The organism is Silanimonas lenta DSM 16282 (assembly GCF_000429065.1).
Taxonomy (GTDB): Bacteria; Pseudomonadota; Gammaproteobacteria; order Xanthomonadales; family Xanthomonadaceae; genus Silanimonas; species Silanimonas lenta.
This window is the reverse complement of record NZ_AUBD01000008.1, coordinates 55,742-166,972: the sequence shown is the minus strand read 5'-3', so window position 1 is coordinate 166,972 and position 111,231 is coordinate 55,742. Positions and strand designations below refer to the sequence as shown.

Sequence of the window (111,231 nt, the reverse complement as noted above, 5' to 3'; positions counted from 1 at the left end):
GGCTGGCGGCCCGTGAGGGGCGAGCCGGTGGTGCTGCGCGGCTGGAACGTCATCGACCTGCGTTTCGCGGAAGGCACGGCGCAGAGCCGCATGTCGCGCTGGTCGCCGGACCGGCTGGTGGTGGACTACACCCGCACCATGCTGGCGGCGCTCCGCCACGTGCCGGAGCCGCGCCAGATCGGCATCGTCGGTCTGGGCGGCGGTTCGCAGGTGAAGTTCCTGCACCGCTACCTGCCCACGGCGCGGCTCGAGGTGTTCGAGATCGATCCCGCCGTGCTGGCCCTGCGCGAGACCTTCCGCATTCCCCCCGATGACGCGCGCCTGCAGGTGGTGCTGGGGGATGCCGCGCTCGAGCTGCCGCGGCGCCCGTCGGCCTACGACCTGCTGCTGGTGGACGGCTACGACCCGCAGGGCATCCCGCCGGCCCTGTCCACCCCGGGTTTCTACCGCGCCTGCCGCGCTTCCCTGCGCGAGGGCGGCGCGGTGGCGGTGAACCTCTACGCCACCGAGCATGCCCGCCACGTGGCGCACTTGAGGGCAGCCTTCGGCGAGCGCCAGGTGGTGGTGCTGGAAGAGCCGCGGCAGAGCAATCGGGTGGCCTTCGGCTTCCTGGGCCTGCCGCCGCGGCCGCCGCGCGCCCCGGCCCTGCGCTGGTGGGGGCGGCGGGCCCTGCGGCGCGAGTTTGCGCGGCTCGATGCGGTCTGGCCGGGCGGCGCGGGCTAGGCCATGGAGCGCAGCGAACGTCCTTTCGTGGTGCCCTGCCGGCCGCTGTCCTGGCGCTCGCCGTTCCGCTGGCTCGCTCTCGGCTGGGCCGACCTGCGCCGCGCGCCGGCCCTGAGCGCCCTGTTCGGCGCGGTGATCGTGCTGGCCAGCCTCGGCATCGGCGCGCTCGCCTGGGCGCTGGGGCGCTTCGCCCTGCTCGCGGCCCTGCTCTCGGGCTTCGTCTTCGTGGCGCCGCTCATCGCGGTGGGGCTCTACTGCGTGAGCCGGGGCCTCGAGCGCGGGCGGGTGCCGCGGCTCTCCGACAGCTTCGCCCTGGCGAAGCGGGTGGTCGGGCAGGCCGGGGTCTTCGCCCTGATCCAGATGGTGATCCTGATGCTCTGGGTGCGGGCCGGCATGATGGTGGAGGCCTTCGTGCCGGTGGAGGATGGCAGCCTGCGCTCGCTGCTCGAGTTCCTGCTGATCGGCTCGGCCTTCGGTTCGGTGTTCGCCGCCCTGACCTTCGCCGTGGCCGCCTTCTCCCTGCCGATGATCGCCGACCGCGACGTGGACATGGTCACTGCCGGCATCTCCAGCGTGAACGCGGTGCTGCGCAACAAGCCCGCTGCCTTCGTGTGGGCGGCACTGATCGTGGGGCTCACGGCCCTGGGTCTTGCCAGTGCCTTTCTCGGCCTCGGGCTGGTGATGCCCTGGCTGGCCTACGCCACCTGGCACGCCTACCGCGAGGCACTGGACCCCGGCGACTGGCCGCCCCTCGACTGAAGCGCGAGCGCGGCCAGCACCAGAAGGCCGGTGAGCAGGAAGCCGAGGTAGTGGGAGGAGCCGCGCAGGGCCAGCGCGGCGGCGCCGAAGCCGGCATGGGCAAGGCCGAGCGGCAGCAGTACCAGGGCCTGCGGCGGCCGGCCCCGCAGCCCCTGCCAGGCCTGGCCCAGCACCAGCGCCGCGCTCATCAGCAGCATCAGCGTGCCGAACCACCAGCCGGCGGCCAGCGGCCCGGCCAGCGCGGGTGGCGCTCCCAGGGCGCGCAGCTGCCCGAGGAAATGCGGCCCGGCGGCGAGGCCATGGGGCAGGGCGCTGAGCGCCATGCCGAGGCCGGCGAGCCCGAGGCAGACGAGCGCGGCGCGCTGCCGGAAGGCCGGGCTCATGGCGCACCGGCCGTCGGCGCCGGGTCGAGCAGGGGCTCCAGCGCCGCCCACACATGCTCGGCGATGCGCGGCTGGGCCTCGGCCGTGGGGTGCAGGCGGTCGGGCTGGAAGGCCGATTCCTCGAAGGCGATGGGCTCGAGCAGGAAGGGCAGGTAGGCCACGCCCTCGGCCCTCGCCACCTCGCCGAACAGGGCGAAGAAGGCCTCGGTGTACTCGGGACCGTAGTTCGGCGGCAGGCGCATGCCGATCACCAGCACCCCGGCGCCGGCGGCCTTCGCGGCGCGCACCATGGTCTCGAGGTTGGCGCGGGTGGCCTCCAGCGGCAGGCCGCGCAGGCCGTCGTTGGCGCCGAGTTCGATCAGCACCAGCCCCGGGCGGTGCTCGGCCAGCGCGGCCTCGATCCGCGCGGCGCCGCCGGCCGAAGTCTCGCCGCTGATCGAGGCGTTGACCATCCGCCAGGGCCGGCCCTCGCGGGCGAGGCGGGCGTCCAGCAGGGCCACCCAGCCCTGCTCGGCGGCGAGGTTGTAGGCCGCCGAGAGCGAATCGCCCATCACCAGCACGGCGCGCCTCGGCGGGGTGTCGGGGGCGGCCGGCGGGGCCGGGCCCGTCTCGTCGGCCACCGTGGCCGCGGCGGTCGTGCCGCCGGCATCCGCGCTGCCGCCGCAGGCCGTGAGCAGGGCGAGCACGAGGCCCAGCAGCAGGCCGTGAACCACCACCGCCGCTACCCGGCCCGTGACGCGGCGTTCAGCCCCGCGCGGCCACGCTTTCATTTTCCTGACCAAGAACGCCTCCGATGACTGCCCTGAGTGATGTGTCGCGCCCGGCCTCCACCGCCCTGCTGGAGGTGGAAGGACTTGGCAAGCAGGTCGAGCTGCCCTCGGGCCCGCTCGTCATTCTGGACGAGGTGGCATTCCGCATCGAGGCCGGTGAAGCCTTCGCCATCGTCGGCGCCTCGGGCTCGGGCAAGAGCACGCTGCTCTCGCTGCTGGCCGGCCTGGACCGCGCCAGCCGCGGCACGGTGCGGCTGGCCGGGCACGAGCTTTCGGCCATGGACGAGGATGCCCGCGCCGCCCTGCGTGCCGAGCGCGTGGGCTTCGTGTTCCAGAACTTCCAGCTGCTGCCGGCGCTGACCGCGCTGGAGAACGTGATGCTGCCGCTCGAGCTGCGCGGCGATGCCGAGGTCGAAGCGCCGGCGCGGGCCGTGCTGCAGCAGGTGGGCCTGGGCGAGCGCCTCGGCCACTACCCGCGCCAGCTCTCCGGCGGCGAGCAGCAGCGCGTGGCCATCGCCCGCGCCTTCGTCACCCGGCCCTCGGTGCTGTTCGCCGACGAGCCCACTGGCAACCTCGATACCGCCACCGGCCAGCAGGTCATCGAGCTCCTGTTCCGGCTGAACGCCGAGGCCGGCACCACCCTGGTGCTGGTGACCCACGACGAGCGCCTGGCCGCCCGCTGCGGACGGCAGCTGCGGCTGGCCGGCGGCCGGGTGGTGGCATGAGCCGCGGCCCCGGGGCCTGGCGCCTTGCCTGGCGGCAGGCGCGGCGCGACCTGGCGGCAGGCGAGGTGCGCCTGCTGCTGGTGGCCTTGGCCCTGGCCGTGGCCTCGGTCACCACCATCAGCTTCCTGACCGACCGCGCCGAACGGGCGCTGGCCCTGGAAGCGAACCGCCTGCTGGGCGGGGATGCGGTGCTGCGCGCCGACCAGCCGCTGCCGGCCCCGCTGCGGGCGGCGGCCGAGCGGCCGGGGCTGGAGGCGGTGGAACTGGTGGAGTTCCCCAGCATGGTGCGGGTGGGCGACCGCCTGCGCCTCGGCGAGCTGCGCGCCGTGGGGCGGGCCTTCCCGCTACGCGGCAGCTTCACGATCGATGACGGCAGCGAACGCCGCGAGGTCGGGCACGGCCCCGAGCCGGGCACCGTGTGGATGGGGCGCAGCGGGGCGAACACGCTGGGCGCGCGGGTGGGCGATACCGTGGTGCTGGGCGAGGCCCGGCTGCGGCTGGCCGCCCTGATCGAGCAGGAGCCGGACGGCGCGCTCGACTACTTCAACGTCGCACCCCGGGTGGTGTTCGCCCTCGAGGACCTGCCCGCCACCGGCCTCGTGCAGCCCGGCAGCCGCATTGCCTACCGCCTCGTGGTGGCCGGCACGCCGGATGCGGTGGAGGGCTTCGTGGCCGCGGTGCGGCCGCAGCTCGGCCGCGGCCAGAGGCTGGAAACCGCCGCCGACGGCCGCCCGGAGATCCGCCGCGCCCTCGACCGCGCCAGCCGCTTCCTCGGCCTTGCCACCCTGGTGGCGGTGATCCTCGCCGCCATCGCCGTGGCCATGGCTGCCCGCCGCCACAGCGCCCGCCACCTCGATGCCTGCGCGGTGATGCGCTGCCTCGGCGCCTCGCAGGCCACCCTGCTGAAGGTGCAGCTCGGCGCCCTGCTGCTGCTCGGCCTGCTGGGCAGCACGATCGGTGTCACCGTGGCCGGGCTGCTCTCCGGGGCGATCGGCCACTGGCTGTCCTCGGCCCTCGGGGTTGCCGTGCCCTCGGCGGGCCTCGCGCCGGTGCTGGCCGGCTATGCCGTGGGCCTCGTGGTGCTGCTCGCCTTCGCCGCGCCGCCGGTGCTGGCCCTGCGCCGCGTGCCGGCCCTGCGCGTGCTGCGCCGCGACCTCGACCCGGCGGAGCCGGGGGCGCTCACCCTCGCCGCGCTCGCCCTCGCAGGCTTCGCCGCCCTGGTGTGGTGGCAGGCGAAATCGCCGCTGCTGGCGGGGGCCATGCTGGGGGGGCTGCTGGCCACCTTCGCCGTGCTGTCTGCACTGGCCCTGCTGCTGGTGCGCGCCGTGGCGCGGCTGCGGCCGCGCCTGCGCGGTCCCTGGCGCTACGGCCTTGCCAACCTGAGCCGCCGCCCCGCCACCACGGTGGCCCAGGTCAGCGCGATCGGCCTCGGTCTGATGGCGCTCCTCGTGCTCACCTTCGTCCGCACCGACCTGCTCTCGCGCTGGCGCGAGGCCCTGCCGGCCGATGCTCCCAACCGATTCCTGCTGAACGTACAGCCGGCGCAGGTCGAGCCGCTGCGGGCCTTCCTGCGCGAGCAGGGCCTGGCCGAGGCGGCGATCTACCCCATGGTGCGCGGCCGCTGGGTGGCGAAGAACGGCGAGGCCGTGTCGCTGGAGGCCTTCGGCAAGGAGCCGACGCGCGCCCGCCGCCTCGCCGAGCGCGAGTTCAACCTCAGCACCGCCTCGGTCCTGGGCGACGACAACACCGTGGTGGCCGGGCGCTTCTGGCCCCCGGATACCCGTGTCGCCCGCGACGGCGACATCGCCCTCTCGGTGGAGGAGGGCCTGGCCGACACGCTCGGCTGGCGGCTGGGCGACCGCGTGGCCTTCGACATCGCCGGCACCCGCATCGAGGGCGAGGTGCGTTCGATCCGCCGGGTGAAGTGGGAGAGCTTCCGTCCGAACTTCTTCGTGCTGGTCTCGCCCGGCGTGCTGGAGGGCCTGCAGGGCAGCGCGATCACCGCGGTGCACGTGCCACCGGGCCGGGACGATTTCGCCCGCGCCCTGCTGGATCGCTTCGCCAACCTCTCGGTGGTCGACATCGACGCCATCCTCGGCCAGGTGCGGCGGGTGGCCGACCAGGTCTCCACCGTGGTCGAAGCGGTGTTCCTGGTGGCCGTGCTGGCCGGCGCCCTGGTGCTGCTAGCCGCGGTGGGGGCCAGCCAGGACGAGCGCCTGCGCGAGGGCGCGGTGATGCGGGTGCTGGGCGGCAGCCGGCGCCAGCTGCGGCTGGCCCAGGCCGGCGAGTTCGCCGCGCTGGGGCTGGTGGCCGGGCTGGTGGCGGCACTGGCCGCCACCCTGCTGGCCGGCGTGCTCGCGGTGCAGGTGCTGGAACTGCCCTGGGTGCCCGATCCCAGGCTGGCTCTGGGCGGCGCCGCGGCCGGCGTGCTGGTGGCGCTGGCGGCCGGCCTCTGGGCCACCCGCCGCCTGCTCGACGCCCCGCCCTCGGTGACCCTGCGGGAGCTCTAGCCGGGCGGGCAAGGCCGTGCGCCGACCGGCTAGACTAGCCCCCCTCCGACACCCCCCAGGGGCATCCATGAGCTGGTTGAACAAGCTGAAACTCGGTGGCATCCGCACGCAGGGCGGCAACAAGCGCGGCGTGCCGGAGGGCCTGTGGGAGAAGTGCGAGCACTGCGGCGCGGCGCTCTATGCCCCGGAGCTGGACCAGCACCAGCATGTCTGCCCGAAGTGCGACCACCACATGCCGATCGGCGCCCGCGAGCGCCTGAACCACTTCCTCGATGCCGGCAGCTTCGAGGAGATCGGCGGCGACCTCGGCCCGGTGGATGCACTGAAATTCCGCGACCAGAAGAAGTACGCCGACCGCATCAAGGCCAGCCAGAAGGCCGTGGGCGAACTCGACGCCCTGGTCGCCGGGCGCGGCCTGCTCAAGGGTCAGCCGCTGTGCGTGGCCGCCTTCGAGTTCCGTTTCATGGGCGGCTCCATGGGCTCGGTGGTGGGCGAGCGCTTCACCCTGGCCGCCGAGCGCGCCCTGGCCGAGCGCAGCGCCCTCGTCTGTTTCTCCGCCACCGGCGGCGCGCGCATGCAGGAGGGCCTGTTCTCACTGATGCAGATGGCCAAGACCTCGGCCGCCATCGCCCGCCTGCGCAAGGCCGGGGTGCCCTACATCTCGGTGCTCACCCATCCGACCACCGGCGGCGTCTCCGCCTCGCTCGGCATGCTGGGCGACATCAATGTCGCGGAACCCCGGGCGCTGATCGGTTTCGCCGGGCCGCGGGTGATCGAGCAGACGGTGCGCGAGAAGCTGCCCGAAGGCTTCCAGCGCAGTGAGTTCCTGGTCGAGCACGGGGCCGTCGACCTGATCGTCGACCGCCGGCAGATGCGCGACCGCCTGGCCGCCCTGCTGGCCCTGATGACCCGCCGCCCGGCGCCGAAGGAGGCGGCCTGAGCATGGCATCGCGCAAGTATTTCGGCACCGATGGCATCCGTGGCCGGGTGGGCGAGGGCCCGATCTCGGCGGATTTCGTGCTGCGCCTCGGCAATGCCTACGGCCATGCCCTGCATGCGGCCCGCGAGGGCGGCGAGTGGCGCAAGCCGCTGGTGCTGATCGGCAAGGACACCCGCATCTCCAACTACATGTTCGAGGCCGCGCTGGAGGCCGGGCTGGTGGCCGCCGGCGTCGACGTGCAGCTGATGGGGCCGATGCCGACCCCCGCGGTCTCGCACCTCACCCGCTCGATGCGCGCCGATGGCGGCATCGTCATCAGCGCCTCGCACAATCCGCACCACGACAATGGCATCAAGTTCTTCTCCGCCGAGGGCGAGAAGCTCGACGATGCCACCGAGCTGGCCATCGAGGCGGCGCTGGAGCAGCCTTTCCGCACCGTGCCCTCGGAGCGGCTGGGCAAGGCGCTGCGCACCCGCGATGCCGTGGGCCGCTATGTCGAGGCCTGCAAGGGCTCGGTGCCGCGCGGCTTCGATCTCGGCGGCATGCGCATCGTGCTCGACTGTGCCCACGGCGCCACTTACCAGCTGGGCCCCCTGGTATTCCGCGAGCTCGGCGCCCGGGTCGAGGCCATCGGCATCGAGCCGAACGGCCTGAACATCAACGACGGCGTGGGCTCTACCCATCCCGAGGCCCTGGCCGCCCGGGTGCGCGAGACCGGCGCCGAACTCGGTATTGCCTTCGATGGCGACGGTGACCGGGTGCTGTTCGTCGACGCGGCCGGCACGGTGCGCGACGGCGACGACCTGCTCTACCTGCTGGCCAGCGACTGGCAGGCCAGCGGCCGGCTCAAGGGGCCGGTGGTCGGCACCCTGATGAGCAACTACGGCCTCGAGCGTGCCCTGGGCGCCATGGGCATCGGCTTTTTGCGCACCAGGGTCGGCGACCGCTACGTGCATCAGGCCCTGCTCGAGCACGGTGGCGTGCTCGGGGGCGAGACCTCCGGCCACCTGCTCTGCCTCGACCGCGTGAGCTCGGGCGACGGCATCGTCAGCGCCCTGCAGGTGCTGGAGGTGCTGCGCCGCCGCGGCATCGGCCTCGGCGAGGCGCTCGCCGGCATGGTGAAGCTGCCGCAGAAGACCGTGAACGTCCGCGTCGGCCCCGGGGCCCGTCCCGCCGAGGCCGAGGCGGTGAAGGCCGCGCTGGCCCGTGCCGAGGCGGCCGTGCAGGGCAGGGGGCGCGCCTTCCTCAGGCCCTCCGGCACCGAGCCCGTGGTGCGCGTCACCGTCGAGGCCGACGATGCCGTCCTCGTGCAGCGCGTCCTCGATGAACTCTCGGCCGCGGTGCAGGCCGCGGCTTGACCCAGATCACGCCGGGCGGCTGCGCCCGGCGGCATCATCCCGCCCCCGAACCACCCCAGAGCACCTCCGATGGCCGCCATCCCCACCCTCGACATCCGCCGCTTCGATACCGACCGCGAGGCCTTCGTCGCCGAGCTCGGTGCCGCCTACCGTGAGTGGGGCTTCTGCGGCATCCGCGGCCATGGCATCCCGCAGGCGCAGATCGACCGCGCCTACGACGTGTTCCAGCGCTTCTTCGCCCTGCCGGAGGAGACGAAGCGGAAGTATCACGTGCCCGGCGGCGGCGGTGCCCGCGGCTACACCCCCTTCGGCATCGAGACGGCCAAGGGCGCCCAGCATTACGACCTCAAGGAGTTCTGGCATGTCGGCCGCGAGATCCCGCGCGATTCCCGGCATGCCGCGGTGATGCCGCCCAATCTCTGGCCCGAGGAGATCCCGGAGTTCCGCGAAGTGGCCTACGGGCTCTACACCGCGCTCGACCAGCTCGGCGCGCGCGTGCTCTCGGCGCTCGCCCTGCACATCGGGCTACCGGCCGACTGGTTCGCCGACAAGACCAACTTCGGCAACAGCATCCTGCGCCCGATCCATTACCCGCCGATCACCGCTCCGGACATCCCCAATGTCCGCGCCGGGGCCCACGAGGACATCAACCTCATCACCCTGCTGGTGGGAGCCAGCGCCGCCGGCCTCGAGGTGCTCTCGCGCAAGGGCGAGTGGGTGCCGTTCACCGCCGAGGCCGACACCATCGTGGTCAACATCGGCGACATGCTGCAGCGGCTCACCAACCACGTGTACCCGTCGACGACGCACCGGGTGGTCAACCCGCCGGGCGACGAGGCGCGCAAGCCGCGCTACTCCACGCCCTTCTTCCTGCATCCGAACCCGGACTTCCTGATCGAGACCCTGCCGTCCTGCATCACGCCGGACAACCCCAACCGCTACCCCGAGCCGATCACCGCCCACGAGTACCTGCAGGAGCGCCTGCGCGAGATCAAGCTGGCCTGAGCGTCCCGTTCCGCCCACGAAGCCCCGCGATGCGGGGCTTCGCCGTTTCCCGCCTCAGCTCTCATCGCGGAAGTCCCTGGCTCTGGACGCGATCAGGGCGCCGGCGAGGCGGTCGGGCAGGTATTTCGACAGCGCGGCGATCAGGCGGTTGGCGCGCCCGGTGACGATCCGCGTCCGGCCGGATTCCACGGCATCCACGCCCAGCCTCGCCACCGTCGCCGCATCCAGCCAGATCCCCTTCGGCAGCTTCGAGACGGTGGCGCGCATGCCGTTCACGTCGTGGAACTCGGTGTAGGTCATGCCCGGGCAGAGCGCCGTCACGTGCACGCCCTTCGGGCCGACCTCCCTGGCCAGCGTCTCGCTGAAGCGGATCAGGAAGGCCTTGGTGGGGCCGTAGAGCGTGTGTCCCGCCGTGGGCGGCACCAGGCCGGCCAGCGAGGCCACGTTGAGGATGCGGCCATGGCCCTCGGCCTCCATCGCCGGCAGGAATCGGTGGGTGAGCTCGCACACCGCCACCAGCAGCACCTGCAGCGAATCGCGGTGGGTGGCCCAGTCCTTGCCGAGGTAGCGCCCGGGCACGCCGTAGCCGGCGTTGTTCACCAGCGTATCGATGTGCAGGCCGCGGGCCCCGCATTCCGCCTGCAGCATCGCCGGCGCCGCCGGATCGGCGAGGTCGGCCACGATCACCTCCACCCGTACCCGGGCCCGCAGTTCGGCGGCGAGCGCCTCCAGCCGGTCTGCGCGCCGCGCCACCAGCACCAGCGGCTTGCCTCTCCTGGCGTATTCCCGGGCGATCTCGGCGCCGATGCCGCTGGAAGCGCCGGTGACGAGGGCGTGGCGGTCGGTTCGGAGCGGGGCGGGCATCGGCATCTTCCTCGGGGTGGGCTGCTATCCTTCCGCGCCATTCCATCCGGGAGCAAGCAGGCATGCGGACGCGCATCGTGGCGGGAAACTGGAAGCTCAACGGCAGCCGGGCGGCCAACCGCGCCCTGCTCGATGCCATCGCCGCCGTGCCGGCGCCGGCCGGGGTGCAGCGCCTGGTGTTCCCGCCGCTTCCTTATCTCGCCGAGTGCATCGCCAGCCATGGCGGGGCGGGCATCGGCTTTGGCGCCCAGGACCTCGACATCCACGAGAGCGGCGCCTACACCGGCGAGGTCTCCGGCGCCATGCTGAGGGACATCGGCGCCAGCCACGTGCTGGTGGGCCATTCCGAGCGCCGCGAGTACCACCAGGAATCCAGCGAACTCGTCGCCCGCAAGCTGCTCGCCGCCCGCCAGGCCGGCCTGGTGCCGGTGCTCTGCCTTGGCGAGACCCTGGAGCAGCGCGAGGCCGGGCGCACCGAGTGGGTGCTCTCCGGGCAGCTCGGGGCGGTGCTGGCGGCCGGCGGGGTGGAGTGCCTGCGCGGCGCGGTGCTGGCCTACGAGCCGGTCTGGGCCATCGGCACCGGTCGCACCGCCAGCCCTGAACAGGCCCAGGAAGTGCACGCCTTCCTCCGTAGCGAAATCCGCGCGCACGATGCTATGATTGCGGACTCGCTGCCGATCCTCTACGGCGGCAGCGTGAAGGCCGCCAACGCCGCCCAGCTGTTCTCGCAGCCGGACATCGATGGCGGGCTGGTTGGCGGCGCCTCGCTGTCGGCCTCCGAATTCCTCGCCATCGTCGCCTCGGCGGCGCGGTGAACCCGCAAAGTCCATGAACCTCATCGTCCTCGTCACCGTCGTTTACGTCCTCGTCGCCGTCGCGATGATCGTGCTGATCCTGCTTCAGCGCGGCTCCGGCGCGCAGGCCGGCACCGGCTTCGGTGGTGGCGCCTCGGCCACGGTGTTCGGGGCCTCCGGCTCGGCGAACTTCCTCTCCCGCTCCACCAAGTGGCTGGCGGTGGTGTTTTTTGCCCTGAGCCTCGGTATGGCCTGGTACGCCAGCCGCCATGGCGGCCGGCTGATGCCGGCCGACAACGAGGACATTGGCCTGATGGGACGCGCCGAGGCGGTTGCCCCGCCGGTGGCGCCCGCCGCTGCGCCGGCAGCGGAGGCCGGGGTGGCGCCGGACAAGGAAGAAGTTGCAGAAAAACCGCCGGAAGGCGAGTCAGGCGGTTGATGGCCTGATACAATCTCGCCGCTCCGCGAGTCGTACGGAGCACGCAAGACAAGCCCAGGTGGCGGAATTGGTAGACGCACTACCTTGAGGTGGTAGCGACGCAAGTCGTGGGGGTTCGAGTCCCCCCTTGGGCACCACAACCGATACGCAATGAACCGCGCCCCTGTCTGGCGCGGTCGCAATGCGCCCCGCGCGGGCGCTAGCCGAGGGCCTGCATGCTGGGCGAGTACCTGCCGATCCTGCTGTTCCTGATCGTCTCCACCGGCCTCGGCCTCGTTCTCCTGGTCGGTGGCTGGCTCCTCGGGCCGAAGCGCCCCGATGCCGAGAAGCTCTCGCCCTACGAGTGCGGCTTCGAGGCCTTCGAGGACGCGCGCATGCCCTTCGACGTGCGCTACTACCTCGTCGCCATCCTGTTCATCGTCTTCGATCTCGAGATCGCCTTCGTCTTTCCGTGGGCGATGGTCTTTCGCGACATCGGCGAACCCGCGCTCTGGGCCATGGCCGGCTTCCTCGGCATCCTGGTGTTCGCCTTCATCTACGAATGGAAGAAGGGGGCGCTCGAATGGGAGTGATCCAGGCCGTCTCGCGCGTGATGCACAACCCGGAGCCGCTCGGCCGGGTCGATGATCTCCTGCGCCCGGAATCCGAGAATCCGCTGTTCGAGCGCGGCTTCGTCACCACCTCGGTCGACACCCTGGTGAACTGGGCGCGCACCGGCTCGCTCTGGCCCATGACCTTCGGGCTTGCCTGCTGCGCCGTCGAGATGATGCATGCCGGCGCCTCGCGCCTCGACCTCGACCGCTACGGCGTGGTGTTCCGTCCCTCGCCGCGCCAGTCCGACGTGATGATCGTGGCCGGCACGCTGGTGAACAAGATGGCCCCGGCCCTGCGCAAGGTCTACGACCAGATGCCCGAGCCGCGCTGGGTCATCTCGATGGGCAGCTGCGCCAACGGCGGCGGCTACTACCACTACAGCTATTCCGTGGTCCGTGGCTGCGACCGCGTGGTGCCGGTGGACGTCTACGTGCCGGGCTGCCCGCCCACGGCCGAGGCGCTGGTCTACGGCATCCTGCAGCTGATGAAGAAGATCCGCCGCACCAACACCATCGCGCGTTGATCCGCGCGGCCGAAGAACCGCAACGCAGACCGAAACGCCCATGGCCGACGCCACGCCGAGTCTTGCCGAACGTCTCCGAGCCCGCTTCGGCGAGCGCGTCCTCGCCCTCGTCGAGGCCCATGGCGAGACCACCCTCGAGGTGGCCCCCGCCCAGCTCGTCGAGGTCGCCCGCGCGCTGCGCGACGAATTCCACTTTGAGCAGGCCATCGACCTTGCCGGCCTCGACTTCCTCGGCTATGGCGAGGGCGAGTGGGAGACCACCGACGTCAGCAGCGAGGGCTTCTCGCGCGGCGTGGAGGGGGGCAGCGGCCCGGGGCGTTTCCGCTGGGAAGACCGCCCGGCCGGACGCGGCCCGGAGAAGCGTTTCGCCATCAGCGTGCACCTGCTCTCGCTGCGGCAGAACGAGCGCCTGCGCCTGCGCTGCTTCGCCGAGGACAATGCCCTGCCGGTGCTGCCCTCGCTGGTCGAGATCTGGCCCGGCCTCAACTGGTTCGAGCGCGAGGCCTTCGACCTCTTCGGCATCGTCTTCGAGGGGCACCCGGACCTGCGCCGCATCCTCACCGACTACGGCTTCGTGGGGCACCCGTTCCGCAAGGACTTCCCGCTGATCGGCAACGTCGAGGTGCGTTACGACGCCGAGAAGAAGCGTGTGGTCTACGAGCCCGTCACCTCGGTCGAGCCGCGCGTGGGCGTGCCGCGCGTGGTGCGCGAGGATTCCCGCTGGCAGCAGTCGGCCTCGGAAGCCGCGGCGAAGAAGGCCTGACGCCATGACCCAGGAAATCCGCAACTACACCATGAACTTCGGGCCGCAGCACCCTGCGGCCCACGGCGTGCTGCGCCTCGTGCTGGAGATGGACGGTGAGACCGTGCGCCGCGCCGATCCGCACATCGGCCTCCTGCACCGCGGCACCGAGAAGCTCGCTGAGTCGAAGCCCTACAACCAGTCCATCGGCTACATGGACCGGCTCGACTACGTCTCGATGATGTGCAACGAGCACGCCTACGTGATGGCCATCGAGCGCCTGGCCGGCATCGAGCCGCCGCCGCGGGCGAAGATGATCCGCACGCTGTTCGACGAGATCACCCGCATCCTGAACCACCTGATGTGGGTGGGCACCAATGGCCTCGACCTCGGCGCGATGGCGATGTTCCTCTATGCCTTCCGCGAGCGCGAGGAGCTGATGGACTGCTACGAGGCGGTCTCCGGCGCGCGCATGCATGCCGCCTACTACCGCCCGGGCGGCGTCTACCGCGACCTGCCCGACTCGATGCCGAAGTACGCCGAGTCGCCATGGCGCAAGGGCAAGGAGCTGAAGCGCATCAACGAATGGCGCGAGGGCTCGATGCTCGACTTCCTCGATGCCTTCGCCGACGACTTCCCGAAGCGCGTCGATGAGTACGAGACCCTGCTCACCGACAACCGCATCTGGAAGCAGCGTACCGTCGGCATCGGCGTGGTCACGCCGGAGCAGGCGCTGGCCTGGGGCATGACCGGGCCGATGCTGCGCGGTTCCGGCATCGCCTGGGACCTGCGCAAGAAGCAGCCCTATGCCTGCTATGCCGACCTCGACTTCGACGTGCCGGTGGGCGTGAACGGCGACTGCTACGACCGTTACCTCGTGCGCGTCGAGGAGATGCGCCAGTCGGCCCGCATCATCAAGCAGGCGGTGGCCTGGCTGCGCGCCAATCCCGGGCCGGTGATGGTCGACAACTACAAGGTCGCGCCGCCGAAGCGCGAGCGGATGAAGGGCGATATGGAAGCCCTGATCCACCACTTCAAGCTCTTCACCGAGGGCTATTCGCTGCCCGCCGGCGAGGTGTATTCCGCGGTCGAGGCCCCGAAGGGCGAGTTCGGCGCCTATCTCGTCTCCGACGGCGCCAACAAGCCCTTCCGTCTCAAGCTGCGCGCCCCCGGCTTCGCCCACCTGAGCTCGATGGACGCCATCGTGAAGGGCCACATGCTCTCCGACGTGGTGGCCATGATCGGCACCTACGACATCGTGTTCGGCGAAATCGATCGCTGAAGGTCCACGCAATGAAAGCCACCGGAAACTTCGAGGCCTGCCAGCACGTCGACCCGATGGTCGCGCTCTCCGAGGCCACCCGTGCCCGCATCGAGGAGTGGCTGGCCCGCTTCCCGCCCGACCGCCGCCGCTCCGCCGTGATCCAGGCCCTGATCGCTGCCCAGGAGCAGAACGGCGGCTGGCTCACCGACGAGCTGATCGCCGCCGTGGCCAAGTACATCGGCATCCCGCCGGTCTGGGCCTACGAGGTGGCGAGCTTCTACTCGATGTTCGCCCTCGAGCCGGTGGGCCGGAACGTCGTCGCCGTGTGCACCAACATCAGCTGCTGGCTCAATGGCGCCGAGGACATCGTGCGCCACTGCGAGAAGAAGCTCGGCATCAAAAGCGGCGAGTCCACGCCTGACGGCCGCATCTGGCTGAAGGTGGAGGAAGAGTGCCTCGCCGCCTGCGCCGGCGCGCCGATGATGGTGGTCAACGGCCATTACCACGAGAAGCTGACGCCGGCCTCGGTCGACGCCATCCTCGACGAGCTGAAGTGAGTCACGCCATGGCACAGCACGGTCACAGCGCCAGCGGCCCCGTCGGTCCCGCGCCGCAGGAACACCAGGTCGTCTACACCACGCTGCATTTCGAGAAGCCGTGGTCGTACGAGAACTACCTCAAGGTGGGCGGCTACGCTGCCTGGCGCAAGATCCTCGCCGAGAAGATCCCGCCCGAGCAGATCATCGAGCAGGTGAAGCAGAGCGCCCTGCGCGGCCGCGGCGGCGCAGGCTTCCCCACCGGCCTCAAGTGGAGCTTCATGCCGCGCAACGCGCCGGGGCAGAAGTACATCCTCTGCAACTCCGATGAATCCGAGCCCGGCACCTGCAAGGACCGCGACATCCTGCGCTACAACCCGCATGCGGTGATCGAGGGCATGGCGATCGCCTGCTACGCCACCGGCGCCACCGTGGCCTACAACTACATGCGCGGCGAGTTCCATCACGAGCCCTTCGAGCACTTCGAGGAGGCGCTCAAGGAGGCCTACGCGAACGGCTGGCTCGGCAAGGACATCCAGGGCAGCGGCATCGACGTCGACATCTACTCGGCGCTCGGCGCTGGCGCCTACATCTGCGGCGAGGAAACCGCGCTGATGGAGTCGCTGGAGGGCAAGAAGGGCCAGCCGCGCTTCAAGCCGCCGTTCCCGGCCAACTTCGGCCTCTACGGCCGCCCCACCACCATCAACAACACCGAGACCTATGCCTCGGTGCCGGCCATCATCCGCAACGGCGCGGAATGGTTCCTCAACCTTGGCAAGCCGAACAACGGCGGGCCGAAGATCTTCTCGGTTTCCGGCCACGTCAACAATCCGGGGAATTTCGAGATCCGCCTCGGCACGCCCTTCAAGGACCTGCTGGAGATGGCGGGCGGCGTGCGCGGCGGCCGCAGGCTGAAGGCGGTGATCCCGGGCGGTTCCTCGATGCCGGTGCTGCCGGGCGAGGTGATGCTCGGCCTCACCATGGACTACGACAGCATCCAGAAGGCCGGTTCCGGCCTCGGCTCCGGCGCGGTCATCGTCATGGACGAGACCACCTGCATGGTGCGCGCCTGCCACCGCATCGCCCGCTTCTATTTCAAGGAGAGCTGCGGCCAGTGCACGCCCTGCCGCGAGGGCACGGGCTGGATGTACCGCATGCTCACCCGCATCGTCGAGCACAAGGCGACGCTGGAGGACCTGCAGATGCTGCGCGCCGCCGCCGGCCAGATCGAGGGCCATACCATCTGCGCCTTCGGCGAGGCCGCCGCCTGGCCGGTGCAGGGCTTCCTGCGCCAGTTCTGGAGCGAGTTCGAGTACGCCATCGTCAACAAGCGCTTCCTGGTCGATGACCAGGCCGCCGGCGTCGTCACGGAGAAGGCCGCATGAGCGCCGCCACGCCTACCGCCCCCGCCACCGACCTGGTGAACATCGAGATCGACGGCGTGCCGCTTATGGCGCCGAAGGGCTCGATGATCATCCAGGCCGCCGACAAGGCCGGCATTCCCATTCCGCGCTTCTGCTACCACAAGAAGCTGCCGATCGCGGCCAACTGCCGCATGTGCCTCGTCGACGTGGAGAAGATGCCGAAGCCGGCGCCGGCCTGTGCCACGCCGGTGATGGAAGGCATGAAGATCACCACCCAGACCAAGCGCGCGCTCGACGCGCAGCGCAACGTCATGGAGTTCCTGCTGGTGAACCATCCGCTCGACTGCCCGATCTGCGACCAGGGCGGTGAGTGCGAGCTGCAGGACGTGTCGATGGGCTATGGCCGTTCGGTGAGCCGCTACGTGGAGCGCAAGCGCGTGGTGGCCGACGAGGACCTGGGCCCGCTGGTGGCCACCGAGATGACGCGCTGCATCCATTGCACGCGCTGCGTCCGCTTCACCGCCGAGGTGGCCGGCACCTACGAGCTCGGCGGCATGTACCGCGGCGAGAACCTGCAGATCGGCACCTTCGATGGCAAGCCGCTGATGACCGAGCTCTCCGGCAACGTCATCGACGTCTGCCCGGTGGGCGCGCTCACCAACAAGGTCTACCGCTTCAAGGCCCGCCCGTGGGAGCTGGTGGCCCGCGAGTCGATCGGCCTGCACGACGCGCTCGGCTCCAACCTGTTCCTGCACGTGCGCCGCGGCGAGGTGCTGCGCATCGTGCCGCGCGAGAACGAGGCGGTGAACGAGTGCTGGCTCTCCGACCGCGACCGCTATTCGCATGAGGGCCTCTACAGCGAGGATCGCGCGACCGTGCCGCTCGCCCGGCAGGCCGATGGCAGCTGGAAGGCCATCGGCTGGGACGAGGCGCTGGGCCTTGCCGCCTCGATGCTGAAGGCCGGCGGCGCCGACACCGGCATCCTCGTGCATCCTTCGGCCTCGAACGAGGAGGGCGCCTCGCTGGCCCGTCTCGCCAGGGGCCTCGGCACGCCGCACATCGACCATCGCCTCACCCAGGTGGATTTCGCCGATGCCCCGGTGGCCGAAGCCTTCGGCCGCGCCGCGGCCGAGCTGGAGAGCGCCGACGTGGTGCTGCTGGTCGGCACGAACCTGCGCCACGAAGTGCCGCTGCTGCACCAGCGCCTCATCAAGGCTACCAAGAAGGGCGCCAGGGTTTTTGCGATCAATCCGGTCGACTTCCCGGTCGCCCATCCGCTGGCCGGCAAGGTGATCGTCGCCCCGTCCAGGCTGCCGGGCGTGCTGGCCGCGCTGGCGGCGAAGCTGGGGGCCTCGCTGCCGGCGGGCATCGCCGCCGCCATCGAGGATCCCGCGCTCACCGGCATCGCCGACGCGCTGAAGGGGGCCAGGGCCGGTGCCATCGTGCTTGGCGCCATCGCCGAGACGCATGCCAACGCCTCGCATCTGCGTGCCGCCGCGCGAGCCATTGCGCAGGCCACGGGCCTTGCCCTGAGCCGCATCCCGCAGGGGGCCAATGCGCTTGGCCTGTCGCGTCATGGGGTCCTTCCGGGGCCGGGCGGACAGGCCGTGGATGCGCAGCTCGCCGCGCCGAAAGCCGCCTACCTGCTCTGGAACCTCGAGCCCGCCTACGACTTCGCCGATGCCACGGCCGCCCTCAAGGCGCTGTCGGCGGCGAAGGTGCTGGCCTTCTCCGTCCATGCCAGCGAATCGCTGAAGCAGGTCGCCGACCTCATCCTGCCGATCGCCGCCGGCGCCGAGATGGAGGCGAGCTACACCAACCTCGACGGCCGCACCCAGTTCACCAGCGCCGGCGGCAAGCCGCGCGGTGAGGCCCGTCCGGGCTGGCGCGTGCTGCGCGCCCTCGGTGACGCCATGGGCTTCGACGGGTTCGTCCATCTCGATCTCGAGGCCCTGCGTGCCTCGATGGCCCCGCAGGCACCGGCCTCGGGCCATGGCCTCTCGCCGCTCGCCCCGGTGCAGGGCCTCGAGCGCCTCGCCACCCTGCCGATCTACCGCGGAGATGCCCAGCTGCGTCGCTCCGCGGCGCTCAATGCCCATCCGCTCACGAAGGGGCAGGGTGTGGAACTGCATCCCGCCGACGCCGCCGCGCTCGGCCTTGCCGCCGGCGACATCGCCAGGGTGGCCGATGCCAAGGGCCATGCGGTCTTGCCGGTGCGCCTGAATCCGGGCCTGGCCCGTGGCACGGCCTGGGTCGAGGCGGCCTATCCGGCGACCGCGCCGCTCGCCGCGCACGGCGCCCTGACGATCAGCAAGGCGGGTGCCTGATGGAACTGTTCGCTCCGCTCCGTGATTTCCTCCTCGGCTTCGGCACCCTGGGCTCGCTGGCCTGGATGCTGGTGAAGATCGTTCCGCTGGTGATCTCGCTCACCGTGGCGGTGGCCTTCTACACCCTGCTCGAGCGCAAGGTGATCGGCTGGATGCACGTGCGCCACGGGCCGGTGTTCGTCGGCCAGCTGGTGCCGGGGCTCGGCGTGATCCAGGCCTTCGCCGACGTGTTCAAGATGCTGTTCAAGGAAAGCATCGTCCCGGCCAATGCCAACGCCTTCCTGCACCGCCTGGCGCCGCTGATCGCGCTGGCCCCGGCCTTCGCCGCCTGGGCGGTGATTCCCTTCGGGGAAGGGCTGGTCATCGCCGACGTCGATGCCGGCCTGCTGGTGCTGCTGGCCCTCACCTCGATGGGCGTCTATGGCGTGATCATCGGCGGCTGGGCCTCGAACTCGAAGTACGCCTTCCTCGGCGCCCTGCGCTCTGCCGCCCAGGTGGTGAGCTACGAGATCGCCATGGGCTTTGCCCTGGTCGGCGTGCTGGTGGCCGCGGGCACCATGAACCTCACCGAGATCGTGCATGCCCAGAAGGGCGATGCCGGTCTCTTTGAGTGGTTCTGGCTGCCGCTGCTGCCGCTGTTCGTCATCTATTTCATTTCCGGCGTGGCCGAGACCAACCGCGCGCCCTTCGACGTCGCCGAGGGCGAGTCGGAGATCGTGGCCGGCTTCCACGTCGAGTATTCGGGATCTGCGTTCGCGATCTTCTTCCTCGCCGAATACGCGAACATGATCCTGATCAGTTTCCTTGCCGCGATCTTCTTCCTCGGCGGCTGGCTCTCGCCGTTCCCGGCGGCAGTGCCGGTGCTGGGCGCCGACGGTCCGTGGTGGCTGTTCCTCAAGGCCTTCGCCTTCGCCTTCAGCTTCGTCTGGTTCCGCGCCACCTTCCCGCGTTACCGCTACGACCAGATCATGCGGCTCGGCTGGAAGGTCTTCATCCCCATCACCATCGTCTGGACCGTCGTCGTGGCCGCCATGGCCTATGCCGGCTGGTTCGAGATCGGCCAGTAAGGGCAGGGCACGAGTACCCGCATGAACCGCGCGATCGCCTACCTGAAGAGCCTGCTGCTCCTGGAACTGCTCCAGGGCATGTGGCTCACCCTCGTGTACATGTTCAAGCCGAAGTACACGATCCATTACCCCTACGAGAAGTTCCCGCAGTCGCCGCGCTTCCGCGGCCTGCACGCCCTGCGCCGTTACCCGAACGGCGAGGAGCGCTGCATCGCCTGCAAGCTCTGCGAGGCGGTATGCCCGGCGCTCGCCATCACCATCGATTCCGATGTGCGCGCCGATGGCACCCGCCGCACCACGCGTTACGACATCGACCTGTTCAAGTGCATCTTCTGCGGGTTCTGCGAGGAGAGCTGCCCGGTCGACTCGATCGTCGAGACGCACATCCACGAATACCACTTCGAGAAGCGCGGCGAGAACATCGTCACCAAGCCGCAGCTGCTCGCCATCGGCGACCGCTTCGAGGCGGAGATCGCCGAGCGCCGCGCCGCCGACGCCCCCTACCGCTGAGCGGGGAGACCGACTGACGATGGAACTGATCGCGTTCTACCTCTTCGCCGCCATGGCCGTGGCCTCGGCCCTCGGCGTCATCACCCTGAAGAACCCGGTGCATGCGGTGCTCTGCCTCGTGCTCACCTTCTTCTCCACCGCCTGCCTGTTCCTGCTGCTGCAGGCCGAGTTCCTCGGCGTGGCCCTGGTGCTGGTCTACGTTGGCGCGGTGATGGTGCTGTTCCTGTTCGTGGTGATGATGCTCGACATCAACACCACCCCGCTGCGCGAAGGCTTCGCCCGCTACCTGCCGGTGGCCGCCGTGGTGGCCGGCCTGATGTTCGTGCAGATGCTGGTGCTGATGGGGGTGCGCTCGGGCAAGCGCGACGTGGCCTTCCCCAGCGCCGACCCGGCCGCGGTGGCCGGCAAGACCAATCTCGAGTGGATCGGCGAGACCCTGTTCTCGGGCTATCTCTATCCCTTTGAGGTCGCCGCCGTGCTGCTCACCGTGGCCATCCTCGCTGCCGTGATGCTGACCCTGCGCCGCCGCCCCGGCTCGCGCCACCAGGACCCGGCGAAGCAGGCCGCGGTGCGCAAGGAAGACCGCATCCGCATCGTCAAGATGCCCGCCGAGACCCGTCGCCAGGAGGCCGCGGAATGATCACGCTCGCCCACTACCTCACGCTCGGCGCCATCCTGTTCTCGCTCAGCGTGGCCGGCATCGTCATCAACCGGAAGAACGTCATCGTTCTTCTGATGTGCATCGAGCTGATGCTGCTGGCGGTGAATATCAATTTCGTCGCCTTCTCGCGCTTCCTGGGCGACGTGCACGGCCAGGTGTTCGTGTTCTTCATCCTGACCGTGGCCGCCGCCGAGGCGGCCATCGGCCTTGCCATCCTCGTCACGCTGTTCCGCAACAAGCGGACGATCAACGTGGCCGAACTCGATTCGATGAAGGGCTGACATGGAAAACACCCTGTCGACCAACCTGCTGCTGGTCATCGCCTTCGCGCCGCTGCTCGGCAGCATCATCGCCGGCCTGTTCGGCCGGCAGGTGGGGCGCGCCGGTGCCCACACCGCCACCATCGTCGGCGTGGCCATCAGCTGCGCGCTTTCCATCCAGGTGCTCTGGCAGCTGGTGAGCGGCGAGGCCGACCCGTACAACCGCAACATCTATACCTTCTTCGAGATCGGCGGCTACTCGGCCCATGTCGGCTTCATGGTCGACCGGCTGACCGCCATGATGATGGTGGTGGTCACCTTCGTCTCGCTGCTGGTGCACGTCTACACCATCGGCTACATGGAGGGCGACCCGGGCTACCAGCGCTTCTTCAGCTACATCTCGCTGTTCACCTTCTCGATGTTGATGCTCGTGATGAGCAACAACTTCCTCCAGCTGTTCTTCGGCTGGGAGGCGGTGGGCCTGGTCTCCTATCTGCTGATCGGCTTCTGGTACAAGCGGCCCTCGGCGGTGTTCGCCAACATGAAGGCCTTCCTGGTCAACCGCGTGGGCGATTTCGGCTTCCTGCTCGGCATCGGCGCGGTGCTGTACTACTACGGCTCGCTCGACTACGCCGAGGTCTTCGCCCAGGTCACCAGCGGCCCGGGCCAGGTGCTGACGATCTGGGAGGGCTTCAGCGTGCTGGGGCTCACGGTGCCGGCCTGGCAGGTGGATGCCATGACCTTCATCGGCATCTGCCTGTTCATCGGCGCCATGGGCAAGTCGGCGCAGGTGCCGCTGCACGTCTGGCTGCCGGACTCGATGGAGGGCCCGACCCCGATCTCGGCCCTGATCCATGCCGCCACGATGGTGACCGCCGGCATCTTCATGGTCAGCCGCATGTCGCCGGTGTTCGAGCTGAGCCCGGTGGCCCTGCAGTTCATCCTCTTCATCGGCGCCACCACGGCCCTGTTCACCGGCCTGATCGGCATGGTGCAGAACGACATCAAGCGCGTGGTGGCGTATTCCACGCTCTCGCAGCTCGGCTACATGACGGTGGCCCTCGGCGTCTCCGCCTACGGGGCCGCCGTGTTCCACCTGATGACCCACGCCTTCTTCAAGGCCCTGCTGTTCCTCGCCGCCGGCAGCGTGATCATCGGCATGCACCACGAGCAGGACATGCGGAAGATGGGCGGCCTGCGCAAGTACATGCCGATCACCTACTGGACATCGCTCATCGGCACCCTGGCGCTGGTGGGTTTCCCCTTCTTCTCCGGCTTCTACTCGAAGGACGGCATCATCGAGGCGGTGAAGGCGGCGGGCGAGGGCGGCACCTGGGTGAATCAGTACGCCATCTTCGCCGTGCTGGCCGGCGTGTTCGTCACCAGCTTCTACAGCTTCCGCCTGTTCTATCTCACCTTCCACGGCGAAGAGCGCTTCCGCCACGCCGATGCCCATGGCCACGACGGTCACCACGACGGGGCGCACGACGACCACGGCCACCATGGCCCGGTCGAGCCGCACGAGTCGCCGTGGGTGGTCACGGTGCCGCTGCTGGCCCTGGCCATTCCCTCGGTGCTGGTGGGCCTGCTCACCGTGGGGCCGATGCTGTTCGGCAAGGACCTCACGGGGACCCGCGAGGTGACGCCCTTCTTCCAGGGCGCCATCGAGCACTACGTTCCGGCCTCTGACGCCGCCGCGCCTTTCGCCGGGGGCATGGCCTACGCCCCGGTCGCCACCGGTCCGGTCGACTGCGCCGCGGTCGAGGGCGCGCGCGACGTGCTCGCCCGGGTGGGCTGCCAGCATTTCCAGCACGGCGCGGTTGGCTTCGCCCTGCACGGCTTCGTGGCGCCGCCCTTCTGGCTGGCCTTCCTCGGCTTCGCGCTGGCCACCTTCCTCTACCTGCTGCGCCCGGGCCTGAGCGCGCGGTTCCGCCAGGCGCTGGCGCCCCTGGTGCGCATGCTCGAGCAGAAGTACTGGATGGACCACCTCTGGGTGGGCGGCTTCGGCGGTGGCGGCGTGCGGCTCGGCAAGCTGGCCTGGAAGTTCGGCGACCGCGGCCTGATCGACGGCGCGCTGGTCAACGGCTCGGCCTGGGTGGTCGACCGCGTTGCCGCCGTGCTGCGCCACGTCCAGTCCGGTTACCTCTACCACTACGCCTTCGCGATGATCGTCGGCCTGATCGCCCTCATGTGGCTGGTCGGACGGATGCTCGCGGCCTGATGCCCACAAGGACGCCCTGATGGATGGCTTTCCCCTGCTGAGCGCCCTGATCTGGCTGCCCCTCCTCGGCGGCCTGGCCACGCTCTATTTCGGTGAATCGCGCGGCACGCAGGCCAAGTGGTTCGCGCTGCTTATCTCGCTGCTGACCCTGGCCCTGAGCATCCCGCTCTACACCGGCTTCGATGCCTCCTCGGCGGCGATGCAGTTCGTGGAGAAGCGGGCCTGGATCCCGGCCTTCGACATCTACTACCACCTCGGCGTGGACGGCATCGCCGTGGCGCTGATCCTGCTCACCACCATCACCAGCGTGCTGGTGCTGATGGGGGCCTGGGAGTCGGTGGAGCGGCGCGTGCACCAGTACTACGCCGCCTTCCTGGTGCTGGAAAGCCTGATGATCGGCGTGTTCGCCGCCCAGGACGCCATCCTCTTCTACATCTTCTTCGAGGCCATGCTGATCCCGATGTTCATCGTGATCGGCGTGTGGGGCGGCGCGAACCGCGTCTATGCCAGCCTCAAGTTCTTCCTGTACACCTTCCTCGGCTCGGTGTTCATGCTGGTGGGCCTGGTGTACCTCTACCTCAAGGGAGGCAGCTTCCAGCTTGCCGACCTCTACGCCCTGCCGCTCAGCGCCACCGAGCAGGCCTGGCTGTTCTTCGCCTTCTTCGCCGCCTTCGCGGTGAAGATCCCGATGTTCCCGGTGCACACCTGGCTGCCGGATGCCCACGTCGAGGCGCCCACCGCCGGTTCGGTGGTGCTGGCGGCGATCATGCTGAAGATCGGCGGCTACGGCTTCATCCGCTTCACCCTGCCGATCGTGCCGGACGCCGGCACCGAATGGGCCTGGCTCGTCATCGCCTTCTCCCTCGTGGCGGTGGCCTACATCGGCCTCGTGGCGCTGGTGCAGGAGGACATGAAGAAGCTGATCGCCTACTCGTCGATCGCTCACATGGGCTTCGTCACCCTCGGCATCTTCATCGCCTTTGGTCTGATGCGCGGCGGCGAGGTGCGGCAGGATGCGGCGGAACTCGGCCTGCAGGGCGCGATGGTGCAGATGATCTCGCACGGTTTCGTCTCCGGCGCGATGTTCAGCTGCGTTGGCGTGCTCTACGACCGCATGCACACCCGCATGATCAAGGACTACGGCGGCGTGATGAACGTGATGCCCTGGTTCGGCGGCCTGTTCGTGCTGTTCGCCATGGCCAATGCCGGCCTGCCGGGCACCTCGGGCTTCGTCGGCGAGTTCATGGTCATCCTCGCCGCCTTCCAGGCCAAGCCCTGGATCGGCGCCGTGGCCGCCACCACCCTGATCCTCGGCGCCGCCTACACCCTGTGGATGGTGCGCCGGGTGATGTTCGGCGAAGTGGCCAACGCCGAGGTGGCACAGCTTTCCGACATCAACACCCGCGAGGCCTGGACGCTCGGTCTGTTCGCTGCCGGCGTGCTGCTGATCGGCGTGTACCCGAAGCCGCTCACCGACCTGATGGACGCCTCGGTGGTGCAGCTGGTGTCGCAGCTTTCGGCCACCAAACTCGTGACGCCGTGACGGAGACCTGATCGCGATGATGCCCCTGCCCACCCGCGCCGACCTCGTGCCGATCCTGCCGGAGATCGTGCTCTGCGGCGCCGCCTTCGGTCTCCTGCTCGCCGATCTGTTCGTGGATCCGCGCCGCCGCGGCCTGATCCATGCGCTTGCCATGCTCTCCCTGCTCGCCACGGCCCTGCTCATCGCCCGTGGCATGGGGGGCGAGGCGCTCTCCGCCTTCGGTGGCATGTTCGTGCGCGATCTCACCGCCGACGTGCTGAAGATCGCCATGTGCGCCATCACCGGCGTGGTGCTCGCCTATGCACGGCCATCGCTCGAGGAGCGCGGCCTGATGGCCGGCGAGTTCTACGCCATCGTGCTGTTCGCCCTGCTGGGCATGATGGTGATGGTCTCCGGCGGCCATCTCGTGGTGCTCTACCTCGGCCTCGAGATGCTGGCGCTCAGCTCCTACGGCCTCGTTGCCATCGACCGCGACAACAAGGTCGCCTCCGAGGCGGCCATGAAGTACTTCGTGCTGGGCTCGCTGGCCTCCGGCCTGCTGCTCTACGGCATGTCGATGGTCTACGGCGCCACCGGCAGTCTCGACCTCGGCGCGATCCACCAGGCCGCGGCCAGCATCGACGACCGCAGCCTGCTGCTGTTCGGCCTGGTCTTCGTGCTGGTGGGCGTGGCCTTCAAGTTCGGCGCCGCGCCGTTCCATATGTGGGTGCCCGACGTCTACCAGGGCGCGCCCACGGCCATCACCCTGTTCATCGGCTCGGTGCCGAAGATCGCCGCCTTCGGCTTCGCCTACCGCCTGCTCGACGCCGGCCTCGCCCCGACCGCCGAGCAGTGGGGGCAGATGCTGGCCTGGCTTGCCCTGCTCTCGCTGGTGATCGGCAACCTGATCGCCCTGGCGCAGACCAACCTCAAGCGCATGCTGGCGTACTCGACGATCTCCCACGTCGGCTTCCTGTTCATGGCACTGGCCGGCGGCACGCCCACCGCCTACGCGGCAGCGATGTTCTACGCCATCGCCTATGCGCTCATGGCCACCGCGGCCTTCGGCGCCATCGTGCTGCTCTCCCGCCGCGGTTTCGAGGCCGAGAACATCGCCGACTTCAAGGGGCTGTGGCAGAAGAGCCCGTTCCACGCCACCCTGGTGATGCTGGTGATGGCCTCGCTGGCCGGCGTGCCACCTTTCGTCGGTTTCTGGGCCAAGCTGGCCGCGCTGCGCGCCGCCGTGGACGCCGGCCTGCTCTGGCTGGCCATCGCCGGCGTGGTGGCGGCGGTGGTGGGCGCCTTCTACTACCTGCGCGTGATCAAGGTGATGTTCTTCGACGAGCCGGAAGGCGAGGGCGCCGTGGTGCACGGCGACCGTGCCCTGCGCTTCGTCTTCGCCTCGAATGCCATTGCCCTGCTGGTGCTGGGCCTGTTCATCGAGTCGATCATGGGCTGGACCCGCGCCGCTTTCGCCTGAGCGGGGCCCGACTGGCCTCATCGAGTGAGGCCTCGTCCGGGACGAACATCAGGCGGATCAGCGGCGTCAGGCAGTGGCGCCTGCCGGTGAACGCATCGGCTTGGCGCAGCTGCTCCTGTTCTTCCGGCGAGAGTTCGTCGAGCGAACGCTCCCGCAGTGCGGGCCGTGGCGGTGCGCCGATGCCGCCGTTCGCAAGTCGCGCGAGGCGGGTACGCACGCATGGGCGCGATGCCTCCCCAAGCTTCCGGATCCACCATCCGGCGGGCGGTCCGGGTGGAGAGGAGTTCGGGGGCGGTGGCGATGCCGAGCCGCGCGAGGTCCAGCCGGTCCGCGTCCCAGCAGGTCCCGATGCTCGGATCCGGGTGGGTCCATCCCTCCGAATGGTGGCGGATGGCCTCGGCAAGCCGGTCGCGCTGGCCGGCATCGAGCCCATCGAGCCAACCGCGCTCGGCGATGGACGCGAGGGCGTCCGCGGCGCGGGGGCCGTGGCCGCGGTCCGGGCCCTCGTCGTTGCGCTGGTGGTCGTGCAGCACCGCGAACCAGGCCACGACCCAGGGGTCGGCTCCCTCCCGGCTCGCGATCGCAAGTCCGTAGCGCAGCACTCGTGCCCAGTGGGGTAGGCCGTGGATGCCGTGCCAGTCGAGGCGGAATCCGGCCCGGAGCGGGCCCAGTACCTCGGGGCGAAGCACCTGCCTTGCGATGCGCGTGTCGTGCATGGAGCCTCCTTGGCGGGACCCCGATACGGTGCCATCCCGGCGTCTCACGGGCTGAGAAGCCGGAGCCGTTTTGGCGACGGCCGGCGCTCCGGTAGAGTCGGGCCATGGATGCCGCGACCCTGAAAGCCAGGCTGGCTGCCCTTCCCGCGACGGTTCCGGAGGATTTCCGGGTGCGCTGCCACCGCGCCATCAGCTGGCTTGCGCGGGCGGAGCAGGAGGCCGACGCGGATGCCCGGTTCATTTTCCTGTGGATCGGCTTCAACGCCGCCTATGCCTGGGAGTTCGGCCATGAGCGCTCGGAACGCGACCTGCTGCGCCGCTTCTTCGAGCGCATCCTGGTGCTGGATGCCGACAGGCGTCTCCACGCCCTGCTGTTCAAGAACTTCACCGGCTGCGTCCGGACGCTGATCGACAACCCTTACCTGTTCGAACCGTTCTGGCGGGCCCTGCGCGACCACGACGGCAGTGGGCGCTGGGAGGCGCAGTTCCAGGCGGCGAAGCGCGCCGCGACGGCGGCCGTGATGTCCGGGGAGACCGTGACCGTGGCGGGCATCGTGGTCGACCGGCTGTATGTGCTCCGCAACCAGCTCGTCCATGGCGGCGCTACCCATGGCGGCCGGGTCAACCGCCAGCAGGTGAGGGATGGCGTGGCCCTGCTGGAGCAACTCGTTCCGCTGGTGATCGACCTGATGCTGGCCTCCGATGGCAGCGGCTTTGGCCGTATCGCGTATCCCGTGGTCGGTCCGCTCTAGATCCTGCCCCCTCCCGGGGGCGCCCACCGCACCGCCAGCCCTCCCTGGCCATCCGGTGCGATGGGCATGGAACGGGTCAGGGGCCTACGCTCATCACGAATCGCGTTTCCGTGCCATGGACGCGCAGCAGCACCTCGACGGGCTGGGGGCCTCCCTTGCGCTGGCGCGGCAACTCCATCTCGACGAAGGCCGCGTGGGACTCGCCCGGCTGGATCGTATGCGTCCGCAGCGCGCCCTCGATGGCCTGTTCGCCCATCTGCTTCTCGGCCTCGAGCCGTTCGAACAGGCGGGCATTTTCGGCATTCGCCCGTTGCTGGGCCGCCGCTGCGGCGGCACCGTCGTAGGCGGTGCCGGAATAGGTGGTCGTGGCATTCGCCCGGGCATAGCCGCCCGGACCATAGGCCGTGGCCGAGGTGTAGGCCGTGCCCTGGTAGCTCGAGTAGCCGGCAGTGGAGGCGGCCATGCTGTTGCCTGCCGCCGCGATCCCGGCACCGATGGCCGCCCAGGTCTGGCGGGTCTTCTCTTCCCTCATCAGCGCGGTATGGGCCAGTACCTCCAGCGGGCCGGTGCTGGATTGGGCCGTGATCGCACCCTCATGGATCGTTACCGGCCGGCCCGTGCGATTGGAGACGCGCACGATCAGCACCGAGCGGCTTCGGTCCTTCGGCTGGGCGCAGAGCGAGGTCAGGAGGAATCCGTCGCTCGTGTCGGCCCCGCCCTGCACGCAGCCCATGCCCTGCGAGTAGCTCAGCTCCTGGCCGGCGCCGGCCTGCAGGGAGACGGGGGTGGGGAGGGATGCGCATCCCGAGAACAGCACCAGCGCGGTAGCGCCAAGACCAGGCATTCGCATAGGGGACTCCATGTCGATGGTGAGGAAGCGGGAGCGAATGCTTCGACATCCGTGTCTCACGGATCGAGACAGGCGTGGGCACATTTAAATGTGGCGATTTCCGTCCCGGCATGTCGCAGCCCGTGAGACGCCCGCGGAAGATGCTGCGACTCCACCCAGGACGAGGAGCAGCACATGACGGATCGGAGCCACATCACGGTCATTCTTGACCGCACCGGGTCGATGGACAGCATCCGCGACGATGTCATCGGTGGGTTCAATGCCTTCCTCGCCGAGCAGCAGTCGGCCGCCGCGTCGGCGACGTTCACGCTGGTGCAGTTCGATTCGCAGGATCCCTACGAGGTGCTGCATGCCGCGAAGCCGATCGGGGAGGTCACACCCTTGACGCGGGAACAGTACGTGCCGCGTGCCTCGACCCCGCTTTACGACGCCATGGGCCGGGGCATCCTGGATCTCGAGTCCCGGATCGCGGCACAGCCCGAAGCCGAGCGCCCGTCCCGGGTCATCTTCGTCGTCGTCACCGATGGCGCCGAGAACGCCAGCCGGGAGTTCGACCGCGCGGCGGTCACGAAGCTGGTCGACGCCAAGAAGGCGGCCGGCTGGGACTTCGTCTTCCTCAGCGCCGACATGGAGGCCTTCCACGATGCCGTGGACATCGGGGTCGACTACTGCGCGAGCCTGGCCTTCCAGAAATCGAAGCGGGGCAATGACGCGGCCTGGGCGGCGGCCTCGTCCAGGGTGCGGGCGCGGGTGACGGGCGAGGCGGACCGGGTGGCGTTCGATGACGGGGACCGTGCGTCCAGTTCGGGCTGAGTTCCCGCGCCCGACGGGATCGCCGGCGGTCCCGTCGGGCGCCCGGCCGGCTTCACTCCGGGGAGGCCCCACTTCATGAGGGGGTAAAGCCCTGTTGCGCTTGCCCGGCGGGTGCGCCTATACTCTCCTTCTCTGTTGCGGGGTGGAGCAGTCTGGCAGCTCGTCGGGCTCATAACCCGAAGGTCGCAGGTTCAAATCCTGCCCCCGCTACCAGTTTCGCGGCGTATCCTTTTGCTCCGGGTCGCTGCTGGCTGGGTCGGCCCACCGGGTCGGCCCCCGGAAATTGGATGTACCGGAAAGGGCCGCTCGGCCCTTTTTTGTTTCCGCCCGTTTTCTCGCCCGGCATGAGCTCGAAGACCGACGAACTGACCACATTGCTGGCGCCCGTGGTGGAGGGCCTGGGCCTCGGCCTGGAACTCCAGGGCATCGAGTTCGTGCCTTCGCGCGCGCACGGCCTGCTGCGCCTGTACATCGACGTGGCCGACGGCAGCCGGATGGTCACCATCGACGACTGCGAGGCGGTGAGCCGCGAGGCCTCGGGCGTGCTCGACGTGAACGACCCGATCGCCAGCGCCTACACGCTGGAGGTCTCCTCGCCGGGCCTCGACCGCCTGCTGTTCACCCCGGCCCAGGCCATGCGCTTCGCCGGCCAGCAGGCCCGGGTGTCGCTGGCCCTGCCGCAGGACGGCCGCCGCCGGGTGCAGGGCACCCTGCTGCGGATGGACGGTGATCTGCTGGTGCTCGGCCTGGCCGACGGCAGCGAGTTTTCCGTCGCCTTCGGCAACATCGACAAGGCCAGGCTGGTGCCCGACTACGCGGCGCTCGGCCTTGCGCCGGATGCCCCCAAGGCCCCGCGGCCGCGCCGCAAGCGCGGCGAGGCCGCCCCCAAGAACCCCGGAACCCCCTGAGCCGGCGCCATCGCGCCGACGCGGAGTCAATCATGAGCAAGGAACTGTTGCTGGTCATCGAAGCGGTCGCCAACGAGAAGGGCGTGCCGCGCCAGGTCATCCTCGAGGCGATGGAGGCCGCCCTGGCCTCGGCCGCCAAGAAGCGCTACCCGGAGCAGGACGTGGCCTGCCGCGTGTCCATCAACCCGAAGGACGGCAGCTACGAGACCTTCCGCCGCTGGGAGGTGGTGGCCGATGACGTGGTGATGGAGTCGCCCGACCGCATGATCCGCCTGATGGACGCCGTCGAGATCAAGCCCGACGCCCAGGTGGGGGATTTCATCGAAGAGCAGATCGAGAACCCCGAGTTCGGCCGCATCAGCGCCCAGGCCGCCAAGCAGGTGATCGTGCAGCGCGTGCGCGAGGCCGAGCGCCAGCAGGTGGTGGATGCCTGGAAGGACCGGGTGGGCGAGCTGGTCACCGGCGTGGTGAAGCGTGCCGAGCGCGGCAACGTCTACGTCGATCTCGGCGGCAACGCCGAGGCCTTCATTCCCAAGGACAAGTCGATCCCGCGCGATGCCCTGCGTCCCGGCGACCGCGTCCGCGGTTACCTCTACGAGGTGCGCTCGGAGTCGCGTGGCCCGCAGCTGTTCATCAGCCGCACTGCGCCCGAGTTCATGATCGAGCTGTTCAAGCTCGAGGTGCCCGAGGTGGGCCAGGGCCTGGTCGAGATCAAGGCCGCCGCCCGCGATCCGGGCGACCGCGCCAAGATCGCCGTACTCGCCCACGACCACCGCACCGATCCGATCGGTGCCTGCATTGGCATGCGCGGCTCGCGCGTGCAGGCGGTGAGCAACGAGCTCAATGGCGAGCGCATCGACATCGTGCTGTGGTCGGAGAACCCCGCCCAGTTCGTCATCAATGCCATGGCGCCGGCCGAGGTGCAGTCGATCATCGTCGACGAGGAGAAGCATTCGATGGACCTCGCCGTGGCCGAGGAGAAGCTCGCCCAGGCGATCGGCAAGGGCGGCCAGAACGTGCGCCTCGCCAGCCGCCTCACCGGCTGGCAGCTCAACGTCATGACCCAGGACCAGATCACCGCGAAGTCGGAGGCCGAGCAGGCCGCGGCGCGCAAGCTGTTCATGGAGAAGCTCGAGGTGGACGAGGAGATCGCCGGCATCCTGGTGGGCGAGGGCTTCGGCACCATCGAGGAGATCGCCTACGTGCCGGTGGCCGAGCTGCTGGCGGTGGAGGGCTTCGACGAGGACATCGTCGAGGAACTGCGCGCCCGTGCCCGCGACGCCCTGCTTACCGAGGCGCTGGCCGTCGAGGAGGACCTCGAGGAGCACAAGCCGGCCGAGGACCTGCTCTCGCTGGAGGGCATGGACGATGCCCTGGCCTATGCCCTGGCCGCCCGGGGCATCGCCACCCGCGAGGACCTCGCCGAGATGGCGGTGGACGAGATCACCGACATCGAGGGCGTCGACGAGGAGCGCGCCGCCGCGCTCATCATGGAAGCGCGCAAGCACTGGTTCGCCTGAACCCTCGCTCCCGCACCGCCGCGTTAAACTCCGCGCCGCAAGACCGGCGCACGAACATCCAAGGAAGCCCGTCCGAATGTCCGAGGTCACCGTCCGCTCCCTGGCCAAGGTGCTGAACCTGCCCGTCGAGAAGCTGCTCGAGCAGCTCTCACAGGCCGGCATGCAGTTCACCGGGCCGGACCAGGTGGTCAGCAGCACCGAGAAGATGAAGCTGCTCGGCTTCCTTCGCCGCACCCATGGCAAGGAGGAGAAGCCCGCCGACGAGGCCGGTCCGAAGCGCATCACCCTGCAACGCCGCAAGGTCGAGGAGATCACCGTCGGTGGCGGCAAGAGCAAGGCCACGGTCGCCGTGGAGGTGCGCCAGAAGCGCACCTACGTGAAGCGCACCGACGTGACCCTGGAGCTCGATGCCGAGCGCGAGGAAGCGGCGCGCAAGCTCGCCGAGTCGCAGGCCCGCGCCGAGGCCGAGCGCAAGGCGCTGGAGGAGGCCGACCGCCGGCGCCGCGAGCAGGAAGCCGCCGAGCGCGAGGCGAAGGCGAAGAAAGCCGAGGCCCCGCGCGCCGAACCCGAACCTCCGCGCCCCGAGGCCCGCGAAGAGCCGGCCGCCCCGCCGCCGGCTGCCGAACCGCCGCCCGCGGCGCCCGAGCCGCCCGCCGATCCGCGCCCGGCGCGCCCGGTGGTGCAGATGCCGACCCGGGCCGACGCCGAACTCGCCGCCCGCGCCCGCGAGGCGGCCAGCCGCCGTGGCAAGCCGGCGCCGCGCGACATCGATGACGAGGAGCGCGGCGGCCGCTATGTCGGCGGCCAGCTGCACCTGAGCGCCGGCGCCCATGCCCGGCGCAGCGCCGGCAAGGCCGGCAAGAAGCCCGGCGCGCGTGGCCGCGGCCCCGAGCCGGCGCGTGGCGCGCCCGGCGCCGGTGCGCACGGGTTCTCGCGTCCGATCGCGCCGGTGACCCGTGAGGTGGCGATCGGCGAGGCGATCAGCGTCGGCGAGCTCGCCAACAAGCTCGCCATGAAGGGCGCCGAGGTGGTGAAGGCGCTGTTCAAGATGGGCGTGATGGCCACCATCAACCAGACCATCGACCACGACACCGCGGTGCTGGTGGTCGAGGAGCTCGGCCACAAGGCGGTGCGTGCCACCGAGGACGATGCCGAGCTGGCGCTGGCGGCCCACGTCGAGGCCGAGCAGGGGCAGCGCGCCCCGCGTCCGCCGGTGGTCACCATCATGGGCCATGTCGACCACGGCAAGACCTCGCTGCTCGACTACATCCGCCGCACCAAGGTGGCGGCGGGCGAGGCCGGCGGCATCACCCAGCACATTGGCGCCTACCACGTGGAGACGCCGAAGGGTGTCATCACCTTCCTCGACACCCCGGGCCATGCGGCCTTCACCGCGATGCGCGCCCGCGGCGCCAAGCTCACCGACATCGCGGTGATCGTGGTGGCCGCCGACGACGGCGTGATGCCGCAGACGGTGGAAGCGATCAAGCACGCGCGCGCCGCCAAGGTGCCGCTGGTGGTCGCGATGAACAAGATGGACAAGCCGGGCGTGAACCCGGACAACCTGAAGAACGGCCTGGCGCAGCACGAGGTGGTACCCGAGGAGTGGGGTGGTGATACGCCCTTCATCCCGGTGTCGGCCAAGACCGGCCAGGGCATCGATGCCCTGCTCGATGCCATCCTGGTGCAGGCCGAGATCATGGAGCTTTCCGCGCCAATCGACGGCAAGGCCGCGGGCACCGTCATCGAGTCCTCGCTCGACAAGGGCCGTGGTCCCGTGGCCACCGTGCTGGTGCAGCAGGGCACCCTGCGCAAGGGCGACTACCTCGTCTGCGGCACCCAGTACGGCCGCGTGCGTGCCCTGTTCGACGAGAACGGCAAGCAGGTGGAGTCGGCCACGCCCTCGATCCCGGTGGTGCTGCTCGGCCTCTCGGGCGTGCCGAACTCCGGCGACGACTTCGTGGTGGTGGCCGACGAGCGCCTGGCCAAGGACGTGGCCCAGCAGCGCGAGGCCAAGATCCGCGAGGCCAAGCTGGTCAAGCAGGCCAGCCGCATGGAGGACATCATGGCCCAGATGGGCCAGGGCGAGGGCCAGCAGCAGCTCAACCTGCTGATCAAGGCCGACGTGCAGGGCTCGGTGGAGGCGTTGCGCGACTCGCTGGTGGGCCTGTCCAACGAGCTCATCAAGATCAACGTGGTGCAGGCCGGCGTCGGCGGCATCACCGAGTCGGATGCCGTGCTGGCGGCTGCCTCGAAGGCGGTGGTCATCGGCTTCAACGTGCGCGCCGATGCCGCGGCCCGCAAGGTGATCGAGAACCACGGCCTCGACCTGCGCTACTTCTCGATCATCTACGACGTGATCGACCAGGTGAAGCAGGTGGCCTCCGGCCTGCTCGGCAAGGAGGTGCGCGAGGAGATCATCGGCACCGCCGAGGTGCGCGAGGTGTTCCGCAGCTCGAAGTTCGGCGCGGTGGCAGGCTCGCTGGTGATCGAGGGTTCGGTCAGGAAGTCCAAGCCGATCCGCGTGCTGCGCAACCAGACGGTGATCTTCGAGGGCGAGCTCGAATCGCTGCGCCGCTTCAAGGACAATGTCGAGGAGGTGCGCGCCGGCACCGAGTGCGGCATCGCGGTGAAGGCCTACAACGACGTCAGGCCGGGCGACCTCATCGAGTGCTTCGAGCGCATCGAAGTGCAGCGCCAGCTCTGAGCCATGCCCAAGCGTTCCTTCTCGCGTACCGACCGCCTCTCCGCCCAGTTCCGCCGTGAGCTGGGCGTGCTGGTGCACGAGGCGGTACGCGAGCACTCGCTGCCCTCGGCCTCGGTCTCCGACGTCGAGATCACCCGCGATCTTGCCCATGCCAGGGTCTACGTGACGGCCTTGCAGGCCGAGCGTTCGGGCGAGGTGGTGCGGGCGCTCAACGAGCTTGCCCGGGGCTTCCGCCAGCAGCTCGGGCGCATGCTGCGCATCCGCCAGGTGCCCGAGCTGCATTTCCACTACGATGCCTCCGTCGACCGCGGCGAGCGCATCGACCAGCTGCTGCGCGAGGCCGCGCGCCGTGACGCCGTCCGTGGGGATGGCGCAGAGGGCGCGGACCCTGCCGGCAGCGCGCCGGCGGATCCGTCCGCCGACTGAGCCCGGCGCCCTTCGGGCGCCGCGCCGGGAACCGATCTTCCATGCCGCGTCTTCCCTTCCGTCCCGTCGATGGCCTGCTCTTGCTGGACAAGCCGGCAGGCATGAGCTCGAACGCCGCCCTGCAACGGGTGCGCCGCCACTACCGCGCCGAGAAGGCCGGGCACACCGGCAGCCTCGATCCGCTGGCCACCGGCCTGCTGCCGGTCTGCTTCGGCGAGGCGACCAAGGTGGCCGGGCTGCTGCTCGGCGCCCGCAAGGCCTACGAGACCGAGGCGCGGCTGGGCACCGTGACCGATACCGACGATGCCGATGGCGAGGTGCTGCGCCAGCGTGAGGTGCCGCTGCTGGACGCCCATGCCGTCGAGCGGGTGCTGAAGCGCTACGTCGGCCGCATCCGCCAGCGGCCGCCGGTCTATTCGGCGCTCAAGCAGGGCGGCGAGCCGCTGTATGCCAAGGCCCGCCGCGGCGAGCGGGTGGAGGTGCCGGAGCGCGAGGTCGAGGTCCATGCCCTGGAGCTGCTGTCGGTGACCGGCGCCTCGCTGCGCCTGCGCATCACCTGCGGCCCGGGTACCTATGTGCGCAGCCTGGTGCGCGACATCGGCGAGGACCTCGGTTGCGGGGCGCACGTGGTGGCCCTGCGGCGGCTCTGGGCCGAGCCTTTCCGCAGCCCGCGCATGTACACGCTGGAGGAGATCGAGGCGATCGACCAGGCCAGCGAACCCGGGCTCGCGGCGCTCGACAGCCTGCTGATGCCGGTGGAGGCGGCGCTGGTCGACTGGCCGCGCGTCGTGCTCACCGAGGCCCAGGCCCTGCGCCTCGGCCATGGCCAGAGCCTGGCCGGGCTCGCGGCAGCCAATGGCCTGGTGGCCGCCTATGCGCCCAGCGGCCGCGTGCTCGGGCTGGCGGAGGGGCGGGATGGCGTGCTGCATCCGCAGCGCCTGTTCCGCTGGGCGGCAGGGCAGCCCGACGCGGCGTGAAGACGCCGCGCCCCGCCTGAACGGCGGAGCGCCCCGGGGATGTGAAGAACTTGTTCGGAGCGCCCTCGGGGCGTACAATCCGCGCGCCCCATTTCGGGGCATTCTTCGGGGCATTCCCACCCACCGGCGACGAACGCGGTGCGTCCATGAGCGACGTTCCTGCGTCGTCCGCATCACGAGAACGTCCATGAGCATCGATTCTTCCAAGATCATCAACGAATTCAAGCGCGGCGCCAACGACACCGGTTCGCCGGAAGTCCAGGTCGCCCTGCTGTCGGCCCGCATCGAGCAGCTGACCGAGCACTTCAAGACCCACAAGCAGGACCACCACAGCCGCCGCGGCCTCCTCAAGATGGTGAATGCGCGCCGCCGCCTGCTGGCCTACCTGAAGGACAAGGACATGGAGCGCTACAAGACGCTGATCGAGCGCCTCGGCCTCCGTCGTTAAGTGGCACCCCGCGCGGCGCAGAAATGCGCCGCGCTGCTTTTGGGGGCCCTCGTGCCCCGCGCCGTGGCGACGCGGCAACCGAGCCTGGCGGCAGGGGCCGCCGGCCGGATTGGACGAAAGACAACCAGAGAGCAGAACGTGGCGAAATTCACCAAGACCTTCCAGTACGGCCAGCACGAAGTGACGCTGGAAACGGGCGAGATCGCCCGTCAGGCCAGCGGTGCCGTCCTCGTCAAGATGGCGGATACCGTCGTCCTCGTGACCGTGGTGGGCAACAAGACCGTGCGTGAGGGCATGGACTTCTTCCCGCTCACGGTGGACTACCAGGAGAAGTTCTACGCCGGTGGCCGCATCCCCGGCGGCTTCTTCAAGCGCGAAGGCCGCCAGACCGAGCGCGAGACCCTGGTGTCGCGGCTGATCGACCGTCCGATCCGCCCGCTGTTCCCGGAAGGCTTCCGCAACGAAGTGCAGGTGATCGCCACCGTGGTCTCGCTGAACCCGGAGGTGGAGGGCGACATCCCGGCCATGATCGGCGCCTCGGCGGCCCTGGCGCTCTCGGGCATTCCCTTCGCCGGCCCGATCGGCGCCGCCAAGGTCGGTTACATCAACGGCCAGTACGTCCTCAACCCGACGACCACCCAGCTCAAGTCCTCGGAGCTCGAGCTGGTCGTTGCCGGCACCCAGAACGCGGTGCTGATGGTGGAGTCGGAAGCCAAGCTGCTCTCGGAAGAGGTGATGCTGGGCGCCGTGACCTTCGGCCACAACGCCGGCCGCACCGTCATCCAGGCCATCAACGAACTGGTGGCCGAGGCCGGCCGCAAGGACTGGGGCGAGTTCGTGCCGCCGCCGCGCAACGAGGCCCTGGTGGCCGCGCTCAAGGAGGCGGTGGGTGGCCGCCTCGCCGAGGCCTTCCGCATCACCGACAAGCTGCAGCGCCGCGATGCCATCGCCGCCCTGAAGAAGGACGTGATGGCCGCCCTGGCGCCGCAGATCGAGGCCAACGGCTGGTCGGCCGCCGAGGCCGCCAAGGAGTTCGGCGAGCTGGAATACCAGACCATGCGCCAGGCGGTGCTCACCACCAAGGTGCGCATCGACGGCCGCGCCCTCGACGCCGTGCGCCCGATCACCTGCAAGGTGGGCGTGCTGCCGCGCGTGCATGGCTCGGCCCTGTTCACCCGCGGCGAGACCCAGGCCCTCGTGGTGGCCACGCTCGGCACTGCCCGTGACGGCCAGATCATCGATGCGGCCGAGGGCGAGTCGAAGGAGCACTTCCTGTTCCACTACAACTTCCCGCCCTATTCGGTGGGCGAAGCCGGCCGCCTGATGGGTCCGAAGCGCCGCGAGATCGGTCATGGCCGCCTCGCCAAGCGCGGCGTGATGGCGGTGATGCCGGACATGGAGAGCTTCCCTTACACCATCCGCGCGGTGTCGGAGATCACCGAGTCGAACGGTTCGTCCTCGATGGCTTCGGTCTGCGGCTCCTCGCTGGCGATGATGGATGCCGGCATCCCGCTCAAGGCCCCGGTGGCGGGCATCGCCATGGGCCTGGTGAAGGAAGGCGACCAGTTCGTGGTGCTCTCTGACATCCTCGGTGACGAGGACCACCTCGGCGACATGGACTTCAAGGTGGCCGGCACCGCCACCGGCATCTCCGCCCTGCAGATGGACATCAAGATCGAGGGCATCACCGAGGAGATCATGAGGATCGCCCTCACCCAGGCCAAGGCCGGGCGCCTGCACATCCTCGGCGAGATGGCCAAGGCCCTGGACGCGCCGCGTGCCGAGCTCTCGGAGTACGCCCCGCGCCTGCTCACCATGAAGATCCACCCGGACAAGATCCGCGAGGTGATCGGCAAGGGCGGCTCGACCATCCAGGCCATCACCAAGGAAACCGGCACCCAGATCGACATCCAGGACGATGGCACCATCGTCATCGCCTCGGTGAATGCCGCCGCCGCCCAGGCCGCGAAGGCGCGCATCGAGCAGATCACCTCGGACGTGGAGCCGGGCAGGATCTACGAGGGCAAGGTGGCCAAGATCATGGACTTCGGCGCCTTCGTGACCATCGCCCCGGGCAAGGACGGCCTCGTGCACATCTCGCAGATCTCCGACGAGCGCGTCGAGAAGGTCAGCGACAAGCTCAAGGAAGGCGATGTGGTGAGCGTGAAGGTGCTGGAGGTCGACAAGCAGGGCCGCATCCGCCTGTCGATCAAGGCCGTGGCCGAGGGCGAGGGCGTCTAAACCCTCCGCTCTGCCACGGATTCGCGAAGAAGAAACCCGCCGCAAGGCGGGTTTCCTCGTTCTGGAGCCGGGAAGGCCGGCCCGGTGCATTCGCCGTGGGCTTCGCCTGCCGGCGTCCGGCTCAGGCCTCGGCGGCCGCCATCTCCACCCGGTTCCGCCCGCCGGCCTTGGCCATGTAGAGCATGCGGTCGGATTCGCCGAGCAGGGCATGCAGTTCCTCGCCCGCCGCCGGCGAGACGCAGACGCCGATGCTGGTCGTGGCGCCGATGCGCTGGCCGTCGGGCAGGTCGATGGCCACGCCCTCGATGCGTGCGCGCAGTCCTTCGAAGTAGCTCCACGCAGTCTCGGCATCGAGGCCGGGGGCGAGCAGCACGAACTCCTCGCCACCGAAGCGGGCGTACAGATCGCCCGGCCTTGCGTGTTCGGCGAGGGCACGGGCCACGGCCTTGAGGGCGATGTCGCCACCGTCGTGGCCGAAGGTGTCGTTGATCTTCTTGAAGTGGTCGATGTCGAGGGTGGCCACGGCAAGGCCACGGCCCTCGTTGCGCAGGGCCTCGAGGCGCTTTCCGGCCATCTCGAAGAAGTGGCGGCGGTTGGGCAGGCCGGTGAGGAAGTCCTTGGTGGCGAGGTCCTGCAGGGTGCCGATGAGATCGAGGTTGTCGACGTTCTGCGAGACCCGGCAGAAGAATTCCTCGCGCGAGAAGGGCTTGTGCAGGAAGTCGTTGGCGCCGTTCTTGAGGAAGCGGGCCACGAGATCGCCCTTGCTGGCGCCGCTCACGCCGATGATGGCGAGCCGGTCGCGGCTCAGGGCCCCGCGCAGCCGGGCGGTGAGCTCCACGCCGCTCATGCCCGGCATCTCGTGGTCGGTGATGACGAGGCGGATGCCGGGGTCCTGCTCGATGGCGGCCAGGGCCTGCTCGCCGCTACCGGCGAGCAGCACGCGGAAGCCGTAGGAGGAGAGCAGTTCGGCCACCATCAGCCGCGCCGAGGGCGAGTCGTCGACCACCAGGGCGGCGATGCGGCGGTTGCGGTCGAGGCGCTGCACGATCCAGCGCAGGTAGTCGAGATGCCCTGGGGTGCTCTTGATGACGTAGTCGACCACGCCGCGGCCGAGCATGCGTTCGCGCAGGCCCTCGTCGTAGGTGCCGCTCACCAGCACCAGGGGCAGGCCGCTGGCGGCGAGGCGCTCGACGATGGCGTCGGGGCCGGCATCGGGCAGGACCAGCCCGCTCAGTACGAGGAACAGGTCGGGGTGGGCGGCGAGTGCGGCCTCGGCCTCGGCCAGGGTGCGGGCCAGCGCCACCGGCAGGTGCAGCCCGCCCTCGATCGCCTCGGCCAGCATGCCGCCATAGCTGCGGGAGTTCTCGACGACCAGGACGCGCTGCGGCAGCGGGGCGGGGCTCATGGGCACTCGGGGCCGGAAGGGAGCACCAGCATTGCCGCCGGGGCGGCTGCCTGCAAGGGGCGGGGGCGGAGCCGGGGCGGGGAATGCGCTCAGGGCAGCGGGCGCAGCCACTCCAGTCGGTGCGAGGGCCGCTGCTCGCCGAGCCGCCGGGCCAGTACCGGCAGGGCCGGGGCCAGGGTCTCGTCCAGCTTCCACGGCGGGTGGAAGCACAGCATGCCGCTGCCATTGAGCCGCAACGGCGAGTCGTCGGGCCGCACCAGCAGTTCGGCGCAGAGCAGGCCACGCGGGGCGAGGGCAGTGGCCTCGCGCAGGAAGCCGTGCAGGCTGCGCCGTTGCTTGATCGGATACCACACCGCCACACCGGCGGTGGGCCAGCGCGACAGGGCGGTGGCCACGGCCTCGAGCACCCGCGGGTACTCGGCCTCCTGGGCCTCGTAGGGTGGGTCGATGAGTACGAGGCCGCGCTTCTCCTTCGGCGGCAGCAGGGCGCGCGCCGCCTCGTAGCCGTCGCGGGCATGCACGGCGGCGCGCGGATCGCCGGCCAGTGCCGCCCTCAGGGCCGCGGCCTCCTCGGGGTGCAGCTCGCAGGCGGCGAGCCGGTCCTGCGGCCGCAGCGCGGCAAGGGTGAGGCGCGGCGAGCCGGGGTAGTGCCGCAGTTCGCCAGCGCCGTTGAAGGCCCGCACCGCGGTGCAGAGCCGCTCGACGGCGGCCGGCAGGCCGTGCAGGCCCCAGAGCCGGCCGATGCCGGCTGCCGCCTCGCCGGTGCGGGCGGCGCTGCCGTCGTCGAGGGCGTATTCGCCGCGCCCGCCGTGGGTGTCCAGCACGAAGGCCGGTGTCTCCTTGGCCAGCAGCCGGTCGAGCCAGGCCAGCAGCACCACGTGCTTGAGGACATCGGCGTGGTTGCCGGCATGGAAGGCGTGGCGGTAATTCATGACGAAAGTCTAGCGTCCGGCCGGCCCCGGCCGCGCTAGCATCGGGCCTTCACCCTGGGGGAGACATCCATGGCCCGGTTGTTCCGTTGGAGCCTGCGCGCCGCGCTGCTGTCCTTGCTGGCGCTGCTGCTGTTCGTGCTGCACAGCCTGTACTTCAAGCCGCTGCACATCCGCATCTTCTACGAGCGCACCTTCCTCGGCTTCGCGCTGGAGAGCCCGCAGCTGATCTCCGGGCTTGGCCTGCTGCCGGCCTGGGCCGACTGGACGGCCGGGAAGCTCGACGATTATTCCGAGGCCAGGGCCGATGCGCAGTACGCCCGGCTTCGCGAGGCGCTGGACACCCTGCGGCGTTACGACCGCGATTCGCTGGCCGACCCCCTGAGCTACGACGCGCTCGAGGCCTTCCTGCAGGTGCAGCTGGATGGCGAGCGCTTCCGCTACCACTCCTATCCGCTGAACCAGCTGTTCGGCATCCAGAGCAGCCTGCCGAGCTTCATGGCCTCGCAGCACCGCATCGACGGGCGCTCCGGCGCCGAGGCCTACCTCTCGCGCCTGCGCGAGATCCCGCGGGTGGCCGCCGAGGTGAGGGAAGGGCTGGAAAAGCGCGAGGCGCTCGGCATCCTGCCGCCCACCTTCGTGGTGGAGAAGGTGACCGCCGAGATGGAGGCCTTCGTCGCCACCGAGCCGACGCAGAACATCCTCTACACCACGCTCGCCGAGAAACTGCCGAAGGCGGCCGATCCGGTCCCGGAGACGGAGCAGGCGCGGCTGCTGGCCGAGGCCGAACGGGTGATCCGCGAGGCGGTCTACCCGGCCTACCAGGGCTGGATCGACTATTACCGTGGCCTGCTGCCGAAGACCCGCGGCAACCACGGCGTCTGGGCCCTGCCGGATGGCGAGGCCTTCTACCGCCACATGGTGCGCCTGCACACCACCACCGACATGACGCCGGACGCGGTGCACGAGCTCGGCCTGCGCGAGGTGGCGCGCATCGAGGCCGAGATGGATGCCATCCTGCGCGGCGAGGGGCTGGAGGAGGGCAGCATCGGCGAGCGCGTGCGCGCGATCGCCACCCGGCCCGACCAGCTCTACCCGGACACCGACGAGGGCCGCGCCCGGATCCTCGCCGACTACCAGGCCATGATCGACGAGATCGACGCCGGCCTCGGCCCCTGGTTCAATCTGCGGCCTACGCAGCCGGTGAAGGTGGAGCGCATCCCCGCGTTCAAGGAGAAGACCTCGCCCGGCGCCTACTACCAGCCGCCGGCGCTCGACGGCTCGCGGCCCGGCGTGTTCTACGCCAACCTGCGCAGTGTCGAGGAGATCCCGAAGTTCGGCATGCGCACGCTCGCCTACCACGAGGGCATCCCCGGCCACCATTTCCAGCTCGCCATCCAGCAGACCATCGAGGGCGTACCCACCTTCCGCAAGCTGCTGCCGGTGACCGCCTATGCCGAGGGCTGGGCCCTGTACGCCGAGCGCCTCGCCTCCGAGGCCGGTTTCCAGCCCACTCCGCTCGACGAACTGGGGCGCCTGCAGGCCGAGATGTTCCGCGCCGTGCGCCTGGTGGTGGACACCGGCCTGCACCACAAGCGCTGGAGCCGCGAGCAGGCCATCGACTACATGGTGGAGAAGACCGGCATGCCGCAGACCGACGTGGTGGCGGAGATCGAGCGCTACCTGGTGATGCCGGGCCAGGCCCTGGCCTACAAGGTCGGCATGAACACGATCCTCGAACTGCGCGAGGAGGCCCGTGCCGCGCTGGGCGGGCGCTTCGACATCCGCGGCTTCCACGACGTGGTGCTGAAGGGCGGAGCCCTGCCGCTCGGCCTGCTGCAGCGCCGGGTGCGCGAGTGGATCGCCGCGGAGGCGGCGAAGGCGCCGGCGGCGGCATGAGGGCAGGGGGGCTTTCGCTCGAGGTGGTGACCGGCGCCGCGGTGGAACCGTGGCTGCCGGCCCTGGCGCGGCTGCGCATCGCGGTGTTCCGCGAATGGCCCTACCTCTACGCGGGCAGCGAGGCCTATGAGCGCGAGTACCTCGGCGTCTATCTCCGTTCGCCAGACAGCCTGTTCGTGCTGGCGAAGGACGGCGGGACGGTGGTGGGGGCCTCCAGCGGCATGCCGCTCGACGAGGAATCGGAGGCCTTCCGCGCGCCTTTCGAACGGGCCGGCATCGATCCGGGCACGGTGTTCTACTTCGCCGAGTCGGTGCTGCTGCCGGCCTACCGCGGGCGTGGCCTCGGCCATGCCTTCTTCGATGCCCGCGAGGCCCATGCCGCGGCGTTGGGGCGCTTTTCCCTCACCGCCTTCTGCGCCGTGGAGCGCGATCCCGCCGACCCGCGCCGCCCCGCGGGCCATGTCGGCAACGAGCCCCTGTGGCGCAAGCGCGGCTACGAGCGCCGCGAGGACCTGCGCTGCACGCTGGGCTGGCCGGAGGCCGAGGGCGGCCCCGATCTGCCGCACGAACTGGTGTTCCGCCTGCGGCGGCTGCCGGGGCGCTGAGCCGGGGGAGGCCGGGCGGGGGCGCACCCCGGCTCAGGCGAACAGGGCGATGCCCGGCGCGATCCAGATCGAGAGCGCGGCCAGCGCCGTGCCGATGGCGGTGGCGGCGAGCACGTCGCTGGGGTAGTGCACGCCCAGCACCACCCGCGAGGCGGCGATGCTGGCGGTGAAGGGCAGCAGCCCCCAGGCCAGCACCGGGTAGTGGGCGATGGCCACCAGCGAGAAGGCCACGGCATGCAGGGTATGGCCGGAGGGGAAGCTGAACTCGTCGAGCGGCGCCACCCAGGCGCGGATGCGCGCATCGGCATTGCAGGGGCGGGCGCGGCGGGTCCAGCGCTTGAGCCGCCGGTAGAGGAAGAGCGCGGCCACGCCGGTGGCGGCGAGATGGGCCGAGGCACCGAGGCCTTCCCAGCCCTCGACCACCAGGATCAGGGCCATCAGGGCATACCAGGCCGCGCCGTCGCCGAGCCGGCTCACGGCCGCGAAGTAGCTGCGGACGAAGCCCCGCTCGCCCCAGTGGTTGATCCTGAGGCACCAGTGGTGTTCACGTTCGGCCAGCGAGGCGCGGGACTTCATCAGGCGGCCCTCCGGGTGGCGGGGATGAGGCCGGCCAGGAGGTCGGCGAAATCGCGCGAGACGCGTTCGGGCGAGAGACGCTCCACCGCGGTGCGCGCCGCCTGGCCCATTGCCGCATGCTGGCCGGAGAGGGCCGTGGCGAGGAAGCGTTCGAGGAAGGCGGGCTCGTTGCCGAAGGGCACGCTGGCGCCATGCACGCCGTCGACGAGATGCTCGCGGGCGGCCCCGTAGTCGAAGGCCACCGTGCAGACCGCCGAGGCCATGGCCTCCAGCGTCACGTTGCCGAAGGTCTCGGAGAGGCTGGGGAAGCAGAACAGGTCGGCCGAGGCGAAATGGGTGGCGAGGGCCTCGCCGCGCAGGGTGCCGGTGAAAATGATTTCGGGATGCTGCTGCGCCAGCGCGGCGCGGGCCGGGCCATCGCCTACCAGCACGAGCCGGCTGCCCGGGCGCTCGGCGCGCAGGCGCTCGAAGCAGCGCAGCAGCAGGGGCAGGTTCTTCTCCGGCGCCAGCCGGCCGACGTGGATGATGGCAAGCCCGTCCCCGGCGAGGCCCCACTGCTGGCGCAGCGCCTCGGAGCGGAAGCGCGGATCGAAGCGGCGGGTATCCACGGCCCGGCCGAGGCGCTGCACCTTGCCGAAGCCGGCCTGTGCCAGTTCCTCGGCGAGCTGCCGGGTCGGCACCAGGGTGGCGTCGGCGCGGTTGTGGAAACGCCGCAGCCAGGCGAACACCCAGGGCGAGAGGAAGGCGGCGCCGTAGCGGCCGACGTAGTCGTCGAAGCGGGTGTGGAAGCCGGTGGCCACCGGGATGCCGAGACGTTTCGCGGCGCGCAGGGCCGACCAGCCGAGCGGGCCTTCGGTAGCGATGTAGATCGCGTCCGGGCGACGGCGCTGCCAGCGGGCCATCAGCCGGCGGCCGGCGGGCAGGCCGAAGCGCATGCCGGGGTAGCGCGGGATCGGTGCGCCATCCACCCGCAGCAGCGCAGCCTCTTCGTCGACCGGCTCGCCGGGCCGGGCCGGGCGCACCAGGCCGACCTCGTGGCCGAGGGCGATCAGGCCGTCGTGCAGCGACTGCACTGTGAGCGCGACGCCGTTGATCTCCGGCGGGTAGGTCTCGGTGACCAGTTCGAAGCAGTGACGGCGGGGGGCGGCTGGCATATCCATGCCGCGAGCCTGCGGTGCGCACGCGGCAGGGCGATGACAGGCGAATGACGTGTGCATGACCTGGCGGCCCGGGAGCGTCGCAATCTCGTCTTAACGGTTTCGTCACCTTTTGCCCCCACCGTTCGCGCGCCCTCCATGCCGGAGGGAACCCCACGAACGGAGAGATCCATGGCTTCCGCCCCCCGCAAGACCCGCCCGCTGCACCCGCTCGCCCTTGCCGTGGCCAGCGCCCTCGTCGCCGCCACCGCCCAGGCCGCGCCTGCCACCACGCCCGCCACCGAGGCCACGGTGCTCGATGCCGTGAACGTGGTCGGCACCGGCCAGACCCGCCAGGTGCAGGAACTCGGCCGCGACGAACTGGTGCGCCAGCCGGCCGGCACCAGCCCGCTCAAGCTGCTCGGCAAGCTGCCGGGCGTGCACTTCACCGCCGCCGATCCCTGGGGCAACTACGAGTGGTCGACGCGCCTGAACATCCGCGGCTTCAACCAGAACCAGCTCGGCTTCACGCTGGATGGCATCCCGCTCGGCGACATGAGCTACGGCAACCACAACGGCCTGCACATCAGCCGGGCGCTGATCGCCGAGAACCTTGGTTTCGTCGAGGTTTCGCAGGGCAGCGGCGCGCTCGACACCGCCTCTTCCTCGAACCTCGGCGGCACGGTGCGCTTCGCCAGCCGCGGCCCGCAGGCCGAGCGCGGCTTCACCCTCGCCCAGACTCTGGGCAGCGACGAGACCAGCCGCACCTTCGCCCGCTACGACACCGGCGAACTCGGCGGCTTCTCTGCCTTCCTCGCCGGCGCCAAGCATGATGCCGAGAAGTGGAAGGGCTATGGCAAGCAGGACTCGCGGCAGGTCAACGCGCAGGCCCGCTTCAGCGGTGATGACTGGAGCCTGGGCGCGATGGTGAACACCTCGCGCCGCGCCGAGACCGACTACGCCGACCTCTCGCTGGAATCGGCCCGCCGCCTCGGCATGGACTGGGACAACTACGCCCGCGACTGGGAGCGCGCCATCCGCGCTGCCTTCGGCCAGTTCAGCGGCGCGGTGAACAGCCTCGACGATGCCTACTACCTCGGCCGCGGCCTGCGCGACGACGATCTTTATGCGCTGAACACCGAGTTCGGCTTCGGCGAGGGCGCCGTGTTCCGCGCCCAGGTCTACCGTCATGCCAACGAGGGGCAGGGCCACTGGGTGACGCCCTATTCGGCGAGCTCGCCCACCCTGCCGCTGCGCCTGCGGACCACCGAGTACACCATCGACCGCCGCGGGCTCACCACCGGCATCGAGCTGCCACTCGGCGACCACACCCTGAGCTTCGGGCTCTGGCATGAGGACAGCGAGCATGGCCTGCAGCGCAATTTCTACAACCTCAATGCCGATACCCCGCCGAACCGCGCCTTCTTCTACCGCAGCCCGGACCAGCGGGTGTTCGCCCAGGACTTCGACAGCCGCACCCGGGTCTGGTACCTCGCCGACCGCATCGGCCTGATGGACGGCCGCTTCACCGTGGATGCCGGCTTCAAGGGGCTGGAGGCCAGGATCGACGCCGTGAACCGCCTCGGCAGCCGGGCGCAGGGCCGCATCCGGGCCAAGGACCACTTCCTGCCGCAGCTCGGCCTGCGCTTCGAGGTCTCGCCCGGTTTCGAGCTGTTCGGTTCCTATGCCGAGAACATGGCGGCCTTCCGCGCCGGCGTGAACGGGCCGTTCTCGGCCAGCCAGGCGGCCTTCGACGCCATCCGCGGCCGCCTGCGCCCGGAGACCTCGAAGACGCTCGAGGGCGGCTTCCGCTACGGACTCGAGGGCTTCCAGGGCTCACTCACCCTGTACCGCGTGGATTTCCAGGATCGCCTGCTCACCATCTCGCAGTGCGCCGGCATCGTGGGCTGTCCTAGCGCGCTCGCCAACGTCGGCGATGTGGAGACCCGCGGCGCCGAGGCGGCGATCGACTGGCGCCTTGCCGAGGGCTTCTCGCTGTTCGCCTCGCTGTCCTGGAACGATTCCGAGTACGCCTCCGACTACCTCGACGGCAACACCCTGGTGCCCACCCGCGGCAAGACCGTGGTCGATGCGCCGGAGCTGCTCGCCAACGTGGAGCTGCGCTACGCGATGGACGGCTGGGAGGCCCGCCTCGGCGCCAAGTACACCGACGAGCGCTTCATCACCTACCTCAACGACTCCAGGGTGCCGGAGTCCTGGGTGGCCGATGCCTCGCTGTCCTACCGCTTCGGCGATCTGGGCTGGGCCAAGGGCCTGAAGGCCACGCTCAACGTGACCAACCTGTTCGACGAGTCCTACTTCTCGACGGTGGGTTCGAACGGCTTCGTCGCCAGCGATCCTCAGGGCCTGAACTACACGCTGCTCTCCGGCGCGCCGCGCCAGGCCTTCCTCACCCTCGAGGCCTCGTTCTGATGCCCGCCCGGGTCTTGCGCGTCCTGCTGGGCGCCACGGCCCTCCTGCTCGCGCCCATGCCCTCCGGGGCATGGGCCGCGACCGGGAGCGGCGTCCCGCCGCGGGAAGGGGTCTCGGCGCCGCCCGGCTTCGATGCCGGAGCCCCGCTCACCCGCATCGCCTTCGGCTCCTGCGCCAAGGAAGAAAAACCCCAGCCGATCTGGTCGGCGGTGGAGGCCGCCGGTCCCCAGCTCTTCCTCTTCCTCGGCGACAACCTCTACGGCGATACCCGAGACCCGGCGGTGCTGGAAGCGAAGTACCAGCGCCTCGCCGCCGTACCCGGCTTCGCCCGCCTGCGCGAACGAACCCCGGTGATGGCCACCTGGGATGACCACGACTACGGCGAGAACGATGCCGGCGCCGAGTACCCGATGAAGGAAGCCTCGCGCGACCTCTTCCTGCGCTTCTGGAACGAGCCCGCGGGCTCGCCACGCCATGACCGTGATGGCGTGTACACCAGCGCCCGCTTCGGCCCGCCGGGGCGGCGGGTGCAGGTGATCCTGCTCGACCTGCGCTGGAACCGCACCCCGATCGCCCGCAACCCCGCCTTTCCCGACGATGTAGCCTACCGCCGCTGGGCCACCCGCGAGGCTCAGGCCGGACGCGAGGTACCGGGGCCCTATGCCCGCGACCCGTCGCCGCTCGCCAGCATGCTGGGCGAGCGTCAGTGGGCCTGGCTGGAAGCGCAGCTGCGCGAGCCGGCCGAAGTCCGCCTGATCGGCTCCAGCCTGCAGGTGCTGGCCGATTTCCCCGGCTGGGAAGCCTGGGTGAACTATCCGCGCGACCAGGCCCGGCTGTTCCAGCTGATCCGCGATACCGGCGCCCGGGGCGTGGTCTTCCTCTCCGGCGACACCCACTACGGCGAGCTTAGCCGGCTCGATGCCAACGTGCCGTACCCACTCGTCGATCTCACCTCGAGCGGCCTCACCGAGGAGTGGCATGTGCCGGTGCCGAACGCCCTGCGGCTGGGCCGCGCGCACCACGTGGCGAACTTCGGCCTCGTGGAGATCGACTGGGAACGGGGTGAACTGCGATTGTCGCTGCGCGATGCGGCAGGGCAGCCCCTGCTCGTGCATCGCCTCGCGCTGGCGGATCTCGCGCCGCCCCCGGCGGAAGCAGGGGCAGGGCAGGGCGCTCAGCCGGCGTCGATGTCCAGCCGGTAGCCGATGGCCTGCAGGTAGGCCTTCTCGTTCTCGAGGTCGGCGCGGGTCAGCGGGTGGCCTTCCAGCCAGGCTTTCGACAGCCGGAGCTGGAGGCCGCCCGAGGTGACCTTGAGGCGCAGGCCGGGGATCTTCCCGGCCTCGTGCGCCCGGTGCAGCAGTACGGCGAGGCGCAGCAGCAGGGCGCAGCGCTGCGCCGCCGGGGCCACGCGGTCGGGCAGGGCCTCGAAGCTGGTGAGCTTGATGGCGCGCCGCTGGTTGCGCACCAGGGTGGCGAGGAACTGCTGCTCGGTGCGTGAGAAGCCGGCGATGTCGGAGTGCTCGAGCACGTAGGCGCCGTGCACGTGGTACTGGCTGTGGGCGATGGCGAGGCCCAGCTCGTGCAGGCGCGCCGCCCAGCCCAGCATCTGCCGCTCCGGGGCCTCGAGGCCCCAGTCGAGTGCCACGTCGTCGAACAGCGAGAGCGCGGTGGCCTCCACCCGCTCGGCCTGCGCGGTGTCGATGGCGTAGCGGATGGCGAGGGCTTCCACCGAAGCATCGCGGGGGTCGTCGGCGCTGCCACGGCCCACCATGTCCTGCAGGATGCCCTCGCGCATCGCCGTGGCGCTCACCGTCAGCCGACGGATGTCGAGGCTGGAAAAGGCCGTGGCCAGCACCAGCACCCCGCCCACGATCACCGGCTGGCGCTCGGCGCCGAGACCGGGGAGCTTGACCGACTCCAGGGTCTCGAAGCCGAGCAGGCGCTCGGTGAGCATCTCCAGGGCTTCCGCGGTGATCACGCCGCCCTTGCCCTGGCCCATGGCCTCGCAGATCTCGCCGATGGCCTTGATCGTGCCGGAAGAGCCGAAGACCTCCTTCCAGCCGCGCTGCCGGTAGAGCGCGGAGAACTGCTGGAACTCTGCCGCCATCTCCAGCTGGGCATCGCGCCAGCGCCGGCGCGAGAGCTTGCCATTGGCGAAGAACCGCTTGGTGGTGGCCACGCAGCCCATCTGCAGGCTCTCGCGCTCCACCGGCACCAGGCCATCGCCGATGATGAACTCGGTAGAGCCGCCGCCGATGTCGATCACCAGCCGCCGCGACTTGCCCGGTGGGTGGCCGTGCGCCACCCCGAGGTAGACGAGGCGCGCCTCTTCGCGCCCGGAGACCACCTCGATGCCATGCCCGAGCGCGGTTTCCGCCGGCAGCAGGAAGGCCTGCGGATTGCGCAGCTGGCGCACCGTGTTGGTGGCGATGGCGCGCACCCGCGGCGAGGGAATGTTGCGCAGCTTCTGGCCGAAGCGGGCGAGGCAGTCGAGCGCCCGCTGCACCACGTCGGGGCGCAGGCCGCCATTGGCATCCAGGCCCTCCGCCAGCCGCACCGTCTCCTTGATCCGGTCGACGATGCGCAGCTGCCCCAGGGTGTAGCGCGCCACCACGAGGTGGAAGCTGTTCGAGCCGAGATCGACCGCGGCGAGCAGGTCACCGTCCTGGAGGGCCTTGGGCAGGCTGGCGGGCATGGTGTCAGGTGCAGAGTTTGGCGAGCAGCGACTGCTGGGCCGAATGCGGCATCTCGTCGCCTTCGGGCTGCAGGCGGGTGTACTGCCCGTCCGGGCCCAGTACCCAGCTCTGGGTATTGTCGCGCAGGTAGTTCTCCAGTTCCTCCTCGTATACCCGCCGGGCCAGCCTGGGATCGAGGATGGGGAAGCAGGTTTCCACCCGGCGCAGCAGGTTGCGCTCCATCCAGTCGGCCGAGGAGCAGTAGAGCTCCGGTTCGCCGCCGTTCTGGAACCAGTAGACCCGGCTGTGCTCGAGGAACCGCCCCACCACCGAGCGCACGCGGATCCGCTCGGAGAGCCCGGGCACCCCGGGCCGCAGGGCGCAGGCGCCGCGCACGATCAGGTCGATCTCCACCCCGGCCTGGGAGGCGGCGTAAAGGGCGCGGATCACCCCGGCCTCGTTGAGTGCGTTCATCTTGGCGATGATCCTGGCCGGCCGGCCTTCCCGGGCATTGGCGGCCTCGCGGGCGATCTTGGCCAGCAGGCCGCCATGCAGGGTGAAGGGCGAGGTGAGCAGGCGCTTCAGCCGGAACGAGGGCGCCAGGCCGGAGAGCTGCTGGAACAGCGAATGTACGTCGGCGGTGATTTCCTCGTTGGCGGTGAGCAGGCCGATGTCGGTATAGGCCTTGGCGGTGCCGGTGTGGTAGTTGCCGGTGCCGAGATGAGCGTAGCGGCGCAGGCGTTTGCCCTCGCGGCGCACGATGAGCAGCATCTTGGCGTGGGTCTTGTAGCCCACCACACCATAGAGCACCTGCACGCCGGCTTCCTGCAGCTGGTCGGCGAGCCGCAGGTTGGCCTCCTCGTCGAAACGCGCGCGCAGTTCCACCACCACGGTCACGTCCTTGCCGTTGCGGGCAGCGGCGATGAGGTGCTCGATCAGCGGCGAGTTGCGGCCCACCCGGTAGAGGGTCTGCTTGATCGCCAGCACGTCCGGGTCCTGCGCGGCATGGGCCACCAGGTCGACCACCGCGCCGAAGCTCTCGTAGGGGTGGTGCATCAGCACGTCGCGCTCGCGCAGCTGCTCGAAGGGGGCTTCCATGTCGAGCTTCGGCGGCCGCGGAGTGAAGGGCGGGAACTTCAGCTCCGGCCGGTCCACGAGGTCGTAGACCTGGATCACGCGGTTGAGGTTCACCGGCCCGTTGATGCGGTAGACGGCGTTCTCCGGCAGCGAGAAGTTCTGCAGCAGCACCTGGACGATGGCGGTGGGGCAGTTCTCGGCGATCTCCAGCCGCACCGCCGGGCGGAAGCCGCGGCCCACCAGTTCGTCGCGCACGGCATGGGCGAGGTTCTCCACCTCCTCCTCGTCCACCACCAGCTCGGAATTGCGGGTCACCCGGAACTGCCAGGCGCCCTTCACCTTCATGCCGGGGAAGATCTCGTCGACGAAGGCCGAGAGCACCGCCGAGAGCAGTACGAAGTCGTGCGGACGGCCGGAGATCTCCTCCGGGATGCGGATGATGCGCGGCAGCGAGCGCGGAGCGCGGACGATGGCCATGCCCCCGGCGCGGCCGAAGGCGTCCTTGCCCTCCAGCACCACCACCACGTTGAGTGACTTGTTGAGGATGCGCGGGAAGGGATGGGCCGGATCGAGGCCGAGCGGCGAGAGCACCGGCATGATCTCGTTCTCGAAGTACTCGCGCAGCCAGCGTTTCTGCTTCGCGCTCCAGGCATCGCGCGGCAGGATGCGCACCCCGGCCTCGTTGAGCGCCGGCCGCAGGGTTTCGTTCCAGAACTGGTACTGGGCATCGACGAGGGCCTTGGCCTCCTCGTGGATCTGGTTCAGCAGCGCGCCCGGCACCAGGCCTTCCACGGTGGCGGTGGAGCCGAACTGCACGCTGGTGCGCAGCGAGGCGACGCGGATCTCGAAGAACTCGTCGAGGTTGGTGCAGGAGATGCACAGGTAGCGCAGCCGCTCCAGCAGCGGGATGGAGGGGTCTTCGGCCTGCGCCAGCACGCGCCGGTTGAAGGCGAGCTGCGAGAGCTCGCGGCTGAGGAACAGCTCACCATCGGGGAGCGGCGTGGTGCCGGCGGCAGGCGCGGCGGGGGCGGCGGGGATCTTGCGGCGGGGCACGGCGGGCAAGGCTCGCTACGGGAAAGCTTCCGATTGGAAACGAGGCGGGCGTGGCTGGCAAGCGCGAAGCGGCTTCAGGCCTCGCCGCCCGCTTCCGGCAGGCCTTCCGCCACCGCTTCCGGCCCGAACACGCAGGCGAAGCGGCTGCCCTTGCCCACCTCGCTCGTGATCTCCAGCCGCGCCTGGTGCAGGTTCAGCACGTGCTTGACGATCGACAGGCCGAGGCCGGTGCCGCCGGTCTCGCGGGCGCGGCTGGTGGAGACGCGGTAGAAACGCTCGGTGAGCCGCGGCAGGTGCTGGGCCGGGATGCCATAGCCGCTGTCCTGCACCGAGAGCACCGCGCCGCCGTCGGGGCTGCGCTCGAAGCGCACCTCGATGCTGCCGTCCACCGGGGTGTAGCGCACCGCATTGCTCACCAGGTTGGAAAAGGCGCTGTGCAGCTCGCGGGTGGAGCCGAGCAGGTCCACTCGCGCCTCGTCCAGCACGCGGATGCGGTGGCGGCCGGCCGAGAGCGCCTCGGCCTCGCGGCGCAGGGTGGCGAGCAGGGGCGCCATCGCCACCACCTCGCGCTGCGCCAGGGCCTCCTGGGCCTCCAGCCGGGAGAGGGTGAGCAGGTCTTCCACCAGCTGCGACATCCGCGCCGACTGCTTGCGCATCTCGGTGAGCATCGGCTCGAGCTCGGGATAGTCCTCGGTGTCGAGGATGTCGAGATAGCCATGCACCACGGTGAGCGGGGTGCGCAGCTCGTGCGAGACATTGGCCACGAAGTCGCGGCGCAGCTGTTCCAGACGCAGCAGCTTGGTCACGTCGCGCACCACCAGCAGCCACTGCTCTGGCGAGTAGGGCAGCAGGCGCAGGCTCAGGCGCACGTTGGGGTCGATGGGCGAGGGCTGGTCGATCAGCGGCTCGTCGCTCTGGCCAGCGGCGAACCAGCCTTGCACCGCGTTCCCGGGAAAGGCCGTGCCGACTGCGCCGGGGGCATGGGCGTCCAGGCCGAGCAGGGCGCGGGCCTGGCGGTTGCACCAGTCGATGCGGCCGCTTTCGCGGTCCACCAGCAGCACGGCATCGGGCATCAGCGCGGCCGCCCGACGGTAGCCGCGCACCAGTCCGAGCAGGCGCTTCACCCGGGCCCGGCCTTCGTTCTGTCGGCGGTGCAGGAGCATCTCGAGGTCGTCCCAGAGGCCGCGGCCATCGATGTCGCGCAGGCGGCGGCGTTGGTAAAGCTGTGAAAGCAGGCGATGCAGGCGCCAGTAATGCCAGGCGAGGATGGCGAAGGCGGCCAGCGCCAGCAGCGGCCAGAACGCCCCGAGCAGCAGGCCGAGCGCGGCGGCGCCGCAGAGGATGAGCAGCAGCCGGGCGACCGACTGGCGCCAGGCGCGCCGCAGCAGGGAACCGACGGTCATGCTGCGGCGTACCCGGTCATGGGGTCTCCGAGAAGCGGTAGCCGCTGCCGCGTACGGTCTGCACCATGCCGTCGAGCTGCTGCGGCTCCAGGGCCTTGCGCAGGCGGCGGATGTGCACGTCCACCGTGCGTTCCTCGACGTAGACATTGCCGCCCCAGACGTGGTCGAGCAGCTGGGCGCGGGTGTAGACCCGGTCGGTATGGGTCATGAAGAAGTGCAGCAGCCGGTACTCGGTGGGACCGACGTGGATCGGCTCGTCGCCGGCGTAGACCCGGTGCGCCGCACCATCGATGCGCAGGCGGCCCACCTGCACGCTGCCATCGGCCTCGTCCTCACGCGAGCGGCGCATCACCGCGCGGATGCGCGCCAGCAGTTCACGGGCCGAGAAGGGCTTGACCACGTAGTCGTCCACCCCGGACTCGAGGCCGGAGACGCGGTCGTTCTCCTCGCCGCGGGCGGTGAGCATGATGATCGGCACGTCGCGGGTGAGCTCGTCCTTGCGCCAGCGGCGGGCGAGGTCGATGCCCGAGGTGCCGGGCAGCATCCAGTCGAGCAGGATGAGATCGGGAACGCGTTCGACGATGGCCATCTGCGCCTCGCGGGCGTCGCCGGCATGCACCGGCTCGTATTCGCCCTTCTTCAGGGCGAAGGCGACCATGTCGCGGATGGCGGGCTCGTCGTCGACGATGAGAATGCGCTTCTGCACGGGGGTTCCAAGGCCGGGGACCAGTCGCGCCAGTAGATAAAACTTTTATGACGCCTTGGTGACGGCTGCAAGGGAACCTTCACGGGCCGGCATTGCGGCCGCGCCCCTGGTCCTGCGGCCGCAGGCCGATCCGCCGCATCTCCAGCACCACCGGCATGATTTCGGCCATCCGCGCCTCGATCCGGGCGCGCTGCACGTAGTCCACGTCGTCGCGCTGTTTCAGCCCGTCGAGCTGCTTTAGCGCATCCTCGGCCCGCCCGGAGAGGAAGGCCGCCTCGGCATGGGCCTCGATGGCGCGGTTGGCGTCTCCGGCCAGCTCGCTGGCGCGGGCGAAGCGCTGCTGCAGCTGCAGGTCGGCCGGAGCGGCGGCCAGCAGGGGGCGCAGGAGCTGCTGGGCGCGGCGGCCAGAGGCGGCATCGCCGCGTTCGTTCAGCACTTCGGCATAGGCGAGGGTGACGGCGCGGTGCTGCGGATAGTCGGCCACCAGCGCCTCGAAGCGGTCGCTGGCCTCGCGCGGTCGGCCGGCGCGGTGGCTGGCCTCGGCCGCGGCCAGGCGCAGCCAGAGGTGCTTTGGCTGGGACTCGAGCAGGTCCTCGAGCAGGCGGGCGGCCTCGGCGGCCCGGCCCACCCGCATCAGGGCGAGGGCGTGGCCGTAACGCCGCGCCGGACCGGCCCCGTCCTCGGCGGCCTGCTCGTATTCCGCCAGCGCCTCGCGCGGGCTGGTAGCACTCAGCACCCGCAGCCGCTCACGTGCCCAGGGGAAGTCGTCGCTGGCCGGCACCGGCGTGGCCGCGGCCGGGCGCAGGGCGGCCGGCAGCAGGAGGTGCCCATCGCCCTCGCGCAGGGAGGGAGCCGGGCGGCGCTGCCGCAGCAGAGCCTCGGCGCGGTCGCGGGCCTCGGCCACGCGGGTGGTGGTCACCGGGTGGCTGCGCAGGTACTCCGGCACCTGCCAGCCGCCGGAGTTGCCGCGTGAGGCGCGCTCCATGCGGCCGAAGAAATCGGCGATGCCGAGCGGATCGAAGCCGGCGCGGTGCAGGGTATCGATGCCGATGCGGTCGGCTTCCGACTCATTGCTGCGGGTGTAGTCGATCTGCATCTGGGCCACCAGGGCCTGCCCACCGACCACCGCCGCCTGCACCGCGTCGTCGGCCGAAGCAGAATCGCTGCGCGCGGCCGCGGCGATCACGCCGATCATGGCCAGCATCGCCGGCAGCTGCGCCTGCTGGGCCTTTTCCACCGAACGCAGCACATGGCGCTGGGTGACGTGGGCCACCTCGTGGGCGAGCACCCCGGCCACCTCGTCCTCGCGCTCGGCGGTGAGCACGAGCCCGGCATTCATGCCGACGAGCCCGCCGAGCGTGGCAAAGGCATTGATGCGGCGGTCGCGCAGCATGAAGAAGGTGAAGCCGTGGTCGGGCTCGCCGCTGGCGGCGGCCACGCGGAAGCCCACGCCCTTGAGCCAGCCTTCCACCAGCGGGTCGTCGAGCAGCAGGTCCTGGCGGCGCAGCTCGCGCAGCACCATCTGGCCGTAGCGCGCCTCGTCGGCCGGGGTGATCAGGGTGGCGGCCGAGGAGCCCATCTGCGGCAGGGTCTCCGGCCGCGACTGCGCCGGTACGCCGGCGGCGGGCAGCAGCAGGGCGAGGGCGAGCGCCAGGGCGGTCGGGCGGCGGAGAGTGGGGCAGGGCATCGCGCGAGCTTGCCGAATGCGGGGCGGGGGCTGGTGAACCCGCCGTTAAGGGTGGTGGGTGCTGGAAAAGACCGCGCGCCGCCGCCATAGTTCCGCCCCTGCCGCCTGCCCCGACCGGAGCCTTCCATGCCCGCCGACGTCGTGATGTACACCACCGCTGTCTGCCCCTACTGCGTTGCCGCCAAGAACTTCCTGAAACAGCGGGGCGTCGAGTGGCGCGAGGTGCGGGTGGACCTCGACCCGGCCGAGCGCGAGGCCATGGTGGCGCGGGCCGGGCGTACCTCGGTGCCGCAGATCTTCATCAACGGCCACCACGTCGGCGGGTTCGACGACATGGTGGCCCTCGACCGCGCGGGTGGCCTCGTCCCGCTGCTGGAGCAGGCCCCATGAGCGACCGCGTCGCCGAGTTCACCGCCTTCCGCAAGCGCATGAACGAGCGCATCCTGGAGCACGACAACCAGGTGGTGCGCCGCTTCTTCGCCCTCGACACCCAGACCTACAAGCCCGGCGCCCTCGACGTGAAGACGAAGGAGCTGCTGGGCCTGGTGGCCTCGATGGTGCTGCGCTGCGATGACTGCATCGCCTACCACGTGGCGCAGTGCCGGCAGGCCGGCGTGAGCCGCGACGAGTTCTTCGAGGCCTTCAGCGTCGGCCTGGTGGTGGGCGGCTCCATCGTCATCCCGCACCTGCGGCGGGCGGTGGATTTCCTCGACCGCCTGGAAGCCGGCGAGGCGGGCGAACCCGGGGCCCACGACGCCGCGCACGGCTGACCGCTCGCCCCGATCCTTGGCCTTCTCCCACCGGCCAGGCCCTCAGGGCGGCTGAACCGCAGCCGCCCGGCTCCGGGCCCGTGCCGGGCCGCCGCCCCGCCGCTGCGGCATAATCCGCGCCGCCGCCCGCACTGGATCGGGCGTAGAGAAGGAATGCGAAATGTCTCAGACGATTGCGGTGATCCGCGGGGATGGCATCGGCCCTGAAATCATGGATGCCTCGCTGGAGGTGCTGGATGCGATGAAGCTCGGCCTCGAGTACGAGTTCGTCGAGGCCGGCATGTCGGCGCTGGAGAAGACTGGCGAACTGCTGCCCGCCGCCACCCTCGACGCGATCCGCCGGCACCGCATCGCCCTCAAGAGCCCGCTGACCACGCCGGTGGGCGAAGGCTTCACTTCGATCAACGTCGCCCTGCGCAAGCAGTTCGATCTCTATGCCAACGTGCGCCCGGCCACCAGCTTCCCCGGCACCAAGGCGCGTTACGAGAACATCGACATCATCACCGTGCGCGAGAACACGGAAGGCGCCTACATCGGCGAGGGCCAGACCCTCTCCGAGGACGGCGAGACCGCTCTGCTCACGCAGAAGGTGACGCGCAAGGGTTCCGAGCGCATCGTCCGCTACGCCTTCGACCTTGCCCGCCGCCTCGGCCGCCGGAAGGTGACGGTGGTGCACAAGGCCAACATCCTCAAGTCCACCTCGGGCCTGTTCCTCAAGGTGGCGCGCGAGGTGGCGGCGAACTACCCCGACATCCAGTGCAACGAGATGATCGTGGACAACACCTGCATGCAGCTGGTGATGCGCCCCGAGCAGTTTGACGTGATCGTCACCACCAACCTGTTCGGCGACATCCTCTCCGACCTCTGCGCCGGTCTCGTCGGTGGCCTCGGCCTTGCCCCGGGCGCGAACATCGGCGAGCACGCGGCCATCTTCGAGGCCGTGCACGGCTCGGCGCCGGACATCGCCGGCAAGAACATCGCCAATCCCTGCGCCCTGCTGCTGGCCGCCGGCCAGATGCTCGACCACCTCGGCCACGTGGAGCAGGCCAACCGCCTGCGCCAGGCCATCCGCGACACCCTCGCGGCCAAGGACGGCGTGACCCCGGACGTGGGCGGCACCGGCACCACCCAGAGCTTCGCCAGGGCGGTGGCCGCCCGCGTGGCGGGCTGATTCCTCCCTGCACGCACTTCATCGCCGGCCACCGCTTCCGCGGTGGCTTCGGCGCCAGCCTTCGTGCGCCAGGGCCAGGGCCAGGGCGATGGCCGCGGGCAGCAGTAGAACCCATTCGCCGACCCGGCGCAGGCCAAGGCCGCCCACGAGTCCGCCGGCGAGGAAGGTGATTGTCACCAGCAGGCTGACCGCGAGGCGCTTGCGGTGTACCGGCAGGCCGCGCAGGGCATGGCCGAGATAGATGCCGAGATCGGTCACCATCCCGGTGACGTGGGAGGTGCGGATCACCGCGCCGCTGTAGGTGCTCGCCATCGCGTTCTGCAGGCCCACGGCCGCGGCGAGCAGGTAATAGGCCGCCGGATTCCGGTGCAGGAAAGCAGCGAGTGCGGCCAGCACCAGACCGGTTTCCAGCAACAGGGCCACGGTATAGCGGCGGCCCAGCTTGAGGTGTTCATTGCGGATCAGCCAGCCGCTGGCCACGGCGCCCGCGAAGAAGGCGCCGAAGATGGCTGCCAGATGCAGGGCCGACTGCCAGCGGGCATGTGACACATGGCCGGCGAATAGCGTCGTGGTGCCGGTGAGGTGGGTCACTGCCTCGCCGCCGAAGGACAGCAGACCGACCACATTCATCAGCCCGGCCGCGAACGCGAGCAGGCCGCCCGCCCACCAGACCCAGCGTGGCAACTGTTCGATCATGCCTCGCGCAAACGCCAGAAATGGTCGAGCACCACCACGCCGCCCCGCCCCGGCCGGTACCCGGCCGCCAGCGCGCCGGCGATGTACTCCGTGCCGAGGCGGCAGGCCGCCGAGGAGCTCTCCCCCAGCGCCAGCCGGGCAGCGATGGCCGAGGCGAGCGTGCAGCCGGTGCCATGGCCTTCCACCGGCAGGCGCGGGCTGCGGAAGCTGGCGCGCAGCACCCCGCTGCCGAAGCGGTCGATCACCTCGCCTTCCGCGAGGTGGCCGCCCTTGAGCAGCACGGCATCGGGGCCGAGGGCCAGCAGGCCGGCGAGCGCGGCATCGGCCTCCGCGCCGGGGCCGATGTGGCGGCCGAGCAGGAGCTCGGCCTCGGGCAGGTTCGGGGTGAGCACCGAGGCCATGGGCAGCAGGCGGCCGCGCAGGGCGTCGAGGGCAGCGTCGGCCAGCAGCTTGGCGCCGCTCGTCGCCACCATCACCGGGTCGACCACCAGGGCGGCGGGCCGCCAGTGCTCCAGCGCATCGGCCACGGCGTGGATGATCTCCGCCGTGGCCAGCATGCCGAGCTTCACCGCGCGCACATCGAAGTCCTCGAAGCAGGCATCGATCTGCGCCCGCAGGAAGCCGGGGTCCGGCACGTGCACCGCGGTCACGCCGCGGGTGTGCTGGGCGGTGAGGGCGGCGATCGCCGACAGGCCGTGCACGCCGTGGGCGGCGAAGGTCTTGAGGTCGGCCTGGATGCCGGCGCCGCCGCCGCTGTCGGAGCCAGCGATGCTGAGTACCGATGCCGGGCGCGGGGCATCTTCCGCAATGCTGCCGGCTGCATTCCCGCCCATCGCTCAGAGCACCTCGGAAGCGTAGTCGGCCAGACGCGAGCGTTCGCCGCGACGCAGTGTGACATGGGCGCTGTGGGCCCAGCTCTTGAAGCGGTCCACGGCGTAGGTGAGACCGGAGGTGGTTTCGGTGAGGTAGGGGGTATCGATCTGCTCCACGTTGCCCATGCAGATGATCTTGGTGCCCGGGCCGGCGCGGGTGATCAGGGTCTTGATCTGCTTTGGCGTCAGGTTCTGCGCTTCGTCCACGATCACCCAGCGGTTGAGGAAGGTGCGACCGCGCATGAAGTTCATCGAGCGGATCTTGATCCGGCTCGCCAGTAGGTCGTTGGTGGCGCCGCGGCCCCAACTGCCGTGGTCATCGGTGTGGGTTAGCACCTCGAGATTGTCGGTGAGCGCGCCCATCCAGGGCGTCATTTTCTCCTCCTCGGTGCCCGGGAGGAAGCCGATGTCCTCGCCCACGCTCACGGTGGCGCGGGTCATGATGATTTCGCGGTAGCGCTGCACGTCCATGGTCTGCGCCAGGCCAGCAGCCAGCGCCAGCAGGGTCTTGCCGGTGCCGGCGGTTCCTAGCAGGGTGACGAAGTCGATCTCCGGGTCCATCAGGGCGTTGAGCGCGAAATTCTGCTCGCGGTTGCGGGCGTTGATGCCCCAGACCTGGTGGTGCGGCGAACGGAAGTCCTCGACGATCTGCAGGATGGCGCGCCCGCCGTCGAGTTTTGCCACCTTGAGCTCGACCTCGTTCTCGCCGGGCAGGTAGAGGAACTGGTTCACGTACCAGCCCTCCTCGGGGATGGAGCGCAGCTCGTAGAAGGTGCGGCCGCGCTCGGTCCAGCTGCGCAGGTTCTTGCCGTGGCGCTCCCAGAAGTCCTCGGGCAGGGCGGTGGCGCCGGTGTAGAGCAGGTTGAAGTCGTCGAGGGCACGATCGTTCTCGTAATCCTCGGCCACCACGCCGACGATGCTGGCCTTGATCCTGAGGTTGATGTCCTTCGACACCAGCACCACCGGCGTATCCGGATGCCCGGCGCGCAGCTGCAGGATCGAGCCGAGGATCTGGTTGTCCGGCAGCACGGTGCCGAACCCCTTGCCGGTATCGACCGGCGTGGTCTGGAAGATCAGCCGGCCCAGGCTGTCGGCGGTCCTGAGCTGCAGGCCGCTCGGGCGTTGCAGCGGGATGCCGCCGTCGATGCCGCGGTTGCCGTGGGCGACGATCAGCTCGTTGAGGAAGCGGCTCACCTGGCGGGCGTTGCGCGCCGATTCGGTCTGGCCTTTCTTGTTGTTGTCGAGCTCCTCCAGCACCATCATCGGCAGGAACACGTCGTGTTCCTCGAACTTGAACAGCGCGGTCGGGTCGTGCATCAGCACGTTGGTGTCGAGCACGTAGATGCGCTTGCTCTGGGTCATCGCGGCTCCTCGGTCGGGCGGGGGTGCGGCAAAGAAAAAGCCGCCATCACGCGGGGCGTCATGGCGGCTCGGTGTCGGCGTGCGGTGGTCACGCGGCGCGGGATCCGGTCATCGGCGGCTCAGAACTTCATCGGATCCATGATGGCGTCGAGGTTGAGGTCGTCGCAGAAGGCGAGGAAGTCGTCGCGCAGCGCGGCGATGTGCATGCTCGCGGGCACGCCGATGGTGAGGTGGGCCGAGAACATGTCGGCGCCGGTCTGCATGGCGCGGTAGCGCGAGCATTGCAGGTTCTCGACCGTGATGCCCTGGCGGTCGAAGAAATCGGCGAGCTGGTAGAGGATGCCGGGGCGGTCGGAGGCGACCACCTCGACGATGTAGGGCAGCAGGTTGGACTGCAGCGGCTTTGGACCGGTGCGGTACCAGTGCAGCTTCATGCCGTCGTCGCGCTCCATGCGCGTGAGCATGGCCTCCAGCTTGGCCACGGCGTCCCAGGGGCCGGCGGCCAGCGCCGTCACCGAGACGTCGCGCCCGACGGTGGCGAGGCGGGCATCGACGAGGTTGCAGCCGGAATCGGCGATGCGGCGGCTGACGGCGAGGAGCGGGGAGTCCGGGTGGGTCGCGTAGGCGCTGATGAGCAGCAGGTTCTCTTGCGACGGCGGGCGGGGCGTGGACTCTGACAAAGCGCGGGTTCCATGGGGTGTGCGGCACCCCTGAAGTCTTCCCGGGAAGCATACTTGCCGCGTTCTTCGCGCCGCAAGTAACATCCGGGCATCTCCCTCTCCCGCATCTGAAGAGACCTGCCTTGCACCTCTCCGGCAGCATCACCGCGCTCGCCACCCCGTTCTCGGCCGACGGAAGCCTCGACCTCGCCGCCTGGGAGCGCCTGCTGGAGAAACAGGTCGAGGCCGGTTCGCGGGCGGTGGTGGTGGCCGGCTCGACCGGCGAGGCGGCGGCGCTCTCCGACGAGGAGTACGGCCTGCTGCTGCGCGAGGCGGTGCGCATCGTCGCCGGCCGTATCGGCGTGATCGCCGGCACCGGCCTGTCCAGCACCGCGAAGACCATCGCCCAGACGCGCCGCGCCGCGGCCCTCGGTGCCGAGGCGGCGCTGGTGGTCACCCCGCCCTACGTGCGCCCGACCCAGGCCGGCCTCGTCGCGCACTACCGCGCGGTGGCCGAGCAGGGCGGGCTGCCGGTCATTCTCTACAACGTGCCGCCGCGCACCGGGGTGGACCTGCTGCCGGAGACGGTGGCCGAACTGGTGGCGCTGCCCGGCGTCATCGGCCTCAAGGAGGCCGTGGCCGCCCCCGCGCGCTGGCAGGCCCTGGCGCCGCTCGCCGGGCCCGGCTTCGCCCTGCTCTCGGGCGACGATCCCAGCTTCGTGGCGGCCATGGAGGCCGGGGCCGCGGGGGTGGTCTCGGTGGCGTCCAACCTCGTGCCGGCGAGCTTCGTCCGCATCACGGCCGACCTCGCCGCCGGCCGCGTGGCCGAGGCCCGCGCCCGCGATGCCGTCCTGCGCCCGCTTTACGATTTTCTGGGCGGCGCGCCGAACCCGATTCCGCTGAAAGCCCTGCTCGACGCCCAGGGGCTTGGTCGCGGGCTGCGCCTGCCCCTGCTGCCCCTGCCGCCAGCCGAGACAGGGCCGCTGCCCGCCCTGCTGGACCTCATCGAACGCGCCGAGGCGGAGGCCCGTTCCGCCCGCCGTGCCGCCTGACCGACTGGAGATGCCGATGTTCCGTTCCCCCGTCCTGCGCCCCGCCCTCGCCGGCGCCCTGCTGCTGTCCTGCGCCGTCGCCCTGCCGGGCTGCGCCTGGTTCCGCGGCAAGGAGGCGCCCTACCTCGAGGCGCGCGAGAGCCGCCCGCTGGAGGTGCCGCCGGATCTCGTGCTGCCCTCGTCCAGCGCCGCGCTGCAGGTGCCGCCGGCGCCGGCCGGTGGCCCTGCGCCGGGGGCGGCCCCGCCGGCCCTGCGCGGCCCCGGCAGCGCCTTCACCCTGGACGACAGCCAGGAGAGTGCCTTCCGTCGCGTCGGCCTGTCGCTCGCGCGCATCGAGGGCGTGGCCTCGAGCCAGCCGGTGGCGGCGCTGAATGCCCATGAGGTGAGCTTCCGCGGCCAGACCTTCCTCGTGCGCGTGAGCGCGCAGGGCGAGCAGGCGCGCATCGACGCCATCAGCACCGAGGGGGCGCCGCTCAGCAGCGGTCCGGCCGCCGAACTGCTCGGCCTGCTGCGCGGCCGCCTGCAGTAAGCGGTGAGCCCGCCGGCGCGGCCGCCTGCGGCCGCCCGGCTCAGCGTTCCAGGTACGCGAGCTTGCCCGGCTTGCCGTCCCATTCGGCGGCATCGGGCAGCGGGTCCTTGCGCGTGGTGATCACCGGCCATTGCGCCGCGAGTTCGCGGTTGAGCGCGATCATGCCTTCCTGGCCCGCCGGCACGTCGTCCTCGGGGTAGATCGCCTTGGCCGGGCATTCCGGCTCGCAGAGCGTGCAGTCGATGCACTCGTCAGGATCGATGACGAGGAAGTTCGGGCCTTCGTGGAAGCAGTCGACGGGGCAGACCTCGACGCAGTCGGTGTACTTGCACTTGATGCAGTTCTCGGTGACGACGAAGGGCATGGCGGCGGCGTGGTCGGGGTGGGCGCGTTAGGGTAGCGCCGCGGCTCGCGCGGCGGCGTGCGCGTGGCGGAAAAAACGACGCCCGGCGGGGCCGGGCGTCGTTGGAATTGGCGCTCCCTACGGGATTCGAACCCGTGTTTTAGCCTTGAGAGGGCCACGTCCTAGGCCTCTAGACGAAGGGAGCAGTGAGTTGGTCGCGTCCTGCGAGTCCGGTAGGATACCGGATTCCTTTGGCGTTCGCCAAGCCCCTCGAAGCCCTTTCGCCCACTGCACCGCCGGAGCCCCCACGCCCCATGCCCGATCCCGCCGTTCCCTTGGTGATCCCCCGCGAGGCGCACCCGATCTCGCGCCGGAACATCAGCCCGGCGGCGCTGAAAGTGCTCTACGGCCTGCGTGATGCCGGCTACCAGAGCTTTCTCGTGGGTGGCGCGGTACGCGATCTCCTGGCTGGGCGCCAGCCCAAGGACTTCGACGTGGCCACCAATGCCACGCCGGAGCAGGTGCGCGAGGTGTTCCGCAACTGCCGCCTGATCGGGCGCCGCTTCCGCCTGGCCCACGTAGTGTTCGGGCGCGAGATCATCGAGGTGGCGACCTTCCGTGCCAACGACGACGACGGCAGCGGCGGGCGTGCCGCCGAGGACGATGGCCGCCTGCTGCGCGACAACGTCTACGGCACCATCGAGGAAGACGCGGTGCGCCGCGACTTCACCGCCAACGCCCTGTACTACGCCATCGAGGACTTCTCGGTGCGCGATTACGTCGGGGGCTTCGAGGACGTGATGGCGCGCCGCCTGCGGCTGATCGGCAACCCGGAGACCCGCTACCGCGAAGACCCGGTGCGGATGCTGCGCGCGGTACGTCTCGCGGCCAAGCTGGGTTTCTCGATCGATCCCGGCAGCAGTGCGCCCATCCCGGCGATGGCCCCCCTGATCGCCGGCGCCGCCCCGGCCCGGCTGTTCGACGAATCGCTCAAGCTCTTCCTCGCCGGCCATGCCGAGGCGAGTTTCCTCGGCCTCGAGGCCCACGCCCTGCTGCCCGTGCTGCTGCCCGAGACTGCCGAGGCCCTGCGCACCAACCGCAGCGGCTCTTTGCGGACGATGGTGCTCGAGGGCCTGCGCAATACCGACCAGCGGATCGCCGAGGACAGGCCGGTGACACCGGCCTTCCTCTATGCCGTGCTGCTCTGGCCGGCCTACTGCCGCGAACTGGCGCGCCTGCAGGCCCAGGGCCTCGATCCGGTGGCAGCGCAGCAGCGCGCCGCCGACCGCGTCACCCTGCACCAGGCACAGCGCATCGCCCTGCCGCGGCGCTTCTCGCTGCCGATGCAGGAGATCTGGATGCTGCAGCCGCGCTTCTCGCTGCGGCAGAAGAAGCGGGTGTTCCGCACCCTGGCGCACCCCCGCTTCCGGGCCGCCTTCGACTTCCTCGAGCTGCGCGCCCGGGTGGCGCCGGAACTCGGGGCGGACCTGCAGTTCTGGCGCGAGGCGCAGCTGCAGGGGCCGGCCGCGGTGACGGCAGGCGCCGTTCATGCGGAAGCGGCGGGCGGGGCAGCCTGGCCAGAGCCCGCCCCGCCGGACGTGGAGGCCACGGAGGCGGGAGAGGAGACCGGCCCGGCGCGTCGCCGGCGCCGGCGGCCGCGCCGCCGCCGCAGCGGGGGCGCGGGTGGCGACGACGCGTCCTGAATCCGGCGCGATGGGGCGCCGGGCCTGGGTGGGACTGGGCGGCAACGTGGGGGACGTGGCGGCGGCCTTCGTCTCGGCCCTGGGCCAGCTCGATGCCCTGCCTGGCATCGCCGTCGAGGCCTGCTCGCCGCGCTACCGCACTCCGGCCTGGGGCCTCGAGGACCAGCCGGCCTTCCTCAATGCCGTTGCCCGCCTGCGCACCACGCTCGCCCCCGTGGACCTGCTCGCCGCCCTGCAGGCGGTGGAGCGCGCCCATGGCCGCGAGCGGGCGCGGGAAACCCGCTGGGGGCCGCGCACCCTCGACCTCGACCTCCTCGCCGTCGAGGACGTGGTGCTCGATTCGCCGGACCTGGTGCTGCCGCATCCCCGGCTGGCCGAACGTGCCTTCGTGCTGGTGCCCTGGGCGGCGCTCGAGCCGGATCTCGTGCTTCCCGGCCTCGGCCGGGTCGCGCAGCTGCGTGATGCGCTGGATTGCTCGGGCATCGAGGCGATACCTTAAGCGCCCGCTCGAACCGGCATCCCCCAGCCCATGTACGCCACCGATGCCCCGCCGCCGCGCGCGCCGCTCACCGTGCCCGGCCTGCGCCGCATGAAGCAGGAAGGGCGGCCGATCGTCGCGCTCACCTGCTATGACGCCGCCTTCGCCGCCGTGCTCGAGGAGGCGGGCATCGACCTCGTGCTGGTGGGCGATTCCCTGGGCATGGTGGTGCAGGGGCATGCCAGCACCCTGCCGGTCAGCGTCGACCACGTCGTCTATCACTGCGCCAATGTCGCCCGTGGCCTGCGTTCGGCCCTGCTGGTGGCCGACATGCCCTTCGGTTCCGACGCCACGCCGCTGATGGCGCTCGAGGCCGCGTTGCGCCTGCTGAAAGAAGGGCAGGCGGCGATGGTGAAGCTCGAGGGGGCCGGAGTGAAGCTCGAGACCATCCGTTTCCTCGTCGAGCGCGAGATCCCGGTCTGCGCCCATCTCGGCCTGACCCCGCAGTCGGTGCTGCGGCTGGGGGGCTACAGGGTGCAGGGGCGGGAGGCCGCCGCCGCCGAGCGGCTGCGCCAGGATGCCCGTGCCGTGGAGGCCGCCGGGGCCTCGGCCCTGGTGCTGGAGTGCGTGCCTTCCGCGCTGGCGGCCGAGATCAGCGCCGCGGCCGGCATTCCCACCATCGGCATCGGCGCCGGGGCCGGCTGTGACGGCCAGGTGCTGGTGCTGCACGACCTGCTCGGCATCGGCGGCAGGCACCGGCCGCGTTTCGTCAAGGATTTCCTCGCCGAGGGCGGCTCGGTGCGTGGCGCCCTCGGCGCCTATGCCGAGGCCGTCCGTTCCCGCCGTTTCCCCGGCCCCGAGCACGCCTACGCATGATCCGCACCGTCCGCACCGTCGCCGAACTGCGCGCCCATCTCGCCGGCTGGCGCGACCAGGGCCATCGCGTGGCCCTGGTGCCCACCATGGGCAACCTGCATGCCGGGCATTTCTCGCTGGTGGAACTGGCGCGGCAGAACGCCGACAAGGTGGTGGCCAGCATCTTCGTCAATCCCACCCAGTTCGGTCCCAACGAGGACTTCGCCCGCTATCCGCGTACGCCCGAGGCCGATGCCGAGGGGCTGGCCCGCGCCGGCTGCGATCTTCTGTTCCTGCCCTCGGTGGAGACGGTCTATCCGCTAGGGCCGGAGGCCGCAGTGCGGATCCGCGTGCCTGGGATCTCCGAGGTGCTGGAGGGTGAGCACCGTCCCGGGCACTTCGAGGGCGTGGCCACGGTGGTGGCGCGGCTGTTCAACATGGTGCGCCCCGACGTGGCGATCTTCGGCCGCAAGGACTACCAGCAGCTGCAGGTGATCCGCCACATGGCCCGCGACCTGGCCTTCGCCATCGACATCGTGCCCGGGCCCACGGTGCGCGAGCCCGATGGCCTGGCGATGAGTTCGCGCAACCAGTACCTGGCGCCGGAGGAACGCGCGGTGGCGGTGGAGATCATCCGCAACCTGCGCACCATGCGCGAGCAGGCGGCGCAGGGCCTGCCGCTCGCCGGCATCGAGCAGGAGGCGGTGGAGCGCCTCGCCGCCGCCGGCTTCGTGGTCGACTATGCGGTGATCCGCCGCAGCGATCTTTCGCTGCCGCTCGCTGGCAATGAGCCGGGGCTGCTGGGCCTGGTGGCGGCCCGGCTGGGCCGCACCCGGCTGATCGACAACCTCGAGTTCGACGGTCCTGTGGTCTGAGTGCCGGCCCGTCCACGCCGGCTGGACGCGCTCCCGCGCAGGCTGGTGCTTCGATTGCAGGCTCGATTCCTGCCACCTACACTCCGCGCCTTCACGCTTCCGGGACCGCCGCCATGCAGCTCACCCTGCTCAAAGCCAAGATCCACCGCGCCTCGGTCACCCATGCCGAGCTGCACTATGAAGGCTCCTGCGCCATCGACGGCCGGCTGCTCGACGTCTCCGGCATCCGCGAGTACGAGCAGGTGCACATCTTCAACATCAACAACGGCGCCCGCTTCGTCACCTACGCCATCCGCGGCGAGGAGGGCAGCGGCGTGATCTCGGTGAACGGCGCGGCGGCGCATCTCGCCGGGCCGGGCGATCTCGTCATCATCTGCGCCTACGGCCAGATGGACGAGGCCGAGGCGGCGAAGTTCAAGCCGACGCTCGTCTACGTGGACCGGCAGAACCGCCTGACCCACACCAACCACAGCATCCCGGCGCAGGCCGCCTGAGTCCGGGGGCCGGAATGGAATCCCCCGCATCGCGGCTGCAGCACCTGCAATCCCATGGCGCCCGCCTCGCCGGGCGCGAGCTGAAGCAACTGCTGGCGGCCGATCCGGGCCGGGCCGCGCGCATGGCCCTGCGGGTAGACGGCCTCTATGCCAGCTTCGCCCGCCAGCATGTCGATGACGAGGCCCTGGAGGCGCTGTTCGCCGTGGCCCGAGCCAGCGGCATGGGCGAGGCCATCCGGGCGCTCCTCCATGGCGAGGCGGTCAACCGCTCGGAGCGCCGTCCGGCCCTGCACAGCGCCCTGCGCACCGTCTTCGAGGCGCCGGTGGCCTCCAAGGCCGCCGCCGAGGCCGCGGCCACCCGCGCCCGGATGCGGGCCCTGGCCGGGGCCCTGCGGGCCAGCGAGATCACCGATGTCATCAACATCGGCATCGGCGGCTCCGACCTCGGCCCGCGGCTGGCGGTGGACGCCCTGCGCGATTTCGGCGATGGCCGCTTCCGCCTGCATTTCCTCAGCAATGTCGATGCCCATGCCGCCACCCGGCTGCTGTCCGGCCTCGATCCGGCGCGCACTGCGGCCATCCTCGTCTCCAAGAGCTTCGGCACCCAGGAGACCCTGCTCAATGGCGCGCTGGTGCGCGACTGGCTGGGCGGCGGCGAGCGCCTGTACGCGGTGAGCGCCAACGTGGCGAAGGCCGAGGCCTTCGGCGTCGATCCTGCCCGTGTGCTGCCGATGTGGGACTGGGTGGGCGGCCGCTACTCGCTGTGGTCGGCGGTGGGCTTCTCGGTGCTGCTGGCCCTGGGCGAGGACGGCTTCGCCGCCATGCTGGCCGGCGCCGAGGCCATGGACCGGCATTTCCTCGAGGCCCCGGCGGAATCGAACCTGCCGCTCTGGCATGCCCTGTTCGCGGTGTGGAACCGCAATGTCGAGGGCCATGCCGCCCATGCCGTGCTGCCCTACGACGAACGTCTGCGCCTGCTGCCGGCCTATCTGCAGCAGCTGGTGATGGAGAGCCTCGGCAAGCGCGTGGACCATGCCGGCGAGCCGGTGGCGCATGACACCGTGCCGGTGCTCTGGGGCGGCGCTGGCACCGACAGCCAGCACAGCTTCTTCCAGGCCCTGCACCAGGGCACGCAGGTGGTGCCGGCCGATTTCATCGGCGTGATCCATCCCGATCACCCGCATCTCGGGCAGCACCGGGTGCTGCTCTCGCATCTCCTCGCCCAGACCGAGGCCCTGGCCAATGGCGATGCGGGCGAGACGCCGCAGCAGCACTCGCCGGGCAACCGGCCCAGCACCCTGCTGCTGCTCGATCGGCTCACCCCGCGCAGCTTCGGCAGCCTGATCGCGCTCTACGAGCACAGCGTCTACGCCCAGGCGGTGCTCTGGGGCATCAATGCCTTCGACCAGTTCGGGGTCGAGCTCGGCAAGCGGCTCGCCAACGGCCTGCTGCCGGTGCTGGAGGGCAGAGCCCGGGCGCAGGATGCGGTGAGCGCCACGCTCGTCGAGGAGATCCTCGCCCGCGGCTGAGCGGCGGCGTCGGCCCGCCGCGGCCGGGAAGCCCTCCCGGCGCCGTTCGCGCCCTCAGGCCGGTGCCTTCGCTGCCTGCTCGGAAAGCGCCCAGGCCACGTGCTCGCGCACCAGGGCCGAGGGATGCCCGGCACGGGCCGCGAGCGCGGCCACCACCTCGTCCGAGTGCGGCGCATTGCCCAGCGCCACGGCGAGGTTGCGCAGCCATCCCGTGTGGCCGGTGCGGCGGATCGGCGAGCCTTCGGTGCGCTTCAGGAACTCGTCTTCCTCCCAGGCGAAGAGCTCGACCAGCCGCGCCCGGTCGAGGCCGTTGCGCGGTTCGAAGTCGGGCAAGGCATGGCGTTTCGCGAACTTGTTCCAGGGGCAGACGAGCTGGCAGTCGTCGCAGCCGAAGACGCGGTTGCCCATCGGCCGGCGGAAGGCTTCCGGGATCGGCCCCGGGTTCTCGATGGTGAGATAGCTGATGCAGCGCCGGGCATCGAGCACCCAGGGCGCCACGATGGCCCGGGTGGGGCAGATGTCGATGCAGCGCGTGCAGGTGCCGCAGTGCTCGCTGGCGGGGGCATCGAGCGGCAGGGGCAGGTCGGTGTAGAGCTCGCCGAGGAAGAACCAGCTGCCCGCCTTCGCATGGATCAGGCAGGTGTGCTTGCCGATCCAGCCCAGCCCGGCATCGCGGGCCAGGGCCCGCTCCAGTACCGGCGCGGAATCGACGAAGGCGCGGTAGCCGAAGGGGCCGACCACGCCGGCGATGCGCTCGGCGAGACGCTGCAGGCGGTTGCGCAGCACCTTGTGGTAGTCGCGGCCGAGGGCGTAGCGGGCGATGTAGGCACGCTCGCCATCGGCCAGGGTGGCCCAGCTCGCCGCATCGTCGCCGATGCCGTAATCCATGCGCACGCTCACCACCCGGATGGTGCCGGGCACCAGTTCGCCGGGGCGGCTGCGCTTGCGGCCATGCGCGGCCATCCAGTGCATCTCGCCGTGGTGGCCCGCGGCCAGCCAGCGTTCGAGGTGGGCTTCGTCGCGGGCGAGGGTGCCCTCGCTGATGCCGGCCTGCTGGAAGCCGAGCTCGACGGCCCAGCGCTTGATGTCGGCGGCGAGGGCGGCCCAGTCGTGCATGGGGCGGAGTATAGAATCCGTCCATGCCCCATACCCTTCCGCTGCTGCGCACCGCGGCGCTGCGCGCCATCGAACGCGCGGCCATCGCCGGCGGGCTTCCTCCGGGCGAACTGATGCGGCGGGCCGGCGCGGCCGCCGCGCGCCGCCTGCTCGAACGCTGGCCCGAGGTGCGGCAGGTCGGCGTGCTCTGCGGCCCGGGCAACAACGGCGGCGATGGCTACGAACTGGCCTGCGTCCTGCACGAGGCCGGGCGTGCCGTGTCGGTGCTGGCCTTCGGCGCGCCGCGCAGCGCCGAGGCCCGCGCCGCGGCAGCCCGTTGGGCCGCGCAGGGCGGGGCGGTGGCGCCCGCCGACCCGCAGGCCCTGCCCGAGGTCGGGCTGTGGGTGGATGGCCTGCTGGGCCTGGGCCTGGCGCGCGCGCCCGAGGCCGGCCTCGCGGCCCTGCTCGCGGCGGTCCGGGCCACCGGCCGCCCGGTGCTGGCCCTCGATCTTCCCACCGGCATCGAGGCCGATACCGGCGCGGCGCCGGGGGCCTTCCTCCCGGCCACGCTCAGCGTGGCCTTCCTCGCTGCCACGCCCGGGCTGTTCACCGGCAAGGGCCGGGAGGCGGCCGGCGAGGTGGTGGTCGAGCCGCTGGGGCTCGAAGTCCGCGACTGGCCCGCCGAAGCCCGGCCCGTGGCGCAGGCACTGCGGCCGGCGGCGCTGGCGGCAGTGCTGCCGCCCCGGCCGCTGGACAGCCACAAGGGCCAGTTCGGCCGCGTGCTCTGCCTCGGCGGGGCCGAGGGCATGGCCGGCGCCCTGGTGCTCTGCGCCGAGGCCGCGGCCCGCAGCGGCGCCGGCTGGGTGGAGGCGATCGGCAGCCCCGAGGCGGTGGCGGCCCTGCTCGCCCGCCGTCCGGAGGTGATGGCGCGTGTCCTGCCGGCCCCCGAGGGGCTGGCCGCCTGTCTGGCGCGGGCCGATGTGCTGGCCCTGGGCCCCGGGCTGGGGCAGGACGCCTGGGGCTGGGAGCTGTTCACCGCGGCCCTGGCGAGCGGCCGCCCGCTGGTGCTGGATGCCGATGCCCTGAACCGTCTGGCGGCCGCTCCCCGGCCCCTGCCGGAGGCCGTGCTGACACCGCATCCCGGTGAGGCGGCGCGCCTGCTCGGCAGCGACACGGCGGCCGTGCAGCGTGACCGGCTGGGCGCCGCCATCGCCCTGGCCGCACGCTTCGAGGCGGCCGTGGTGCTGAAAGGGGCGGGCAGCGTGGTGGCCGCGCCCGGAAAGACCGCGGTGCTGATCGATGCCGGCAACCCGGGCATGGCCAGCGCCGGCATGGGCGATGTGCTCACCGGCGTGGTGGCGGCCCTGCGCGCCCAGGGCCTGCCGCCCTTCGAGGCTGCCTGGGCCGGGGCCCTGGCCCATGCTGCGGCCGGCGACCGGGCGGCCGCCGGGCGATGCCGGGGCCTTTTGGCCGCCGACCTGCTGCCGGCCTTGGGCGAGGCGCTGAACCCATGAGCAGCGAGGCGTACTCCCTCTTTCTGCCCGATGCCGCCGCCACCGAGGCTCTGGGGGCGCGGCTGGCGGCCTGCCTGCCGGCGCGGGCGGTGGTCTACCTCGAAGGCGATCTCGGGGCCGGCAAATCGACGCTGGCCCGGGCCCTGCTGCGCGCCCTCGGGGTGGCAGGTCGTATCCGCAGCCCCACCTACACCCTGGTCGAGCGCTACCCGGTGCCGGGCGGCGAGGCCGCCCATCTCGATCTCTACCGCCTTGGCGATGCGGCGGAGCTGGATTTCCTCGCCCTCGACGAGCTTGCCGATGCCGCCCGGCTCTGGCTGGTGGAGTGGCCGGAGCGGGGCGCCGGGCATCTGCCGCCGGCGGATCTGGTGCTTGGCCTCCGCCTCGAGGGCGAGGGGCGACAGGCCCGACTGGAGCCCCGTTCGGCACTCGGCCGCCAGTGGCTGGCGGCGTTCCGGGAGGGTGGGCCCGGAGGGTGAACGCCCGAACTTAGGGTCCGTTCATCAAGCAGGGTCGCAGGAAAGTCCCGCAGGCCCCGGATTCCAAAGGAAAAAGTGCTTGCAAAGCGCGATTTCCGGTGCTTGAATCGCGCCATGTCGCGCGCCGCGTCGCTCAACTGGACCCGTTGGCTGCATCTCGCCGTGCTTCTGGCGGGGCTGGCCTATGCCGCGTTCGGCCAGGCCGCCACCACCCTGGGCCAGGTGCGTCTGAGCGCCAGCGACGAGGCGACGCGGGCCGAACTGCAGCTCGACGCCGCGCCCGGGCCCTTCAAGGTCTTCAGCCTCGGCAATCCCGACCGGCTGGTGCTCGACCTGCCCGCGGCCCGGCTTGCCGAGGGCTTCCGCCCGCCGGCTCCCAATGGCCGGGTGATCGGCGTTCGCACCGGGTACCCGGAGCCGGGCACCCTGCGCGTGGTCTTCGATCTCGGCGGGGCGGTGAAGCCGCGCGCCCGGGTGGAGGGCGCAGGCCGCGAGACCCGGCTGGTGCTGGAACTGTTCCGTGACGAGGGCGCCCTGGTGGCCGCGGCCCCGGTACTGGCCGCCCCCGCGGCGGCGGCCCCGGCCGGTGTTCCGGCGGCCCTGCAGGGCGAGCGCAAGCTGGTGATCGCCATCGATGCCGGCCACGGCGGCCGCGACCCGGGAGCGATCGGCAGCCGTGGCACCTACGAGAAGACCGTGACCCTGCAGGTGGCACGGGCGCTGGCCGAGGAGGTGGACCGCCATCCCGGCATGCGCGCGGTGCTGATCCGCGACAGCGACGTGTTCATCCCGCTCGGCGAGCGCTACCGCAAGGCTCGCGAGGCCCAGGCCGACCTGTTCATCTCGGTGCATGCCGATGCCGCGCACAACCGCGCCGCCAACGGCGCCTCCGTGTTCGTGCTCTCCACCCGCGGGGCCTCCAGCGAGGCGGCCCGTTTCCTCGCCGACCGCGAGAACAACTCCGATCTCGTCGGCGGTGTGAGCCTCGACGACAAGGACCGCAACCTCGCCGCGGTGCTGCTCGACCTCTCGCAGAGCGCCACGCTGCGCGTTTCCGACGAGGCGGCGAACCAGGTGCTCGAGGCCCTGCGCAGTGTGGGCAAGACCCGCAAGCCGCAGGTCGAGCGCGCCAACTTCTGGGTGCTGCGCTCGCCCGACGTGCCCTCGATGCTGATCGAGACCGGCTTCATCACCAATGCTGAGGACGAGCGCAGGCTCAACGATCCGGCCTTCCGCCGCCGCCTGGCGCAGGCCATCACCCGCGGGGTTGCCGACTACTTTGGCAACCAGCCGCCGCCCGGCACCTGGTTCGCCGCCAATCCGCAGCGTGGCCCGCGCCAGCACGTGGTGGCGCGCGGCGAGACCCTGGGCCTGATCGCCTCGCGGCATGGCGTCTCGGTGCACCAGCTGCGGCAGGCCAACGACAAGCGCGACGACGTGGTGCGCGTCGGCGAGCGCCTGCGCATCCCGGCGCCCGAGTAAATCCCGTCCCGCCGCCGGCACCAGTATCATCGGGGGCCGTTCCCCGTGGTGCCCGCATGCCGATCCGCCTACTTCCCGAGGTGCTCATCAACCAGATCGCCGCGGGCGAGGTGGTGGAGCGGCCGGCCTCCGTGGTGAAGGAACTGGTCGAGAACGCGCTGGATGCGGGGGCGCGCCGCATCGACATCGAACTGGAGGAAGGCGGCGCGCGGCTGGTGCGCATCCGCGACGATGGCATCGGCATCGCCGCCGAGGAACTGCCGGTGGCGGTCTCGCGCCATGCCACCAGCAAGATCGCCAGCCTCGAGGATCTCGAGGCCGTCGCCACCCTGGGCTTCCGCGGCGAGGCCCTGCCCTCGATTGCCTCGGTGAGCCGTTTCAGCCTCACCTCGCGCACTGCCGCGCAGGCCCACGGGGCCCGCCTCGAGGTGGAGGGCGGGCGGGTGGGCGAGGTGGTGCCGCACCCACATCCGGTCGGCACCACGGTCGAGGTGCGGGACCTGTTCTTCAACGTGCCGGCGCGGCGGCGCTTCCTCAAGGCCGAGCGCACCGAGCTCGGCCATGTCGAGGACTGGCTGCGCCAGCTCGCGCTCGCCCGGCCGGACATCGAGCTTCGCCTCGGCCACAACGGCCGCCTGCTGCGCCATTACCGGCCGAGCGGCGGCGATGCGCCGAAGCGCCTTGCCGAAGCCCTGGGGCCGGAGTTCCATGCCCGCGCGCTGGGCATCGACCAGGCGCAGGCCGGACTGCGCCTGCACGGCTGGATCGGCCTGCCCACCGCCTCGCGCGCCAGCGCCGACCAGCAGTTCTTCTTCGTCAACGGCCGCGCGGTGCGTGACCGGGTGGTGGCGCATGCGGTGCGCCAGGCCTATGCCGACGTGCTCTACCACGGCCGGCATCCGAGCTTCGTGCTGTTCCTCGAGCTCGACCCGCGGCGGGTGGACGTGAACGTGCACCCGGCCAAGCACGAGGTGCGCTTCCGCGACGGGCGGCTGGTGCATGACTTCCTGTTCCGCACCCTGCACGAGGCCCTGGCCCAGGCCCGCCCCGGCGCCGGCGAGGTGGCGCCGCCCCAGGCGCCGCAGGGCCCGCTGCCGAGCCCGGTGGCCGGCCTGCCGGCCTGGCGCGGCGAGCAGCCCCGGCTTGGCCTGACGGTGGCCGAGGCGGTGCCGGCCTACCGGCAGCTCTACGGCAGCGCCGGGGCCAGTGCCGCCGCGGCCCTGTCGCCGGCTGCCCCGGAAGGCCAGCCGCCCGCGCTCGCGGCAGCGGAGGATGGCGTGCCGGCCGAGGCCGACCTGCCGCCGCTCGGCTTTGCGCTGGCCCAGCTGCACGGTGTCTATGTGCTGGCACAGAACCGCGAGGGCCTGGTGCTGGTGGACATGCACGCCGCCCATGAGCGCATCACTTACGAGGCGATGAAGGCGGCCTTCGCCGCCCGGGATCTGCGCGCCCAGCCCCTGCTGGTGCCCCTGGCGCTGGCGGTGGGCGAGGCCGAGGCCGATACCGCCGAAGAGCACGCGGGCCTGCTTGCCAGCCTGGGTTTCGAGCTGCAGCGCACCGGGCCGCAGTCGCTGTCCCTGCGCAGCGTGCCGGCCCTGCTTGCCGATCTCGACCCGCGGCCGCTGCTGCTCGATGCGCTCGCCGAGCTGCGCGAACATGGCCGCACCCGCCGGGTGGAGGAGGCAGTGCATGCCCTGATGGCAGGCTGGGCCTGCCGCAGTTCGGTGCGCGCCAACCGGCGCCTCACCGTGCCGGAGATGAATGCCCTGCTGCGCGACATGGAGGCCACCGAGCGGGCCGCCCAGTGCAACCATGGGCGCCCGACTTTCGTACAGTTGCCGCTGGCGGAACTCGACCGCCTGTTCCTCCGCGGCCGTTAGGAGTAGCCGATGCGTTTCCCCCTGCTTGCCACCGTGATCGCCACCGGGGTCGTGCTGGGCGCCTGTTCCGATGGCGGGCCGACCGAGGCCGAGCGGCAGGCCGAGGCCACCCGCGAGCGGGCCGCCGCTGCCGCGGCAGCGGTGCACCGGCGCAGCGTGCTGGAGTGGCGCGAGGCACGGCTGGCGCGGCTCCAGGCCCCCGATGGCTGGCTCTCCCTAGTGGGCCTGCACTGGCTGAAGCGTGGCAACAGCTATGTCGGCAGCGGGGCCACCAAGGGCATCCGCCTCGCCGTCGGCCCGGAGGAACTCGGCCTGATCAGTGTCGGCCGCGATGGCACCGTGCGCTTCCGCGCCACCGCACCCGGCGTCACCATCGATGGGCAGCCGGCTGGCAGCGCCACCCATGTGCTGAGAAGCGATGCCGGTGGTGCCACCCCTACCGTGGTGGGCTTCAACCAGGGAGATGCCAGCTTCATCCTGATCCAGCGCGGCGACCGCCTCGGCCTGCGCGTGCGCGATGCCCTGGCCCCCACCCGCACCCGGTTCCCCGGGCTCGACTATTTCGAGATCGACCCCGCCTTCCGCTTCGATGCCCGCTTCGAGCCGCATCCCGAGGGCCAGACCATCGGCATCGTCAATGTGCTGGGCATCGAGGAGCCGATGAAGAACCCCGGGGCGGTGGTGTTCGAGAAGGACGGCCGCGAGTACCGCCTCGAGGCGGTGGACGAGGGCGATGGCCGGCTGTTCCTCATCTTTGCCGACCGCACCAGCGGGCACGAGACCTATCCGGCGGCGCGCTTCCTCTATGCCGACCCGCCGAATGCGAAGGGCCGCACCGTGGTCGATTTCAACCGCGCCTACAACCCGCCCTGCGCCTTCACGGAATACTCCACCTGCCCCCTGCCGCCGCCCTCGAACCGCCTCGACCTGCGGGTGGAGGCAGGCGAGAAAAAGCCGCTGCCGCTGATCGAGTGAGCGTGGTTCCGGGATGGCCAGGCGAATGCAGGGCGGGAGATGCCGGGCACCCGGAAGCCTGCTTCTCCTTTTCGTCCTGTGGCTGTCCGCGGTCCTGCCGGCCTCCGCCGCCGGCACGCCACCGACGCCGCTGCTATGGCGGGTGAGCGACGCGGACAACCACGTCTACCTGCTCGGCACCTTCCACTTCCTCACCCCCGGTGACTACCCGCTCGATGCGCGGGTGTATGCCGCCCTCGACCAGGCGGATCTGGTGCTGCTGGAACTGCCCCCGGAGACGCTGGAGGACCCGCATCTGGCCCGGCGGCTGGAGCGCGCGGGCACGCTGCGCCCGGAAGCGCGCAGCCTGCGGCAGCGGTTGGATGCGCCGAGCTGGGAGAGCGCTTTGGCCCTGGCCCGTGGCGCGGGCATCGAGCCCGCCCGCTTCGAGCGCATGGAGCCCTGGTACGCCGCCATGGTGCTGACCCTGGCCGAGATGGCGAAGGCCGGGCTCGATCCCGATCTTGGCATGGATCGCCACCTCGCCCGCGAGGCGGTGAGGCGCGGCAAGCAGGTACGAGGCCTCGAGACGTTGGAGGACCAGATCGACCTGTTCCGCGGCATGAAGCCTTCTGTGCAGCTCGCCCATCTGCGTGACGTGGTGGCCCGGGCGCACGAACTGCGCGCCGAGGTGGCCTGGCTGCACGCGCAGTGGCGGCAGGGTGACGAGGACGCGCTCTACTGGGGCATGGCAGCGGCGATGCGGGCCCGCGACCCGGCTTTCTACGCCCGCATCAACACCCAGCGCAACGCTGCTTGGGTCTCGCGCATCAAGTCGATCCTCGATGGCCCGGAGGCCGAGGATGCGCTGGTGGCGGTAGGCGCCCTGCACCTCGTGGGCGCGGAAGGCCTGGTGCAGCAACTGGCCGCAGCCGGCTACCGGGTGGAGCGGCTCTAGTCACCTGTCCGCAGTTCGTATTTTGCTGACGATTGGCGGGGATGGCGCGTATACGATCCGTCCGCGCCGCAGCGGATCGACACCCACGGCGCCCCATCCACCTCAGACAGGGACTTCCCCCGATGCGAAAGACGCGGACCGCACTCCTCCTCTCCATGCTGCTGGGCTTCGGCGCCTTCGCCACGGCCACCCTCGCCGATGCGCCCTTGACCAACGCCGACGTCCTGAAGATGGTCGAGGCCAAGCTGCCCGAGAGCACCATCGTCCTCGCGATCCGCGGCTCCGAGGCCAGGTTCGATGTCGCGCCCGATGCCCTGATCTCGCTCTCGCGCGCCGGCGTTCCCGCGGCGGTCGTCGATGCGATGATCCAGAAGTCGCAGGGGGCGTCGGGCACCGCAGCCGCGGCGGGCGGCGATTGGAACCCGGAGGAGATCGTCCTGCGGGAGGACGGCAAGGAAACGGTGATGCGCTACATGCCAGCCACCTTCCGGACCGCGGCACGCGGGATGGGATTCGGCGGTGTGGGAATGTACGCGGTGCTCAACGGGGCCGCGGCGAACCTCCGCCTCAGCAGCAACCGGCCCACGTTCATCATCGCGGTCCCGGGCAATGCCCAGCCCGAGAGCTACCTCACCCTGGCGAACTTCGCAGTCCGCCGGAACAATACCCGCGAGGTCAGCGTCGGAGGGGGTTACATGAGCTACTCGACGGGGATCGCCCGCGACCGCATCGTCCCCACCGAAGGCAAGCCGCTCGCCGACCAGTCGCGTGCGCCCAAGGGCTACGTGCTGTTCGAGATCAGCCCGAAGTCGCCGCTGCCGCCGGGCGAGTACGCGCTGATCACCTACAACAGCCAGGTGAAGACCCTCGGGTTCTTCGCCTCCGGCACCGACAGCTACTTCGACTTCGGCGTCGACTGAGACCCTTCGATGCCCCCCCGCCGCCAGCGCAGGTCCGCGGGCGGCGGGGCGGGCAGGAGCTCGATGCAGTCCACCGGGCAGGGCGGCAGGCAGAGCTCGCAGCCGGTGCACAGGTCCTCGACCACCACGTGCAGGTATTTCGGGGCGCCGATGATGGCGTCCACCGGGCAGGCGGCGATGCACTTGAAGCAGCCGATGCACTCGGCCTCGCGGATGCGCGCCACCTGCGCTGGCTTTTCCGCCCCGTGCTCCGCCGAGAGCGGCTTCGGCTCGCGGCCCAGCAGGCCGGCGAGGGCGCGGATGCCGGCCTCGCCCCCGGGCGGGCACTGGTTGATGTCGGCCTCGCCGCGGGCGATGGCCTCGGCATAGGGCCGGCAGCCGGGGTAGCCGCACTGGCCGCACTGGGTTTGTGGCAGCAGGGCGTCGATCTCTTCGACCAGCGGGTCGCGCTCCACCCGCAAGCGCCGCGCCGCCCAGCCAAGCCCGAGGCCGATCAGGGCCGCCAGCACCACCAGCGCCGCGAGGGCCAGCATCAGCGTCCCATGCCGGTGAAGCCGGCGAACGCGAGCGCCATCAGCGCCGCGGCAGCGAGCGCCACCGGCGCGCCGCGGAAGGCCGCGGGCACGTCGGCGGCCTCCAGCCGCTCGCGCAGGGCGGCGAACAGCACCAGCACCAGGCCGAAGCCCAGCGCCGCGCCGAAGCCGAACAGCACCGATTCCAGCAGCGAATGCCGCGACTGCACGTTGAGCAGGGCCACCCCGAGCACCGCGCAGTTGGTGGTGATGAGCGGCAGGTAGAGGCCGAGCACGCGGTACAGGCGCGGGCTCTGGCGGTGCAGCAGCAGCTCGGTGAACTGCACGGTGGCCGCGATCACCAGGATGAAGGCCGGGGTGCGCAGCTCGCCGATGCCGAGCGGTTCGAGCAGCCAGCGCTGGATCGCCCATGACAGGCCGGCCGCCAGCGTCAGCACGAAGCTGGTGGCGAGTGCCATGCCGAGCGCGGCATCCAGCTGCCGCGACACGCCCATGAAGGGGCAGAGGCCGAGGAACTTCACCAGCACGAAGTTGTTGACCAGCACCGCGCCCACGAGCAGCAGCAGGAGCTCGGTCATGGCCTGGGTCCCGGCCTTCGCCGGCGCTTCAGCGCACCGGCATGCCGGGCAGGGCGCCCGGGTCGACGTCGAGCAGGCAAAGCGGCCCGCCGTCGAAGCCGGCGGAGAGGATCATCCCCTCGGAAAGGCCGAAGCGCATCTTGCGCGGGGCGAGGTTGGCGATGAACACCACATGGCGGCCCACGAGTGTCTCGGGTTCGCCATAGCTCGCGCGGATGCCGGAGAAGATCTGCCGCTCGCCGAGTTCACCGGCATCCAGCCGGAACCGCAGCAGCTTGTCCGAGCCTTCGACGGCACTGCACTCCAGCACCTTGCCGATGCGCAGGTCGAGCTTGGCGAAATCCTCGATGCCGACGTAGGCCGGTGCGGCCGCCGCGGCTTTGGCGCCGACCGCCTCGCTGGCGGCGGCCGGTGCCGCCGGCGCAGCCGCCGGGGCGGCGGTGGACGGGGCGAGGGACTCCTTGGAAGCGTCGATCATGGCGTCGATCCGGGACTGTTCGATGCGGGTGAGCAGGGGTTCGAAGGGGCGGATGTGGCGGTCCAGCAGGGGCGTGGCGGCATCGCCCCAGCCCGTCACCGGGGCGCAGAGGAAGCCTTCGGCCCGGGCGCAGAGGGCAGGCAGCACCGGCTTCAGGCCGATGGCGAGCAGGCGGAACAGGTTCAGACCCTGGGTGCAGACTCGCTGCAGCTCGGCCTCGCGACCGGCTTCCCTGGCGATCACCCAGGGCTTCTTCTCGTCGATGTAGCGGTTCGCCTCGTCGGCCAGCGCCATCACCGCGCGCATCGCGGCGGCGGCATCGTCGGCGAGGTAGTGGTCGCGCACGGTCTCCAGCGTGGCGACGAAGCGGTCGACCATCGAAGGATCGTCGAGCCCGGCGGCCAGCCGGCCACCGAAGCGCTTCTCGATGAAGCCGGCGCAGCGGCTGGCGATGTTGACGAACTTGCCCACGAGGTCGGCGTTCACCCGCGCCATGAAGTCGGCGAGGTTGAGATCGAGGTCGGTGACCCCGCCCGAGCTCTTGATGGCGTAGTAGTAGCGCAGGGCCTCGGGCGGTAGGCCAGCCTCGAGATAGGTGCGGGCCTGGATGAAGGTGCCGCGCGACTTGCTCATCTTGTCGCCGTTCACCGTGAGGTAGCCGTTCACGTGCAGGCGGGTAGGTGGGCGGTGGCCGGAGCCGTGCAGCACCGCCGGCCAGAACAGGCCGTGGAAGTTGACGATGTCCTTGCCGAGGAAGTGGTGCAGTTCGGTCTCGCCCCGGGTGTTGCGGGCGGCGTCGAGGAAGGCGCCGAAATCGAGGCCCTTCGCCTCGCACAGCGCCTTGAAGCTCGACAGATAGCCGATCGGCGCATCGAGCCAGACGTAGAAGTACTTGCCCGGCGCGCCGGGAATCTCGAAGCCGAAGTAGGGGGCGTCGCGGGAGATGTCCCAGGCGCGCAGGCCCGCCTCCACCCATTCCATCAGCTTGGCCTTCACCCCGGGGTGGGCCACCTCGCCCGCCAGCCAGTCGCGCAGGAAGCCCTCGAAGCGGCCGAGCTCGAAGAAATGGTGCTCGCTTTCCCGCAGCTCCGGCGTGGCGCCAGAGACCACCGAGCGCGGATGCTTCAGCTCGGCGGGCGAATAGGTGGCGCCACAGGCCTCGCAGTTGTCGCCGTACTGGTCGGCGGCCCCGCACTTCGGGCACTCGCCCTTGATGTAGCGGTCGGGCAGGAACATCGCCCGCACCGGGTCGTAGAGCTGCTGGATCGGCCGGGTGGCGATGTGGCCGCCGGCCTTCAGCGCGGCGTAGACCGCTTCCGTCAGCGCCCGGTTGCCGGCGCTGTTGGTCGAATCGTAATGGTCGAAGCCGACGAAGAAGTCGGCGAAGTCGCGCTCGTGCTGGGCCTGCACCCCGGCCACGAAGGCCTCCGGCGTGGTGCCGGCCTTCTCGGCGGCGAGCATGATCGGCGTGCCATGGGTGTCGTCGGCGCAGACGAAATGCGTGGTGCCGCCGGCCATGCGCCGGGCACGCACCCAGATGTCGGCCTGGATGTAACCCACGAGATGGCCGAGGTGGATCTGCCCGTTGGCATAGGGCAGGGCGGTGGTCACGAGGGCGGGCGCCAGCGGGGCCGGCGCGGGAGAGGGGCTGGGAGTCATCGGCGTTGCGGCAGGGTCAGGCCGCGATTATCGCAGATGGCGGGCGGGCGGCGGCCTTGCGTAGGAAGCTGGCGTCCGCTCGCCGGAGAGCCCCGGCAGGGCAGAGCGAGGGGCTCCGGGATGGGCTGCAAAAACGAAGCCCGGCGCGGGGCCGGGCTTCGTGGCTGGAGGAAGGAACGTGGATCAGAACTTGTACACGGCCGAGAGGGTGTAGCGGCGGCCGAGGATGTCGTAGGTGCCGATGCCACCCAGCGGGAACGGCGGCTCGACATCGGTGAAGTTCGTCACCGCAAAACGCACGCGCAGGCGCTTGTCGAGGAAGTTCACATAGGCGCCCGCATCGTACGACTTGTAGCTGTCGTACACCAGGATGTCCTGCAGTTCCGGCGAGATGTTGTTGCCGGCGTTGACCGGGCCCTGGTAGTTGCCCTGCACGCTCATGCCCCAGCGGTCATGATCGTAGGCCACGCCGAACTGGTACTCGCGCAGCGGGGTGCCGACGAGGCCATTGCTGTTCGTGTTTACGACGTTGTTGATCGAGCTGTCGACCGCGACGCGGCGGAAGGCGGTGCCGGTGAAGCTGATCGTGCCGCCCGGGCCGAAGCCCCAGTCGGCGAGGTCCTTCACATAGCTGATCTCGCCGCTGAAGCCGCGGAAGTTGAGGTAGCCGCCGTTCACGAAGCCGGTCTGGACGAAGGTCACCTGGCCGTTGGCATCGCGGCGGATGCGCGAGCAGAAGGTGTTGCCATTCGCCGGATCGGCGGTGTTGAAGTTCGTGTTGTCGTAGCAGCCCGTTGCAATGTCGGCGGTGCCGAGGTTGCCGATCACGTTGGTGATCTCGACCTTGTAGTAGTCGACGGCGAGGCGCAGGCCCTGGACCCAGCGCGGCTGGAGCACGATGCCGTACGTCCAGGCATCCGAACTCTCGTTCAGGAGATTGGCATCACCCTGGCTGGTGATCGGGATCGTCGCCGTCACCGCATTGGAGAGGAAGGTGTTGCCATTGATGCCGAGCGACTGGAAGAGCGCATTGCAGTTCGCCTGGCGCACGGCCGGGCGCGTGCCGCTGGCCTGGTTCGGCGCATGGCAGGGGTCGGGGAAGGCCGAGAATGCACTGGAGACCGGGGTGAAGAGCTCGACCAGGGACGGGGCGCGCAGCGAGCGGGTGAAATTGCCGCGGAACTCGATGTCCTCGACCGGACGGTACTGCAGGCCGTAGGTGTAGGCATTGAAGCCACCGTTCACCGTGTTGTCCACGCGGCGGAACTTGCCGGTGAAGTCGAGGCGGTTCAGCATCGGCAGGCCGGCATTGCTGTCGACGAAGGGAGCGAAGAACTCGACGAAGGCTTCCTTGGTGGCGAAGCTGCCGGTCAGCGGCAGGATGGCCACGCTGCGGCCACGGCCGGCGCGCTGGAAGGCATCCGGCTGGAAGTCGGCGCGCTCGATGCGGCGCTCGATGCCGGCATTGGCGCTGAAGGCGCCGCCCCACATGTCGAAGAGCGCGCCGCCGATGTTGGCGTTGAACACCTCCTGCTCCTGCGCGGCGCGTGCCACCAGGTCGACCGTCACGTAGTCGCGGGCGGCCTGGCCCGGGGCGCCCTCACCGAAGAGGTTGAGCGGGACGCAGTTCGGGTCGGCCACCGGGGTGGTGATGCCACCCGGGATGATCAGGCCCGGGGTCGGCGTGGTCGAGCAGACCACGCGGCCGTTGACCACGGCCACGTTGAGGGCGTTGACGAAGCGCTGCTGGTCGATCTGCCGGCTGTAGTACTCGGAGGAGTTGCGACCGTAGGTGTAGCTGGCTTCCCAGCGGAAGTCGCGATCGCCGATCGCGATATTGCCGTCGGCGCCGAACACGGCGCGGCGGGTGATCACGCCGCTCGAGGCATTGTTCTCCACGAGGTCGCGGTGGGCGCGGCTCAGGCGGAAGCTGGTGATGCCATTGGCCGCCAGTACGTCTCGGGCCTGCTGGTTGAGCAGCGGATAGTCGCTGCGGAAGGTGATGGGGCCAGACAGGCCGGTGAAGGTGATCGAGTTCCAGTTGTACTGGTCGACCAGTTCGAGCGAGTCGGCGGTGTACTGGAAGCCCTCGAAGAACAGACGGGTGTTCTCCGTCAGGTTCATTGAGCTCATCAGGTTGACCGTACGGCGGTCGAGATCGGAGAGCAGCTGCACGCTCTCCGCGAGATTGAGGCCATCACCACCCGAGGCGCTCTGGGTGCCGAAGTTGATGCCGGGGTTGTAGGCCACCAGATTGCCGTTCGGAGCGAACTGGAAATAGGTGGTCTGGCTGGCGCCAAAACCGCGCAGACGGCCATCCGGCAGGTTGAAGGCGCCGGTGGCCGGCAGGATGATGCCGCCGAAGGTCATCTGGAAGATGCGGCGGTCGCGGATCAGGACGTTGTTCGGGATGCCGTCCGAGGCCGCGGTCGGGGTGCAGGTCTGGAAGGGAATGTTCGGGTTCACGCGGCCATCGTTCGCCGGCGTGCGGTTCGGCTGCGTGGTGGTAATGCTGCTCGGCCCGGTGGTGCAGGGGTTGGGGGCGAACAGGTAGGCATTGGCGATGCGCGGGCGCGAGATGCCGAGCACGCCATCCGAGGTGTCGTAGGTGGCCGACAGGGTGATGTTGCCGAAGCCGTTGCCGAAGTTCTGGCCGAAAATGGCCGAGAGGCTCTTGCGCTGGTTGTCGTCGCGATCGGTGATGCCATAAGTGGCCGAGACCTCGGCACCCTCATAGTCACGGCGGGTGATCACGTTGACCACGCCAGCGATGGCGTCGGAGCCGTAGGTCGGGGCGCCGCCGATGGCGATGTTCTCGATGCGCTCGACGAGCTGGGCAGGGATGGCATTCAGGTCGACCTGCACGCCGGGGGCGGCAGGACCGAAGATGGTGCCGGGGTTCGAGGTCACCACGCGGCGGCCGTTGATCAGACTCAGTGTGCGGTTGGTGCCGAGGCCGAGGCGGTTGACGAAGTTCACGCCCACGCCGAAGGTGGACTGGCCGCCTTCCGGGGTGACACCAGTACCGAAGCCGGGGATCTCATTGAGCGCATCGGCAATGTTCGTGATGCCGCGCTGCTCGATCTTTTCCCGCGTCACGACGGTGGCGGGCTCCAGGGTGTCGAAGCCGGCGCGGAAGATGCGCGAACCGGTGACCTGGACCGCTTCGATCTGCGTGACGCGTTCCTCTTCCTTCTTTTTTTCTTCGTCCGTGGTCTCGGACTGTGCGAGGACGGGCATGGCGACCAGCAACGCCAGGCCGGCAAGGGTGGCCTGCGTCAGCGCCGAGCGCTTCAGGTGAGGTGTGGTGTTGCGCATCGTGGTGGAACTCCCCAGGTTCGGTGTGGATCGGCATCGGCCGCTCAGCAGACGACTGAACGCAGCCTTAGCTCGAGATTAACAGATATGTAATGCGGCTGTGCAAGCACCCTCCCCCAGAGCGGCTATCGTTCGCCCCCTCATCGTCTCCCTCCTGCCTGACGCCTGATGTCCGCCCCGACCCCCGACGCGCTCCGTGCCGCCCTGCTGGCTCTCCACGACCCCCACCTCGACGCCCCGCTGGCGGAGGAGGTCGTCCGCTCGGTCGCCATCGATGAGGGCCGGGCGATGGCCGTACTGCGGCTGCCGTATGCCGCCGCCTCATGGCATGCCGAGCTGGCGGCCCGGGCGGAGGCCGCCCTGCGGGCCGTGCCCGGGGTGGTGTCGGCGCAGGTCGAGGTCGAGCAGCGGGTGCTCGCGCACCGGGTGCAGGAGGGGCTGGCCCCGCTGCCGGGGGTGAAGAACCTGATTGCCGTGGCCTCGGGCAAGGGCGGGGTGGGGAAGTCCACCACCGCGGTGAACCTGGCCCTCGGCCTCGCGGCCGAGGGGGCGCGGGTGGGGGTGCTGGACGCCGACATCCATGGCCCCTCCATCCCGATGATGCTGGGCCTTGCCGGCAAGCCGGAGAGCCCGGACGGGCAGGCCATCCTGCCGAAGCAGGCCCATGGCCTGCAGGCGATGTCGATCGGGCTCTTCCTCGGCGAGGACCAGCCGGCCATCTGGCGCGGGCCGATGGCCACCCAGTACCTGCAGCAGCTGCTCGCCAGCACGCGCTGGGACGAGCTCGACTACCTCGTGGTGGACCTGCCGCCGGGCACCGGCGACATCCAGCTCACCCTCTCGCAGCGGGTGCCGGTCTCGGGCGCGGTGATCGTCACCACGCCGCAGGACATCGCCCTGCTGGACGCCAAGAAGGCGCTCAAGATGTTCGAGAAGGTGGCGGTGCCGGTGCTCGGCATCGTCGAGAACATGGCCCTGCACCGGTGCTCGCACTGCGGGCATGTCGAGCATGTGTTCGGCCAGGGCGGCGGGCAGGCCATGGCCGAGCGCTACGGCGTGCCGCTGCTCGGCTCGCTGCCGCTCGACATCCGCATCCGCGAGCAGGCCGATGGCGGCGCCCCCACCGTGGTGGCCGAGCCGGGCGGGGCACTGGCCGCCGACTACCGGCGGATCGCCCGGCGGGTGGCGGCCCGGCTCTCGCGCCAGGCCCGGAACAAGCAGATCGCCTTCCCCTCGATCGTGGTGCAGGACAGCTGAGCCCCGGCAGGCCCCGGGCTTCGCGTTAAGATCCTCGCCCCCGACACGCAGGCCGCGCATGAGCATCAAGAGCGACAAGTGGATCCGCCGGATGGCGGAAACCCAAGGGATGATCGAGCCCTTCGAGCCGGGGCAGGTCAAGCACGCGGCCGACGGTCACCGCATCGTCAGCTACGGCACCTCGAGCTACGGCTACGACGTGCGCTGCGCCCGCGAGTTCAAGATCTTCACCAACATCAACTCGACCATCGTCGATCCCAAGGCCTTCGATCCCTCGAGCTTCGTCGACGTCGAATCCGATGTCTGCATCATCCCGCCCAACAGCTTCGCGCTGGCGCGCACGGTGGAGTACTTCCGCATCCCGCGCGACGTGCTGGTGGTCTGCCTCGGCAAGAGCACCTATGCGCGCTGCGGCATCATCGTGAACGTGACGCCGCTGGAGCCGGAGTGGGAGGGCCACGTGACCCTCGAGTTCAGCAACACCACCCCGCTGCCGGCCAAGATCTATGCCGGCGAGGGCGTGGCGCAGATGCTGTTCTTCCAGTCCGACGAGGTCTGCGACGTGAGCTACAAGGACCGCGGCGGCAAGTACCAGGGGCAGACCGGGGTAACGCTGCCGAAGACCTGAGACGCCCGGCGATTCACGGTTTCCCGGTCGGGGGCGGCGACGGCGAATCCACGACCTCGATCTGCACGCGGCGCTCCGCGTCGCTGCCAAACGTGAGGTCGTCGAATACCGGGGGCAGGGGGCGGATGCGGCCCTGCCTCACCACGTCCAGTTCGGCCTCCGACGGCCCCCAGTGCCTGACGCTGCCGCGCAGCGCCCAGCCGGCCGCGGTCTCGCCGAACAGGGCGCACTCGACCATGAGGGCCTGGGGCGAGCAGAGCAGCAGTTCCTCGCGGCCATCATGGTCGAGGTCCAGCCACTGTGCCGGACAGGTGGAGACGGTTGCAGGGCAGGCACCGGGGCTTTCGAGGAGGTGTTTCGCTGCCACGGCGAGCAGTGCGGCCGGGACGGGCGGCTGGCCTTCCGGCAGGCGCAGGCGTTTCGCGAGGGCCCCGGACGATTCCGGGTCCTGCCGCTGCGGGGCCATCTTCGGGTACTCGGCCGGCCGGTCCAGGACCTCCGCAAGGGCGCGGGTGAAGTCGGCCGATGCGCCGTCGAGTGTCCCGATCCGCTCGAGTGCCTCGGCGCCGCGGCGCCCGCTGCGGAAGCGCAGGTACTCGAGGCGGCTCACCGTTTCGCTGCTGACCGGCGCCTCGCCGGCTGCCGCCGCGACCCGGGCGGCCTGGCTGGCCGCCGCGAGGCGGTGCGGATCGAGCACGGGCGAGTTCGCGAGCAGCCCCAGCCCGACCAGGGCGAGGGACACGGCGATGTTCACCCGGGGCAGCCGGGCCATCCAGGCGCCGCCGGGGCGGACCACTGTCCAGGCATAGCCCAGGGCGTAGGCGAGGAGCAGCAGCACGGCGATCAGGGCCCAGAAGCGGTCGGTGGTCCAGCCATGCTCGCCGATGCGCACCAGCACGGCACGCAGGGCAATGGCCGCGAACAGCGGCAGCGCCACGATCGCGGCATCGACCAGCCAGCGCAGCGGGCGCGGATAGGGTGGGGCACGCCCGGTCTGGACCACGGCATTCAGGAGCAGCACCAGGGCGGCGACGAGGGCGCCCAGGGTGGAGGCGGTGCTGGTGGCGCGCTCGAGCGGGGCGAGGCCGGTGAAGGGCAGGCTGGCGAGGAAAATCACCGCGATGAAGGCCGCCAGTGGCAGGAAGCCGGTGAAGATGGCGAACAGCACCTGCCGCGCCACCTGCATGGCGCGGTGCTGGGTGCGGGCCACGAGCACGCCCAGCCCGGCGAACAGGCCGGTGACGAGGTAGGCGAAAGGGTCCTGGCCGAACACGGCCTTGAAGAAGCCGATGCCGATGAGCTGGAACAGCTCCTGCCAGAGGAAGAGCAGCAGCCAGCCCACGCAAACCATCACGCCGACCACCTTCAGGGTGAGCGCGTTCTGCCAGGCGTAGGCGAAGAGTTCGGTATACGGCGCGGTGAAGCGCCCGTGGGCGAGCCGTACCTGCAGGTAGGGCGTGGCCACGAAGGCGGTGAGCGCGATCGTGGCGGCGAAGGGGCCGAGCAGGGCATCGGCCGTGGTGCCGGGGGCGCCGGTGACGCTCCAGGCCGCCCAGGCCGCGGTGGCGCCGAAGGCGAGCGCGGCGAGCAGGGCATTGCTCCAGAAGCGGCGGTCGTCGAGACGCTGCAGCGAGAGCTGCATCAGGGTGGGCACCGTGAGCACGAGGGTGAACCACGGAATCCGCCCGTACGGCCCGGAAAGCAGCGGCCAGGCCTGTTCTTCGGCGTACTTGGCGAGGTAGAGCAGCAGGGCCTGCAGCAGGGCGAGCAGGACGATGAAGGTCTTTTCCTTCCGGCCGAGGGCCGGAAGGGTGGGGCGTGTGTCATCCATGGCGGGGGGCGGTGTCAGGGGGCGGGAAGGGCGGCTTCGGGGAAGCCGGACAGCGAACGGGCGAGGCGCGAGGCGAGCTCCGGCGCCGCGCCGCCGTAAGGCCGGCGGGCGCCGCTGCCCCAGACCGGGCCGGGCCAGGCCGCATCGCCGATGCGCCGGCCCACCACGTGCAGGTGCAGCTGCGGCACGAGATTGCCGAGCGCGCCGATGTTGAGCTTGTCCACCGGGGCGAACTGCTCGCGCAGCAGGCTGGCCGCCATGTTGAGCTCGGCCAGCAGCAGGCGCTGCGCGGCGCCGTCGAGATCCACCCATTCCAGCGCGCCGGGCACCCGTGGCACCAGCAGCAGCCAGGGGAAGCGGGCGTCGTCCATCAGCCGGAGCTGGGAGAGCGGGCCATCGGCGATGAACACCGAATCGGCGGCGAGGCGCGGGTCCAGTTCGAACACGGGCAGGGGCATGGCGGTGTCAGCGGAGATGGCGCTGGAAGAAGGCGAGGGTGCGCTGCAGGGCGGCCTGCGCCGAAGGCGCGTGGTAGTCGGCGCGCTGCTCGCAATTGAAGCCGTGGCCGGCCGGCCAGAGCTCGATGTGGGCCTCCGGCAGGTGTTCGCGGTGCAGGGCCACGTGCTCGGGCGGGATGAGCGGGTCGTTCTCGCCGAAATGCAGCAGCAGCGGGGCTTTCGGGCGCTCATGGCCGAGGAAGGGCACGGTGCGGCCGCCGTAGTAGCTCACCGCCGGCAGGCCGAGCCGGCAGTTGGCGAGGAAGGCCACGCTGCCGCCCCAGCAGTAGCCCACCACTCCCACCTTGCCGCTCTCGGTGCTGCCCTCGATCTCGCGGGCGGCGGCCTCCACGTCGCCGAGCACCCGGTCGAAGCCGAGCTCGGCCACCAGCTCGCGGCCCTTTGCCACGCCGGCCTCGTCGTAGTCGAGTTCGATCTGCGGCCCGATGTGGTCGAAGAACGCCGGAGCAATGGCCACGTAGCCGTGGGCGGCGAATCGGTCGACCACGGCGCGGATGTGCGCGTTCACGCCGAAGATCTCCTGCACCACCACGAGGGCGCCGTGCGGAGGAATGGGCGGGTCGGCGCGCCAGGCCGAGATGCGGCCGCTGGGCGTGGAAAGGGAAACCGGATGGCCCATCGGGCGGTTCCTTCGGGGGGATCGGGACGTCCCCGGCTATACTTGCCGCCCGTTCCCAGCCCGCGCAACCGGCCCTGCTGCCGGCGCCCGCCATGCCCCGCAAGAACACGTCGTCACAGAGCCGGAAAGTCGGCTTCGTCAGCCTCGGCTGCCCGAAGGCCCTGGTCGATTCCGAACGCATCCTCACCCAGCTCAAGGTCGAGGGCTACGACATCGTCGGCAGCTACGACAAGGCCGATCTGGTGGTGGTCAATACCTGCGGCTTCATCGAATCGGCGGTGCAAGAATCGCTGGAGGCCATCGGCGAGGCGATGGCGGAGAATGGCAAGGTCATCGTCACCGGTTGCCTTGGCAAGCGCCCGGAGGAGATCCGTGCCGCGCATCCGGGCGTGCTGGCCATCACCGGTCCGCAGGACTACACCAGCGTGATGAGCGCCGTGCACGAGGCCCTGCCGCCGAAGCACGATCCCTTCACCGATCTGCTGCCGGCCCCGCGAAAGCGCAGGAAGGACGACGGCATGATCGAGGGCGTGGGCCTCAAGCTCACGCCGAAGCACTACGCCTATCTCAAGATCTCCGAGGGCTGCAACCACCGCTGCAGCTTCTGCATCATCCCCTCGATGCGCGGCGATCTCGTCTCGCGCCCCGTGGACGAGGTGCTGCGCGAGGCCGAGAAGCTCGCCATGGGCGGGGTGAAGGAACTGCTGGTGATCTCGCAGGACACCAGCGCCTATGGCGTCGATCTCAAGTACGCCCCGCGCGCCTGGCGCGGGCGCGAGTACCAGACCCGCATGACCGACCTCGCCCGCGGCTTGGGCGAGCTCGGCCTCTGGACCCGCCTGCACTACGTGTACCCGTACCCGCACGTCGATGACGTGATCCCGCTGATGGCCGAGGGGAAGCTCCTTCCCTATCTCGACGTGCCGCTGCAGCACGCCAGCCCGCGCGTGCTGAAGGCGATGAAGCGCCCCGCGGCGGCGGAGAAGCAGCTCGAGCGGATCCAGCGCTGGCGCGAGATCTGCCCCGAGCTGACGATCCGCAGCACCTTCATCGTCGGCTTCCCCGGCGAGACCGAGGAGGACTTCGAGCAGCTGCTGGACTTCATCGACGAGGCCGAGCTCGACCGCGTGGGCGCCTTCCCGTACTCGCCGGTCACCGGTGCCAAGGCCAACGAGCTGCCGGATCCGGTGCCCGAGGCGCTGAAGCAGGAGCGCCTCGCCCGCTTCATGGAGCTGCAGGCCGAGATCAGTGCCGGGAAGCTGGAGCGCAAGGTCGGCACCGTGCAGACGGTGCTGGTCGATGCCATCGACGGCGAGCTCGCCATCGGCCGCACCAGGGGGGATGCGCCGGAGATCGACGGCACGGTGCAGATCCAGGACGGCGCGGCGCGGAAGCTGAAGCCGGGGCAGTTCGTCGAGGTCGAGATCATGGGCGCCGACGAGCACGACCTGTTCGGCCTGGTCGCCCGCTGAAGGGCTCGACGCCGCGTGGGGTATCCTCGGGTTTCGTCCCCATGGAGGCCCGTCGCATGAACGACCGTTCCCGCTTCGTCCACTCCCTGTTCAAGACCCCGTTCTCCGCCGGCGTGGTGTCGTTCTGCCTCGGCGTGCTGATCGCCTACGGCGTCGGCCTGTGGCAGCGCTCCTCGGCGCTGAAGGCCCAGGCCGAAGTCCATGCCGCGGCCATCGCGGCCAAGGATGGCGAGGTTGCCGCCGCCCTCGAGCAGACCAAGGAGGCCCGGCGCGAGGCCGCCGCGGCCGATGCCCGGGCCCGGCTGGTGCAGGTGCGGCTCGGCCTGTTCAAGGCCCTCAACGACCTCGACCAGCGCAACTTCGGTGTTGCCTCCGACCGTCTGCGCGAGGCCGCCAGCCATTTCGACGGCATCGACGCCGAGGCCGTCGGCCTCGATCCCGCGGTGCTGTCCGCCCTGCGTGCCGAGATCCAGGGCACCGAGGTGCTGGTGGCCACCGATTTCGAATCGCAGCGCCTGAGGCTCATCGAACTCGCCGCCCGGGTGGAGGCGCAGACCGCCGCCGCCTTCAGTCCCAAGGGAGGCTGAAGCAGCGGTGGCTGGCCGCCTGTCCATCGCCGGTCGGGTGCATGACCTCGGTGGCGGTTTCACTGTGCGCCGGCTTCTCCCCGATGCCCGCTGCCGCTCGGTGGGGCCGGTGGTGTTCATGGACCACATGGGGCCGCATGCCTTCCCGTCCGGGGAGGGCATCGACGTGCGCCCGCACCCGCACATCGGCCTGTCCACCCTGACCTGGCTCTGGGAGGGCGCGCTCACCCACCGCGACAGCCTCGGGGTGGTGCAGGACATCCGTCCCGGCGACGTGAACTGGATGACCGCCGGGCGCGGGATCGTCCACTCCGAGCGCACACCGGCCGCCGAGCGTGCCGCCGGGCACCGCCTCGAGGGCCTGCAAACCTGGCTGGCCCTGCCGGCGGAGGGGGCCGAGTGCGAGCCCGCCTTCCAGCACGTCGCCGCCGCCGACGTGCCGAGGGCCCTGCGTGAGGGAGTGTCGATCGCCGTGGTGGTGGGCGAGAGCTTCGGCCTGCGCTCGCCGGTGGCCACGCCCGTGGACACGCTCTACGCCAGCCTGGCCTTCGCGCCCGGCAGCGCGCTGGTGCTGGGCGGCGAACACGAGGAGCGCGCCGTGTTCGTGCGCGGCGAGGGGCTCTCGGCCGGTGGCGAGCCGCTGGCGGCCGGCCAGCTGCACGTGTTCCCGGGGCGCGAGCCGGTGCGGCTCGAGGCCAGGGCCGCGGTTGCTGCCATGGCCGTGGGCGGTGCCGCCATCGGGCATCGCTTCCTGTGGTGGAACTTCGTCTCCACCTCGCGGGAGCGGATCGAGCAGGCCAGGGCCGACTGGGCCGCGGGCCGTTTCCCGCCGGTGCCCGGCGAGCATGAATCCATTCCCCTGCCGGAGTCCTGAGCCCCGTGCACTGGTTGCGTACCTTCGTCGAATGGGTGCCGTGGTGGCTGTGGGGGCTGCTGGCGCTGGCCACCGTGCCGGCGGCGATGCTCTCGGCGGCCACCGCCCTCGGCGTGGCCTCCGCCTCGGGCACCCACCACCATGCCCTGTCGCCGCGGCAGCGCTGGATGGGGCGCTGGGGCTACCGCGCCGCGCTGGTCGCGGTGCCGGGCAGCATGATGCTCGGCCTGCTGGCCCTCGCCGCCCTAGCCTGGCATCTCCTGGCGCGCTGAAGCGGTCAAAAGCAGTGACGGCGGCCACGCTTCGATTGACCGGCGTGCGCCCCTGTGGAACGCTCCCGGCCCAGATGCGAGGCGCGCGTGGCGCGCGGGGGAAACGCGGTCGTCCATGGCACAGTCCGGTTGGGGAATCTTCCAGAAACGTCGGCGCCCGCTCGGGCGCGCTGCCCTGACCCTCACGGCCGACCAGCTGGCCCTCGTGTTCCGGGCCGAGGCCCGGCGCGAGCCGGTGGCGCTGGAACGCAAGGGCGCCTCGCTGGCCGAGGCCGTGGCCGGAGCCGGAGCCGCCGGCATGGCCTGCGAATGGGTGCTCGAGCCTTCGCAGTACAGCCTGCTGCAGGTCGACAGGCCCGCCGTGCCGCCCGAAGAATGGGCCCAGGCCCTGCGCTGGAAGGTGCGCGATCTCATTCCCTATCCGGTGGACGATGCCGTGATGGATGCCTTCGAGGTGCCGGGGCTCGAGGCCCGGGGGCGGCCGCCCACGCTCTACCTTGCCGTGGCGCAGAAGTCGCAGCTCCGGCCGCGCATCGAGGAGATCGGCGCGGCGGGCCTGCTGCTCTCGCGCATCGGCATCGCCCATCTCGCCTGGGCCGCGGTGGCGCGGCAGCTCGCCTCCGGCGACGAGAGCCAGGCCGTGCTGGTCATCGAGCCCCGGGGCGGCAGCATGCTGGCGATGCAGGAGGGCATCCTGTTCGTGGCCCGGCAGTTCGAGTTCGATGCCGACGACCAGCGCGCCCTGCGTGATCCCGAGGCCGGACGTCGCGAACGCCTGTTCGAGCGCATCGCCCTCGAACTGCAGCGCACCCTCGACTACTTCGACCGCACCCATCAGCGCCCGTCGCCGCGCCGCCTGCTGCTGCTCTGCGGCATCGAGGGCCTGGACGGGCTGGGGACCGCCCTGCGCAGCCTGCTCGGCCTCGAGGTGCAGGAAGGGGCGCCCGAGCAGGCCTGGCCGGAACTGGCCGGGTTGCCGCTGGCCGCCCGTGCCCGGCTGGCCGGCCTGTCGGCCCTGGTGGCGGAGGCAGCGCCATGAGCCTGCGGCAACGCATCGACCTCTACCGCGACGACCTCCGCCCGCGTGAGCCGAATCCGGAGTTCGGTCGCCATCTGCTGCTGATCGGGCTGGCCCTGCTCGTGGCCTTCCTCTGGGGCGCGGTACAGGAATGGCGGGCGATGGCCGCGGGACGGCAGCTCGCGGCGCTGCGGGCGGAGCAGGCCAGCCTGCAGGAACGCATCACCGAGGCCAGCGGGCAGCTCTCGAAGCGCGTGCCCGACCCGGCCCTGAGCGCTGCCCTCGTGGAAGCGCAGCAGGCGCTGGATGGCCGGCACTGGCTGCTTGCGCGACTGGCCGAGGCCGAGGCGGGCGGGGCGCCCCTGAGCCCCCTGCTCGAAGGGCTGGGACGGGGCCGGCCGGCGCCGCTCTGGCTCACCCGCATGCGCGTGGCCGAGGGCGGGCGGGCATTGGGCTTCGGCGGGCGCACGCTGGATCCCGAGGCCGTGCCGGCCTTCCTCGAACGGCTTGCCGCCGAGCCTGCGCTCGCTGGCCGCGAATTCACCCACTTCCTGATGGAGCGGCCGGAGACGGCCGGGGAGCCGATGCGTTTCGACCTGGCCACGGCCTGCGTGGCGCTCGAGGGCGGCTGCGAGGCCGAGGACCGCGCGGGAGGGCGGCCATGAGCCCCGAGGCCTCCCCGCTCCAGCGCCTGCACGACTGGTTCGATGCCCGCCAGCCGCGCGAGCGCCTGCTGGCCAGCGTCACCGTGGGCGTGCTGGGCGTGGCCTTCCTGTTCCTGCTGCTCATCGAGCCGGCCGAAAAGCGCCTGAAGGCCGATCGCAACGAGATCGAGAGTCTGGCGCCCCAGGTGGAGCAGGCCCGTGCCAGCCTGGCCCGGCTGGAGGCAGAACTGGCGGCCGACCCCGAGGCGGCGCGGCGCGCCCAGCTCGCCCGGCTGCAGGCCGAGGCCACCGACCTCGACGGTCGCCTGCGGGCCGACCAGGCACGGGTGATCCCGCCGGCGCGCATGCCGGCGGTGCTGCGCGAACTGCTGGGGCGTGACGCCCGGCTGCGGGTGCTCGGCGTCGAGGTCCTGCCGCCCGAAGTGTTGCGCTGGACCTCGGCGCCGGCTGCGGAGGGCATGCCGGTGGCCGGCGAGGAACGCGCGGCGGCCCCGGCAGTGGCCGGCCTGCCGGCGCTCTACCGCCATCGGGTGGTGCTGCGCTTCGAGGGCGAGTTCGATGCCGTGCTGGCCTACCTGAAGGCGGTCGAGGCCCTGCCGTACCGGCTGGCCCTGGCCGATCTCGCTGTGGAGGCCGAGGCCTGGCCACGGCTCCGGATCCGCCTCGAAGTGGAAACCCTGGGCCTCGAGGAGGGCTGGATCGGTGTCTGAGTCCCGTCGCTTTCGCCCGTCCTGGTCCGGCGGCCTCGTGCTGGGGCTGCTGCTGCCCGCCCTCGCTGCGGCCGTGGTGCCCGATCCCTTCCGCCCGGCCGCCCCGCTCCAGACCGGGCCCGGCCCGTCGCCGGAGCCGGCCGCGCCGGCCCTCGTCCTGCAGTCCACCCTGGTCTCGCCGCAGCAGCGCAGCGCCATCATCAACGGGCGCCGCTACCGCCAGGGCGACCGGGTGGGCGAGGCCCGCCTCGAGGCGATCGGCCCCGGCTGGGTGCGCCTGCGCGGCCCTGAGGGCGCCACCGAGCTGCGACTTTCGTATTCCACCCTGACCCGACCGGTGAACCGCTGATGCTCCGTTTCCTGCCGATTCCCCTGGCCTGCCTCTGCCTGCTGCCGGTCGCTCCGGCGGTATCGGCCCAGGCTCCGGCCGGTCAGGCCGCCACGCCGCCGCCCGCCGTGACCCGCGCCCTCGTGGCACCGCCGCCGCGCGTGGCCTCGCCGCGCTTCAACGTCGACGTGGACGAGGTGCCGGCCCGGGCCTTCTTCATGAGCCTGGTGCAGGACACCACCATCAACATGGTGGTGCACCCGGACGTGGGCGGGAACATCAGCCTCAGCCTGAAGGCCGTCACCGTGCCCGAGGTCCTGGAGGTGGTGCGCGAGGTCTACGGCTACGAGTACGAGGAGCGTGGCAACGGCTACATCGTGCTGCCGGCCAGGCTGCAGTCGCGGGTGTTCGCGGTGGACTACCTGCACCTGCAGCGCATCGGCGAGTCGCGCACCCGGGTGAATGCCGGCGATCTCACCGGTGGCACCGGCCTGCAGAACCAGAACAGCGCGGCGGGCGCCGGTGGCGGCGAGACGGGCGAAGGCGGCGGGCAGTCGCGCAGCGAGGCCTTCACCAGTCGCGTGCGCACCCGCACCGAGACCGACTACTGGGCCGAACTGACCGAGGCCCTGCGCGCCATCGTCGGCGACGGCCCCGGCCGCAGCGTGGTGGTGAGCCCGCAGTCCAGCACCGTGGTGGTGCGCGCGCTGCCCTCCGAGATGCGCGACGTGCAGCGCTACCTCGATGCGGTGCAGGGCGCCGTCACCCGGCAGGTGATCCTCGAGGCCCGCATCCTCGAGGTCTCGCTCAACGACCAGTTCCAGGCCGGCATCAACTGGGCGCAGGTGGTGGAGAGCGGCGCCGGCATCCTCGGCCAGACCGGCGGCGGCTCGATCTTCGGCGGCGATGGCCGCTCCGAGATCGCCGGCAGCAGTGGCATCCTCGATCCGCGCAATCCCTCGCTGCCGGACGGCACCGCCACCTCGGCCTTCGGCGGCGTGTTCACCATCGGCTGGCAGCGCGGCGACTTCAGCGCCTTCGTCGAGCTCCTGAAGCAGCAGGGCGACGTGCGGGTGATGTCCAGCCCGCGCGTCTCGGCCACCAACAACCAGAAGGCGGTCATCAAGGTGGGCAGCGACGAGTTCTTCGTCACCGGCCTTACCGGCAGCCAGAACCAGACCACCGGCAACGTCACCCAGCAGTCCGATCCCTCGCTGGAGCTCACGCCCTTCTTCTCCGGCATCTCGCTCGACGTGACCCCGCAGATCTCCGAGAAGGGCGAGGTGCTGCTGCACGTGCAGCCCACCATCTCGGAAGTGGCGGACCAGACCAAGCTGATCGTGGTGGGAGATCGCGATTACCGCCTGCCGCTGGCGGTGAGCTCGGTGCGCCAGAGCGATTCCGTGGTGCGTGCCCAGAGCGGCCAGCTCATCGTCATCGGCGGCCTCATGCAGGAGGCCCAGGCCCGCCGCTCGGCGCGCACCCCCCTGCTCGGCGACATCCCGGTGCTCGGCAACCTGTTCCGCCAGACCCGCAACACCGGTCGCAAGACCGAGCTGGTGATCCTGCTGCGGCCCACGGTGGTGGAGGGCAGCGAGACCTGGAACCGTGCGGCCATGCCGCGCCTCGAGGCCACGCGCGCGCTCGAGGCCGGTCCGGTGGCCGACGGAGGCGAGACCCCGTAAGCCGGGGCAGACGGGCGATGTACGAGGCGTATTTCGGGCTTCGCCAGGCGCCATTCTCGCTCACCCCCGATACGGGCTTCTTCTTCCGCAACGAGGCCCATGTCGAGGCCCTGCAGGTCCTGCGGCTGGCGCTCGCGGCCGGCGAGGGCTTCATCAAGGTCACCGGTGAGGTGGGCACCGGCAAGACCCTGCTCTGCCGCCTGCTGCTCAATACCCTGGACGAGGCCTGGGTGACCGCCTGGGTGCCGAACCCCTACCTCGATCCCGATGCCCTGCGCCGCGCCATCGCCGACGAGCTGCGGGTGCCGCTCGGGCCCAGCCCGCGCCAGCACACCGTGGTGAAGAAGCTGCAGGAGCGGCTGATCGAGCTGGCCGGGCAGGGCAGGCGGGTGGCGGTGGTGATCGACGAGGCGCAGGCGCTCTCCGACGAGGCGCTGGAGGCCCTGCGCCTGCTCTCCAACCTCGAGACCGAGACCCGCAAGCTGCTGCACGTGGTGCTGTTCGGCCAGCCGGAACTCGATGAGCGCCTGGCGCGCCCGGGTCTGCGCCAGCTGCGCCAGCGCATCGGTTTTTCCTACCGCCTGCAGCCGCTGGATGCCGAGGGCGTGGCCCTCTACCTGCAGCACCGGCTGGCTGTGGCGGGCTACAACGGCCGCCCGCTGTTCGCACCGCGGGCCCTGCGCCGCCTGCATCGGGCCAGCCGCGGCATTCCGCGGCTGGTGAACGTGCTGGCGCACAAGGCCCTGCTGCTGGCCTATGGCCGTGGCCTGCGCGAGGTGGGGGAAGCCGAGGTGGCGCTGGCGGTGCGTGATACCGAGGATGCCGGGGCGGGAGTGCGCCCGGCGCGCCTTCGTCCTCCCATCATCGCCGCTGCGGCACTGGCACTGGTGCTGGCCGCCGTGGCCCTGTGGCGGCAGTGGGGGGCGGCATGAGCGTCATCAACCAGATGCTGCGCGACCTCGAGGCGCGTTCGGCCCAGGATCCCGCCCGCCGTGCCGCCCTGGCCGCGGCCGGCGTGCCGCTCTCCCGGCCGTCCCGGCCACGGCGAAGGGCATGGAACGTCTTGCGATGGATCCTGCCGGGCCTGGCCGGCCTCGGCCTGGCGGCCTGGTGGTGGCAGGGCCGTGAGGTGGCCGGGGGAGCGCAGGCGGCCCGGGTCGAGACGGTGGCCGGGAGTGCGGTTGCCCCGTCCGCTCCGGCCACTCCGCTGCCCGCCGTGGCGGAGACTCCCTCCGCCGCCCCGGCGGAGGAAACGCTGGCGCTGCCGGCAGCAGAGCCCGCAGATGCGCCCGGGGTGCCGGCTTCGCCTCCCGCACCTCCCGCCCCTCCCGCCCCTGCTGCGCCGCCTGCGCCTCCCGCGCCACCCGAGGTCGCGGGCCCCGCGCCTGCCGCGCAGGCGCCGCCCGCCCCGTCTCCACCCGCGCCGCCGCGGCGCCAGAGCATCGAGCGCATCGCACCGCCGGCGCCGCCCCCCCTGCTCGAAGCCGCCCGCGCCGCCCTCGCCGAGGGACGGGCTGACGAGGCGCTCGCCCTGCTCGAGGGTCAGGCCACGCCCTCGCCCGAAGCCGAGGCGCTGACCGCTGCCGCATTGCAGCAACTCGGCCGCCATGCCGAGGCTGCGGCGCGCTACCGCCGGGCGCTTGCCCGCGAGGGCGATGTCGGGGCCTGGTGGGCCGGCCTTGCCATCTCGCTGGAGGCCGAGGGGCAGGGCGCGGAGGCCCTCGAGGCCTATCGCCAGGCACAGCGCCGCGGCCCGCTCGAGGCCGCTTTGGCAGACTATGTGCGTGCGCGGGTGTCCGCCCTCGCCGCGGAACCACCGAGGTGACCATGTCCACGCCGCCCAGCGCCACCGCCAGGAAGATCCGCATCGGCGACCTGCTCGTCGAGAATGGGCTGATTACGCCGGAGCAGCTCCAGCACGCGCTGGCCGAGCAGCGCAAGCTCGGCTCCAAGCTGGGCCGCACCCTGATCGACCTTGGCATGGTCAAGGAGAACGACATGCTGGCGCTGCTCTCGCGCCAGCTCTCGATCCCGCTCGTCGACCTGCGCAGCTTCCGCTTCGATCCGGCCCTGGTGCGCAAGCTGCCGGAAACCCTGGCGCGCCGGTTCCGCAGCATCGTGCTGAAGGAGGAGGACGGGGCCTACCTCGTCGGCATGGCCGACCCCACCGACCTCTTCGCCTACGACGAGATCGCCCGGGCCCTCGGTGGCCGCGAGATCCGCCTCGCCCTGGTGCGCGAGGATGAGGTGCTGCGCACCTTCGATACCGTGTACCGGCGCACCGAGGAGATCAGCTCGCTCGCCCAGGAGCTCTCCGAGGAGGTGGCCAGCGACGCCGCGCTCGACGTCGGCCGGCTCGGGCTGGGCGAGGATGCCGCCGATGCGCCGGTGGTGAAGATGCTCCAGTCGCTGTTCGTCGATGCGGTGCAGGCCGGCGCCTCCGACATCCACATCGAGCCCGACCAGGACTGCCTGCGCCTGCGCCAGCGCGTGGACGGCGTGCTGAACGAACAGATCATCCGCGAGAAGCAGATCGCCGCCGCGCTGGTGCTCAGGCTCAAGCTGATGGCCGGCCTCAACATCTCCGAGAAGCGGCTGCCGCAGGACGGCCGCTTCCACATCAGCGTGCGCGGCAAGTCGATCGACGTGCGCGTCTCCACCATGCCGGTGCAGTTCGGCGAGTCGGTGGTGATGCGCCTGCTCGACCAGAGCGGCGCCATGCTGAATCTCGAGCATCTCGGCATGCCGGCGCCGATGCTGGCACGCTTCCGTAACGTGCTGCATTCGCCGAGCGGCATCATCCTCGTCACCGGCCCCACCGGCTCGGGCAAGACCACCTCGCTGTATGCCGCGCTGAACTCGCTCAACGCCCCGGAGAAGAAGATCATCACGGTGGAAGACCCGGTGGAGTACCGCCTGCCGCGGGTGAGCCAGGTGCAGGTGAATGCCAAGATCGGCCTCGACTTCGCCGCCGTGCTGCGCTCGGCCCTGCGCCAGGACCCGGACATCATCCTCGTCGGCGAGATGCGCGACCAGGAAACCGCCGAGATCGGCCTGCGCGCCGCCATGACCGGCCACCTCGTGCTCTCCACCCTGCACACCAACGACGCCGTGGGCACCGCCGACCGCCTGCTCGACATGGGGGCGCCGGGCTACCTGCTGGCCGCCTCGCTGCGCGTCATCATCGCCCAGCGCCTGGTACGCAGGGTCTGCGAGATCTGCGCCGAGCGCCATCTTCCCGATGCCAACGACCAGGCCTGGCTGGCCGAGATGCGCCCCGGCGTGGCGCTCGACGGCCTGCGCCGTGGCCGTGGCTGCCAGCACTGCAATGGCACCGGCTACCGCGGCCGCATCGGTGTCTACGAATACCTCGAGCCCACCCTCGACATGCTCAATGCCCTGCGCCGCGGGCAGCACGACGGTTTCGTGCATGCCGCCTCGAGAGCGCCGCTGTACCGCCCGCTGGCCCAGGCCGCGCTCGACTACGCGCTCGACGGCCTCTCTACGCTGGAGGAAGCCAAGCGCATTGGCGGCGAGCTCTCGCCGGGCGGGGTGCACTGATCCATGCCGGTCTTCCACTACAGGGCCCGCGATGCCCAGGGGCGCCTCGTCGAGGGCGATGTGGAAGGGCTCTCCGGCGATGCCGTGGCGCGCCAGCTCGGCAGCGGCGGCATGGTGCCGCTGGAGATCGTCGAGGCCCGGCCGCGCCGCGACCCGCTGGAGGCCCTGCTCGAGCCTCTGGGCCTGAACCTGCCCAGCCGGGTCGATCTCATCCTGTTCACCCGGCAGATGTATGCGCTCTCGCGCGCCGGGGTGCCCATCACCCAGAGCCTGCGCCGCCTTTCGGGTACCTCGCGCAATCCCGTGCTCGGCCGCGTGCTGCTGGCGATGCTGGAGGAACTGGAGGCCGGCCGCGACCTCGCCACCGCGATGGCACGGCACCCCAAGGTCTTCGGCCCGCTCCTGGTGGCCATCGTCCGCGTGGGCGAGGAGAGCGGCCGCATCGACGAGGCCTTCCTGCGCCTCAACCAGCACCTCGAGCGCGAGCAGAAGGTGGTGGAGCAGGTGAAGACGGCGGTGCGCTATCCGGTGATCGTGCTGGTGTTCGTGGCCATCGCCGTCTTCGTGCTGATGACCTTCGTGATCCCGGAGTTCGCCAAGCTCTACGGCTCCTTCAACGTCGAGCTTCCGCTGCCCACCCGCCTCATCATCGGCACCTCCAACTTCTTCGCCGCCTGGTGGTGGCTGGTGCTCGGCGCAGCGCTGGGCGGCGGGCTGTGGCTGCGCCACTACGTGAATACCGAGGCCGGTCGGCTGCGCTGGCACGGCCTGCTGCTGAAGCTGCCGATCATCGGCGGCATCGTGCTGCGCGCCACCCTGGCCCGCTTCGCCCGCGCCTTCGCCATGGCCATGCGTTCCGGTGTGCCGGTGCTGCAGGCACTCACCGTGGTGGCGCTGGCGGTGGAGAACGACGTGATCGCCCGCAAGCTGCTCGGCATGCGCGGGGCCATCGAGCGCGGCGAGAGCCTGACCCGGGCGGCCGCGGCACAGGACTGCTTCACCCCGCTGGTGCTGCAGATGCTCACGGTGGGCGAGGAAACCGGCCAGACCGATGAAATGCTGGTAGAAGTGGCCGATTTCTACGAGCGCGAGGTCGATTACGACGTGCGCAACCTCAACGATCTTTTGCAGCCCATCCTCACGGTGATCGTGGCCGGCATCGTCTTCGTGCTGGCGCTGGGCGTGCTGCTGCCGATGTGGGATCTCGTGAAGCTGGCGCGGCAGTGAGGCCCGCCATGGCCGGCGCGCCCCGTCCCGTGCTCGCCACCACCGGGGCCGGCTGGAGCCGGCGGCTTCGCCATGCGGCGGCCCTGCTGGTGCTGGCGCTGCTCGCCGCCGTGCTGCTGCGTGCCGGCCATGCCGTGCTGGCGGAAGGCGAGGCCCTGGCCCTGGACATGGCCGAGCGCCACCTGCGCAACCTGGTATGGCTGGAGGGCCAGCGCACCCTGGCGCGCGAGGGCGCGGCCGGGCTGGCCGCCCGGGTGGGGCAGGACCCGCGGGCCTGGGCCGAACCCTGGCCGGCCGAACTCGGCCCGGGGCGGACGGGGCCGTCTGCCGCCCCGGCCATCGACGCGCGCTGGCATTTCGACGCGGCCCGTGGCGAGCTCGTCTATACCCCGGCCTGGCTGCCCGAACCGGAGCGGCGCTGGCGGGTGGCGCTGCCCTCCGATGGCGACGGAAGCCCGGCGCCTTCCCTGGCACAGGGCTTGCTTCTCGAGCGGGTGCCCCCATTCCGCCCGGGGGCAGCGGGCCCGTCCCGGCCGTGACAGCATTTCACCGCCTCCGGTTCGCCGCCCGCCGAATCAAGGCGCTATAGTCGAAATGTGATGGGCTTCCTCATCACCCCGTTCCCCCTCCAACGACAGGTTTCCGCCAATGCGTCGTCAATCCGGTTTCACCCTCATCGAGCTCATCATCGTCATCGTCGTGCTGGGCATCCTGGCCGCGCTGGCGGTGCCGCGCTTCATCTCCCTGCAGCGCGAGGCACGGATTGCCGTCATCGACTCCCTGTTCACCAGCCTGCGTTCGGGCAGCAACGTGGTCTACGCCAAGTCGGCGGCGGCGGGTCGCGCCGGCCTTGCCAACAGCACCATCGATCTTGATGGCAGCGGCATTTCGGGGGGCACCATCCAGACCAACTACGGCTATCCGGCGGCGCGTTCGGCCGACCTGCAGCTGCTGTTCGACAACCTGTCGGCCCGGTATACGATCGGGGCGGGTGCCACCACCCCCGGCACCATGGTCACGATCAGCCTGGATGGCATCACCAACTGTTCCGTGAGCTACACCTCTTCCAATGCGGCCGGTGTTCCCCCCACCATCACCCGCAACGTCAGCGCCTGCTGATCCATCCTGCGAGGGCATTCCCATGAAGCACCAGTCCGGTTTCACCCTCATCGAACTCGTCATCGTCATCGTCCTGCTCGGCGTGCTGGCGGCGATCGCCGTGCCGCGTTTCGTCAACCTCGAGGACGATGCGCAGGCCGCGACGCTCAAATCCACCGCCGCGGCCATCACTTCGGCCATGAGCATCAACTACGCAGGTTGTGCGGTGAACAGCCATACGCCAGGTGATGATTGCCGTACCGTGGACAGCTGCGGTGATGCGGCTCAGGTGGTCAACGGTGGGTTGGGCGTTTTCCAAGTGGTGGCCGATACCGCCATCACTGGCGCGAACGGCACCACTCTGACCACCTGCCAAGTTCGTCGCGGCGCTTCTGGCCCGACCGAGAACTTCACGGCCATCAAGGCGGGCACCTGATCCTTCCTAACGCCGTCTCCAATGCGTCCCGGCACGGGGGCGGCAGGGCAGCCTGCCGCCCCCGTCTCGTCTCGGAGTTGCGATGAGGCCGCGCCCCCTTCCCTGCCATTCCCGGGCCGTCGCCGGCTTCACCCTGCTGGAGCTGGTGGTGGTGCTGGTGCTGCTCGGGGTGCTGGCCACCCTGGTGCTGCCGCGCGTGCTCGAAGGCAGTTTCCGGGATGCCGCCTTCGCCGAGCAGGTGGCCACGGCCTTCCGCTACGCCCAGCGACTGGCGGTGGCCACGGGCTGCGAGATCGAGGTGCAGGTGGATGCCGGCACCTCCAGTTACGCGGTGCGCCGCCGCGCCGATGGCACCGACACCCTCTGTGGCAGCAGCGGCCCTTTCACCCTCGACGTGCCAAGCCCCGGCGGTTCAGGGGCCTTCGCCGGCACCGCCACCGGCGGAGTGCGCGTAACCCAGGGCCTCACCCTGCGTTTCGACGCCGAGGGGCGACCCACGCCGGCCGGCGGCACCGTGGTGGTGGGCGGGCGCAGCATCGTCATCGAGCCGGAGACCGGCCATGTCCGCTGAGCGCGCCGCCGGCTTCACCCTGCTGGAACTGGTGGTCACCCTAGTGATCATCGGCGTGGCCTTCGCGGCGGTGGCCGGGCTGGTGGCTACGCTTGGCCGCGGCAGCGCCTCGCCGGTGCTGCAGACCCAGGGGCTCTACATCGCCGAGGGCTATCTCGAGGAGGCCATGCTGCGCGCCTATTCCGACCCGGACGGGGTGGCCGAGGGCTGCGGCGTGAGCCGCGACCTGTGGGACGACGTCGGCGATTACGCCTGCCTTGCCACGCCGGCGGCCCCCACCGATCCTTCCGGCGCGGCCTTGCCCGGGCTTTCGCGCTTCCGCGTGAGCATGACGGTAGGCGCGCCCAGCGTGGTGGGTGGGGCCAATACCCGGCGTGTCGAGGTGAGGGTCACCCATGTCGATGGCGGTTTCGACCTGCGACTTGCCGCATTGCGGGCGGAGTACTGAGCATGCGCGCGCAGCGGGGTTTCAGCCTGCTCGAACTGGTGGTGGTGCTGGTGCTGCTCGGCGTGCTGGCCACGATCTCGGTGGCCCTGATCCGCCAGCCCATCGATGCCAGTACCGACGTGCAGCGCCGCGCAAGGCTGGCCGACGCCGCCGACCAGGCCATGTCGCGGATCAGTCGCGATGTACGTCTTGCCCTGCCGAACAGTCTGCGGGTCAGCCCGGATGGCCGGGCCATCGAGATGCTGATCGCGCCGATGGCCGGGCGTTACCGGGCCAGACCCACGGCGGCCGGCGGTGGCGACCTACTCGATTTCACCCAGCCCGACGCCAGCTTCGACCTGCTCGCGCCCCTGCCGCAGGCGCCGGCGGCAGGGCAGTGGGCGGTGGTGTACAACCTCACGGCCGAGGGCCTGCAGGCCAATGCCTGGGCGGGCGACAACCGCGCGGTGATCGGCAGCGGCAGCACCGACTCGCGCATCGTGCTGGCGGTGCCTTTCCAGTTTCCCTTTCCCTCGCCGGGGCAGCGGGTGTACGTGGTGGACCGCGCCGTGCAGTACCGCTGCACCCCGGACGGCCGCCTGCTGCGCCATGCCGGCCATCCCCCGGCCGCCACCATGGCCGTGCCCCCGGCTTCGGCCGGGGCCCTGCTGGCCGAAGGCGTGAGTGCCTGCAGTTTCCGCTACCAGGCCGGCAGCGCCAGCCGCCGCAGCCTGGTCTCGCTTTCACTGGGGCTGAGCCGCGAGGGCGAGACCTTGAGCCTGCTGAAATCCATCCACCCGCCGAACCAGCCATGAGCCTGCCACGCCGACAACGGGGTTTCAGCCTGGTGGCCGCGGTCTTCGTGATCGCCGTGGCCCTGCTGATCGTGCTGGCCGCGGTGCTCACCCTCGGGGCCCGCAACCGCAGCACGGTACAGGCCCTGGAGGCGAGCCGCGCCCTGTTCGCGGCGCAGAGCGGCCTCGACATCGCGGTTGCCCGGGCGCTCTCCGGCGGCTGCGGGGCGGTACCGGCCAGCCTCGCCATCGAGGGGTTCTCGGTGGAGCTCGGCTGCACCCGCACGGCGGTGGACGAAGCCCCCGACAACTATGGCATCTATACCCTCACGGCCCGCGCCCAGCGTGGCCGTTTCAGTGACCACAGTTTCGTCTCGCGCCGCGTGCGCGCCATGGTGACGGAATGATTTTCCTGCGGCGTTTCAGCAAAGACATTGCCCTGTTCCTGGCCCTGTTTGTGGGGCTGGTGCCCGGGGTGGCCATGGCCCAGGTCGTGGCCCGGGATGATTTCGACACGGCGAGCTGGAGTGAGAGCACCGGATCCCTGCCCTGGAGCGGTGCCTGGGCCGTCAGCGGCAATGCCACTCGCAGCGGGGGAGAGGCGCTGCTGCGGGTCGACAATACCCGCATCACCCGCAGCCTGAACCTGGCGGGCTACGATGTCGCGCAGCTGAACCTCAGGCTCCGCTCGGCGTCGGGGATTCCGGCCAACTCGGCCCTGCGCATCCAGGCCGCTACTGCGGCTAGTGGTACGTTCACCACTCTGCATACGGTGAATGGTCCCACCACCAGCACCGATATCAGTCTGGTGCTCACGCCCTTCATTGCTGCTGCCACGACGATCCGCTTTGAGGTGGTCAATACGAATGGCAGCAATGACTTTTATGCCATCGATTTCGTCGAAGTGCGGGCCATCGCGCCGCAGTGCTTTTCAGAGGATTTTTCCGCCAGCAGCCTCGATCCTGCGGACTGGGCCACCAACTCGGTCAGTGGCAGCTTCGGGCAGCCGCGGATCATCAATGGACGGCTGCGGCTCACCGACAATTCGATCCGTGTCGCTACTGCGGCCTCTCTGCGCCGGTTTTTCCCCGGCGCCGACAATCGGGTCGTGGTGGAGTTCGATTACTTTGGCTACAACGGCAGCGGAGCGGATGGCATCGCCGTCGTACTCTCCGATGGCAGCGTGACGCCGGTGGCCGGCGCTTTCGGAGGTTCGCTGGGGTATGCGCAAAAGGCTCCTCCCCCCGCTTCGGACTGCGAAACTTCTACGGGCTGCCCGGGGTTCGCCGGTGGCTGGCTGGGGGTGGGGCTGGACGAGTTTGGCAATTTCTCGAATCCTACCGAGGGGCGCGTGGGTGGCCCTGGTTCCCGCCGGGATGCCATCGCGCTGCGCGGCTCGGGAAGTGGCACCACGGGCTATCGCTATCTGGCGGGAACCAATACGCTCAGCCCCGGGGTCGATATTTCCGGCAGTACGCCCGGTCCCAACCACCGCTACCGGATCACCGTCGACAACCGCACTGGCGCTGTTGCTGGGGCGACGGTGAGCGTGGAGCGCCGTACCACTCCGAGCGGCAGCTTCGTCTCTCTCGTTTCGCCCTTCGACATCTTCAGCGCCAATCCTGGTCAGGCACCGGTGCCGGAGAATTTCCGGCTCTCTTTCACCGGTTCCACCGGCGGCTCGACGAATATCCATGAACTGGACAACCTGCGGGTCTGCGCCACCCGCATCAACCAGGTCGTGGAGATCGACCATTTCCGCTTCTTCCACGATGGCCAGGGCCTGACCTGCGGGCCGGAGAGCATCGTGGTGCAGGCCTGTCTCGATCCCAACTGCACCCAGCAGGTGAGCGGTCCGATCCAGGTCACCCTGCAGCCTTCGGGCTGGGTGGGCGGAGACACCCAGACCATCGTTTCCGGGCAGACCCTGCAGTTGCGGCGTACCACCCCGGGCAACGTGACCTTCGCCGTCTCGGCGAGCAACCCGCCGCGCCGCCCCTTCACCCCGGACCGCTGCTTCGTCGGCGGCGTGCAGCAGGCGAACTGCAATTTCAATTTCGCCGATTCCGGCTTCATCCACGACGTGTCCAACCACGTCTCGGCGGTGGAACAGGTGCTGAAGATCAGCGCGGTTCGCCGCGACAACACTACCCAGCGCTGCGTGCCCGGCTTTGCCAACGTGACCCGGACGGTGGGGTTCTGGTCGAACTACCTCAATCCGACGACCGGCACGCGCCCGGTAGTGGTGAACGGGGCGAACATCGGCACGGCATCGCCGGGCACCAATCTCACACTGGCCTTCGACGCCAATGGCGAGGCCGAGCTCCGCGTGCGCTATGCCGATGTGGGGGCGGTGCGGCTGTTCTCCCGTTACGTCGGCAGCGCCGCCACCGAAGATGCCAGCCTCGTCATGACCGGGCAGGACGATTTCATCGCCAAGCCAAAGGACTTCCTGCTCTCGGGGCTCACCGGCGCCTTTGGCAGCGGTGGGGCCAGCGATAGCGGCGGAGCGCGTTTCCATGTCGCGGGCCAGCCCTTCACGGTCACGGTGACGGCGCGTAACAACGACAACCAGCCCACCCCCAATTTCGGCCGCGAGCAGGTGCCGGAAGGCGTGCGCCTCGAGTCGGTCCTGCAGGCTCCGGCGGGAGGTATCAATCCGGTGCCGGTGGCATCGCCCGGCTTTGGCAGCTTCAGCAACGGGGTTGCCAGCGGACAGTGGCGCTGGGACGAGGTGGGCATCATCAGCCTCGTGCCGCGCCTTGCCGACGGCGACTATCTCGGTTATGGCACGCCCGCACAGCCGGCGCCGGGCAATACCCCCGATGTCGTGGGCAGCGCACTGCCGAATGTGGGCCGCTTCATCCCCGCCCGCCTTGCCATCACTCCGAACACGCCCACGCTGATGCCGGCCTGCGCGGCCGGCGGCTTTGGCTACACCGGCCAGGAGTTCGGTTTCGCTGCTGCACCCGAGCTCACGGTGCGGGCACTGAATGCCCTGGGTAACACCACGCAGAACTATGTCGATGCCGGGCCGGGCAATGCTTTCTGGAAATTCCCCGGCACGATGGCGAACCGCAGCTACACCAGCACGGCCACCGGCACGGTGGCGCTGCTTTCCCGTACCACGAATGGCGGCAATGCCACGCTTTCGGAGCAGACGGCCGCACCCTTCGACGGCACCGGGCGGGTCACCATCAGCGGTGACCGGCTGACCTACGCCAGGCCGACGACGCCCGAAGCCCCCTTCGAGGCACAGATCACCCTGACCCTGCCGGCAGCCGACCTCACCGACAGCGATGGCGTCTGCCACGACGTGGCCCCCTTCGGCAGCTGCGATCCCTTGAGCATCCCCGGCATCGCCGGCACCTCGCAGCGCTGGGGCCGCATCGCCATGACCAATGCCTTCGGTCCGGAGCTTTCCGACCTGCGGGTGCCGATGCGCGCCGAGTTCTACAACGGCACCACCTTCGTGCCGAACCCCAATGACGTCTGCTCGGCGGTGGCGATCGCGCCCTTCGTCGACGTAAATGCGGGCGACACCCTCGTGCCGGCCGATACCTGCGTGCAGGACAGCGGCAGCCCCGGCGCCAGCGGGCGCGGCTGCGCGGCCCCCGGCCCCGGGGATCGGCGCTTCACCGCCACGCCCGGCGTGGGCAACCCCGGCAACTACGTGCTGTGGCTGCGCGCCCCCGGCGCGGGGCGGGTGGGCGTGCTGGACGTGACGGCCACGGTTCCCGACTGGCTGCGCTTCGACTGGCGCGGCACCGGACCGGTGGCGCCCACCGCCCGCATCGGCTTCGGCGTGTACCAGGGCGACCGTCGCGCCATCCACGAGCGCGAGGTGTACTGAAGAGTGGGATGCTGGCTCAGGCGTGCGCCGGCGTGCCCGGCGGCCGCCAGCACCAGTGCCAGGGCTCGAAGACGATGCCGTGCGGGTTGCCGCGCGGGTAGCTCAGGCGGAAGCCGAAGGCACCGGCGCGGGCCTGCAGCCAGGCATAGGCCGGGGTGTGTTCGAAGCGCTCCTCGGCGGGTGGCTCGCCAGGGCAGCCAAGATCGAGGGCGCAGCCGCCGTGGTGCTCGGAATGGCCGGGCGCGGCATTCACCCGCAGGATTTCAGCGAGGCCGAGCCCGCGGGCGAACTTCCGCTCGAAGATGCCGCGCTGGTAGGCATGGCTGCGGTAGCCGGAGATCGCCTCGAGCATTACGCCCTCGCGCCATGCCGCCTCGCGCAGGGCCCGCCAGGCGCGGGCCGCCGGGGCCCGCAGCCAGAGCGGGCGGCGGTAGCGGTCGCGCCCGGCGTAGCGCAGCACCCGGGGTTCCTCGTGGAAGGCAAGGCCGCTGGTCTCGGCGTAGTCCTCGGGCAGGCCCATGGCGGCATTGCCGGCGTGCACCGCCTCGCCGGGCAGGGTGCCGGGAGCGGCGGTCTCGGGATGCCGGGCGGCGAAGACCGCCACCGCGTCCAGCGCCGCCTCCAGCCCCGGCTCGCGGGCAAGGCCGGGCATCAGGGGGCGCAGCCCGCGCGGGCCGAGGGCGGCGAGATGCCGGCCATCGCGCTTGCGCCGCAGCACGATGTCGGCGCCGGCCAGCGCGCGCGCCGTGGCATTGCCGCGGGCCGGGCAGAGCGCGGCCGGCCAGAGTTCGACCTCGGGCGTATTGACGAGCAGCAGGGGCAGGGCAGGGCGCATGGCGCGGCTCAGTGGCGGGAGAAGCGGATCAGCGGGCTGGGGCGCTGCTCGCCGGCTACCCAGAGCGAGCGGCCGTCGAGGCCGAAGGCCACCGCCTCGGCCTGCGGCATCCAGACGAACTCCAGGCGCTGGGCCGGGGCCGCGAGGGCGCGGGTCCAGTCCTCGCCGGGCGCCCGCTCGTAGAGGTAGACGGCGCGGTAATTGAGCACCGCCAGGCTGCGGCCATCGGGGCTCAGGTCGGCTGCCGTCACCTGCGAGCGGTAGCGGCCGTAGACCGGGCTGGCCCTGAGGTCGGCCTCGGTGGGCTGCTCGATGCCCTGCAGGTGGCCGAGCAGCCGGGCTTCCTGCACCGTGCCGGCGGGCGCCTCGAGGTCGAGGCGGAACAGCTCCGGCGGCACGCGTTTCTTCGAGATCAGCAGCACCTCGCCGGCGGCGGCGTCCACCGC

At 70.7% G+C, this 111,231-nt stretch carries 106 protein-coding genes and 3 tRNA genes (1 of these 109 running past the window's edge); 79 read left to right on the top strand and 30 right to left on the bottom strand.

The window, feature by feature from the left end; genetic code table 11:
- Window positions 1-12 precede the first annotated feature (12 nt).
- Both G408_RS0104890 and G408_RS0104885 read left to right on the top strand, forming a co-directional pair.
- Window positions 13-723, top strand: a complete 711-nt coding sequence (locus G408_RS0104890; RefSeq protein WP_051282648.1) for a fused MFS/spermidine synthase — start codon at window positions 13-15, stop codon at window positions 721-723.
- A gap of 3 nt (window positions 724-726) precedes the next feature.
- On the top strand, window positions 727-1,482 hold the full coding sequence (locus G408_RS0104885) for a DUF2189 domain-containing protein (protein ID WP_028770189.1): 756 nt from the start codon (window positions 727-729) through the stop codon (window positions 1,480-1,482).
- Here G408_RS0104885 and G408_RS0104880 read toward each other — a convergent pair.
- Entirely contained in the window at window positions 1,437-1,865 is a 429-nt protein-coding gene (locus G408_RS0104880) for a hypothetical protein (RefSeq protein ID WP_028770188.1), read from the bottom strand. The genes G408_RS0104885 and G408_RS0104880 overlap by 46 nt on opposite strands.
- Window positions 1,862-2,635, bottom strand: coding sequence for an arylesterase (locus G408_RS0104875; protein ID WP_084628068.1), 774 nt, complete (start codon window positions 2,633-2,635; stop codon window positions 1,862-1,864). Before G408_RS0104875 ends, G408_RS0104880 begins: the two co-directional genes overlap by 4 nt.
- A 23-nt stretch (window positions 2,636-2,658) precedes the next feature.
- Here G408_RS0104875 and G408_RS0104870 point away from each other — a divergent pair, with 23 nt between their 5' ends.
- The 5 genes from G408_RS0104870 (at window position 2,659) to G408_RS0104850 (ending at window position 9,173) form a co-directional block, all read left to right on the top strand.
- Entirely contained in the window at window positions 2,659-3,360 is a 702-nt protein-coding gene (locus G408_RS0104870; RefSeq protein ID WP_037412277.1) for an ABC transporter ATP-binding protein, read from the top strand.
- Entirely contained in the window at window positions 3,357-5,870 is a 2,514-nt protein-coding gene (locus G408_RS0104865) for an ABC transporter permease (RefSeq protein ID WP_028770185.1), read from the top strand. Before G408_RS0104870 ends, G408_RS0104865 begins: the two co-directional genes overlap by 4 nt.
- A 67-nt stretch (window positions 5,871-5,937) precedes the next feature.
- The gene (gene accD, locus G408_RS0104860) at window positions 5,938-6,810 is read left to right on the top strand and encodes an acetyl-CoA carboxylase, carboxyltransferase subunit beta (protein ID WP_028770184.1); all 873 of its coding nucleotides are present in this window, start codon (window positions 5,938-5,940) and stop codon (window positions 6,808-6,810) included.
- A 2-nt stretch (window positions 6,811-6,812) separates the two neighbouring features.
- The gene (gene glmM, locus G408_RS0104855) at window positions 6,813-8,168 is read left to right on the top strand and encodes a phosphoglucosamine mutase (protein ID WP_028770183.1); all 1,356 of its coding nucleotides are present in this window, start codon (window positions 6,813-6,815) and stop codon (window positions 8,166-8,168) included.
- 69 nt (window positions 8,169-8,237) lie between these two features.
- Window positions 8,238-9,173 carry an isopenicillin N synthase family dioxygenase gene (locus tag G408_RS0104850; protein ID WP_028770182.1) on the top strand — a complete coding sequence of 312 codons (936 nt, stop codon included), beginning with the start codon at window positions 8,238-8,240 and terminating at the stop codon, window positions 9,171-9,173.
- Between the two features lie 54 nt (window positions 9,174-9,227).
- Here the strand turns inward: G408_RS0104850 and G408_RS0104845 are convergent, their stop codons facing one another.
- Window positions 9,228-10,037 carry an SDR family NAD(P)-dependent oxidoreductase gene (locus G408_RS0104845; RefSeq protein WP_028770181.1) on the bottom strand — a complete coding sequence of 270 codons (810 nt, stop codon included), beginning with the start codon at window positions 10,035-10,037 and terminating at the stop codon, window positions 9,228-9,230.
- 62 nt (window positions 10,038-10,099) lie between these two features.
- Between G408_RS0104845 and tpiA the strand changes: the two genes are divergently transcribed.
- From tpiA to nuoN, 17 genes are all read left to right on the top strand, one after another.
- Window positions 10,100-10,852, top strand: coding sequence for a triose-phosphate isomerase (gene tpiA / locus G408_RS0104840; RefSeq protein WP_028770180.1), 753 nt, complete (start codon window positions 10,100-10,102; stop codon window positions 10,850-10,852).
- A 13-nt stretch (window positions 10,853-10,865) separates the two neighbouring features.
- On the top strand, window positions 10,866-11,270 hold the full coding sequence (secG, locus tag G408_RS0104835) for a preprotein translocase subunit SecG (RefSeq protein WP_037412275.1): 405 nt from the start codon (window positions 10,866-10,868) through the stop codon (window positions 11,268-11,270).
- Window positions 11,271-11,322: 52 nt separating this feature from the next.
- A tRNA-Leu gene (locus tag G408_RS0104830) sits at window positions 11,323-11,407 on the top strand.
- A 78-nt stretch (window positions 11,408-11,485) separates the two neighbouring features.
- Window positions 11,486-11,842, top strand: coding sequence for an NADH-quinone oxidoreductase subunit A (ndhC, locus tag G408_RS0104825; protein WP_028770178.1), 357 nt, complete (start codon window positions 11,486-11,488; stop codon window positions 11,840-11,842).
- Window positions 11,833-12,387, top strand: a complete 555-nt coding sequence (locus G408_RS0104820; protein WP_028770177.1) for a NuoB/complex I 20 kDa subunit family protein — start codon at window positions 11,833-11,835, stop codon at window positions 12,385-12,387. The genes ndhC and G408_RS0104820 overlap by 10 nt, the downstream gene beginning before the upstream one ends.
- A gap of 40 nt (window positions 12,388-12,427) precedes the next feature.
- A complete protein-coding gene (locus G408_RS0104815; RefSeq protein ID WP_028770176.1) occupies window positions 12,428-13,150 on the top strand; it encodes an NADH-quinone oxidoreductase subunit C in 723 nt (240 codons plus the stop codon).
- 4 nt (window positions 13,151-13,154) lie between these two features.
- Entirely contained in the window at window positions 13,155-14,411 is a 1,257-nt protein-coding gene (locus G408_RS0104810) for an NADH-quinone oxidoreductase subunit D (RefSeq protein ID WP_028770175.1), read from the top strand.
- Window positions 14,412-14,422: 11 nt separating this feature from the next.
- Window positions 14,423-14,950 carry an NADH-quinone oxidoreductase subunit NuoE gene (gene nuoE, locus G408_RS0104805; protein WP_028770174.1) on the top strand — a complete coding sequence of 176 codons (528 nt, stop codon included), beginning with the start codon at window positions 14,423-14,425 and terminating at the stop codon, window positions 14,948-14,950.
- A gap of 8 nt (window positions 14,951-14,958) precedes the next feature.
- Window positions 14,959-16,314: an NADH-quinone oxidoreductase subunit NuoF gene (gene nuoF / locus G408_RS0104800; protein ID WP_028770173.1), complete on the top strand. Its 1,356-nt coding sequence runs from the start codon at window positions 14,959-14,961 to the stop codon at window positions 16,312-16,314.
- Window positions 16,311-18,620 carry an NADH-quinone oxidoreductase subunit NuoG gene (gene nuoG / locus G408_RS0104795; RefSeq protein WP_028770172.1) on the top strand — a complete coding sequence of 770 codons (2,310 nt, stop codon included), beginning with the start codon at window positions 16,311-16,313 and terminating at the stop codon, window positions 18,618-18,620. Before nuoF ends, nuoG begins: the two co-directional genes overlap by 4 nt.
- Window positions 18,620-19,687 (top strand): NADH-quinone oxidoreductase subunit NuoH, encoded by a 1,068-nt coding sequence (nuoH, locus tag G408_RS0104790; RefSeq protein WP_037412273.1) that lies wholly within the window; start codon window positions 18,620-18,622, stop codon window positions 19,685-19,687. Before nuoG ends, nuoH begins: the two co-directional genes overlap by 1 nt.
- Before the next feature lie 21 nt (window positions 19,688-19,708).
- On the top strand, window positions 19,709-20,197 hold the full coding sequence (nuoI, locus tag G408_RS0104785; protein WP_028770170.1) for an NADH-quinone oxidoreductase subunit NuoI: 489 nt from the start codon (window positions 19,709-19,711) through the stop codon (window positions 20,195-20,197).
- A 19-nt stretch (window positions 20,198-20,216) separates the two neighbouring features.
- Window positions 20,217-20,837 carry an NADH-quinone oxidoreductase subunit J gene (locus G408_RS0104780; protein ID WP_037412271.1) on the top strand — a complete coding sequence of 207 codons (621 nt, stop codon included), beginning with the start codon at window positions 20,217-20,219 and terminating at the stop codon, window positions 20,835-20,837.
- Window positions 20,834-21,139, top strand: coding sequence for an NADH-quinone oxidoreductase subunit NuoK (gene nuoK, locus G408_RS0104775; RefSeq protein WP_028770168.1), 306 nt, complete (start codon window positions 20,834-20,836; stop codon window positions 21,137-21,139). Before G408_RS0104780 ends, nuoK begins: the two co-directional genes overlap by 4 nt.
- A 1-nt stretch (window position 21,140) precedes the next feature.
- Window positions 21,141-23,339, top strand: a complete 2,199-nt coding sequence (gene nuoL, locus G408_RS0104770; RefSeq protein ID WP_028770167.1) for an NADH-quinone oxidoreductase subunit L — start codon at window positions 21,141-21,143, stop codon at window positions 23,337-23,339.
- 19 nt (window positions 23,340-23,358) lie between these two features.
- Entirely contained in the window at window positions 23,359-24,882 is a 1,524-nt protein-coding gene (locus G408_RS0104765) for an NADH-quinone oxidoreductase subunit M (RefSeq protein ID WP_028770166.1), read from the top strand.
- 16 nt (window positions 24,883-24,898) lie between these two features.
- Window positions 24,899-26,341 carry an NADH-quinone oxidoreductase subunit NuoN gene (gene nuoN / locus G408_RS0104760; protein WP_156890054.1) on the top strand — a complete coding sequence of 481 codons (1,443 nt, stop codon included), beginning with the start codon at window positions 24,899-24,901 and terminating at the stop codon, window positions 26,339-26,341.
- Window positions 26,342-26,358: 17 nt separating this feature from the next.
- Here nuoN and G408_RS15245 read toward each other — a convergent pair whose 3' ends face one another.
- Window positions 26,359-27,057 (bottom strand): HD domain-containing protein, encoded by a 699-nt coding sequence (locus G408_RS15245; RefSeq protein ID WP_156890053.1) that lies wholly within the window; start codon window positions 27,055-27,057, stop codon window positions 26,359-26,361.
- 104 nt (window positions 27,058-27,161) lie between these two features.
- On the opposite strand from G408_RS15245, the gene G408_RS0104750 reads away from it, so the two are divergent.
- Window positions 27,162-27,809, top strand: a complete 648-nt coding sequence (locus G408_RS0104750) for a HEPN domain-containing protein (protein WP_028770163.1) — start codon at window positions 27,162-27,164, stop codon at window positions 27,807-27,809.
- A gap of 76 nt (window positions 27,810-27,885) precedes the next feature.
- On the opposite strand, the gene G408_RS0104745 is transcribed toward G408_RS0104750, so the two are convergent.
- Window positions 27,886-28,653 (bottom strand): hypothetical protein, encoded by a 768-nt coding sequence (locus G408_RS0104745; RefSeq protein ID WP_028770162.1) that lies wholly within the window; start codon window positions 28,651-28,653, stop codon window positions 27,886-27,888.
- Window positions 28,654-28,833: 180 nt separating this feature from the next.
- On the opposite strand from G408_RS0104745, the gene G408_RS0104740 reads away from it, so the two are divergent.
- From G408_RS0104740 to pnp, 9 genes are all read left to right on the top strand, one after another.
- The gene (locus tag G408_RS0104740; RefSeq protein ID WP_028770161.1) at window positions 28,834-29,472 is read left to right on the top strand and encodes a hypothetical protein; all 639 of its coding nucleotides are present in this window, start codon (window positions 28,834-28,836) and stop codon (window positions 29,470-29,472) included.
- Window positions 29,473-29,608: 136 nt separating this feature from the next.
- Window positions 29,609-29,685 (top strand) — tRNA-Met (locus G408_RS0104735).
- Window positions 29,686-29,816: 131 nt separating this feature from the next.
- Entirely contained in the window at window positions 29,817-30,380 is a 564-nt protein-coding gene (locus tag G408_RS0104730) for a ribosome maturation factor RimP (protein ID WP_028770160.1), read from the top strand.
- Between the two features lie 32 nt (window positions 30,381-30,412).
- Entirely contained in the window at window positions 30,413-31,900 is a 1,488-nt protein-coding gene (gene nusA / locus G408_RS0104725; protein WP_028770159.1) for a transcription termination factor NusA, read from the top strand.
- 76 nt (window positions 31,901-31,976) lie between these two features.
- Window positions 31,977-34,607 carry a translation initiation factor IF-2 gene (infB, locus tag G408_RS0104720; protein ID WP_028770158.1) on the top strand — a complete coding sequence of 877 codons (2,631 nt, stop codon included), beginning with the start codon at window positions 31,977-31,979 and terminating at the stop codon, window positions 34,605-34,607.
- A gap of 3 nt (window positions 34,608-34,610) precedes the next feature.
- On the top strand, window positions 34,611-35,033 hold the full coding sequence (rbfA, locus tag G408_RS0104715; RefSeq protein WP_028770157.1) for a 30S ribosome-binding factor RbfA: 423 nt from the start codon (window positions 34,611-34,613) through the stop codon (window positions 35,031-35,033).
- 41 nt (window positions 35,034-35,074) lie between these two features.
- A complete protein-coding gene (truB, locus tag G408_RS0104710; protein WP_028770156.1) occupies window positions 35,075-36,010 on the top strand; it encodes a tRNA pseudouridine(55) synthase TruB in 936 nt (311 codons plus the stop codon).
- A 187-nt stretch (window positions 36,011-36,197) separates the two neighbouring features.
- Window positions 36,198-36,458 (top strand): 30S ribosomal protein S15, encoded by a 261-nt coding sequence (gene rpsO / locus G408_RS0104705; RefSeq protein ID WP_028770155.1) that lies wholly within the window; start codon window positions 36,198-36,200, stop codon window positions 36,456-36,458.
- A gap of 138 nt (window positions 36,459-36,596) precedes the next feature.
- Complete coding sequence (gene pnp, locus G408_RS0104700) at window positions 36,597-38,699, top strand: polyribonucleotide nucleotidyltransferase (protein WP_028770154.1); 2,103 nt, start codon at window positions 36,597-36,599, stop codon at window positions 38,697-38,699.
- 121 nt (window positions 38,700-38,820) lie between these two features.
- Here pnp and G408_RS0104695 read toward each other — a convergent pair whose 3' ends face one another.
- Entirely contained in the window at window positions 38,821-40,104 is a 1,284-nt protein-coding gene (locus G408_RS0104695) for a diguanylate cyclase (RefSeq protein WP_028770153.1), read from the bottom strand.
- An 89-nt stretch (window positions 40,105-40,193) separates the two neighbouring features.
- The gene (locus tag G408_RS0104690) at window positions 40,194-41,036 is read right to left on the bottom strand and encodes a 23S rRNA (adenine(2030)-N(6))-methyltransferase RlmJ (RefSeq protein WP_028770152.1); all 843 of its coding nucleotides are present in this window, start codon (window positions 41,034-41,036) and stop codon (window positions 40,194-40,196) included.
- A gap of 69 nt (window positions 41,037-41,105) precedes the next feature.
- Between G408_RS0104690 and G408_RS0104685 the strand changes: the two genes are divergently transcribed.
- Entirely contained in the window at window positions 41,106-42,932 is a 1,827-nt protein-coding gene (locus tag G408_RS0104685) for a DUF885 domain-containing protein (RefSeq protein ID WP_028770151.1), read from the top strand.
- Entirely contained in the window at window positions 42,929-43,537 is a 609-nt protein-coding gene (locus G408_RS0104680; protein ID WP_028770150.1) for a GNAT family N-acetyltransferase, read from the top strand. Before G408_RS0104685 ends, G408_RS0104680 begins: the two co-directional genes overlap by 4 nt.
- A gap of 33 nt (window positions 43,538-43,570) precedes the next feature.
- On the opposite strand, the gene G408_RS0104675 is transcribed toward G408_RS0104680, so the two are convergent.
- Complete coding sequence (locus G408_RS0104675; RefSeq protein ID WP_051282629.1) at window positions 43,571-44,113, bottom strand: phosphatase PAP2 family protein; 543 nt, start codon at window positions 44,111-44,113, stop codon at window positions 43,571-43,573.
- Window positions 44,113-45,267: a glycosyltransferase family 4 protein gene (locus G408_RS0104670; RefSeq protein WP_037412369.1), complete on the bottom strand. Its 1,155-nt coding sequence runs from the start codon at window positions 45,265-45,267 to the stop codon at window positions 44,113-44,115. The genes G408_RS0104675 and G408_RS0104670 overlap by 1 nt, the downstream gene beginning before the upstream one ends.
- Window positions 45,268-45,441: 174 nt before the next feature.
- Here G408_RS0104670 and G408_RS0104665 point away from each other — a divergent pair, with 174 nt between their 5' ends.
- Entirely contained in the window at window positions 45,442-47,682 is a 2,241-nt protein-coding gene (locus G408_RS0104665) for a TonB-dependent receptor (protein WP_028770147.1), read from the top strand.
- On the top strand, window positions 47,682-48,884 hold the full coding sequence (locus tag G408_RS13195) for an alkaline phosphatase D family protein (protein WP_051282628.1): 1,203 nt from the start codon (window positions 47,682-47,684) through the stop codon (window positions 48,882-48,884). The genes G408_RS0104665 and G408_RS13195 overlap by 1 nt, the downstream gene beginning before the upstream one ends.
- Here the strand turns inward: G408_RS13195 and ppx are convergent.
- The 5 genes from ppx to G408_RS13185 all read right to left on the bottom strand — a co-directional run bounded on the left by ppx (window position 48,857) and on the right by G408_RS13185 (window position 56,283).
- On the bottom strand, window positions 48,857-50,377 hold the full coding sequence (gene ppx, locus G408_RS0104655; RefSeq protein WP_028770146.1) for an exopolyphosphatase: 1,521 nt from the start codon (window positions 50,375-50,377) through the stop codon (window positions 48,857-48,859). The genes G408_RS13195 and ppx overlap by 28 nt on opposite strands.
- 4 nt (window positions 50,378-50,381) lie before the next feature.
- Complete coding sequence (gene ppk1, locus G408_RS0104650) at window positions 50,382-52,487, bottom strand: polyphosphate kinase 1 (protein ID WP_028770145.1); 2,106 nt, start codon at window positions 52,485-52,487, stop codon at window positions 50,382-50,384.
- Between the two features lie 74 nt (window positions 52,488-52,561).
- Window positions 52,562-53,890 carry a phosphate regulon sensor histidine kinase PhoR gene (phoR, locus tag G408_RS13190; RefSeq protein ID WP_051282627.1) on the bottom strand — a complete coding sequence of 443 codons (1,329 nt, stop codon included), beginning with the start codon at window positions 53,888-53,890 and terminating at the stop codon, window positions 52,562-52,564.
- Window positions 53,891-53,906: 16 nt separating this feature from the next.
- Window positions 53,907-54,596 carry a phosphate regulon transcriptional regulator PhoB gene (phoB, locus tag G408_RS0104640; protein WP_028770144.1) on the bottom strand — a complete coding sequence of 230 codons (690 nt, stop codon included), beginning with the start codon at window positions 54,594-54,596 and terminating at the stop codon, window positions 53,907-53,909.
- Window positions 54,597-54,675: 79 nt separating this feature from the next.
- Window positions 54,676-56,283 carry a M48 family metalloprotease gene (locus tag G408_RS13185; protein ID WP_051282626.1) on the bottom strand — a complete coding sequence of 536 codons (1,608 nt, stop codon included), beginning with the start codon at window positions 56,281-56,283 and terminating at the stop codon, window positions 54,676-54,678.
- 126 nt (window positions 56,284-56,409) lie between these two features.
- On the opposite strand from G408_RS13185, the gene grxC reads away from it, so the two are divergent.
- The 3 genes from grxC to G408_RS0104620 all read left to right on the top strand — a co-directional run bounded on the left by grxC (window position 56,410) and on the right by G408_RS0104620 (window position 58,224).
- The gene (gene grxC / locus G408_RS0104630; protein ID WP_028770143.1) at window positions 56,410-56,673 is read left to right on the top strand and encodes a glutaredoxin 3; all 264 of its coding nucleotides are present in this window, start codon (window positions 56,410-56,412) and stop codon (window positions 56,671-56,673) included.
- Window positions 56,670-57,053, top strand: a complete 384-nt coding sequence (locus G408_RS0104625; protein ID WP_028770142.1) for a carboxymuconolactone decarboxylase family protein — start codon at window positions 56,670-56,672, stop codon at window positions 57,051-57,053. The genes grxC and G408_RS0104625 overlap by 4 nt, the downstream gene beginning before the upstream one ends.
- Window positions 57,054-57,213: 160 nt before the next feature.
- Entirely contained in the window at window positions 57,214-58,224 is a 1,011-nt protein-coding gene (locus G408_RS0104620) for an isocitrate dehydrogenase (RefSeq protein ID WP_028770141.1), read from the top strand.
- Between the two features lie 18 nt (window positions 58,225-58,242).
- On the opposite strand, the gene G408_RS0104615 is transcribed toward G408_RS0104620, so the two are convergent.
- From G408_RS0104615 to G408_RS0104600, 4 genes are all read right to left on the bottom strand, one after another.
- Complete coding sequence (locus tag G408_RS0104615; RefSeq protein ID WP_028770140.1) at window positions 58,243-58,920, bottom strand: YoaK family protein; 678 nt, start codon at window positions 58,918-58,920, stop codon at window positions 58,243-58,245.
- Window positions 58,917-59,753: a bifunctional hydroxymethylpyrimidine kinase/phosphomethylpyrimidine kinase gene (gene thiD, locus G408_RS0104610; RefSeq protein WP_051282625.1), complete on the bottom strand. Its 837-nt coding sequence runs from the start codon at window positions 59,751-59,753 to the stop codon at window positions 58,917-58,919. The genes G408_RS0104615 and thiD overlap by 4 nt, the downstream gene beginning before the upstream one ends.
- Before the next feature lie 3 nt (window positions 59,754-59,756).
- Window positions 59,757-61,154, bottom strand: coding sequence for a PhoH family protein (locus tag G408_RS0104605; RefSeq protein ID WP_028770138.1), 1,398 nt, complete (start codon window positions 61,152-61,154; stop codon window positions 59,757-59,759).
- A 119-nt stretch (window positions 61,155-61,273) separates the two neighbouring features.
- On the bottom strand, window positions 61,274-61,834 hold the full coding sequence (locus G408_RS0104600) for a glycine cleavage system transcriptional repressor (protein ID WP_037412267.1): 561 nt from the start codon (window positions 61,832-61,834) through the stop codon (window positions 61,274-61,276).
- Window positions 61,835-61,956: 122 nt separating this feature from the next.
- Between G408_RS0104600 and dapA the strand changes: the two genes are divergently transcribed.
- Both dapA and G408_RS13180 read left to right on the top strand, forming a co-directional pair.
- Window positions 61,957-62,865, top strand: a complete 909-nt coding sequence (gene dapA / locus G408_RS0104595; protein WP_028770136.1) for a 4-hydroxy-tetrahydrodipicolinate synthase — start codon at window positions 61,957-61,959, stop codon at window positions 62,863-62,865.
- Window positions 62,866-62,881: 16 nt separating this feature from the next.
- Window positions 62,882-63,394: a hypothetical protein gene (locus tag G408_RS13180; protein ID WP_156890051.1), complete on the top strand. Its 513-nt coding sequence runs from the start codon at window positions 62,882-62,884 to the stop codon at window positions 63,392-63,394.
- A gap of 40 nt (window positions 63,395-63,434) precedes the next feature.
- Here G408_RS13180 and fdxA read toward each other — a convergent pair whose 3' ends face one another.
- Together fdxA and G408_RS0104580 are read right to left on the bottom strand one after the other, a co-directional pair.
- Window positions 63,435-63,758 carry a ferredoxin FdxA gene (gene fdxA, locus G408_RS0104585; protein ID WP_028770135.1) on the bottom strand — a complete coding sequence of 108 codons (324 nt, stop codon included), beginning with the start codon at window positions 63,756-63,758 and terminating at the stop codon, window positions 63,435-63,437.
- Window positions 63,759-63,866: 108 nt separating this feature from the next.
- Window positions 63,867-63,942 (bottom strand) — tRNA-Glu (locus tag G408_RS0104580).
- Between the two features lie 109 nt (window positions 63,943-64,051).
- On the opposite strand from G408_RS0104580, the gene pcnB reads away from it, so the two are divergent.
- The 6 genes from pcnB to pgi all read left to right on the top strand — a co-directional run bounded on the left by pcnB (window position 64,052) and on the right by pgi (window position 69,671).
- A complete protein-coding gene (pcnB, locus tag G408_RS13175) occupies window positions 64,052-65,440 on the top strand; it encodes a polynucleotide adenylyltransferase PcnB (RefSeq protein ID WP_084628066.1) in 1,389 nt (462 codons plus the stop codon).
- 10 nt (window positions 65,441-65,450) lie between these two features.
- Window positions 65,451-65,939 carry a 2-amino-4-hydroxy-6-hydroxymethyldihydropteridine diphosphokinase gene (folK, locus tag G408_RS0104570; RefSeq protein WP_028770134.1) on the top strand — a complete coding sequence of 163 codons (489 nt, stop codon included), beginning with the start codon at window positions 65,451-65,453 and terminating at the stop codon, window positions 65,937-65,939.
- A 30-nt stretch (window positions 65,940-65,969) separates the two neighbouring features.
- On the top strand, window positions 65,970-66,794 hold the full coding sequence (gene panB / locus G408_RS0104565) for a 3-methyl-2-oxobutanoate hydroxymethyltransferase (protein WP_028770133.1): 825 nt from the start codon (window positions 65,970-65,972) through the stop codon (window positions 66,792-66,794).
- Window positions 66,791-67,648, top strand: coding sequence for a pantoate--beta-alanine ligase (gene panC / locus G408_RS0104560; protein ID WP_028770132.1), 858 nt, complete (start codon window positions 66,791-66,793; stop codon window positions 67,646-67,648). The genes panB and panC overlap by 4 nt, the downstream gene beginning before the upstream one ends.
- Before the next feature lie 113 nt (window positions 67,649-67,761).
- Window positions 67,762-68,142: an aspartate 1-decarboxylase gene (panD, locus tag G408_RS0104555; protein WP_028770131.1), complete on the top strand. Its 381-nt coding sequence runs from the start codon at window positions 67,762-67,764 to the stop codon at window positions 68,140-68,142.
- Between the two features lie 14 nt (window positions 68,143-68,156).
- A complete protein-coding gene (gene pgi, locus G408_RS0104550; RefSeq protein WP_028770130.1) occupies window positions 68,157-69,671 on the top strand; it encodes a glucose-6-phosphate isomerase in 1,515 nt (504 codons plus the stop codon).
- A 54-nt stretch (window positions 69,672-69,725) separates the two neighbouring features.
- Here pgi and queG read toward each other — a convergent pair whose 3' ends face one another.
- Window positions 69,726-70,787: a tRNA epoxyqueuosine(34) reductase QueG gene (gene queG, locus G408_RS13170; protein WP_037412264.1), complete on the bottom strand. Its 1,062-nt coding sequence runs from the start codon at window positions 70,785-70,787 to the stop codon at window positions 69,726-69,728.
- Window positions 70,788-70,810: 23 nt separating this feature from the next.
- Here queG and G408_RS0104540 point away from each other — a divergent pair, with 23 nt between their 5' ends.
- The 7 genes from G408_RS0104540 to G408_RS0104510 all read left to right on the top strand — a co-directional run bounded on the left by G408_RS0104540 (window position 70,811) and on the right by G408_RS0104510 (window position 78,953).
- Window positions 70,811-72,280: a bifunctional ADP-dependent NAD(P)H-hydrate dehydratase/NAD(P)H-hydrate epimerase gene (locus G408_RS0104540; protein WP_028770129.1), complete on the top strand. Its 1,470-nt coding sequence runs from the start codon at window positions 70,811-70,813 to the stop codon at window positions 72,278-72,280.
- Window positions 72,277-72,759, top strand: coding sequence for a tRNA (adenosine(37)-N6)-threonylcarbamoyltransferase complex ATPase subunit type 1 TsaE (gene tsaE / locus G408_RS0104535; RefSeq protein WP_028770128.1), 483 nt, complete (start codon window positions 72,277-72,279; stop codon window positions 72,757-72,759). The genes G408_RS0104540 and tsaE overlap by 4 nt, the downstream gene beginning before the upstream one ends.
- A gap of 114 nt (window positions 72,760-72,873) precedes the next feature.
- Window positions 72,874-74,241: an N-acetylmuramoyl-L-alanine amidase gene (locus tag G408_RS0104530; RefSeq protein ID WP_051282623.1), complete on the top strand. Its 1,368-nt coding sequence runs from the start codon at window positions 72,874-72,876 to the stop codon at window positions 74,239-74,241.
- A 56-nt stretch (window positions 74,242-74,297) separates the two neighbouring features.
- The gene (gene mutL, locus G408_RS0104525; RefSeq protein ID WP_028770126.1) at window positions 74,298-76,121 is read left to right on the top strand and encodes a DNA mismatch repair endonuclease MutL; all 1,824 of its coding nucleotides are present in this window, start codon (window positions 74,298-74,300) and stop codon (window positions 76,119-76,121) included.
- Between the two features lie 9 nt (window positions 76,122-76,130).
- Window positions 76,131-77,096 (top strand): DUF1684 domain-containing protein, encoded by a 966-nt coding sequence (locus tag G408_RS13165; RefSeq protein ID WP_084628065.1) that lies wholly within the window; start codon window positions 76,131-76,133, stop codon window positions 77,094-77,096.
- Between the two features lie 142 nt (window positions 77,097-77,238).
- On the top strand, window positions 77,239-78,033 hold the full coding sequence (locus tag G408_RS0104515) for a TraB/GumN family protein (protein WP_169719204.1): 795 nt from the start codon (window positions 77,239-77,241) through the stop codon (window positions 78,031-78,033).
- A 155-nt stretch (window positions 78,034-78,188) separates the two neighbouring features.
- A complete protein-coding gene (locus tag G408_RS0104510; RefSeq protein WP_028770124.1) occupies window positions 78,189-78,953 on the top strand; it encodes a hypothetical protein in 765 nt (254 codons plus the stop codon).
- Here G408_RS0104510 and rsxB read toward each other — a convergent pair.
- The 4 genes from rsxB to G408_RS0104490 form a co-directional block, all read right to left on the bottom strand.
- Window positions 78,929-79,486 (bottom strand): electron transport complex subunit RsxB, encoded by a 558-nt coding sequence (rsxB, locus tag G408_RS13160; RefSeq protein WP_211226647.1) that lies wholly within the window; start codon window positions 79,484-79,486, stop codon window positions 78,929-78,931. The genes G408_RS0104510 and rsxB overlap by 25 nt on opposite strands.
- Window positions 79,486-80,064: an electron transport complex subunit RsxA gene (rsxA, locus tag G408_RS0104500; protein WP_028770123.1), complete on the bottom strand. Its 579-nt coding sequence runs from the start codon at window positions 80,062-80,064 to the stop codon at window positions 79,486-79,488. The genes rsxB and rsxA overlap by 1 nt, the downstream gene beginning before the upstream one ends.
- 28 nt (window positions 80,065-80,092) lie before the next feature.
- A complete protein-coding gene (gene metG, locus G408_RS0104495) occupies window positions 80,093-82,201 on the bottom strand; it encodes a methionine--tRNA ligase (protein WP_051282621.1) in 2,109 nt (702 codons plus the stop codon).
- A gap of 183 nt (window positions 82,202-82,384) precedes the next feature.
- Window positions 82,385-85,519, bottom strand: coding sequence for a TonB-dependent receptor domain-containing protein (locus G408_RS0104490; protein WP_037412261.1), 3,135 nt, complete (start codon window positions 85,517-85,519; stop codon window positions 82,385-82,387).
- A 168-nt stretch (window positions 85,520-85,687) separates the two neighbouring features.
- On the opposite strand from G408_RS0104490, the gene apbC reads away from it, so the two are divergent.
- Both apbC and dcd read left to right on the top strand, forming a co-directional pair.
- Window positions 85,688-86,776: an iron-sulfur cluster carrier protein ApbC gene (apbC, locus tag G408_RS0104485; RefSeq protein WP_028770120.1), complete on the top strand. Its 1,089-nt coding sequence runs from the start codon at window positions 85,688-85,690 to the stop codon at window positions 86,774-86,776.
- A 58-nt stretch (window positions 86,777-86,834) separates the two neighbouring features.
- Window positions 86,835-87,404, top strand: a complete 570-nt coding sequence (gene dcd / locus G408_RS0104480; RefSeq protein ID WP_028770119.1) for a dCTP deaminase — start codon at window positions 86,835-86,837, stop codon at window positions 87,402-87,404.
- Between the two features lie 13 nt (window positions 87,405-87,417).
- Here dcd and G408_RS13155 read toward each other — a convergent pair whose 3' ends face one another.
- From G408_RS13155 to G408_RS0104465, 3 genes are read right to left on the bottom strand one after another with little or no spacing between them, the layout of a single operon-like run.
- A complete protein-coding gene (locus G408_RS13155) occupies window positions 87,418-89,235 on the bottom strand; it encodes a DUF4153 domain-containing protein (RefSeq protein WP_051282620.1) in 1,818 nt (605 codons plus the stop codon).
- A 14-nt stretch (window positions 89,236-89,249) separates the two neighbouring features.
- Window positions 89,250-89,693 (bottom strand): HIT domain-containing protein, encoded by a 444-nt coding sequence (locus tag G408_RS13150; RefSeq protein ID WP_051282619.1) that lies wholly within the window; start codon window positions 89,691-89,693, stop codon window positions 89,250-89,252.
- A gap of 7 nt (window positions 89,694-89,700) precedes the next feature.
- Window positions 89,701-90,372, bottom strand: a complete 672-nt coding sequence (locus G408_RS0104465; RefSeq protein WP_028770118.1) for a dienelactone hydrolase family protein — start codon at window positions 90,370-90,372, stop codon at window positions 89,701-89,703.
- 92 nt (window positions 90,373-90,464) lie between these two features.
- On the opposite strand from G408_RS0104465, the gene rimO reads away from it, so the two are divergent.
- From rimO to G408_RS0104360, 21 genes are all read left to right on the top strand, one after another.
- Window positions 90,465-91,844: a 30S ribosomal protein S12 methylthiotransferase RimO gene (gene rimO, locus G408_RS13145; protein ID WP_051282618.1), complete on the top strand. Its 1,380-nt coding sequence runs from the start codon at window positions 90,465-90,467 to the stop codon at window positions 91,842-91,844.
- 56 nt (window positions 91,845-91,900) lie between these two features.
- Window positions 91,901-92,431: a hypothetical protein gene (locus G408_RS0104455; RefSeq protein ID WP_028770117.1), complete on the top strand. Its 531-nt coding sequence runs from the start codon at window positions 91,901-91,903 to the stop codon at window positions 92,429-92,431.
- 7 nt (window positions 92,432-92,438) lie between these two features.
- The gene (locus G408_RS0104450; protein ID WP_051282617.1) at window positions 92,439-93,305 is read left to right on the top strand and encodes a pirin family protein; all 867 of its coding nucleotides are present in this window, start codon (window positions 92,439-92,441) and stop codon (window positions 93,303-93,305) included.
- A 5-nt stretch (window positions 93,306-93,310) separates the two neighbouring features.
- Window positions 93,311-93,577, top strand: coding sequence for a hypothetical protein (locus G408_RS0104445; RefSeq protein ID WP_028770115.1), 267 nt, complete (start codon window positions 93,311-93,313; stop codon window positions 93,575-93,577).
- A 115-nt stretch (window positions 93,578-93,692) separates the two neighbouring features.
- Window positions 93,693-94,616, top strand: coding sequence for a type IV pilus biogenesis protein PilM (locus tag G408_RS0104440; RefSeq protein ID WP_028770114.1), 924 nt, complete (start codon window positions 93,693-93,695; stop codon window positions 94,614-94,616).
- On the top strand, window positions 94,613-95,260 hold the full coding sequence (locus tag G408_RS15395) for a hypothetical protein (protein WP_028770113.1): 648 nt from the start codon (window positions 94,613-94,615) through the stop codon (window positions 95,258-95,260). Before G408_RS0104440 ends, G408_RS15395 begins: the two co-directional genes overlap by 4 nt.
- Window positions 95,257-95,970: a type II secretion system protein GspM gene (gene gspM / locus G408_RS15390; RefSeq protein WP_028770112.1), complete on the top strand. Its 714-nt coding sequence runs from the start codon at window positions 95,257-95,259 to the stop codon at window positions 95,968-95,970. Before G408_RS15395 ends, gspM begins: the two co-directional genes overlap by 4 nt.
- On the top strand, window positions 95,963-96,319 hold the full coding sequence (locus G408_RS0104425) for a hypothetical protein (protein ID WP_156890049.1): 357 nt from the start codon (window positions 95,963-95,965) through the stop codon (window positions 96,317-96,319). Before gspM ends, G408_RS0104425 begins: the two co-directional genes overlap by 8 nt.
- Complete coding sequence (gene mshL / locus G408_RS13140; protein WP_051282616.1) at window positions 96,319-97,983, top strand: pilus (MSHA type) biogenesis protein MshL; 1,665 nt, start codon at window positions 96,319-96,321, stop codon at window positions 97,981-97,983. The genes G408_RS0104425 and mshL overlap by 1 nt, the downstream gene beginning before the upstream one ends.
- 17 nt (window positions 97,984-98,000) lie before the next feature.
- Window positions 98,001-98,915 (top strand): ExeA family protein, encoded by a 915-nt coding sequence (locus tag G408_RS0104415; protein WP_028770110.1) that lies wholly within the window; start codon window positions 98,001-98,003, stop codon window positions 98,913-98,915.
- Window positions 98,912-99,808, top strand: a complete 897-nt coding sequence (locus G408_RS15235; protein ID WP_156890048.1) for a hypothetical protein — start codon at window positions 98,912-98,914, stop codon at window positions 99,806-99,808. Before G408_RS0104415 ends, G408_RS15235 begins: the two co-directional genes overlap by 4 nt.
- Window positions 99,809-99,810: 2 nt before the next feature.
- Window positions 99,811-101,544 (top strand): GspE/PulE family protein, encoded by a 1,734-nt coding sequence (locus tag G408_RS0104405; protein ID WP_028770108.1) that lies wholly within the window; start codon window positions 99,811-99,813, stop codon window positions 101,542-101,544.
- A 3-nt stretch (window positions 101,545-101,547) separates the two neighbouring features.
- Complete coding sequence (locus G408_RS0104400) at window positions 101,548-102,771, top strand: type II secretion system F family protein (protein WP_028770107.1); 1,224 nt, start codon at window positions 101,548-101,550, stop codon at window positions 102,769-102,771.
- A gap of 8 nt (window positions 102,772-102,779) precedes the next feature.
- A complete protein-coding gene (locus G408_RS0104395) occupies window positions 102,780-103,310 on the top strand; it encodes a hypothetical protein (RefSeq protein WP_028770106.1) in 531 nt (176 codons plus the stop codon).
- 109 nt (window positions 103,311-103,419) lie between these two features.
- A complete protein-coding gene (locus G408_RS15720) occupies window positions 103,420-103,890 on the top strand; it encodes a prepilin-type N-terminal cleavage/methylation domain-containing protein (RefSeq protein ID WP_028770105.1) in 471 nt (156 codons plus the stop codon).
- A 22-nt stretch (window positions 103,891-103,912) separates the two neighbouring features.
- A complete protein-coding gene (locus tag G408_RS0104385) occupies window positions 103,913-104,305 on the top strand; it encodes a type II secretion system protein (protein ID WP_028770104.1) in 393 nt (130 codons plus the stop codon).
- Between the two features lie 82 nt (window positions 104,306-104,387).
- Window positions 104,388-104,876, top strand: coding sequence for a GspH/FimT family pseudopilin (locus G408_RS0104380; RefSeq protein WP_051282614.1), 489 nt, complete (start codon window positions 104,388-104,390; stop codon window positions 104,874-104,876).
- A complete protein-coding gene (locus G408_RS0104375) occupies window positions 104,866-105,324 on the top strand; it encodes a type IV pilus modification PilV family protein (RefSeq protein ID WP_028770102.1) in 459 nt (152 codons plus the stop codon). Before G408_RS0104380 ends, G408_RS0104375 begins: the two co-directional genes overlap by 11 nt.
- A 2-nt stretch (window positions 105,325-105,326) precedes the next feature.
- A complete protein-coding gene (locus G408_RS0104370) occupies window positions 105,327-106,118 on the top strand; it encodes a prepilin-type N-terminal cleavage/methylation domain-containing protein (RefSeq protein WP_037412258.1) in 792 nt (263 codons plus the stop codon).
- The gene (locus G408_RS0104365) at window positions 106,115-106,504 is read left to right on the top strand and encodes a hypothetical protein (protein ID WP_028770100.1); all 390 of its coding nucleotides are present in this window, start codon (window positions 106,115-106,117) and stop codon (window positions 106,502-106,504) included. The genes G408_RS0104370 and G408_RS0104365 overlap by 4 nt, the downstream gene beginning before the upstream one ends.
- A complete protein-coding gene (locus G408_RS0104360; RefSeq protein ID WP_028770099.1) occupies window positions 106,501-109,950 on the top strand; it encodes a DUF6701 domain-containing protein in 3,450 nt (1,149 codons plus the stop codon). Before G408_RS0104365 ends, G408_RS0104360 begins: the two co-directional genes overlap by 4 nt.
- Window positions 109,951-109,966: 16 nt before the next feature.
- Here the strand turns inward: G408_RS0104360 and G408_RS0104355 are convergent, their stop codons facing one another.
- The gene (locus tag G408_RS0104355) at window positions 109,967-110,785 is read right to left on the bottom strand and encodes a M15 family metallopeptidase (protein WP_028770098.1); all 819 of its coding nucleotides are present in this window, start codon (window positions 110,783-110,785) and stop codon (window positions 109,967-109,969) included.
- An 8-nt stretch (window positions 110,786-110,793) separates the two neighbouring features.
- Window positions 110,794-111,231 carry the end of a hypothetical protein gene (locus G408_RS0104350; RefSeq protein WP_028770097.1) on the bottom strand. Its footprint extends 480 nt past the window's final position, so only the last 438 of its 918 coding nucleotides appear in the window; its start codon lies off the right edge, out of view — the gene reads right to left on this strand; its stop codon occupies window positions 110,794-110,796.

Coding starts and splice junctions, on each gene's coding strand:
- G408_RS0104885 (WP_028770189.1), top strand. CDS start 727: ATGGAGCGCAGCGAACGTCCTTTCGTGGTGCCCTGCCGGCCGCTGTCC.
- G408_RS0104880 (WP_028770188.1), bottom strand. CDS start 1,865: ATGAGCCCGGCCTTCCGGCAGCGCGCCGCGCTCGTCTGCCTCGGGCTC.
- G408_RS0104875 (WP_084628068.1), bottom strand. CDS start 2,635: ATGAAAGCGTGGCCGCGCGGGGCTGAACGCCGCGTCACGGGCCGGGTA.
- G408_RS0104870 (WP_037412277.1), top strand. CDS start 2,659: ATGACTGCCCTGAGTGATGTGTCGCGCCCGGCCTCCACCGCCCTGCTG.
- G408_RS0104865 (WP_028770185.1), top strand. CDS start 3,357: ATGAGCCGCGGCCCCGGGGCCTGGCGCCTTGCCTGGCGGCAGGCGCGG.
- accD (WP_028770184.1), top strand. CDS start 5,938: ATGAGCTGGTTGAACAAGCTGAAACTCGGTGGCATCCGCACGCAGGGC.
- glmM (WP_028770183.1), top strand. CDS start 6,813: ATGGCATCGCGCAAGTATTTCGGCACCGATGGCATCCGTGGCCGGGTG.
- G408_RS0104850 (WP_028770182.1), top strand. CDS start 8,238: ATGGCCGCCATCCCCACCCTCGACATCCGCCGCTTCGATACCGACCGC.
- G408_RS0104845 (WP_028770181.1), bottom strand. CDS start 10,037: ATGCCCGCCCCGCTCCGAACCGACCGCCACGCCCTCGTCACCGGCGCT.
- tpiA (WP_028770180.1), top strand. CDS start 10,100: ATGCGGACGCGCATCGTGGCGGGAAACTGGAAGCTCAACGGCAGCCGG.
- secG (WP_037412275.1), top strand. CDS start 10,866: ATGAACCTCATCGTCCTCGTCACCGTCGTTTACGTCCTCGTCGCCGTC.
- ndhC (WP_028770178.1), top strand. CDS start 11,486: ATGCTGGGCGAGTACCTGCCGATCCTGCTGTTCCTGATCGTCTCCACC.
- G408_RS0104820 (WP_028770177.1), top strand. CDS start 11,833: ATGGGAGTGATCCAGGCCGTCTCGCGCGTGATGCACAACCCGGAGCCG.
- G408_RS0104815 (WP_028770176.1), top strand. CDS start 12,428: ATGGCCGACGCCACGCCGAGTCTTGCCGAACGTCTCCGAGCCCGCTTC.
- G408_RS0104810 (WP_028770175.1), top strand. CDS start 13,155: ATGACCCAGGAAATCCGCAACTACACCATGAACTTCGGGCCGCAGCAC.
- nuoE (WP_028770174.1), top strand. CDS start 14,423: ATGAAAGCCACCGGAAACTTCGAGGCCTGCCAGCACGTCGACCCGATG.
- nuoF (WP_028770173.1), top strand. CDS start 14,959: ATGGCACAGCACGGTCACAGCGCCAGCGGCCCCGTCGGTCCCGCGCCG.
- nuoG (WP_028770172.1), top strand. CDS start 16,311: ATGAGCGCCGCCACGCCTACCGCCCCCGCCACCGACCTGGTGAACATC.
- nuoH (WP_037412273.1), top strand. CDS start 18,620: ATGGAACTGTTCGCTCCGCTCCGTGATTTCCTCCTCGGCTTCGGCACC.
- nuoI (WP_028770170.1), top strand. CDS start 19,709: ATGAACCGCGCGATCGCCTACCTGAAGAGCCTGCTGCTCCTGGAACTG.
- G408_RS0104780 (WP_037412271.1), top strand. CDS start 20,217: ATGGAACTGATCGCGTTCTACCTCTTCGCCGCCATGGCCGTGGCCTCG.
- nuoK (WP_028770168.1), top strand. CDS start 20,834: ATGATCACGCTCGCCCACTACCTCACGCTCGGCGCCATCCTGTTCTCG.
- nuoL (WP_028770167.1), top strand. CDS start 21,141: ATGGAAAACACCCTGTCGACCAACCTGCTGCTGGTCATCGCCTTCGCG.
- G408_RS0104765 (WP_028770166.1), top strand. CDS start 23,359: ATGGATGGCTTTCCCCTGCTGAGCGCCCTGATCTGGCTGCCCCTCCTC.
- nuoN (WP_156890054.1), top strand. CDS start 24,899: ATGATGCCCCTGCCCACCCGCGCCGACCTCGTGCCGATCCTGCCGGAG.
- G408_RS15245 (WP_156890053.1), bottom strand. CDS start 27,057: ATGCACGACACGCGCATCGCAAGGCAGGTGCTTCGCCCCGAGGTACTG.
- G408_RS0104750 (WP_028770163.1), top strand. CDS start 27,162: ATGGATGCCGCGACCCTGAAAGCCAGGCTGGCTGCCCTTCCCGCGACG.
- G408_RS0104745 (WP_028770162.1), bottom strand. CDS start 28,653: ATGCCTGGTCTTGGCGCTACCGCGCTGGTGCTGTTCTCGGGATGCGCA.
- G408_RS0104740 (WP_028770161.1), top strand. CDS start 28,834: ATGACGGATCGGAGCCACATCACGGTCATTCTTGACCGCACCGGGTCG.
- G408_RS0104730 (WP_028770160.1), top strand. CDS start 29,817: ATGAGCTCGAAGACCGACGAACTGACCACATTGCTGGCGCCCGTGGTG.
- nusA (WP_028770159.1), top strand. CDS start 30,413: ATGAGCAAGGAACTGTTGCTGGTCATCGAAGCGGTCGCCAACGAGAAG.
- infB (WP_028770158.1), top strand. CDS start 31,977: ATGTCCGAGGTCACCGTCCGCTCCCTGGCCAAGGTGCTGAACCTGCCC.
- rbfA (WP_028770157.1), top strand. CDS start 34,611: ATGCCCAAGCGTTCCTTCTCGCGTACCGACCGCCTCTCCGCCCAGTTC.
- truB (WP_028770156.1), top strand. CDS start 35,075: ATGCCGCGTCTTCCCTTCCGTCCCGTCGATGGCCTGCTCTTGCTGGAC.
- rpsO (WP_028770155.1), top strand. CDS start 36,198: ATGAGCATCGATTCTTCCAAGATCATCAACGAATTCAAGCGCGGCGCC.
- G408_RS0104695 (WP_028770153.1), bottom strand. CDS start 40,104: ATGAGCCCCGCCCCGCTGCCGCAGCGCGTCCTGGTCGTCGAGAACTCC.
- G408_RS0104690 (WP_028770152.1), bottom strand. CDS start 41,036: ATGAATTACCGCCACGCCTTCCATGCCGGCAACCACGCCGATGTCCTC.
- G408_RS0104685 (WP_028770151.1), top strand. CDS start 41,106: ATGGCCCGGTTGTTCCGTTGGAGCCTGCGCGCCGCGCTGCTGTCCTTG.
- G408_RS0104680 (WP_028770150.1), top strand. CDS start 42,929: ATGAGGGCAGGGGGGCTTTCGCTCGAGGTGGTGACCGGCGCCGCGGTG.
- G408_RS0104675 (WP_051282629.1), bottom strand. CDS start 44,113: ATGAAGTCCCGCGCCTCGCTGGCCGAACGTGAACACCACTGGTGCCTC.
- G408_RS0104670 (WP_037412369.1), bottom strand. CDS start 45,267: ATGCCAGCCGCCCCCCGCCGTCACTGCTTCGAACTGGTCACCGAGACC.
- G408_RS0104665 (WP_028770147.1), top strand. CDS start 45,442: ATGGCTTCCGCCCCCCGCAAGACCCGCCCGCTGCACCCGCTCGCCCTT.
- G408_RS13195 (WP_051282628.1), top strand. CDS start 47,682: ATGCCCGCCCGGGTCTTGCGCGTCCTGCTGGGCGCCACGGCCCTCCTG.
- ppx (WP_028770146.1), bottom strand. CDS start 50,377: ATGCCCGCCAGCCTGCCCAAGGCCCTCCAGGACGGTGACCTGCTCGCC.
- phoR (WP_051282627.1), bottom strand. CDS start 53,890: ATGACCGTCGGTTCCCTGCTGCGGCGCGCCTGGCGCCAGTCGGTCGCC.
- G408_RS13185 (WP_051282626.1), bottom strand. CDS start 56,283: ATGCCCTGCCCCACTCTCCGCCGCCCGACCGCCCTGGCGCTCGCCCTC.
- grxC (WP_028770143.1), top strand. CDS start 56,410: ATGCCCGCCGACGTCGTGATGTACACCACCGCTGTCTGCCCCTACTGC.
- G408_RS0104625 (WP_028770142.1), top strand. CDS start 56,670: ATGAGCGACCGCGTCGCCGAGTTCACCGCCTTCCGCAAGCGCATGAAC.
- G408_RS0104620 (WP_028770141.1), top strand. CDS start 57,214: ATGTCTCAGACGATTGCGGTGATCCGCGGGGATGGCATCGGCCCTGAA.
- G408_RS0104615 (WP_028770140.1), bottom strand. CDS start 58,920: ATGATCGAACAGTTGCCACGCTGGGTCTGGTGGGCGGGCGGCCTGCTC.
- thiD (WP_051282625.1), bottom strand. CDS start 59,753: ATGGGCGGGAATGCAGCCGGCAGCATTGCGGAAGATGCCCCGCGCCCG.
- G408_RS0104605 (WP_028770138.1), bottom strand. CDS start 61,154: ATGACCCAGAGCAAGCGCATCTACGTGCTCGACACCAACGTGCTGATG.
- G408_RS13180 (WP_156890051.1), top strand. CDS start 62,882: ATGTTCCGTTCCCCCGTCCTGCGCCCCGCCCTCGCCGGCGCCCTGCTG.
- fdxA (WP_028770135.1), bottom strand. CDS start 63,758: ATGCCCTTCGTCGTCACCGAGAACTGCATCAAGTGCAAGTACACCGAC.
- pcnB (WP_084628066.1), top strand. CDS start 64,052: ATGCCCGATCCCGCCGTTCCCTTGGTGATCCCCCGCGAGGCGCACCCG.
- folK (WP_028770134.1), top strand. CDS start 65,451: ATGGGGCGCCGGGCCTGGGTGGGACTGGGCGGCAACGTGGGGGACGTG.
- panB (WP_028770133.1), top strand. CDS start 65,970: ATGTACGCCACCGATGCCCCGCCGCCGCGCGCGCCGCTCACCGTGCCC.
- panC (WP_028770132.1), top strand. CDS start 66,791: ATGATCCGCACCGTCCGCACCGTCGCCGAACTGCGCGCCCATCTCGCC.
- panD (WP_028770131.1), top strand. CDS start 67,762: ATGCAGCTCACCCTGCTCAAAGCCAAGATCCACCGCGCCTCGGTCACC.
- pgi (WP_028770130.1), top strand. CDS start 68,157: ATGGAATCCCCCGCATCGCGGCTGCAGCACCTGCAATCCCATGGCGCC.
- queG (WP_037412264.1), bottom strand. CDS start 70,787: ATGCACGACTGGGCCGCCCTCGCCGCCGACATCAAGCGCTGGGCCGTC.
- G408_RS0104540 (WP_028770129.1), top strand. CDS start 70,811: ATGCCCCATACCCTTCCGCTGCTGCGCACCGCGGCGCTGCGCGCCATC.
- tsaE (WP_028770128.1), top strand. CDS start 72,277: ATGAGCAGCGAGGCGTACTCCCTCTTTCTGCCCGATGCCGCCGCCACC.
- G408_RS0104530 (WP_051282623.1), top strand. CDS start 72,874: ATGTCGCGCGCCGCGTCGCTCAACTGGACCCGTTGGCTGCATCTCGCC.
- mutL (WP_028770126.1), top strand. CDS start 74,298: ATGCCGATCCGCCTACTTCCCGAGGTGCTCATCAACCAGATCGCCGCG.
- G408_RS13165 (WP_084628065.1), top strand. CDS start 76,131: ATGCGTTTCCCCCTGCTTGCCACCGTGATCGCCACCGGGGTCGTGCTG.
- G408_RS0104510 (WP_028770124.1), top strand. CDS start 78,189: ATGCTGCTGGGCTTCGGCGCCTTCGCCACGGCCACCCTCGCCGATGCG.
- rsxB (WP_211226647.1), bottom strand. CDS start 79,486: ATGCTGGCCCTCGCGGCGCTGGTGGTGCTGGCGGCCCTGATCGGCCTC.
- rsxA (WP_028770123.1), bottom strand. CDS start 80,064: ATGACCGAGCTCCTGCTGCTGCTCGTGGGCGCGGTGCTGGTCAACAAC.
- metG (WP_051282621.1), bottom strand. CDS start 82,201: ATGACTCCCAGCCCCTCTCCCGCGCCGGCCCCGCTGGCGCCCGCCCTC.
- G408_RS0104490 (WP_037412261.1), bottom strand. CDS start 85,519: ATGCGCAACACCACACCTCACCTGAAGCGCTCGGCGCTGACGCAGGCC.
- apbC (WP_028770120.1), top strand. CDS start 85,688: ATGTCCGCCCCGACCCCCGACGCGCTCCGTGCCGCCCTGCTGGCTCTC.
- dcd (WP_028770119.1), top strand. CDS start 86,835: ATGAGCATCAAGAGCGACAAGTGGATCCGCCGGATGGCGGAAACCCAA.
- G408_RS13155 (WP_051282620.1), bottom strand. CDS start 89,235: ATGGATGACACACGCCCCACCCTTCCGGCCCTCGGCCGGAAGGAAAAG.
- G408_RS13150 (WP_051282619.1), bottom strand. CDS start 89,693: ATGCCCCTGCCCGTGTTCGAACTGGACCCGCGCCTCGCCGCCGATTCG.
- G408_RS0104465 (WP_028770118.1), bottom strand. CDS start 90,372: ATGGGCCATCCGGTTTCCCTTTCCACGCCCAGCGGCCGCATCTCGGCC.
- rimO (WP_051282618.1), top strand. CDS start 90,465: ATGCCCCGCAAGAACACGTCGTCACAGAGCCGGAAAGTCGGCTTCGTC.
- G408_RS0104455 (WP_028770117.1), top strand. CDS start 91,901: ATGAACGACCGTTCCCGCTTCGTCCACTCCCTGTTCAAGACCCCGTTC.
- G408_RS0104440 (WP_028770114.1), top strand. CDS start 93,693: ATGGCACAGTCCGGTTGGGGAATCTTCCAGAAACGTCGGCGCCCGCTC.
- G408_RS15395 (WP_028770113.1), top strand. CDS start 94,613: ATGAGCCTGCGGCAACGCATCGACCTCTACCGCGACGACCTCCGCCCG.
- gspM (WP_028770112.1), top strand. CDS start 95,257: ATGAGCCCCGAGGCCTCCCCGCTCCAGCGCCTGCACGACTGGTTCGAT.
- mshL (WP_051282616.1), top strand. CDS start 96,319: ATGCTCCGTTTCCTGCCGATTCCCCTGGCCTGCCTCTGCCTGCTGCCG.
- G408_RS0104415 (WP_028770110.1), top strand. CDS start 98,001: ATGTACGAGGCGTATTTCGGGCTTCGCCAGGCGCCATTCTCGCTCACC.
- G408_RS15235 (WP_156890048.1), top strand. CDS start 98,912: ATGAGCGTCATCAACCAGATGCTGCGCGACCTCGAGGCGCGTTCGGCC.
- G408_RS0104405 (WP_028770108.1), top strand. CDS start 99,811: ATGTCCACGCCGCCCAGCGCCACCGCCAGGAAGATCCGCATCGGCGAC.
- G408_RS0104400 (WP_028770107.1), top strand. CDS start 101,548: ATGCCGGTCTTCCACTACAGGGCCCGCGATGCCCAGGGGCGCCTCGTC.
- G408_RS0104395 (WP_028770106.1), top strand. CDS start 102,780: ATGGCCGGCGCGCCCCGTCCCGTGCTCGCCACCACCGGGGCCGGCTGG.
- G408_RS15720 (WP_028770105.1), top strand. CDS start 103,420: ATGCGTCGTCAATCCGGTTTCACCCTCATCGAGCTCATCATCGTCATC.
- G408_RS0104385 (WP_028770104.1), top strand. CDS start 103,913: ATGAAGCACCAGTCCGGTTTCACCCTCATCGAACTCGTCATCGTCATC.
- G408_RS0104380 (WP_051282614.1), top strand. CDS start 104,388: ATGAGGCCGCGCCCCCTTCCCTGCCATTCCCGGGCCGTCGCCGGCTTC.
- G408_RS0104375 (WP_028770102.1), top strand. CDS start 104,866: ATGTCCGCTGAGCGCGCCGCCGGCTTCACCCTGCTGGAACTGGTGGTC.
- G408_RS0104370 (WP_037412258.1), top strand. CDS start 105,327: ATGCGCGCGCAGCGGGGTTTCAGCCTGCTCGAACTGGTGGTGGTGCTG.
- G408_RS0104365 (WP_028770100.1), top strand. CDS start 106,115: ATGAGCCTGCCACGCCGACAACGGGGTTTCAGCCTGGTGGCCGCGGTC.
- G408_RS0104360 (WP_028770099.1), top strand. CDS start 106,501: ATGATTTTCCTGCGGCGTTTCAGCAAAGACATTGCCCTGTTCCTGGCC.
- G408_RS0104355 (WP_028770098.1), bottom strand. CDS start 110,785: ATGCGCCCTGCCCTGCCCCTGCTGCTCGTCAATACGCCCGAGGTCGAA.